At 36.7% G+C, this 99,392-nt stretch carries 98 protein-coding genes, 1 pseudogene and 1 riboswitch (1 of these 100 only partly in view); of the genes and pseudogenes, 89 read left to right on the top strand and 10 right to left on the bottom strand.

Annotated features, from left to right (window positions below):
- The first annotated feature begins 228 nt into the window (after positions 1–228).
- The 22 genes from GKP30_RS09980 (at position 229) to fni (ending at position 25,597) form a co-directional block, all read left to right on the top strand.
- Positions 229–1,491 (top strand): NAD(P)-dependent malic enzyme, encoded by a 1,263-nt coding sequence (locus GKP30_RS09980; protein WP_216829284.1) that lies wholly within the window; start codon positions 229–231, stop codon positions 1,489–1,491.
- 133 nt (positions 1,492–1,624) lie between these two features.
- A complete protein-coding gene (locus tag GKP30_RS09975; protein ID WP_216829283.1) occupies positions 1,625–2,029 on the top strand; it encodes a hypothetical protein in 405 nt (134 codons plus the stop codon).
- Positions 2,030–2,049: 20 nt separating this feature from the next.
- Entirely contained in the window at positions 2,050–2,814 is a 765-nt protein-coding gene (locus GKP30_RS09970) for a metallophosphoesterase (RefSeq protein WP_407928606.1), read from the top strand.
- 94 nt (positions 2,815–2,908) lie between these two features.
- Positions 2,909–3,817 carry a MerR family transcriptional regulator gene (locus tag GKP30_RS09965; RefSeq protein ID WP_216829282.1) on the top strand — a complete coding sequence of 303 codons (909 nt, stop codon included), beginning with the start codon at positions 2,909–2,911 and terminating at the stop codon, positions 3,815–3,817.
- A gap of 153 nt (positions 3,818–3,970) precedes the next feature.
- The gene (locus GKP30_RS09960; RefSeq protein ID WP_216829281.1) at positions 3,971–4,573 is read left to right on the top strand and encodes a genetic competence negative regulator; all 603 of its coding nucleotides are present in this window, start codon (positions 3,971–3,973) and stop codon (positions 4,571–4,573) included.
- A 346-nt stretch (positions 4,574–4,919) separates the two neighbouring features.
- A complete protein-coding gene (locus GKP30_RS09955) occupies positions 4,920–5,837 on the top strand; it encodes a D-alanine--D-alanine ligase family protein (RefSeq protein WP_216829280.1) in 918 nt (305 codons plus the stop codon).
- A 163-nt stretch (positions 5,838–6,000) separates the two neighbouring features.
- Positions 6,001–7,281 carry a Glu/Leu/Phe/Val family dehydrogenase gene (locus tag GKP30_RS09950; RefSeq protein WP_236034998.1) on the top strand — a complete coding sequence of 427 codons (1,281 nt, stop codon included), beginning with the start codon at positions 6,001–6,003 and terminating at the stop codon, positions 7,279–7,281.
- Between the two features lie 107 nt (positions 7,282–7,388).
- On the top strand, positions 7,389–8,378 hold the full coding sequence (locus GKP30_RS09945) for a YpdA family putative bacillithiol disulfide reductase (RefSeq protein ID WP_216829279.1): 990 nt from the start codon (positions 7,389–7,391) through the stop codon (positions 8,376–8,378).
- A gap of 102 nt (positions 8,379–8,480) precedes the next feature.
- The gene (locus GKP30_RS09940; RefSeq protein WP_216829278.1) at positions 8,481–9,443 is read left to right on the top strand and encodes an asparaginase; all 963 of its coding nucleotides are present in this window, start codon (positions 8,481–8,483) and stop codon (positions 9,441–9,443) included.
- 36 nt (positions 9,444–9,479) lie between these two features.
- Positions 9,480–10,127: a glutamic-type intramembrane protease PrsW gene (prsW, locus tag GKP30_RS09935; RefSeq protein WP_216829277.1), complete on the top strand. Its 648-nt coding sequence runs from the start codon at positions 9,480–9,482 to the stop codon at positions 10,125–10,127.
- Between the two features lie 10 nt (positions 10,128–10,137).
- Positions 10,138–10,302: a hypothetical protein gene (locus GKP30_RS09930; protein WP_216829276.1), complete on the top strand. Its 165-nt coding sequence runs from the start codon at positions 10,138–10,140 to the stop codon at positions 10,300–10,302.
- Between the two features lie 209 nt (positions 10,303–10,511).
- Positions 10,512–10,621: riboswitch (SAM riboswitch) on the top strand.
- 90 nt (positions 10,622–10,711) lie between these two features.
- The gene (locus GKP30_RS09925; RefSeq protein ID WP_216829293.1) at positions 10,712–11,818 is read left to right on the top strand and encodes a methionine biosynthesis PLP-dependent protein; all 1,107 of its coding nucleotides are present in this window, start codon (positions 10,712–10,714) and stop codon (positions 11,816–11,818) included.
- 14 nt (positions 11,819–11,832) lie between these two features.
- Positions 11,833–12,996 carry a cystathionine beta-lyase gene (gene metC, locus GKP30_RS09920; protein WP_216829275.1) on the top strand — a complete coding sequence of 388 codons (1,164 nt, stop codon included), beginning with the start codon at positions 11,833–11,835 and terminating at the stop codon, positions 12,994–12,996.
- Positions 12,997–13,021: 25 nt separating this feature from the next.
- Positions 13,022–14,875 (top strand): bifunctional homocysteine S-methyltransferase/methylenetetrahydrofolate reductase, encoded by a 1,854-nt coding sequence (locus GKP30_RS09915; protein WP_216829274.1) that lies wholly within the window; start codon positions 13,022–13,024, stop codon positions 14,873–14,875.
- Between the two features lie 99 nt (positions 14,876–14,974).
- Positions 14,975–18,421, top strand: a complete 3,447-nt coding sequence (metH, locus tag GKP30_RS09910; protein WP_216829273.1) for a methionine synthase — start codon at positions 14,975–14,977, stop codon at positions 18,419–18,421.
- Positions 18,422–18,612: 191 nt separating this feature from the next.
- Positions 18,613–19,722 carry a cell wall hydrolase gene (locus tag GKP30_RS09905; protein WP_216829292.1) on the top strand — a complete coding sequence of 370 codons (1,110 nt, stop codon included), beginning with the start codon at positions 18,613–18,615 and terminating at the stop codon, positions 19,720–19,722.
- Between the two features lie 16 nt (positions 19,723–19,738).
- Positions 19,739–21,094 carry a germination protein YpeB gene (gene ypeB / locus GKP30_RS09900; RefSeq protein WP_216829272.1) on the top strand — a complete coding sequence of 452 codons (1,356 nt, stop codon included), beginning with the start codon at positions 19,739–19,741 and terminating at the stop codon, positions 21,092–21,094.
- A gap of 92 nt (positions 21,095–21,186) precedes the next feature.
- On the top strand, positions 21,187–21,849 hold the full coding sequence (locus GKP30_RS09895) for a flagellar brake protein (protein ID WP_216829271.1): 663 nt from the start codon (positions 21,187–21,189) through the stop codon (positions 21,847–21,849).
- A gap of 176 nt (positions 21,850–22,025) precedes the next feature.
- A complete protein-coding gene (gene cmk, locus GKP30_RS09890; protein ID WP_216829270.1) occupies positions 22,026–22,697 on the top strand; it encodes a (d)CMP kinase in 672 nt (223 codons plus the stop codon).
- A 5-nt stretch (positions 22,698–22,702) separates the two neighbouring features.
- Positions 22,703–23,287 carry a lysophospholipid acyltransferase family protein gene (locus GKP30_RS09885; RefSeq protein ID WP_216829269.1) on the top strand — a complete coding sequence of 195 codons (585 nt, stop codon included), beginning with the start codon at positions 22,703–22,705 and terminating at the stop codon, positions 23,285–23,287.
- A 99-nt stretch (positions 23,288–23,386) separates the two neighbouring features.
- Positions 23,387–24,535, top strand: a complete 1,149-nt coding sequence (gene rpsA / locus GKP30_RS09880) for a 30S ribosomal protein S1 (protein WP_216829268.1) — start codon at positions 23,387–23,389, stop codon at positions 24,533–24,535.
- A 6-nt stretch (positions 24,536–24,541) separates the two neighbouring features.
- Positions 24,542–25,597, top strand: coding sequence for a type 2 isopentenyl-diphosphate Delta-isomerase (gene fni, locus GKP30_RS09875; protein WP_328703138.1), 1,056 nt, complete (start codon positions 24,542–24,544; stop codon positions 25,595–25,597).
- Between the two features lie 69 nt (positions 25,598–25,666).
- Here the strand turns inward: fni and GKP30_RS09870 are convergent, their stop codons facing one another.
- Entirely contained in the window at positions 25,667–25,798 is a 132-nt protein-coding gene (locus GKP30_RS09870) for a YpzI family protein (RefSeq protein WP_216829267.1), read from the bottom strand.
- A 123-nt stretch (positions 25,799–25,921) separates the two neighbouring features.
- Here GKP30_RS09870 and GKP30_RS09865 point away from each other — a divergent pair, with 123 nt between their 5' ends.
- The 40 genes from GKP30_RS09865 (at position 25,922) to GKP30_RS09670 (ending at position 63,117) form a co-directional block, all read left to right on the top strand.
- Positions 25,922–26,542, top strand: a complete 621-nt coding sequence (locus GKP30_RS09865; RefSeq protein ID WP_216829266.1) for a YphA family membrane protein — start codon at positions 25,922–25,924, stop codon at positions 26,540–26,542.
- 170 nt (positions 26,543–26,712) lie between these two features.
- Entirely contained in the window at positions 26,713–28,026 is a 1,314-nt protein-coding gene (gene der / locus GKP30_RS09860) for a ribosome biogenesis GTPase Der (RefSeq protein WP_216829265.1), read from the top strand.
- A 149-nt stretch (positions 28,027–28,175) separates the two neighbouring features.
- The gene (plsY, locus tag GKP30_RS09855) at positions 28,176–28,784 is read left to right on the top strand and encodes a glycerol-3-phosphate 1-O-acyltransferase PlsY (RefSeq protein ID WP_216829264.1); all 609 of its coding nucleotides are present in this window, start codon (positions 28,176–28,178) and stop codon (positions 28,782–28,784) included.
- 190 nt (positions 28,785–28,974) lie between these two features.
- On the top strand, positions 28,975–30,012 hold the full coding sequence (locus tag GKP30_RS09850; RefSeq protein WP_216829263.1) for an NAD(P)H-dependent glycerol-3-phosphate dehydrogenase: 1,038 nt from the start codon (positions 28,975–28,977) through the stop codon (positions 30,010–30,012).
- 146 nt (positions 30,013–30,158) lie between these two features.
- On the top strand, positions 30,159–30,413 hold the full coding sequence (locus GKP30_RS09845) for a stage VI sporulation protein F (protein ID WP_216829262.1): 255 nt from the start codon (positions 30,159–30,161) through the stop codon (positions 30,411–30,413).
- 211 nt (positions 30,414–30,624) lie between these two features.
- Complete coding sequence (locus tag GKP30_RS09840; RefSeq protein WP_407928605.1) at positions 30,625–30,834, top strand: DUF2768 domain-containing protein; 210 nt, start codon at positions 30,625–30,627, stop codon at positions 30,832–30,834.
- Positions 30,835–30,853: 19 nt separating this feature from the next.
- A complete protein-coding gene (locus GKP30_RS09835) occupies positions 30,854–31,597 on the top strand; it encodes a hypothetical protein (protein WP_216829260.1) in 744 nt (247 codons plus the stop codon).
- 430 nt (positions 31,598–32,027) lie between these two features.
- Entirely contained in the window at positions 32,028–33,506 is a 1,479-nt protein-coding gene (gene spoIVA / locus GKP30_RS09830; RefSeq protein WP_216829259.1) for a stage IV sporulation protein A, read from the top strand.
- 179 nt (positions 33,507–33,685) lie between these two features.
- Positions 33,686–34,255 (top strand): GTP cyclohydrolase I FolE, encoded by a 570-nt coding sequence (gene folE / locus GKP30_RS09825; protein WP_268884682.1) that lies wholly within the window; start codon positions 33,686–33,688, stop codon positions 34,253–34,255.
- A gap of 97 nt (positions 34,256–34,352) precedes the next feature.
- On the top strand, positions 34,353–34,571 hold the full coding sequence (gene mtrB, locus GKP30_RS09820; RefSeq protein ID WP_216829257.1) for a trp RNA-binding attenuation protein MtrB: 219 nt from the start codon (positions 34,353–34,355) through the stop codon (positions 34,569–34,571).
- 184 nt (positions 34,572–34,755) lie between these two features.
- Complete coding sequence (locus GKP30_RS09815) at positions 34,756–35,562, top strand: heptaprenyl diphosphate synthase component 1 (RefSeq protein WP_216829256.1); 807 nt, start codon at positions 34,756–34,758, stop codon at positions 35,560–35,562.
- Positions 35,563–35,565: 3 nt separating this feature from the next.
- Positions 35,566–36,267 (top strand): demethylmenaquinone methyltransferase, encoded by a 702-nt coding sequence (locus tag GKP30_RS09810; protein ID WP_216829255.1) that lies wholly within the window; start codon positions 35,566–35,568, stop codon positions 36,265–36,267.
- Between the two features lie 68 nt (positions 36,268–36,335).
- Positions 36,336–37,169, top strand: a complete 834-nt coding sequence (locus GKP30_RS09805; RefSeq protein ID WP_236035007.1) for a UbiA-like polyprenyltransferase — start codon at positions 36,336–36,338, stop codon at positions 37,167–37,169.
- Entirely contained in the window at positions 37,166–37,771 is a 606-nt protein-coding gene (locus GKP30_RS09800; RefSeq protein WP_216829253.1) for a UbiX family flavin prenyltransferase, read from the top strand. The genes GKP30_RS09805 and GKP30_RS09800 overlap by 4 nt, the downstream gene beginning before the upstream one ends.
- Positions 37,768–38,625, top strand: a complete 858-nt coding sequence (locus GKP30_RS09795) for a menaquinone biosynthesis protein (RefSeq protein WP_216829252.1) — start codon at positions 37,768–37,770, stop codon at positions 38,623–38,625. Before GKP30_RS09800 ends, GKP30_RS09795 begins: the two co-directional genes overlap by 4 nt.
- Before the next feature lie 15 nt (positions 38,626–38,640).
- On the top strand, positions 38,641–39,612 hold the full coding sequence (gene hepT, locus GKP30_RS09790; RefSeq protein ID WP_216829251.1) for a heptaprenyl diphosphate synthase component II: 972 nt from the start codon (positions 38,641–38,643) through the stop codon (positions 39,610–39,612).
- Positions 39,613–40,019: 407 nt separating this feature from the next.
- Positions 40,020–40,463: a nucleoside-diphosphate kinase gene (gene ndk, locus GKP30_RS09785; protein ID WP_216829250.1), complete on the top strand. Its 444-nt coding sequence runs from the start codon at positions 40,020–40,022 to the stop codon at positions 40,461–40,463.
- A 201-nt stretch (positions 40,464–40,664) separates the two neighbouring features.
- Positions 40,665–41,438: a CheR family methyltransferase gene (locus GKP30_RS09780; protein WP_216829249.1), complete on the top strand. Its 774-nt coding sequence runs from the start codon at positions 40,665–40,667 to the stop codon at positions 41,436–41,438.
- Between the two features lie 251 nt (positions 41,439–41,689).
- Positions 41,690–42,862: a chorismate synthase gene (gene aroC, locus GKP30_RS09775; RefSeq protein ID WP_216829248.1), complete on the top strand. Its 1,173-nt coding sequence runs from the start codon at positions 41,690–41,692 to the stop codon at positions 42,860–42,862.
- The gene (aroB, locus tag GKP30_RS09770) at positions 42,862–43,950 is read left to right on the top strand and encodes a 3-dehydroquinate synthase (protein ID WP_216829247.1); all 1,089 of its coding nucleotides are present in this window, start codon (positions 42,862–42,864) and stop codon (positions 43,948–43,950) included. Before aroC ends, aroB begins: the two co-directional genes overlap by 1 nt.
- A 2-nt stretch (positions 43,951–43,952) precedes the next feature.
- Positions 43,953–44,336 (top strand): chorismate mutase, encoded by a 384-nt coding sequence (gene aroH / locus GKP30_RS09765; protein ID WP_216829246.1) that lies wholly within the window; start codon positions 43,953–43,955, stop codon positions 44,334–44,336.
- Positions 44,337–44,735: 399 nt separating this feature from the next.
- Positions 44,736–46,250: an anthranilate synthase component I gene (gene trpE, locus GKP30_RS09760; RefSeq protein ID WP_216829245.1), complete on the top strand. Its 1,515-nt coding sequence runs from the start codon at positions 44,736–44,738 to the stop codon at positions 46,248–46,250.
- Entirely contained in the window at positions 46,243–47,268 is a 1,026-nt protein-coding gene (trpD, locus tag GKP30_RS09755; protein ID WP_216829244.1) for an anthranilate phosphoribosyltransferase, read from the top strand. Before trpE ends, trpD begins: the two co-directional genes overlap by 8 nt.
- Entirely contained in the window at positions 47,261–48,034 is a 774-nt protein-coding gene (gene trpC / locus GKP30_RS09750; protein WP_216829243.1) for an indole-3-glycerol phosphate synthase TrpC, read from the top strand. Before trpD ends, trpC begins: the two co-directional genes overlap by 8 nt.
- Positions 48,018–48,677 (top strand): phosphoribosylanthranilate isomerase, encoded by a 660-nt coding sequence (locus tag GKP30_RS09745; RefSeq protein WP_216829242.1) that lies wholly within the window; start codon positions 48,018–48,020, stop codon positions 48,675–48,677. Before trpC ends, GKP30_RS09745 begins: the two co-directional genes overlap by 17 nt.
- The gene (trpB, locus tag GKP30_RS09740) at positions 48,655–49,851 is read left to right on the top strand and encodes a tryptophan synthase subunit beta (protein WP_216829241.1); all 1,197 of its coding nucleotides are present in this window, start codon (positions 48,655–48,657) and stop codon (positions 49,849–49,851) included. The genes GKP30_RS09745 and trpB overlap by 23 nt, the downstream gene beginning before the upstream one ends.
- Entirely contained in the window at positions 49,851–50,651 is an 801-nt protein-coding gene (gene trpA / locus GKP30_RS09735; protein ID WP_216829240.1) for a tryptophan synthase subunit alpha, read from the top strand. The genes trpB and trpA overlap by 1 nt, the downstream gene beginning before the upstream one ends.
- 390 nt (positions 50,652–51,041) lie before the next feature.
- Entirely contained in the window at positions 51,042–52,148 is a 1,107-nt protein-coding gene (gene hisC / locus GKP30_RS09730) for a histidinol-phosphate transaminase (RefSeq protein ID WP_216829239.1), read from the top strand.
- Between the two features lie 14 nt (positions 52,149–52,162).
- A complete protein-coding gene (locus tag GKP30_RS09725) occupies positions 52,163–53,266 on the top strand; it encodes a prephenate dehydrogenase (RefSeq protein ID WP_216829238.1) in 1,104 nt (367 codons plus the stop codon).
- Between the two features lie 5 nt (positions 53,267–53,271).
- On the top strand, positions 53,272–54,558 hold the full coding sequence (gene aroA, locus GKP30_RS09720) for a 3-phosphoshikimate 1-carboxyvinyltransferase (protein WP_216829237.1): 1,287 nt from the start codon (positions 53,272–53,274) through the stop codon (positions 54,556–54,558).
- A 399-nt stretch (positions 54,559–54,957) separates the two neighbouring features.
- Positions 54,958–55,881, top strand: coding sequence for an amidohydrolase family protein (locus GKP30_RS09715; protein ID WP_216829236.1), 924 nt, complete (start codon positions 54,958–54,960; stop codon positions 55,879–55,881).
- A gap of 170 nt (positions 55,882–56,051) precedes the next feature.
- Complete coding sequence (locus GKP30_RS09710; RefSeq protein ID WP_216829235.1) at positions 56,052–57,317, top strand: tetratricopeptide repeat protein; 1,266 nt, start codon at positions 56,052–56,054, stop codon at positions 57,315–57,317.
- 141 nt (positions 57,318–57,458) lie between these two features.
- Positions 57,459–57,986, top strand: coding sequence for a ReoY family proteolytic degradation factor (locus GKP30_RS09705; RefSeq protein WP_216829234.1), 528 nt, complete (start codon positions 57,459–57,461; stop codon positions 57,984–57,986).
- 134 nt (positions 57,987–58,120) lie between these two features.
- Positions 58,121–58,576, top strand: coding sequence for a YpiF family protein (locus tag GKP30_RS09700; protein ID WP_216829233.1), 456 nt, complete (start codon positions 58,121–58,123; stop codon positions 58,574–58,576).
- Positions 58,577–58,718: 142 nt separating this feature from the next.
- On the top strand, positions 58,719–59,222 hold the full coding sequence (locus tag GKP30_RS09695) for a QcrA and Rieske domain-containing protein (RefSeq protein ID WP_216829232.1): 504 nt from the start codon (positions 58,719–58,721) through the stop codon (positions 59,220–59,222).
- A gap of 14 nt (positions 59,223–59,236) precedes the next feature.
- Positions 59,237–59,908: a menaquinol-cytochrome c reductase cytochrome b subunit gene (qcrB, locus tag GKP30_RS09690; RefSeq protein WP_075384751.1), complete on the top strand. Its 672-nt coding sequence runs from the start codon at positions 59,237–59,239 to the stop codon at positions 59,906–59,908.
- A gap of 33 nt (positions 59,909–59,941) precedes the next feature.
- Positions 59,942–60,718, top strand: coding sequence for a menaquinol-cytochrome c reductase cytochrome b/c subunit (locus GKP30_RS09685; RefSeq protein WP_216829231.1), 777 nt, complete (start codon positions 59,942–59,944; stop codon positions 60,716–60,718).
- A gap of 121 nt (positions 60,719–60,839) precedes the next feature.
- Positions 60,840–61,427, top strand: coding sequence for a lipoprotein heptaprenylglyceryl N-acetyltransferase LhaT (gene lhaT, locus GKP30_RS09680; protein WP_456237151.1), 588 nt, complete (start codon positions 60,840–60,842; stop codon positions 61,425–61,427).
- Positions 61,428–61,514: 87 nt separating this feature from the next.
- Positions 61,515–62,300, top strand: a complete 786-nt coding sequence (ypjB, locus tag GKP30_RS09675) for a sporulation protein YpjB (RefSeq protein ID WP_216829230.1) — start codon at positions 61,515–61,517, stop codon at positions 62,298–62,300.
- A 130-nt stretch (positions 62,301–62,430) separates the two neighbouring features.
- Positions 62,431–63,117 carry a zinc metallopeptidase gene (locus GKP30_RS09670; RefSeq protein WP_216829229.1) on the top strand — a complete coding sequence of 229 codons (687 nt, stop codon included), beginning with the start codon at positions 62,431–62,433 and terminating at the stop codon, positions 63,115–63,117.
- Between the two features lie 91 nt (positions 63,118–63,208).
- Here GKP30_RS09670 and GKP30_RS09665 read toward each other — a convergent pair whose 3' ends face one another.
- Positions 63,209–64,081 (bottom strand): YitT family protein, encoded by an 873-nt coding sequence (locus tag GKP30_RS09665; protein WP_216829228.1) that lies wholly within the window; start codon positions 64,079–64,081, stop codon positions 63,209–63,211.
- 166 nt (positions 64,082–64,247) lie between these two features.
- Here GKP30_RS09665 and GKP30_RS09660 point away from each other — a divergent pair.
- The 13 genes and pseudogenes from GKP30_RS09660 to GKP30_RS09600 all read left to right on the top strand — a co-directional run bounded on the left by GKP30_RS09660 (position 64,248) and on the right by GKP30_RS09600 (position 77,908).
- Positions 64,248–64,632, top strand: a pseudogene (locus tag GKP30_RS09660) (nucleotide pyrophosphohydrolase).
- Positions 64,633–65,439 carry a 4-hydroxy-tetrahydrodipicolinate reductase gene (gene dapB / locus GKP30_RS09655; RefSeq protein ID WP_216829226.1) on the top strand — a complete coding sequence of 269 codons (807 nt, stop codon included), beginning with the start codon at positions 64,633–64,635 and terminating at the stop codon, positions 65,437–65,439.
- Positions 65,440–65,450: 11 nt separating this feature from the next.
- On the top strand, positions 65,451–65,843 hold the full coding sequence (gene mgsA / locus GKP30_RS09650) for a methylglyoxal synthase (protein ID WP_216829225.1): 393 nt from the start codon (positions 65,451–65,453) through the stop codon (positions 65,841–65,843).
- A 30-nt stretch (positions 65,844–65,873) separates the two neighbouring features.
- Positions 65,874–67,001 carry an N-acetyl-alpha-D-glucosaminyl L-malate synthase BshA gene (gene bshA / locus GKP30_RS09645; protein WP_216829224.1) on the top strand — a complete coding sequence of 376 codons (1,128 nt, stop codon included), beginning with the start codon at positions 65,874–65,876 and terminating at the stop codon, positions 66,999–67,001.
- A 14-nt stretch (positions 67,002–67,015) separates the two neighbouring features.
- Positions 67,016–68,185, top strand: a complete 1,170-nt coding sequence (locus tag GKP30_RS09640; RefSeq protein WP_216829223.1) for a CCA tRNA nucleotidyltransferase — start codon at positions 67,016–67,018, stop codon at positions 68,183–68,185.
- Between the two features lie 2 nt (positions 68,186–68,187).
- Positions 68,188–69,156, top strand: coding sequence for a biotin--[acetyl-CoA-carboxylase] ligase (locus GKP30_RS09635; RefSeq protein WP_407928604.1), 969 nt, complete (start codon positions 68,188–68,190; stop codon positions 69,154–69,156).
- A 288-nt stretch (positions 69,157–69,444) separates the two neighbouring features.
- A complete protein-coding gene (panB, locus tag GKP30_RS09630) occupies positions 69,445–70,281 on the top strand; it encodes a 3-methyl-2-oxobutanoate hydroxymethyltransferase (protein WP_216829221.1) in 837 nt (278 codons plus the stop codon).
- Positions 70,282–70,284: 3 nt separating this feature from the next.
- Positions 70,285–71,133, top strand: coding sequence for a pantoate--beta-alanine ligase (panC, locus tag GKP30_RS09625; protein ID WP_216829220.1), 849 nt, complete (start codon positions 70,285–70,287; stop codon positions 71,131–71,133).
- A 44-nt stretch (positions 71,134–71,177) separates the two neighbouring features.
- Positions 71,178–71,561: an aspartate 1-decarboxylase gene (gene panD / locus GKP30_RS09620; RefSeq protein WP_216829219.1), complete on the top strand. Its 384-nt coding sequence runs from the start codon at positions 71,178–71,180 to the stop codon at positions 71,559–71,561.
- Between the two features lie 79 nt (positions 71,562–71,640).
- On the top strand, positions 71,641–72,678 hold the full coding sequence (locus GKP30_RS09615; RefSeq protein WP_216829218.1) for a tetratricopeptide repeat protein: 1,038 nt from the start codon (positions 71,641–71,643) through the stop codon (positions 72,676–72,678).
- Positions 72,679–72,747: 69 nt separating this feature from the next.
- Positions 72,748–75,561 (top strand): ATP-dependent DNA helicase DinG, encoded by a 2,814-nt coding sequence (gene dinG, locus GKP30_RS09610; protein ID WP_216829217.1) that lies wholly within the window; start codon positions 72,748–72,750, stop codon positions 75,559–75,561.
- 107 nt (positions 75,562–75,668) lie between these two features.
- Positions 75,669–76,559: a ComEC/Rec2 family competence protein gene (locus GKP30_RS09605; protein ID WP_216829216.1), complete on the top strand. Its 891-nt coding sequence runs from the start codon at positions 75,669–75,671 to the stop codon at positions 76,557–76,559.
- A gap of 47 nt (positions 76,560–76,606) precedes the next feature.
- Positions 76,607–77,908 carry an amidohydrolase gene (locus GKP30_RS09600; RefSeq protein ID WP_216829215.1) on the top strand — a complete coding sequence of 434 codons (1,302 nt, stop codon included), beginning with the start codon at positions 76,607–76,609 and terminating at the stop codon, positions 77,906–77,908.
- 78 nt (positions 77,909–77,986) lie between these two features.
- Here the strand turns inward: GKP30_RS09600 and GKP30_RS09595 are convergent, their stop codons facing one another.
- The gene (locus tag GKP30_RS09595; RefSeq protein ID WP_216829214.1) at positions 77,987–78,157 is read right to left on the bottom strand and encodes a hypothetical protein; all 171 of its coding nucleotides are present in this window, start codon (positions 78,155–78,157) and stop codon (positions 77,987–77,989) included.
- A gap of 113 nt (positions 78,158–78,270) precedes the next feature.
- Here GKP30_RS09595 and GKP30_RS09590 point away from each other — a divergent pair, with 113 nt between their 5' ends.
- The 8 genes from GKP30_RS09590 (at position 78,271) to GKP30_RS09555 (ending at position 87,707) form a co-directional block, all read left to right on the top strand.
- The gene (locus GKP30_RS09590; protein WP_216829213.1) at positions 78,271–78,441 is read left to right on the top strand and encodes a YpmA family protein; all 171 of its coding nucleotides are present in this window, start codon (positions 78,271–78,273) and stop codon (positions 78,439–78,441) included.
- A gap of 19 nt (positions 78,442–78,460) precedes the next feature.
- A complete protein-coding gene (locus GKP30_RS09585) occupies positions 78,461–78,946 on the top strand; it encodes a cell wall elongation regulator TseB-like domain-containing protein (protein WP_216829212.1) in 486 nt (161 codons plus the stop codon).
- A 100-nt stretch (positions 78,947–79,046) separates the two neighbouring features.
- On the top strand, positions 79,047–80,231 hold the full coding sequence (locus tag GKP30_RS09580) for a pyridoxal phosphate-dependent aminotransferase (protein WP_216829211.1): 1,185 nt from the start codon (positions 79,047–79,049) through the stop codon (positions 80,229–80,231).
- A gap of 293 nt (positions 80,232–80,524) precedes the next feature.
- Positions 80,525–81,820 carry an asparagine--tRNA ligase gene (gene asnS / locus GKP30_RS09575; protein ID WP_328703136.1) on the top strand — a complete coding sequence of 432 codons (1,296 nt, stop codon included), beginning with the start codon at positions 80,525–80,527 and terminating at the stop codon, positions 81,818–81,820.
- A gap of 286 nt (positions 81,821–82,106) precedes the next feature.
- Positions 82,107–82,805 (top strand): DnaD domain-containing protein, encoded by a 699-nt coding sequence (locus GKP30_RS09570; RefSeq protein ID WP_216829209.1) that lies wholly within the window; start codon positions 82,107–82,109, stop codon positions 82,803–82,805.
- An 18-nt stretch (positions 82,806–82,823) separates the two neighbouring features.
- A complete protein-coding gene (nth, locus tag GKP30_RS09565) occupies positions 82,824–83,483 on the top strand; it encodes an endonuclease III (RefSeq protein WP_216829208.1) in 660 nt (219 codons plus the stop codon).
- Complete coding sequence (locus GKP30_RS09560; RefSeq protein ID WP_216829207.1) at positions 83,483–83,965, top strand: YpoC family protein; 483 nt, start codon at positions 83,483–83,485, stop codon at positions 83,963–83,965. The genes nth and GKP30_RS09560 overlap by 1 nt, the downstream gene beginning before the upstream one ends.
- Positions 83,966–84,125: 160 nt before the next feature.
- A complete protein-coding gene (locus tag GKP30_RS09555; RefSeq protein WP_216829206.1) occupies positions 84,126–87,707 on the top strand; it encodes a dynamin family protein in 3,582 nt (1,193 codons plus the stop codon).
- 58 nt (positions 87,708–87,765) lie between these two features.
- Here GKP30_RS09555 and GKP30_RS09550 read toward each other — a convergent pair whose 3' ends face one another.
- Together GKP30_RS09550 and recU are read right to left on the bottom strand one after the other, a co-directional pair.
- The gene (locus tag GKP30_RS09550; RefSeq protein ID WP_216829205.1) at positions 87,766–90,336 is read right to left on the bottom strand and encodes a transglycosylase domain-containing protein; all 2,571 of its coding nucleotides are present in this window, start codon (positions 90,334–90,336) and stop codon (positions 87,766–87,768) included.
- 92 nt (positions 90,337–90,428) lie between these two features.
- Complete coding sequence (recU, locus tag GKP30_RS09545; RefSeq protein WP_216829204.1) at positions 90,429–91,025, bottom strand: Holliday junction resolvase RecU; 597 nt, start codon at positions 91,023–91,025, stop codon at positions 90,429–90,431.
- A gap of 131 nt (positions 91,026–91,156) precedes the next feature.
- On the opposite strand from recU, the gene GKP30_RS09540 reads away from it, so the two are divergent.
- On the top strand, positions 91,157–92,122 hold the full coding sequence (locus GKP30_RS09540; protein ID WP_216829203.1) for a DUF2515 family protein: 966 nt from the start codon (positions 91,157–91,159) through the stop codon (positions 92,120–92,122).
- Positions 92,123–92,230: 108 nt separating this feature from the next.
- Here the strand turns inward: GKP30_RS09540 and GKP30_RS23760 are convergent, their stop codons facing one another.
- On the bottom strand, positions 92,231–92,356 hold the full coding sequence (locus GKP30_RS23760) for a hypothetical protein (RefSeq protein ID WP_268884681.1): 126 nt from the start codon (positions 92,354–92,356) through the stop codon (positions 92,231–92,233).
- 198 nt (positions 92,357–92,554) lie between these two features.
- Between GKP30_RS23760 and racA the strand changes: the two genes are divergently transcribed.
- From racA to GKP30_RS09525, 3 genes are read left to right on the top strand one after another with little or no spacing between them, the layout of a single operon-like run.
- Positions 92,555–93,070, top strand: a complete 516-nt coding sequence (gene racA / locus GKP30_RS09535) for a chromosome-anchoring protein RacA (protein ID WP_216829202.1) — start codon at positions 92,555–92,557, stop codon at positions 93,068–93,070.
- Between the two features lie 37 nt (positions 93,071–93,107).
- Positions 93,108–93,488, top strand: a complete 381-nt coding sequence (locus GKP30_RS09530; protein WP_216829201.1) for a YppE family protein — start codon at positions 93,108–93,110, stop codon at positions 93,486–93,488.
- A gap of 58 nt (positions 93,489–93,546) precedes the next feature.
- Positions 93,547–94,383, top strand: a complete 837-nt coding sequence (locus GKP30_RS09525; RefSeq protein ID WP_216829200.1) for a sulfurtransferase — start codon at positions 93,547–93,549, stop codon at positions 94,381–94,383.
- Between the two features lie 71 nt (positions 94,384–94,454).
- Here GKP30_RS09525 and GKP30_RS09520 read toward each other — a convergent pair whose 3' ends face one another.
- Positions 94,455–95,057 carry a trimeric intracellular cation channel family protein gene (locus GKP30_RS09520; protein ID WP_216829199.1) on the bottom strand — a complete coding sequence of 201 codons (603 nt, stop codon included), beginning with the start codon at positions 95,055–95,057 and terminating at the stop codon, positions 94,455–94,457.
- A gap of 90 nt (positions 95,058–95,147) precedes the next feature.
- The gene (locus GKP30_RS09515; protein WP_216829198.1) at positions 95,148–95,348 is read right to left on the bottom strand and encodes a hypothetical protein; all 201 of its coding nucleotides are present in this window, start codon (positions 95,346–95,348) and stop codon (positions 95,148–95,150) included.
- A 323-nt stretch (positions 95,349–95,671) separates the two neighbouring features.
- On the opposite strand from GKP30_RS09515, the gene ilvA reads away from it, so the two are divergent.
- On the top strand, positions 95,672–96,919 hold the full coding sequence (ilvA, locus tag GKP30_RS09510) for a threonine ammonia-lyase IlvA (protein ID WP_216829197.1): 1,248 nt from the start codon (positions 95,672–95,674) through the stop codon (positions 96,917–96,919).
- Between the two features lie 102 nt (positions 96,920–97,021).
- On the opposite strand, the gene hcp is transcribed toward ilvA, so the two are convergent.
- Complete coding sequence (hcp, locus tag GKP30_RS09505; RefSeq protein ID WP_216829196.1) at positions 97,022–98,314, bottom strand: hydroxylamine reductase; 1,293 nt, start codon at positions 98,312–98,314, stop codon at positions 97,022–97,024.
- A gap of 230 nt (positions 98,315–98,544) precedes the next feature.
- Here hcp and GKP30_RS09500 point away from each other — a divergent pair, with 230 nt between their 5' ends.
- The gene (locus GKP30_RS09500; RefSeq protein ID WP_216829195.1) at positions 98,545–99,183 is read left to right on the top strand and encodes a YitT family protein; all 639 of its coding nucleotides are present in this window, start codon (positions 98,545–98,547) and stop codon (positions 99,181–99,183) included.
- Positions 99,184–99,250: 67 nt separating this feature from the next.
- Here the strand turns inward: GKP30_RS09500 and GKP30_RS09495 are convergent, their stop codons facing one another.
- A protein-coding gene (locus GKP30_RS09495) for a C40 family peptidase (RefSeq protein ID WP_216829194.1) crosses the window boundary here: on the bottom strand, positions 99,251–99,392 show its 3' portion. Its footprint extends 1,118 nt past the window's final position; only the last 142 of its 1,260 coding nucleotides appear in the window; its start codon lies off the right edge, out of view — the gene reads right to left on this strand; the stop codon is at positions 99,251–99,253.

The following is a 99,392-nucleotide window of genomic DNA, read 5'->3' as shown; positions in this document are numbered from 1 at the left end:
AAATAAAGAGTGGCACTCACCCTCATTAGGGTGAATGCCACTCTATTTTTTATTTACTGGGTTTTGTCCCAGCCTCTTTTCTTCCTAGAAATCTTTCGGAAATAGAAAAGTTCTCAAATAATACACAATATTTATTAAATGTTGGTTGATTTTAACAGTGTGATGTATTAAAATAACATAAATATTTTAAAAAATCAGAAAATAAAAAAACAGGAGTGAGAGAACAAAATGACTTTAAAGGAAGAAGCCTTACGGATGCATAAAGAGCATCAAGGAAAGCTTGAAGTAATCTCAAAAGTATCAGTGCAGAATACGCGTGACTTAAGCTTAGCGTATTCACCAGGGGTAGCTGAACCCTGTAAGGAAATTGCAAATGACCAAGATCGTGTATTTGATTACACGATGAAAGGAAATACTGTTGCTGTTGTATCTGACGGTACAGCGGTATTAGGTTTAGGTAATATTGGTCCTGAAGCAGCTATGCCTGTTATGGAAGGAAAAGCGTTATTATTTAAATCCTTTGCTGGAGTGGATGCTTTTCCGATTTGTCTTGACACGAACGATGTAGAAGAGATCATTCGCACTGTAAAGCTTCTTCAACCTACGTTTGGTGGTATTAATCTAGAAGATATTGCAGCACCGAATTGCTTTATTATTGAAGAACGACTGAAAAAAGAGATGAATATTCCAGTATTTCATGATGATCAACATGGGACAGCGATTGTCACAGCAGCTGGATTGTTGAATTCACTAAAATTAACAAAAAAAGGGCTTTCTGATATAAAAGTAGTAATCAATGGAGCAGGTTCAGCAGGTATCGCTATCGTAAAGCTATTGAACTCAATGGGTGTACAGCATATTATTTTATGTGACTCAAAAGGTGCGATATTTAAAGGTCGTCCTTATGGAATGAATCCAGTAAAGGAAGAAGTTTCTGAATATACAAACAATGAAAGACTGGAAGGAACTTTAGCAGATGTGATTGTAGGCACTGATGTGTTTATAGGTGTATCTGTGGAAGGTGCACTAACAAAAGCGATGGTGCGCTCCATGAATAGTGATCCAATTATTTTCGCAATGGCAAATCCTAACCCAGAAATTTTACCTAGTGATGCAGTTGATGCGGGTGCAAGAATTGTTGGGACAGGAAGGTCGGATTTTCCGAATCAAGTGAATAATGTTTTAGCCTTCCCAGGTATATTTAGAGGGGCATTGGATGTTTTTGCGACTGATATAAATGAAAGTATGAAAATTGCAGCTGTTTATGCGATTGCAAGTTTAGTATCTGAAAATGAGCTAAAGCCAGATTACATTATTCCTAATCCTTTTGACCCGAGAGTTGCACCAGAAGTAGCAAAGAGTGTTGCGCAAGCTGCCTTAGAAACTGGTGTGGCAAGGAAAATGGTGAATTCTGAAGAAATAGCCTCAAGGACTAGAAGGATGTCTGCCATTAGAGATAATGTTTACTTAAGTTGTAATCTTGGTGGTTGATAAAATAGTGCTCGTGGAATTTTATTGTACTAAAAAATAATTAGCCGATATATTTTGGTAGTAAGAGGAGAACTGGTTAGTCCTCCTCTTACTTTTTTTGTATTTTTTTTTTTTTGAGGGGAGCAGCTGTAATTTGAATAATTGGATAGTTAGAAAGTTACTACTAATAATCGTCGGAAATATATGTATTAGTGGCTCCGCCCGAACAATACCTTCTCCATTTTCTATATCCTTCTCTGAATGGTTAGGGGAGTTAATTTTTTCGCCATTTTCAATTCTAGGTGCAACTATTTTATTTATTTTAGGATTTTTAGCGTTAGCTTTTCTAGTAAAGGGCATTATATTAAAAGTAATCGTTCCTTATTTGAATAAGATGCCTATTTATCCTGGTGAAACCGTAATCGCTATTTGTACAATATGTTCATTTATCCTTCAAATCGTACTACATCCACTTATAGGTTTTCTGGGCATAATTTTAGCTATTACATATGGTATAATGGAGGCTAATGAAGGAAAAGTTTATGATAGAAATTCGTAAAGGAGAAATGGGAAATTGTGATTTATATTATTATTGGTAGTATAGCAATTTTGCTAGGTACCTGTTTATTATTCTTTATGTATAAAGAGGCATTTCGCAATCATGTTAGTGAAATAGAACTTAAATTTCCTAATTTTCCTCAATCTTTTGACGGAATGAGGATTTTTTTTATTTCTGATCTACATTTTCGCATAATTGATACGGAAATAATTAGCCAAGTCAAAGGAAAAGTTGATTTAGTTATTATTGGTGGAGATATGCTAGAGAGAAAAGTTCCATTTTCAAATATTGAAAAAAATCTTGAATTACTTCGAACTTTAGGCCCTATTCATTTTGTTTGGGGGAATAATGATTATGAAGGTGATTTTAGAAGGCTGGATGCAACCTTGCTTGAAAAAGGCGTACAAATATTAGATAATACAGCAATTACATATGAAAACAATGAAGAAAAAGTGGTATTGTTAGGTGTCGATGATGTGGGTTGCGAAAGAGATCGTTTAGACCTGGCTCTTCAAGATAGTGACGAAGGATTTCGGATATTAATTAGCCATAATCCTAGTATTGTTGAACAAATACAAGATGAGAACAACATTAGTTTAGTGTTATCTGGTCATACGCATGGGGGGCAAATTCGTGTGTTCGGTTATGGAATATCAGAAATCGGCGGATTGAAGAAGCGGAATAATACAACACTTTTTATTAGTAATGGTTATGGGACAACTGGATTAACACTACGTTTAGGGGCTAGAGCAGAAACTCATTTGATCACGTTACGATCTAACTGAAATATTTATTAAGCGTTTATTATACAAAGTTTACACAAACGTTTTCCTCTATTATACTAAAGATAATAAAAGTTGGTGGTTTGGAGGAAGTTCAATGTCTTCAAAAGAAGGTAAATATAATATTAAAGCAATATGCCAAATGCTCGGAATTCAACCTGGTACACTCAGAGCTTGGGAAAGAAGATATAAAATGATAGAGCCTGTCAGGAATCCTGCTGGACACAGGTTATATACGGAGGAACATGTAGCGATCTTACGCTGGCTTATTGAAAAGGTGAATAATGGTTTCACAATAGGTCAAGCGGTGGGGCTTATGGAGAAAGGTAATATTATTTTTGATATTACAGCGGATAAGAAAAAGGACGATTACTCTGAACAATTAGCGGATGAAATTTTAGAAGCTTTACTTCAATTCAGAGAAAATAAAGCCCATGAATTAATGAATCAAGCATTTAGTCTTTTTAATGTAGAGAAGGTTACGATTGAAATACTAGGCCCATTATTAGTAACAGTTGGTGATATGTGGGAAAAAGGTGAGATAACTGTTGCTCATGAGCACTTTATATCTAGTTTCTTAAGAACAAAAATAGGGAATATATTCCAAAGTTTTCCTGTTGATGGCTATTTGCCAAAAGTAGTTGCAGTTTGCGGTCCACAGGAGAAGCATGAATTAGGCTTACTTATTTTTACATTGTTTTTAAGACGAAAGGGATTTGAAGTCGTTTATTTAGGTGGAGGTATACCCGAGAGGGATGTTGAACTGGTTATTAAAGAAGTAGGAGCAAAGTTTTTCTTTACCTCTTGCACGTTATCTCTCAACCTTCCAAGTACATTTGCGCTTATTGATCATCTTCATAAAACATTCGAAGATTTAATAATTGGTGTAGGCGGCACTGCATTAATTTACATGTCAGAAAAGGATGAGCAACAGTATGGAAAATATGTTGTTGGTGTAACGAAACAAGAATGGGAAAGTTGGTTATCTGCTCACTTAAAACGTTAATCTAATTCTTAGGAAATGATTGTAAACCAAGAACCATCGACGTTCCTCTGACATATCTTATAGTAACAATTACGACAACAAACGGTACAATATACGCATTAACCGTTCAATGAACGGTCTGGGGCGATAAGCCTGGCACAGGGAGGGTCATAGATGCGTTTAGAGCGTTTAACCATGGATAAAATAAAAATTTTTTTAACTTTTGATGACCTGAAAGAAAGAGGGATGACAAAGGAAGATTTGTGGATGGATGGTCCAAAAGTGCATGACCTATTTCGTGAAATGATGTCAGAAGCAGATGATGAATTAGGTTTCAAAGCAGATGGTCCAGTCGCTGTCGAAGTCTTTGTCATGCCTGCACAAGGTATGGTCATTATTGTAACAAAAGGGTCAAAAGACGATGATGAATATGAAGATGATTACGATGATGGATACATTGAAATGAAGGTAACACTCGATGAAAGTGATGAAGTATTTTATGAGTTTGACAGCTTTGAAGACGTAATTGCATTATCTTCTAGGCTGTATCCATTTGGGGTTGTTGGTGGAACATTATTCTCTTGTGACAATAAATTTTATCTAAAATTTGAAGAATATGATTTAATCGGAGTTGATGATGATTCCTTTATCGCTTTATTATCGGAATTTGGTAACCCTTCTACTACAACCACCCACTGGATCGCAGAATACGGAAAAGAACTAATGAAAGTCGAAGCGATTTATAGGACGTTTCATACATTTGTCAAACGACCTTAAATGTTGCGCCCCTAAAATAAGGGGCGTTTTTTATTAGGATTTTTTCGTAAACTTTGTGCTAAAGCTTCACGTCAGAGCGTGAAAAACCAAGCTTGGGTTTGGTTAACGGTCCAATAGATAAAAAGTAACAATCTTATAGAAAAAAGTCATTTATTATCTCGTAGTTTCCTAGTCTCATCTAGAAAGGGGCTTTTTATGTCTCTGCCCCCGCGAGTTGAGGACCCTTACGCTTTTCTTTACTTCGTGTTATTATATTAGAGGTTATGGTAATTTTTGTTGCGTTGTAGCAACAACTTTATAGGCGAATATAATGAGGATACATATTATTTTAGGAGTGATACTCAATATGAAAATTGGTGTATTGTACGGTGGGACATCAGCTGAGCGAGAAGTTTCTTTGTCTTCTGGTAAAGGAATTATTGATGCCCTTTCTAAAAAAGGACATGAAGTAATCGGTATTGATTTTCATCCACAGCGAATTAAAGAAATTATCGAACTAAATGTCGATATTGTATATATTGGTTTACATGGACGATACGGAGAAGATGGTAGAATTCAAGCTTTACTTGAAATGTTAGATATTCCTTACGTGGGATCAGGGGTATTAGGATCAGCTTTAGCAATGGATAAGGCTAAGGCTAAAACATTTTTTCACAAAAGTGGAATCCGCGTAGCTGGAGAAATGGTTCTATATAAACATAGTTATGAAAAAGAACAATTTAAATGGCATTCAAATTATCCAGCAGTTGTTAAGCCTAATCAAGAAGGGTCAACAATCGGGTTAACGATTGCGCAGGATGAACAAGAGTTATTAACTGGTATTGAAGAAGCGTTTAAGTTTGACGATACCGTTTTAATCGAAGAGTTTATTGATGGTGTCGAAGTAACGGTTGCTGTTATGGGGAATAAAGGAGAAGAAAAAGCATTACCAGTTGTTGAAATTGTTCCCAAAAATAAATATTATGATTATGAGGCAAAGTATGCACCAGGTATGAGTGAGCATATTGTACCTGCTCGAGTGACTGATGAAGTTACGAATTTACTTCAAATAAATGCTGTACTTGCGCATCAAGCATTAGGGTGCGATATCTACTCTCGTGTTGATTTCATTGTTCCTAAGGACGGTAGTGAACCTGTAATACTAGAAGTAAATACACTTCCAGGGATGACTCCAACGAGCCTCTACCCTGATGCTGCAAGAGAAATCGGATTATCTTATGAAGATATGATTGAACGGTTAGTAGAGCTCTCAACAAAAAAATAGAAATATTATTATGATAAAATGTTTGCTCATTAGAAAGTGAGCAGACATTTTATTTTTTTTGTAGCAATGGGTGGAAAAACTAAGTCTTTTTCTTTATAGTTATAGAAGGTAAGTTTTTAATATAATTACACTTTTGTTTGATTATATCTTCGAGGTGAATTTCATGGTAGAGAAGGACATGCAGGAAGCTGAATCTAAAGAAAAGGAAAATATGAATGTTTTATTTTCCACGCAAAAAGTAATAAAAGAGGCATTAGATAAACTGGGCTATGCAGATGAAATGTATGAGTTGATGAAAGAACCAGTTAGAATGTTAACCGTTCGAATTCCAGTTCGAATGGATGATGGTTCAACTAAAATCTTTACTGGATACCGTGCGCAACATAATGATGCTGTAGGTCCGACAAAAGGTGGAGTACGATTCCATCCAAGTGTAACGGAAACTGAAGTGAAAGCGCTATCAATATGGATGAGCCTTAAAGCTGGAATTGTTGATTTACCATACGGTGGAGGTAAAGGCGGTATTGTTTGTGATCCTCGCGATATGTCTTTCCGAGAATTAGAAAGATTAAGTCGTGGATACGTACGTGCCATTAGCCAGGTAGTTGGACCGACGAAGGATATTCCAGCTCCAGATGTTTTTACAAACTCACAGATTATGGCTTGGATGCTTGATGAATATAGTAGAATTCGTGAATTTGACTCCCCAGGTTTTATAACTGGGAAGCCGATTGTACTCGGTGGATCGCACGGTCGTGAATCGGCTACTGCGAAGGGTGTTACGATTTGTATCAGGGAAGCAGCTAAGAAAAAAGGAATTGATATAGAAGGTGCGCGTGTTGTAATTCAAGGATTCGGTAATGCAGGAAGCTTCCTAGCAAAATTCATGCATGACCAAGGGGCAAAAGTGATCGGGATTTCAGATGCATACGGTGCTCTCCATGATCCAGATGGTCTAGATATTGAATATCTACTCGATCGTCGCGATAGCTTTGGTACGGTAACTAATCTATTTAAAGAAACGATTTCAAATAAAGAACTACTAGAGCTCGATTGTGATATCCTTGTACCCGCTGCTATTGAAAATCAGATTACTGAGGAAAATGCAGCAGATATAAAAGCGAAAATCGTTGTTGAGGCTGCAAATGGTCCAACAACGTTAGAAGGTACTCGTATACTTACTGAGAAGGATGTTCTCATCGTCCCCGATGTACTAGCTAGTGCGGGTGGTGTTACGGTTTCTTATTTTGAATGGGTTCAAAATAACCAAGGGTATTACTGGACAGAAGAAGAAGTAGAAGCAAAACTAGAAAAAGTAATGGTACAAGCTTTTAATAATATATATAACCTTTCGCGAGGAAGAAAGGTTAACATGCGATTAGCTGCATACATGGTCGGTGTTCGGAAAATGGCTGAAGCTTCTAGATTTAGAGGCTGGGTATAATAATCTAGAGAAACAGAAGAAATATCATATAATAAACTACAACCCTTGCATCGAATGAATGCAAGGGTTTATAGTTGTTAGAGACGAAACAAGGGGTGGAAAGTGATATGATCGAAGAAGAGGTTATAATCGTAGGTGGAGGTCCTTGTGGTTTAGCAGCTGCGATTGCTTTAATGGAGCAAGGGTATAACCCGTTAGTGATTGAAAAAGATAATATTGTTAGTTCCATATACAGATACCCTACACATCAAACATTTTTTAGTACGAGTGAGAAGCTAGAAATCGGTGGAGTTCCCTTTGTAACTGTTGAAAGAAAGCCCAAGCGTAATCAAGCGCTTTCTTATTACCGTGAAGTAGTTAAACGAAAAGGAATACGTATTAATGCATATGAAAAAGTGTCGGGAGTTACAAAAAAAAGTGATGGAACACTAACAGTAGTTACATATAAAAATCAAGAGTCAACTGTTGAATATCGATGTAAGTATGTCATTATTGCAACTGGTTATTATGATCATCCAAATATGATGGGGGTTAAAGGCGAAGATCTTAATCATGTGTTTCATTATTTTAAAGAAGCTCATCCATACTTTGATAAGGATGTCGTTATCATTGGAGGAAAGAATTCGGCAGTAGATGCTGCACTTGAACTAGAAAGAGTGGGTGCAAGAGTAACTGTTTTATATCGTGGTCATGAATTTTCAAAAAGTGTGAAGCCTTGGATCCTGCCGGAGTTTGTATCTTTAATTAATAATGAAAATATTCAAATGGTTTTTAATGCCGAAGTAACTGAAATTACTAAAGAAACCGTAATTTATGAAGTGCATGGTAGGCAGAGAGAGGAAAAAGCTGATTTTGTATTTGCGATGACTGGCTATCATCCTGATCATTCATTTTTGAATAAGATGGGGGTTGGTAGTGAACAGGAGTCTGGACGCCCAGTTTATAATGAGACAACAATGGAAACGAATGTGGAAGGGATTTTCATTGCAGGTGTTATTGCAGCTGGAAATAACGCCAATGAGATTTTTATTGAAAACGGTCGTTTTCATGGTGGATTAATTGCAGCTGAAATAGCTAGAAGAGATATTGGAAAATAGTAGCTGGGGGCTTTTCTGTTAAAAAGTTCAACGCTCAATACTTATAACCTCTAGAGGTTATAAAGCTAAAAGTTAATATCAAAAAGACAGGGAGATAAGAATATGAGAAAGGTTGCTTTAATTACAACAGGGGGCACAATCGCTTCAAAAAAAATTGCAAGTGGCTTGCTATCATCTGGAGAACTAACAGGTGAAGAACTGGCTGCGCTATGCCGTTTGCCATCCGATATACAAGTAGAGGTACATAGCCTATTTCAACTTCCTAGTATGCATATTGATTTTGATCGGATGCTTGAATTAAAGAAAAAGATTGATGAAGTTTTTGAGGACGAGTCAATAAGTGGAATAGTCGTAACGCACGGAACAGACTCTTTAGAGGAGTCAGCTTACTTTTTAGATTTAGCTGTTACAGATCAAAGGAAAATTGTTGTTACAGGTTCGCAACGTTCTCCCGATGATATAGGGACAGATGTGTATTCAAACCTTCGTAATTCAATTTATGTTGCTGTAGATGAGAGTTTAGATAATGTAGGGACTGTCATTGTATTTAATGAGCGAATTTGGTCAGCGAAATACGTTAAAAAGGTACATGCTTCAAATATGCAAGGGTTCGAGTCTTTTGGCTATGGTTATTTAGGAATTATCGATAATGATGTCGTAAGTGTATATCAAAAGCCACTAGAAAGAGATTGTTATCAAATAGCTAATGAGTTACCGCAAGTTGAGATCATTAAATGCTACGCAGGTGCAGATGGAAAATTTATAAGATGCGCTGTCCGTGAAGGGGCTAAAGGAATAGTCTTAGAAGGTGTAGGGAGAGGTCAAGTTTCTCCACATATGGTAGATGATATTTCTGCAGCAATAAAAGCTGGGGTTCGGATTGTTGTTACTACAAGTGCAGAGGAAGGACAAGTACACACTTCGTATGATTATCGTGGTAGTGCTCATGATTTGAAATTACGAGGGGTCTTTTTAGGTAAAGACTATGACTCAAAGAAGGCAAGAATAAAGCTTGCTGTTTTAATTTCATCTGGCGGTGACATAGAGAAAGGATTTAAAATATAGAGAAATAATTGTAGTTTAGAGAGGATTGGAAATAAGTTGTTTTCGCTCATAACAGCAACCACTGGTCCAGCGATGGCTTTATTTTGTTATTTTTACTTAAAAAACGATGTCAGTAGCCAAGCTTTGTTAATGGTCATAAAGACTTTCATTATTGGTGCCCTTCTAGTTTTCCCAGTAATGGTAATTCAGTACGCATTTGAAGTAGAAGGAGTATTTACTTCAGAGTTTACGATAGCGTTCTTCGGGTATGCATTTACTGAAGAGTTTTTTAAATGGTTCCTCCTTTTTTTCTTTGCTTATAAGCATGCTACCTTTAATAAAACATATGATGGTATTATATATGGGGTTTCCTTGTCATTAGGCTTTGCTTCGGTTGAAAATTTTTTTTATCTTATAGCAAATGGTTTACAAACCGCTTGGCTGCGGGCGTTATTTCCTGTAAGTAGTCATGCATTGTTTGGAGTTATTATGGGATATTATTTAGGAAAAGCAAAGTTTTCTAAAGAACGTCAAAATAGGTATATATTATTTTCGCTATTTTTACCAATTTTACTTCACGGGAGCTATGATTTAATATTATTAACAATGGATAGGTATATTCATATTACGATGCTTTTATTTATGATTGGTCTTTGGACGTTTAGTATACACAAAGTAAAAATGGCAAATTTGAATTATCGTTAGGAGTGAAAGTATGACTGAAAATGTAAGGTATCGAGTCGTAATTCGTTGTCCTAAATGTGGTGAAAAGTTTATCCTACGTGGAAGTCAGGGTAAAGACGGGAAATATGAAACAGGTTTTATACGTTGTGTCTGTGGAAATGAAGATAACCTCATAGTAGATGCTACACCAGAATAAATACAGTGATAAGCGCTAGAAGACTTGTTAATTCGTAAGCTTTTTAGAGCCAAATTTGATGTGATAGGTGAAGAAACGAGCTAATAGTAGTAGAAATACGTAATTTGTCGTTTATTTTCGAATAAAATTTAGTTATTAATATAAAACCTATTGCTTTTTTCACTCAATTCATGTAATTTAGTAACAAGTGAAAATTGAAAATTTACATGTTCTTATCAAGAGAGACGGAGGGAATGGCCCGGTGAAGTCTCAGCAACCAGCTGTATTTTGTGCAGTCAGGTGCTAATTCCAGCAAGCGTAAAGGCTTGATAGATAAGAAGGAGCTTAGTTAATGGAATTGTATTCTTAGCCTTCTTCTTATTTATAAGAGGAAGGCTTTTTGCATCGATAAGAGCGGAGGAGAGACATGATGAATAAAGACCAACTAGAAACCAAATTAGTTCAAATTGGAAATAGACTTGATGAGCATACAGGAACAATTAACACACCTGTATATTTTTCAACCGCCTATCGTCATTCTGGAATTGGAGAATCGACTGGTTTTGATTATTCAAGAACAGGAAACCCAACCCGATTAGTTTTAGAAAAAGCCATTGCCGAGTTAGAACAAGGAGATCAAGGGTTTGCCTGTAGTTCAGGGATGTCAGCCATCCAAACGGTTTTTTCTCTATTTCAGCAAGGGGATGAAATTTTAGCTTCTAGTGATTTATATGGTGGTACGTATCGGTTATTTGAGAAAGGCTGGAAAAATTGGGGGCTATCATTTACATATGGTGACCCAAGAGACATAGAGACTTTTGAACAATTAATTAATAAAAATACAAAAGCGTTATTTATAGAAAGTCCAACCAACCCATTAATGCAGGAGGCGGATATAACTAAACTAGGTCAAGTTGCTAAAAAGCACAACCTACTATTAATTGTTGACAACACATTCTATACACCATTGTTACAACAGCCGATTTCTGAAGGTGCAGATATCGTTATCCATAGTGCTTCAAAATATCTAGGGGGCCATAATGATGTTATTGCGGGTTTAATCGTTGCTAAAGGTGAGGAGCTTTGTGAACGTATTGCCTATTTCCACAATGGGATGGGGGCTATTTTAAGCCCATTTGATTCGTGGTTACTTATCCGGGGGATGAAGACATTATCATTACGAATGGAACAACATCAAAAGAATGCGCGTGAAATTGCTGCATATCTTGAAGCTCATTCTGGAGTAACTGAAGTACTATACCCTGGGCGTGGAGGAATGTTATCTTTTCGCATTAAAGATGCCAATTGGGTCAATCCATTTTTAAAACAAATGAAGTTAATTTCATTTGCTGAAAGTTTAGGTGGAGTGGAAAGTCTAATGACTTACCCAACGACACAAACTCATGCGGATATGCCTGAAGAGGTGCGTATAGCCAACGGTGTTTGTGATCGACTATTACGTTTTTCAGTAGGAATTGAAAACTGCAGAGATCTAATAGCTGATCTTGAGCAAGCTTTTAACCACGTGAATTCATAGAAGGGATGAAAAAAATGACAGAACCATTTACTTTTCAAACGCGTCTACTGCATAATAACCACAAAATAGATAAAGAGACTGGAGCAGTAAGTGTTCCAATTCAGCATGCTTCTACTTTTCACCAATTTGATTTTGATCAGTTTGGAACATTTGATTACGGGCGTTCTGGCAACCCTACGAGAGCAGCGTTAGAAGAAACGATCGCAGAATTAGAAGGCGGTGTTCAAGGTTTTGCTTTTGCATCAGGAATGGCGGCTATATCAACGGCATTTATGCTTTTATCAAAAGGAGATCATGTTGTTGTTACAACAGATGTATATGGTGGTACTTTCCGATTTGTAACCCAAGTGTTAAATCGGCTTGGAATAGAGTACACATTTGTAGACATGACAAAATTAGATGAGATAGAAGCAAGTATTCAAGAAAATACGAAAGTAATTTATGTTGAAACACCTTCTAATCCTACGATGAAAATCACTGATTTAAGAGGAGTTGTAGCATTAGCAAAGAAATACGAATGTTTAACTTTTGTAGATAATACATTTATGACGCCAGCACTCCAAAGACCAATTGAACTAGGAGTAGATGTTGTATTACATAGTGCAACAAAATTTATCGGGGGTCATAGCGATGTAATTGCAGGCTTAGCCGTTGTAAAAGATGAAGAGGTAGGTAAACAATTGGCCTTCTTACAAAACTCATTTGGATCAGTACTAGGTGTGCAAGATTGCTGGCTTGTACTTCGTGGTCTAAAGACATTACATGTTCGTATGGAGCATTCATCAAAAGCTGCTAACGAATTAGCTCTTTGGCTACAGGAGCAACCTGCTGTAGAACGTGTTTATTATCCAGGACTAAAAAGCCATTCAGGATATGAGATACAGAAAGAACAGGCAGATGGGTTCGGAGCTGTGCTCTCATTTGAATTAAAAGATCAGGAAGCGGTTAGACAGTTTGTAGGAAAAGTTGAAGTGCCAGTGTTTGCGGTTAGTCTTGGAGCAGTTGAATCCATCTTATCTTACCCTGCAACAATGTCACATGCGGCAATGCCGAGTGAAGAACGTCAACAAAGAGGAATTACGAACGGCTTGTTAAGGTTATCGGTCGGGTTAGAAAGTGTTGAAGATATAAAAAAGGATTTCATCAATGCTTTTGAAAGCTTGGCGATCACGAAATAACTAAGATAAAAGGACGGGGAAGAATATGGCTTTTCTTGATGCACTAAAAGAAAGGATATTAATAGGAGATGGAGCGATAGGAACTCTGCTTTATTCAAAGGGGATAACTGAAAGCTGCTTTGAACATTTGAACCTCACCAATGGAGAAAAAATATTGCAAGTTCATCAAGAGTATCTTCAAGCAGGAGCAAATGTTATCCAAACCAATACGTATGCTGCTAATTCCATTAAACTGGCAAACTATGGATTTGAAAATAAAGTAACAGAGCTAAATCGAAAAGGTGTTGAGATTGCAAGAAGTGCTGTTCGTGATCTTGATGCTTTTGTACTTGGGACAGTTGGTGGCATCACAGGCCTACAAACAAAGAATGTAACGGATGAAGAAATTTACCGTAGTTTTGAAGAACAACTTGATGTACTGTTAGAGGCAGGTCCAGATGGTTTATTGTTTGAAACTTTTTATAGTTTGGAAGAGTTAAAAAATGTAATTTCGTTAGCTAGAAAGAAGACGGATAAACCAATTGTTGCTCAAGTAGCACTTGGTGATATTGGTGTATTATATGGTGGTATACCAGTTAATGAAGCTCTCACAACCATGATTGAATCAGGGGCTAATGTCGTTGGACTAAATTGTCGCATGGGTCCTTATCATATGATTCGATCATTAGAGGATGTACCGTTATTCGATAATGCTTACTTATCTTGTTATCCGAATGCAAGTTTGCCAGATTATGAAGACGGAAGGTTTTATTACCAATCTAATCCTAAATATTTTGGAGAAAATGCTTTGCGGTTTCGTGATGAAGGAGTGCGCTTACTTGGGGGATGTTGTGGAACAACTCCTGATCACATTCGAGCAATGGCGACAGCATTAAAAGGGTACAAACCGATTACGAAAAAGGATGTTAAGAAGAAACAGCTCGTTATTCAGGTTAGGAGAAACCCGAATGAATCTCAAAAACCAATTGATGAAATTGCTAAGGAACGAACGGCAGTTATTGTAGAGTTGGATCCACCGAAGCAATTACATGTTAATAAATTTCTCGATGGAGCTAAGGCTCTTCATGAAGCGGGGGTAGATGCAGTTACTTTAGCAGATAATTCGCTCGCTTCACCAAGAGTTGATAATATGGCATTGGGAGCCATGATGCAGTCTCAAGTAGGTGCAAGGCCATTAGTTCATCTAACATGTCGTGATCGCAACCTAATTGGTCTTCAATCTCATCTGATGGGACTTCATACACTAGGAATGAATCAAGTGTTAGCGGTAACTGGTGATCCTACAAAAGTTGGAGATTTCCCTGGAGCTACTTCGGTTTATGATTTGACGTCATTTGATTTAATCTCTTTAATTAAACAACTAAACGAAGGGATCTCGTTTTCAGGAAAATCTCTTGGACAGCAAGCGAACTTTACAGTTGGAGCAGCGTTTAATCCTAATGTCCGTTCGTTGGAAAAAGCAGTTATTCGTATGGAGAAAAAAATTGCTGCTGGTGCTGACTATTTCATGACACAACCAGTCTATTGCGAACAGCAAATTGTGGATGTATATGAAGCGACTAAACATATTAAAAAGCCTATTTATCTTGGGATAATGCCATTGACCAGTTCAAGAAATGCAGAGTTTCTTCATAATGAAGTTCCTGGAATTAAGCTGACAGATGAAATTCGCTCGAGAATGGCAGCTTGTGGGGATGATAAAGAAAGAGCTGAAATGGAAGGAATTCATATTGCAAAATCATTGATTGATACGGCTATTAAATATTTTAACGGCATCTATTTAATTACACCGTTTCTGCGTTATGAAATGACGGTAGTGTTAACTCAGTACATTTATGAACAAGTAGGCTATAATCCGTCACTACAAAATCAAGTGTAATAAATACAAGAACTACTGTTTTGTATCGTAAGCTGAAGTATTTAAACAATTATAGAAAAAATATTTGATAGTAGTTGGATGCTAGAAAGGATCGATATTATGGGGAAGAGCCAGTTTGAACAACAATTAGAGAAAAAAATCCTTGTACTTGATGGTGCGATGGGTACAATGCTTCAAGATGCTAATCTAACGGCTGAAGACTTTGGCGGGGAAGAGTATGAGGGCTGTAATGAATATTTAAATATTACAGCTCCTCATGTCATTGAACATATTCATCGGGCTTATTTTGAAGCAGGTGCTGATCTTGTTGAAACCAATACATTTGGTGCGACGAATATCGTATTAGAAGATTATGATTTACAGCATTTAGCTGAAGAGTTAAATATAAAGGCAGCTCAAATCGCAAAAAAAGTCGCTGAAGAGTTTTCAACACCAGAGCATCCTCGATTTGTAGCAGGGGCGATGGGTCCAACTACAAAATCGTTATCAGTAACTGGTGGAGTAACTTTCGATCAACTCATTAAAGCGTATGAACAACAAGTAATTGGTCTCATAAAAGGCGGAGTTGATGTACTTTTACTTGAAACAAGTCAAGATACTAGGAACGTCAAGGCGGCATATTTAGGGATTGATCGTGCTTTTAAACAATTAAGTGTAAAATTACCTATTTTAATTTCGGGGACGATTGAACCGATGGGAACAACTCTAGCCGGGCAAAACATTGAGGCGTTCTATTTGTCGATTGAGCATATGGCACCTACAGTTGTTGGTCTAAACTGTGCAACAGGTCCAGAGTTTATGCAAGATCACATTCGTTCTCTTTCAGAGTTATCGACTTCATACGTTAGTTGTTATCCGAATGCAGGCCTGCCTGATGAAGATGGTAAATATCATGAGACACCGCAATCACTAACGAAAAAGCTAAGTGCATTTGCAGAAAAAGGTTGGTTGAACTTAGTCGGCGGTTGCTGTGGTACGACACCAGCTCATATTAAAGAGATGGCAGAAGCGATGACAGAATATAAGCCGAGAAAAGTTAATACAGGCCATCCTCACGCTGTTTCAGGTATCGAACCGCTAGTATACGATGAAAGTATGAGACCGTTGTTTGTCGGTGAAAGAACAAATGTTATCGGGTCACGTAAATTTAAAACATTAATCGCTGATGGTCTATACGAAGAAGCTTCTGAAATTGCTAGGTCTCAAGTGAAAAAAGGTGCACATATCATCGATGTTTGTTTAGCTGATCCTGACCGAGAAGAGAAAGAAGATATGGAACAATTTTTAAAATATGTAGTAAATAAGGTCAAAGTCCCATTAATGATTGACTCGACGGATGAAGAGGTAATCGAACTTGCACTTACGTATTCGCAAGGAAAGGCAATTATTAACTCTATCAACCTAGAGGACGGTGAAGAGCGATTTGAAAAAGTGGTTCCGCTTATCCACCGTTATGGAGCAGCGGTAGTAGTGGGTACAATCGACGAGGAAGGAATGGCTGTCACAGCAAAAAGAAAGCTTGAAGTAGCTAAGAGATCCTATGATTTATTAGTAAATAAATACGGCCTTCAACCGAATGATCTTATTTTTGATCCACTTGTATTTCCAGTTGGAACAGGCGATGAGCAATATATTGGATCTGCCAAAGAAACGGTAGAAGGTATCCGTCTTATTAAAGAAGCATTCCCTGACTGTTTAACCATTCTTGGGGTTAGTAATGTATCATTCGGGCTACCTCCAGTCGGAAGAGAAGTGTTAAATGCTGTTTATTTATATCATTGTACACAGGCTGGCCTTGATTATGCCATCGTAAATACAGAAAAATTAGAACGTTATGCATCGATTCCTGAACAAGAAAAGCAACTGTCTGACAGACTTTTATTTGAAACAAATGATGAGACTCTAGCTGAGTTTACGGCTTTCTATCGAGGAAAAAAAGTTGAAAAGAAAATTCAAGCCTCGAACTTAACTCTTGAGGAACGTCTAGCAAGTTATATTGTTGAAGGCACTAAAGAAGGATTGATTGAAGATCTAACAAAAGCTTTAGATAAGTTTTCTGATCCATTAGAGATCATTAATGGCCCTCTTATGAATGGAATGGATGAGGTTGGTCGTTTATTTAATAACAATGAATTAATTGTCGCAGAAGTACTTCAAAGTGCTGAAGTAATGAAAGCATCGGTTGCTTTTCTTGAACAGTATATGGAGAAGAAATCAGATGATAATGGAAAAGGGAAAATTCTCCTTGCTACTGTAAAAGGAGATGTTCATGATATCGGTAAAAACTTAGTGGAGATCATTCTAGGGAATAACGGTTTTAAAATTGTTAACCTGGGAATTAAAGTAACTTCCAATGAAATAATAGAGGCAATTAAGAAAGAAAGACCACAAGCTGTCGGTTTATCAGGTTTGTTAGTCAAATCTGCTCAACAAATGGTGCTTACTGCACAAGATTTAAAAGAACAAAATATCTCTATCCCTATTCTTGTAGGTGGGGCGGCATTAACTCGGAAATTTACAGATAACCGAATTTCTCCAGAATATGATGGTGTTGTTCTCTATGCAAAAGATGCGATGAACGGGTTGGATTTAGCAAACAAACTTGTAAAAGAAGACGAAAGAGCAAAATTTGAAGAGGAAAAACGTAAAAAGATGCTTCAAAAGGATAATGAGGAAGTAAAAACTGAAACAAAAGTTAAAACAACGATTCCTCGCTCACAGGTTTCTCAATTAGTGCCGCTTAAAAAGCCTAATGATTTACAACCGCATATTTTAAAGGATTATAAAATATCACACCTTGAACCATATATTAATTTACAGATGCTTCTCGGTAAGCATTTAGGTTTACAAGGGAAAGTAAGTCGCTTATTAGCTGAGGGTGATGAAAAAGCTCTATCATTGAAAGATAAAGTTGAAAGCCTTTTATTTGAAGCTAAGACAAATGGTTTGTTAGAAGCTCGTGGCATGTATCAATTCTTTCCAGCGCAAAGTGACGGTAATGATGTAATTATTTATGATCCTCAAGATCAAAAGACAGAAATTGAAAGATTTTCATTTCCTCGTCAAAATCATGAGCCTTACTTATGTTTAGCTGATTATTTGCGCCCTGTTGACAGTGGTGAAATGGATTATGTTGGATTTTTAGCTGTCACAGCTGGTATTGGTGTACGTGAGAAAGCGATGAAGGCAAAAGATGAAGGTGATTACTTATTTAGTCACTTAATTCAAGCTACGGCACTTGAACTAGCTGAAGGGTTTGCAGAGCGAACTCATCAACTAATGAGAGATCAATGGGGGTTCCCAGATCCAGTAGATATGACGATGGAAGATCGTTTTTCCGCAAAGTATCAGGGAGTGCGAGTGTCATTTGGCTACCCAGCTTGTCCGAATTTAGAAGATCAAGCGAAGTTATTTAAACTTCTTCAGCCTGAAAAAATTGGAATTGAGCTAACAGAGGAATATATGATGGAACCAGAAGCTTCTGTAACGGCGATGGTATTTTCCCATCCAGAAGGTCGTTACTTCAATGTACTTTCTTCTATATAAATTTTGTTTGGAATGTCGTTTCACGGCATTCCTTTTTTGTTTTTTAAAGTTAGAAATAGATTGCTTTGTCAAATATTACGTGAATTTGTATAAAAAGTGGTCAAGTACAAACAATAACCATACGAAATGGTTATCTATCCATGATAAAGAAAAAGCAACAAATTTAAGGAGGTAAGAACATCATGAAGACAATGGCGAACAAGTTAAAATACCCCCTTGTTACAATAATTTGCTTTACTATCATGTTCGGGGGTGTTTTACAGCCGACAGCTCAAGCATTTACAGACCAAGTTATCCAACGTGGAGCAACAGGGGATGATGTTGTTGAGCTACAAGCAAGACTTCAATACATTGGTTTTTATACTCATAAAATCGATGGAGTGTATGGATGGAGTACGTATTGGGCTGTTCGTAATTACCAAAATGAATTTGGTCTAGATGTTGATGGTCTTGTGGGACCACAAATGAAAGAAAGGTTAGAGCGTACAACAAATTTTAATAAGGAATTTGTGCATCGAGCTTTAAATGAAGGCCGTTCTTTTACTCATTACGGAACAACGCCTCTAAAAATTCAAAAAGGACCTAAAGGGAGCCGAGGTCAAAAAGCTCAAAAAGGAGCACCTAAAGAAGATCCAAAGGCACGCCAGCAGGCACAACCGGCACCAAGACAAGAAGAACGTCGTGCTGAACCTGCACCGGCGCCAGATGCACGAGCTCAAGAAGCGCCACAACAACGACAACAACAACCAGAACAACCAGCACCAGAACAACAACCAGCACCAGAACAACAGCCAGAACCAGAACAACCAGCTCAAGAAGCGCCAGCTGAACAACCAGCACCAGCGCCAGAACCAGCAGAGGAGCCTGTTCCAGAACCAGAAACACCAGAAGCACCACCTGGAGATGAACCAAATATCGAGCAAGCGATGAATGTGCCAGCAGGATTTAGTGATAATGACATTCAACTTATGGCTCAGTGTGTTTACGCTGAAGCACGTGGGGAGCCTTATGTCGGTATGGTAGCAGTAGCTGCTGTTATTCTTAATCGTGTAAATAGTGAGGATTTTCCTAATACAATTTCTGAGGTTATTTATGAACCGCGTGCGTTTGAACCAGTCGCAAACGGTGAAATTTACAATAATCCGAGTGAAGAAGCAAGGAGAGCAGTAATGGATGCAATCAATGGTCAAGATCCAACAGGGCATGCGTTGTACTTTTTTAATCCAGCTACAGCGAGATCTCCTTGGGTTTGGTCAAGACCACAAATTAAAACAATTGGTAAACATGTATTTGCTAAATAGGTTGGAGGTGATGTAAATGATTCGTTCAATAATTATAGGAGTACTAGCATTAGGCTTAATTGCAACTTCATATTGGGGCTATACTGAACATGAACAAAATGCACTTCTTGCAAACAATGTAGAAGCTGGCTATCAAAGGGCTTTCCATACTCTCGTATATCATGTGGACCAGCTAGAAGATGATTTAGGGGCTGTATTAGCAATGAACACGAAACGTCACATTTCACCTAAACTAGCGGATATTTGGAGAGTTACTTCACATGCTCAAAGTGAAATTGGACAGCTTCCTCTTGGGATGATGGAAATTCATGAAGCGGAAAAATTCCTACATGACTTAGGAGATTTTAGTTACAAAACATCTATCCGTGATTTAGAAACGGATCCGCTAACAGACGAGGAATATGATACCCTTACACACCTGTACGAAATGTCAACAGATGTTAGAAATGAATTACGGAAAGCACAAGCATCATTATTAAGCAACAATATGTTATGGATGGATATTGATCAAGAGTTTCAGGCTTTAGACGAACCATTAGATAATACTGTTATAAATGGATTTGAAACTGTGAATGAGAAGGTCACAGGTTATAGAGAAACTGAATGGGGAGCAGGGTTCTCCCAAATGGATGCATTCAATGATGAAGATCTAGCGGAAAGACTGAATGGTGAAAAAATTAATGAGGAAGAAGCTAGACAAAAAGCGTTAGAGTTTATTGGTATCGATGGTAATGTTGAGGTACAAGTATCCCAAACAGGTGAAGGCTTAGCTTATACAGCATACAGCTTAACGATTGATGACCCAAATCATGAGACTAACTATTTTATGGATATTACTGAAAGTGGTGGACATGTTCTTTGGTTCTTGCAATATCGTGAAATTGTTGAACAAAATATTAGTTTAAATGAAGCTGCTGAAAATGCAAAAGACTTTCTAGAGAGAAATGGCATTGAAGGAATGCAGCTCATTGAAAGTAAGCAATACGATTCAATTGGGGCATTTGAATTTGCATACTTAGAAGATAATGTTCGAGTGTATGCTGATCACATCGTTATTGAAGTTGCTTTAGATGATGGCGATGTTATTGCCTATGAAGCAGAGGATTATCTATTAAATCATAAAGATGATCGTGATATCGCTGAGCCAAATATAACGAAAGAAGAAGCTCGTGATCATTTAAATGGAAAACTTGATGTGATGGAGGATCATCTAGCAATTATTGTTAATGATCTGGGAGAAGAAGTTCTTTGCTATGAGTTTTATGGTGTAATTAATAATGATACTTATCGCATTTTCATTAATGCTGAAGATGGACAAGAAGAGTTAGTAGAAAAACTCGATAATGCTGAACCAGTATACGATCTTGCATAATTTTTAAAAGAAGAAGCATTAATTGCTTCTTCTTTTTCTAAATCCATGCGATAATACAAAGGAGAAACATGCAATATAGGAGGAATTTTCCTTTGATAGAAATAGGAACAACGATACATCTTGAGCCCAGAAATAATCTTGACGCTAGCAGAGTTCAATCACATCTCTTCAAATGTCGATTGGTTGACAAAGGTGAAAACACATTAATCGTTGACCACCCTATGAATGAGTCGACTGGGAAATTAGGATTTTTTTATGAAGGGTTTCAATTTAATGCGTGGTATGTCGGTAAAGACCAGGCTATTTATAGCTTTGAAACCTCTTTACAAGGAAGGGAAAAAGGAAACATACCGATGTTCAGGATTTTTGATCCTGGTGGTGAAACGTATATTAGAATTCAAAGAAGAAATTACGTCCGAATAAACACATCAATAGATGTTGCGCTTCATCCAAAGGATGTACCATTTGATCCATTTACGGCATTAACGATGGATATAAGTGGGGGAGGAGCAGCGATAACAATACCCACTGGAAAAACAATACCACCTAACGGCTTAATACGATGTTGGTTTGTTCTACATATGCAATCTGGTGAAACCCATTATATACCAACGATTTGCAAGATCATCAGGATAATTAAAACAAACCCCACTTCAAATGATCGTGTATCTTTACAATTTGTAGAAATTAGTGATAAAGACCGGCAAAAGGTCATACGGTTTTGTTTTGAGAAACAACTGGCAACGAAAAGATAAAAAGAGTGCAGAATAGATAATTGATTTGTAAAAATATTAAGAAGATTTGTTAATTAGTTGCAATAGTTAGACCTTTAATATTCCAATATGGTATAATATGATAGTGTTATTAGATATTATTACCTTTATTGGAAACTGCAATTGACAACTAAGATGGATCGTAGTAGAGGTGTTTTATGAAGCGAAAAACAAATATAGCAATTGATGGACCCGCTGGAGCAGGAAAGAGTACTGTAGCGAAAATGGTTGCTGAACAGTTATCATATTTATATATAGATACAGGTGCAATGTATCGTGCTTTAACATACAGTGCGTTGAAGAGTTCAATAGACCCTAAGGATGGTAGAAAGCTATGGGAGTTACTCGATAAAATTTCGATAAGACTCAAGCCTACTTCGTCAGGAACTTTAGTTTATGTAAACGATGAAGAGGTGACAGAAGAAATACGTTCAAGTGAAGTCACAAATACAGTATCTATCGTAGCCAGTCATGAAGAAGTACGTATCGAGATGGTAAAGCAACAGCAAAAAATGGCTGAAAGTGGCGGAACAGTTATGGATGGAAGAGACATAGGTACTCACGTTCTTCCGCATGCAGATGTGAAAGTATTTCTAACTGCTTCAGTCGAAGAGCGTGCAAAAAGAAGGCATGAAGAAAATATTCAAAAAGGATTTCCTTCTGACCTTGATAAACTAAAAGAAGAGATTGCACGCCGTGATGAGCTAGATTCAAATCGTGAGTTTGCTCCTTTACAACAAGCTTCAGATGCAGTTGTAATCGACTCTACTCATATGTCCATACCTGATGTGGTTGAAAATATATTACATTTAGTTGAGGAGAGATTCTAAATATCATGAATTTATATGTATTTGGACGAGGTTTGTTTAGGACGTTTTTCTCCACAACTTACCGTGTTGAAACAATAGGTTTAGAAAATATTCCTAAAGAAGGTCCTGTATTATTATGTAGTAACCATATTCATAATTTTGATCCCCCATTCTTAGGGGCATATGTACATAGAAAAGTACATTTTATGGCTAAAGCGGAATTGTTTAAAGTTCCTATATTAGGTCACCTAGTGTCAGGTGTTGGTGCCTTTCCTGTTAAAAGGGGAGCTGGCGATAAACAAGCTTTAAAGCTAGGTTTAAAAATTTTAAAAGATGGAGAAGCACTTGGGTTATTTCCAGAAGGAACGAGAAGCAAGGATGGTCAATTAGGAAAAGGATTAGCAGGTGCTGGTTTTTTTGCATTAAGAACTGATGCAGTAGTTATTCCTTGTGCGATCATAGGGAGTTATAAACCATTTAGTAAGCTAACAGTAATATATGGTGAACCTTTAGAAATGGAGAGCTTACGTGTAGCTAAAGCATCCTCTGGGGAAGTAACTGACTATATTATGAAAGCTATTGGAGAGCTATTACATAAGCACAAGAAATGATTTGGGTAATGTGGCACAGCTCTTTCACATCGTGAAAGGTGTAATTATAAATAGTGATAATCGTCCCGAAGCTGCGGACATTGAAGGAGGCATTCGTCAATGGCGGAAGAAATGAACAGTGAAATGACTATTAAAGCTTTTAATGTTGGTGACACTGTAACTGGAAAAGTTACAAAAGTAGAGGATAAACAAGCTTTTGTTGACGTTGGTTTCAAGGTCGATGGCATTATTCCAATTAGTGAATTGTCAAGCCTTCACGTCGAGAAAGTAAGTGACGTATTAAACGTTGGTGATGAAATTGAACTAAAAGTAAGTAAAGTACAAGATGATGAACTAGTTCTTTCAAAACGAGCTGTTCAAGCAGAGAAAGCATGGGTTGAGCTAAAAGAGAAATTCGACAGCAATGAAACAATTGAAGCTCAAGTTGCTGATGTCGTTAAAGGCGGACTTGTTGTTGATTTAGGTGTTAGAGGGTTTATTCCAGCTTCATTAGTCGAAAGACACTTTGTAGAAGATTTCTCTGAATACAAAGGACGTACTCTTCGCCTTAAAGTTGTTGAAATGGAGCCTGAAAATAACAAATTAATCTTATCACAACGAGCAGTTCTCGACGAGGAAGTAAATAATAAGAAGTTATCTGTTCTTAGCTCTTTAAATGAAGGTGACGTAGTTGAAGGAACTGTTCAGAGGTTAACAGATTTCGGTGCATTTGTTGATCTTGGCGGTGTAGATGGTCTAGTACATATCTCGCAGCTAGCTCATCACCGTGTTGATAAACCTTCAGACGTTGTTAAAGAAGGGGATCAAGTTAGAGTAAAAGTATTAGCAGTAGATGCTGAAAAAGAAAGAGTTTCTCTTTCGTTAAAAGATACTTTACCTGGTCCTTGGGAAACAGTTGCAAACGAAATTAAATCTGGTGATGTGGTTGAAGGGACAGTAAAACGTCTAGTTTCCTTCGGTGCTTTCGTAGAGGTTGCTCCAGGGGTAGAAGGACTTGTTCATATTTCGCAAATCGCAAATCGCCATATTGGAACACCACAAGAAGTATTAACTGAAGGCGATAAAGTAGAAGCGAAGGTTCTTGATATCAACCTTGCTGAAAAACGTATTTCGTTAAGTATTCGTGCTCTTCAAGAAGAAGATACGGTTGAGGAAGTTCCAGAGCAATATACAAAAAATGAAGAGGAAACTACGGGCTTCTCATTAGGAGATATGATTGGAGATCAATTAAAAAAGTATAAATCGTAGGTGATAATTTTGACACTTCGTTCAGTCAGGAAAAATGAACATATTGCCCATGCTATTGAAACTGGGCAGGAAAGAAATCATGGATACGATGATATTCAGTTTGTTCACCAAAGCTTGCCTAACAGTAACATCGAAAGTGTTGATATATCTACTACTATCGGCGAACTTGTATTGAGTTCGCCTATTTTTATCAATGCGATGACAGGTGGCGGAGGAGAACGTACCAAAGATGTAAATCAGCGCTTAGCTGAGGTAGCGAAAGATGCCAACATTGGAATGGCTGTCGGCTCTCAAATGGCAGCTATAAAAAATGAAGAGGAACGTGAGTCATATAGGATTGTCAGAAAAGTAAACCCTAAAGGAATTATTATTGGTAATTTAGGTAGCGAGGCATCTGTTGAACAGGCAAAAATTGCGGCAGATATGCTCGAAGCAAACGCAATGCAAATCCATCTTAATGTCGTTCAAGAGCTTGTTATGCCTGAAGGAGATAGAGATTTCATTGGTGCCATTGATAGAATAGAAAAAATAGTCGATTCATTGCCCATCCCTGTAATTGTAAAAGAAGTAGGCTATGGTATGAGTAAAGAGACAGCAAAAAAATTAGTCAAAGCTGGTGTATCGATTGTTGATGTGGGAGGGTTTGGTGGTACAAACTTTTCTAAGATTGAAAATAAGCGGCGTAAAAAGACATTACAATTTTTTGATGACTGGGGAATTAAAACCACCTCATCGATTGTTGAAGTTGTAAAAAGTGAACCAAAGTTGAAGGTCATTGCTTCTGGTGGTTTACAGAACGCACTTGATATCGTCAAATCCCTTGCACTTGGTGCTTCAGCAACTGGACTAGCAGGGTACTTCTTAAAAATACTTTTGAATAAAGGTGAAGAAAGTTTACTTGAAGAAATAACAAGTATCCATAGTGAAATCAAAATGTTAATGACTGCTCTTGGAACTAACAAAATTGGCGATTTAGTAAATGTACCTATAGTTATAAGTGGATCTACTTACCACTGGCTTCTTCAGAGGGGCTTCACACCTGAAGAATTTAGTCGAAGGTAGAAAGAGATGGAAAAGAGGCTTATGCCTCTTTTTTCTGCCTTATAAACTATAATTAAATGAGAAAAGCAGTTACTTTTGACGTCTTCGAGCTGCCTCTGGCCCTTCTAGTTTTGTTGCACCACCATATTTTAAGTCCTGATCTCTGTCTAGTTCAACTTTATCTGACTTCCTTAATTTCTTTTCTTGTCGGTCCTTACCCATAGTATTCCCTCCTTATCTTAATACTAAGAATCTTCAGTAGTGTCTCACACTTGTCAACTTTTATGCACAATTGATTAGTATTTTTAGAATTGTACATAATGTTAAAAGATAGGTGGTGATTAGATGGAAGGAATTTTGTTTATCTGGCTTATATGGATATGCTGGATTATATGTACTTTTTATTTTAAAAAATCAAAAAAAAGAACATGGTTTTCATTTTGGTTACTTGTAGTAATTATTCTATTTAATAAAACTTTTTCAACCGCTATGTATGAGATTTCATTAGGTTATTTAACCATTTCTATATTATGCTATTGGTTCATAGCGAAAAATAAGTCAATTATGATCATTTATATGCTATTTATTTCAACAATTCTAACGTTTCTATATGCTGGACTTCATTTGGTTGAGCTTTATGATCCTGTCATGTTTTTAATTGTAGATAAAATATGGGTTATTTCAATTATTGGAGCTATTATTACGTTAGTTTTAACAAAAGATCTACAGCAAAGGCTTGTTATCTCTCTATCAGGGCTTATTCAAGGTGAATTACTGTTTAAAAAATTTCTTTCAACCATATACGGTATACAAACAATTGGAGAAGCCTCGTTTTTTGATATTATTGCACTTTGTTTTGTATTCATTATTGGTTGGCACGTATTTGAGCAGTTTTGTGAGTTTATGGGACATTATGTAAGGAAACTACCTTCATCTAATGAGAAAGATATTCGTGTTTTTCGTTAATACTATTACAGTGAATGGTTGGTTAAAATTAAGATTGTCGAACAGTGAATAAATTTGTTAGAATAGATTAGTTGTGTTACCAAAATCATCCGCACGACTAATACTTACTTTTATTTGTAGGCTGTTGCTTATTTTTAAAGTGTAATTATAGAAAGAAAGGTAGTGAAAGTATGCCCAAACCAGTTGTTGCTATCGTCGGACGTCCAAATGTCGGAAAGTCAACGATCTTTAATCGAATAGTTGGGGAGAGAGTTGCCATTGTTGAGGATATGCCAGGTGTAACTCGAGATCGAATATATAGTTCAGGAGAATGGTTACATAGGGATTTTAATTTAATTGATACAGGTGGTATTGAGCTAAGTGATGAACCACTATTAGTTCAAATGCGTGAGCAAGCAGAACTAGCCATTAAAGAAGCGGATGTAATCATCTTTATTGTGAATGGTAGAGAAGGAATTACGGGTGCCGATGAAGAAGTAGTGAAAATGTTATTTAAATCAAAAAAGCCTGTAGTTCTTGGAGTCAATAAAATTGATAATCCAGAACAGAGAGAAAAAATATATGAGTTTTATTCTCTTGGGCTTGGAGAACCTATTCCTATTTCTGGTTCGCACGGTCTTGGTTTAGGTGACCTACTCGATGAGGTAATTAAACACTTTCCAGAAGAACAGGAAGACCCATATGATGAGGATACAATTCGTATCTCATTAATCGGACGTCCGAATGTTGGGAAGTCGTCATTAGTTAATGCTTTACTCGGGGAAGAACGAGTTATTGTAAGTAATATTCCAGGTACAACAAGAGATGCCATTGATACACCATTTGAACGAGATGGACAAGAGTATGTATTGATTGATACCGCTGGAATGAGAAAACGTGGGAAGGTTTATGAGACAACTGAAAAGTATAGTGTGCTTAGATCTCTAAAGGCAATCGAACGTTCTGATGTTGTCTTAGTTGTTATTAATGCAGAAGAAGGCATTATAGAACAAGATAAAAAAATTGCAGGGTATGCACATGAAGCGGGACGAGCTGTAATTATTGTTGTTAATAAATGGGATGCAATTGCTAAAGATGATAAGACGATGCAAAATTTTGAACAAAAAATCCGTGATCATTTTCTATTTTTAAGTTACGCACCGATTTTATTTACTTCAGCTAAGTTAAAACAGAGATTACAACACATATTACCTACTGTACAAAAAGTCTCTGAAAACCATAATCTTCGTGTGTCTACTAGCGTGTTAAATGATATGGTAATGGATGCAGTTGCAATGAACCCAACACCTACAGACAAAGGTAAGAGACTTAAGATTAACTATACTACGCAAGTTGCTGTTGGACCACCTACATTTGTTTTCTTCGTTAATGAACCAGAGCTAATGCATTTTTCTTATCAACGCTTTCTGGAAAATCGTTTACGACAAACATTTGAGTTCGAAGGAACGCCAATAAAAATCTTTGCTCGTAAAAAAAGTGAGTAGGTCTAAGCTAAATGCCGATTATGAAAACGACATAGGCAATTTTTAAGGGGATAAGTTGCTGAAACTGTTCGTTTGAAAATTTTACTAAATTGCGCCCATCATAATGTTGAAGTTGGGTACTCACTTTATAGTTAGTAGGGGAGAGTTCAATGGAAATTATAGTTGCAATTGTTATTTCTTATTTAATTGGTTCAATTAGTTTCAGTTATATTATAACGAAAAAAATTAAAAAAGTTGATATTAGACAACATGGGAGTGGGAACGCAGGAGCTACGAATACACTTCGAGTCCTTGGAGTAGGACCAGCGGTTACGGTATTATTATTAGATATGGCAAAAGGAATTTTTGCGGTTCTAGTTACTTTATGGATACTCGGTCCTGGTTGGGCACCTGCTCTGGCTGGTTTAGCAGCAATTCTTGGACATAACTGGCCGATCTATTATGGTTTCCGTGGTGGAAAAGGTGTAGCTACAACTATTGGTGTAATGGCTTCAATCGTTTTTATCCCGTCTTTAATTGGTGGGATAACTGCTATACTTACGATTGCTGTAACTAGATTTGTTTCATTAGGGTCATTGCTCTTTATGGTAGCAACTACGATTGCTACGTTCTTACTTGCTAATGTTTATGAATATCCTCTTGCTTATTTTTATCTAAGTTTAATCGTAACCATCTTATCTGTTTGGAGGCATCGACAAAATGTCGTTCGTCTTCTTCAAGGGAAAGAAAATAAGCTTGGAAAAAAAGCGACAACTTAACAATAAAGCAAACATTCATCATTAGGGAGAAGATCATTTTCTCCCTTTCGTTAATTCCACTATAAATAATCTAATAATAGGAAGATGCACTAGTCATTTACATAAATAGAGAAGTTATTAAGGAGGTGTAATTCTGGTGCTACAATTTGCGATATTTGATTTAAGCAGGTGGTATCCAGAATTTTAATATATGTCAAAAATAGCTGTCTTAGGTGCAGGTAGTTGGGGAACCGCTTTAGCAATGGTGTTGGCAGATAACAATCATGAAGTAAAGATCTGGGCAAGAAGAGAAGAACAAGTATCAGAAATCAATAATAAGCACACAAATGTTAAATATTTACCTGAAGTAGAATTACCGCATAATATTACAGCCTATACAGATATCGAATTAACCTTGAAGGATAGTGAAGCTGTACTACTTGTTGTTCCAACAAAATCGATGCGTACTGTGATGAAAGAACTAGGGCTCTATCTTAAGGACAAAGTTCCAATTATTCATGCAAGTAAAGGAATTGAACCCTCCTCATCAAAAAGAATTTCAGAATTAATTGAAGAAGAACTTCCTAAAGGTTTTTCTAACCCAATTGTTGTCTTATCAGGACCAAGTCATGCAGAGGAAGTAAGTAAGCGGCAGCCGACAACTGTAACCGTTTCGTCTCTTGATATGAATGCAGCAGAGCATGCTCAAGATTTATTTATGAATCAGTTTTTCCGAGTATATACGAACGCTGATTTAATTGGAGTTGAACTTGGAGGGGCATTAAAGAATATTATTGCTCTATGTGCAGGTTTAACCGATGGTTTAGGATTTGGTGATAACGCTAAAGCTGCACTGATGACAAGAGGGTTAGCTGAAATTACAAGGCTGGGTATTAAACTGGGTGCAAACCCTTTAACTTTTTCGGGGTTATCAGGCCTAGGGGATCTTATTGTAACCTGTACTAGTGTTCACAGTCGAAACTGGCGTGCAGGGAATATGCTAGGTAAAGGGAAGTCGATCGATGACGTACTTGATCAGATGGGTATGGTAGTTGAAGGGATCCGTACAACAGAAGCAGCATATCTACTCGCTAAAAAAGTTGAAGTTGATATGCCGATTACAAGTGCATTATATGAAGTATTATTTAATAATAAAAAACCAGACGACGCTGTTGAAGAATTAATGGGGCGTGTAAAAAAACATGAGGGTGAGGACTTATCAGGACTTCTTCCTACTTCAAGTAGTTAATAATTAAAAAGTTAAGACGGTGGTTCAAGATAGTTAATTATAGTGTATAGCCCCAGTTACCTCCTCTTATTTATGAGTAATCATGCACACGCGATATTGTGGTCGCATACGATATGATGACAATACTCATGAGGGAGGACTATACATTGTCTAATAACTTTTTCGATAACATTGAGAAGAAAACAAATGTCAAGCAAGAAGATATTTTTAAATTAGCACAATCTGTTAGTAATGCAAATTTAAAAGATGAACAGACTGTTCGTCAATTAGTTGCTCAAGTTGCAAAATTAGCAAATAAACCAGTTTCTAAAGAAAAAGAAGATCAAATCGTTAACGCAATCATTAACAATAACATGCCAATGGATTTCGGCGCTTTATCTAAAATGTTTGGTAAGAAATAGGTGGAGGAATGGGCTCCTGTATAAGACAAGAAAGCACCTATAGCATATAATGTAACGAACGGCTATCATGAAGGCTGTAACACGAGGGTGAAGGATTTAGTCAGGTTGGAGATAGGTGCCCCTATTCTCCAACTTTTTTCTTTTTGGACAAGACTTCAGTTCATTACAAAGTTTTGCTATGATATAATAGATTTTGTTATTAAGGAGGTTGATGATATTGTCACAAGCTATGATTAATATGTATATATCCTTTTTTGCAATGATTTTAATGTTTATTTCAGTTGGTACTGCAGTATTCAGCAAACTTAAATTAAAAGGTGTCTTTAAGGGAATTGTAATGACATTTTCTTTTATTTGTCTTGTAGTATCTGGACTTATCGTATTTTTAATTGTAATTGGAGGACCAACGGCAACACTATAAAGAAATAGGATTGATATACATGAAGAACATATTTAGATTTCTAATTTTAACAGTAGGACTACTTTTATTAACAGGGTGTCTTTATCCGAGTGAGCAGCGGGTAGAAAATCAAGTGCCTTATCCTGATCAGTTATTGTCAGTTCAACAGGCTGTCAATCAATTTAAGGAAGATACAGGGGTCTTGCCAATAAAAAATAGAGATGCCGATACACCAATCTATCAGAAGTACCCTGTAGACTTTAGACAACTAGTACCACGTTATTTACAAAACCCACCAGGAAACTCATTTGAAAGTGGTGGGATTTATCAATACGTATTAGTTAATGTTGAGCAAGAAGAGGTTGGAGTGAAACTCCTTGATTTATCTGTAATGCGAGAAATTCAAAGGTTACAAGGGCAGCTAAATCAATATATGCGCAAAAATGATTTAGCGCCTATTGACGAAATGATAGATACTGGGTTATTTACTTTACAATTTGAAAAACTTAATTACAGGGAAGCTCCAACAGTAAGAACACCTTACTTTGGAAATTATTTACCGCTATTAATTGATAATAGTGGTCAGATTTTAATTGATTATCGCATGGACCTTAATATGGCAATGCAAGAATTTGAACATTCCTATTCTTATGGTGATGATATTAGAGAAATTCTTGTTGAAAACTCGCCTTTTGTTCCTGCTTTTTCAATTCCTTACACAATTAATGAGCAAGGGGACCCTGATTATTTTATGGATTTAGTCTATGGAAGGGTTTCAAACTAAAAATAAAACTAAGTGCTAGGCTCTCTAAACTATTAGGTGCCTAGCACTTTTTATTTCTCTTCTTTGGGGTCTAACTCCAGCTGTCATTAGCTCTGTGTTGCTATTAGTCCATCAAGCGTGTCCAATCTGGAGTAAACAGACACTTTCGGGTTTTCTTATTTTTTCTCGCTAATTGGTTATAAAGTCTCCACATGGTCATATACATACAAGAGGAAGGCGCATTTGTATAGGTTTACTCAAAATGCACTCTTCGTAACGATAATAAATAATGGAGTTTGTCTACACCGTGCAACACATATCTATTATAAATTTTTATTCTTTTATTAAGGGTTGTCATATTTTTTGGACAGCGACATAAGTATGTAATGTCCAACAATTACGGTGCTAGAATGCAAACTTCTAAATTTATACATGATCGGGAGGGGATCACGTGGAAAAGATTGATATTTTCAAAGATATTGCTGAACGTACGGGTGGCGATATTTACCTAGGAGTGGTAGGGGCAGTTCGAACAGGTAAATCTACCTTTATAAAAAAGTTTATGGAACTTGTTGTAATCCCCAACATAGAAAATGAAGGTGACAAAGCAAGAGCGCAAGATGAGTTGCCACAAAGTGCTGCTGGGAAAACGATTATGACAACCGAACCAAAGTTCGTTCCGAATTCAGCGGTATCTATTCATGTTGATGAAGGGTTAGATGTAAATGTTCGTTTAGTAGATTGTGTAGGTTATGCTGTTCCAGGAGCGAAAGGATATGAGGATGAAAATGGTCCTCGAATGATTAATACGCCATGGTATGAAGAACCTATCCCATTTCAAGAAGCCGCAGAAATTGGTACGAGAAAAGTTATTCAAGAGCACTCAACTTTAGGTGTTGTTGTTACGACGGATGGATCTATCGGTGATATTCCTCGCCATGATTACCTTGAAGCTGAAGAGCGAGTTATTGAGGAATTAAAAGAAGTTGGAAAGCCGTTTATCGTTGTAATTAATAGTGTTAGACCACATCATCCTGATACAGATTTACTTCGTCAAGAAATCTATGAACGACATGACGTGCCTGTACTTGCGATGAGCATTGAAAGTATGACAGATAGTGATATTAACAATGTCTTAAGAGAAGTATTATTTGAATTCCCAGTTCATGAAGTAAATGTAAATCTACCGAGCTGGGTAATGGTATTAAAAGAAGAGCACTGGCTTCGTCAAAGTTACGAAGAAGCTGTAAGAAGTACAGTAAAAGACATTAAACGTCTTCGTGATGTTGACCGTGTTGTTGGACAATTTGGAGAATATGATTTCATTGATCAAGCTGGGCTTGCAGGAATAGAGATGGGGCAAGGTGTAGCTGAAATTGACCTTTATGCTCCAGATGACTTATATGACCAAATTCTAAAAGAAGTGGTCGGTGTAGAAATTCGTGGTAAAGATCATTTGCTTCAATTGATGCAAGATTTTGCCCATGCGAAGGCAGAGTATGATCAGGTTTCTGAAGCCTTAAGAATGGTAAAACAAACAGGTTACGGTATCGCTGCACCTGCAATTACCGATATGAGCTTAGATGAACCAGAAATTATTCGTCAGGGATCAAGATTTGGTGTCCGTTTAAAAGCAGTTGCTCCATCAATTCATATGATTAAAGTTGATGTGGAGTCAGAGTTTGCGCCGATTATTGGTACAGAAAAGCAAAGTGAAGAGCTTGTTCGTTATCTAATGCAAGACTTCGAGGATAACCCACTATCCATTTGGGAGTCTGACATTTTTGGAAGATCACTGAATTCGATCGTAAGAGAAGGTATTCAAGCAAAACTTTCATTGATGCCAGAAAATGCGCGTTACAAGCTAAAAGAAACACTCGAAAGAATTATCAACGAAGGATCTGGCGGATTAATTGCCATCATTCTCTAAAAATAAGAAAAAACATTAATAAATAATGGTGCCAGGCACCTTTAGCTCGCTAAAGGTGCCTGGCACCATTTTGTTGTAGTGGATACATTTTTTTTGCTTTTCAGGTAGTGCTTATGCTAAAATTTCTTCAGCTTACATAATACGATTTACTCATAGTGTTTTGAATGGAGGCATTTATATTGGATAATAAATTTGACTTAGAAAAAATTCAACAAGCAGTTACGATGATACTTGAAGCAATTGGTGAAGATCCAAGTCGCGAAGGCTTACAAGATACACCTAAACGAGTGGCAAAAATGTATGCTGAAGTGTTTAGTGGCTTAAACGAGAACCCTGCTGAACATTTTCAAACAGTATTTGGTGAAGACCACGAGGAGATCGTACTTGTTAAGGATATTCCATTTTTCTCAATGTGCGAACACCATTTAGTGCCTTTCTTTGGAAAAGCGCATGTTGGCTATATTCCACGAGGTGGAAAAGTAACGGGCTTAAGTAAGCTAGCTCGTGCGGTTGATGCTGTTGCAAGAAGACCTCAATTACAAGAAAGAATTACTTCAACGATTGCAGATTCGTTGGTTAGTGAGTTAGAACCTCATGGCGTAATTGTCGTGGTAGAAGCAGAGCATATGTGTATGACAATGCGTGGTGTTAGAAAACCGGGATCTAAAACCGTTACTTCCGCTGTAAGAGGAACGTTTGCTGAAGATGCATCAGCGCGTGCTGAAGTATTATCTTTTATTAAAGATTAAGTAGTACTTTGTGTCATTGACAAATAGGAAGGAATAAGGGATAGTTTATTTATATTAAAGCTCTTAAGAAATAAAAGACCTAGAAGGGGGCTTTTGAATGAGTTCGGCACAAGATTTTATTTTAATTAAAGCAAAGGAAGACGGAGTAAATGTAATCGGTTTAACGAGAGGCTCTGATACGCGCTTCCACCATCTAGAAAAACTTGATAAAGGTGAAGTCATGATTGCACAATTTACAGAGCACACCTCTGCAATTAAAGTACGAGGGAAGGCAGTTATTCAAACAAGTCATGGTGAAATGGATACAGAAGTTTAGAAAAGCAGGTTTACCTGCTTTCTTTTAGTATTTCATAAAAAAGGTACAGCTTCCATAAGGAAAACAAAGCGACTTTTTGTAAACGTGTTTATTGACGTTTTACAATTATGATATAATATAGTTCGACGTTAATGAATACAGAAAAATAACGAGAGCAACAAAAGATTAACGGGGGACTATACAAATGAATGAATTTAATGAAATTGTGAACGAATGTAAACAAAAATTTTTTTCGCTCACTGAACACACATTTTTACAAAAATATATACAAAAACCGATGATCGATGAAGACAAGCTTCGATTCTTATATGCGATGTTATCAGAGCATTTACCTGCGAAGGACATAAAAGATTTTGCATTAGCTTCCACATTAGTAGATGCAGCCCTAGACACACACGAAAAAGTCTCCCTCAATAAAATTAATTCAGACTATGTGAAAAAAAATCGTCAATTGACTGTACTAGCTGGTGATTATTTTAGCAGCTTGTATTATTATTTGCTGGCAAATGCGGGACAAATTTCCATGATCCGCTTATTTAGTTTATCCATTCAAGAGATCAATGAGCATAAAATGAATATCTACCAAGATGAAAACCTAACCTTTGAAGGAGTTCAGCGAGATATAAGCTCAATCGAATCTGCTATTCTTCAAAACATAGCAGAACATTTTAAATTATCTATATGGAAGCAATTAATCTCTGAATTTTTCTTTTTAAAAAGAATGATCTTTGAACGATCTCAATGGTTAGAGGGAAGAAAGTTACCAATCATACGAGCTCTCTTAAATGACCATAAAAACAGTACTCCAGATCGAAGAAACCTAACAAAAGATGAGGTATTAACACTTATTGATCGTAAAATTTATCAGTCTAAAGAACGGATTGAGAAGATTTCGGAGGACCCAATCCTTAAACATGATGTTATAATGAAACAAATGGAACGACTTTTCTCGCCATTAAACTACAGTGAAAAAGTTGCGGAAGAAGGGTAAATAATGACACAAACAAAAGAACAACGAGTACACCAAGTTTTTGAGTCGATTTATAAAAAGTACGATATGATGAATTCTGTTATAAGTTTTCAACGCCATAAAGCTTGGCGTAAAGATACAATGAAAAGAATTCAAGTAAAAGAAGGTAGTCATGCTCTAGATGTGTGCTGTGGAACAGCGGACTGGACGATGTCTATGGCAGAAGCTGTTGGACCTAAAGGAAAGGTTTACGGTTTAGATTTTAGCAAGAATATGCTAACAATTGGAGAGAAAAAAGTTAATGATGCAAAACTGTCACAAGTAGAACTTCTACATGGAAATGCGATGGAACTTCCATTCGAAGACAATCAATTTGATTATGTGACGATCGGGTTTGGCTTAAGAAATGTACCTGATTATATAACTGTTTTAAAAGAGATGAATCGTGTACTTAAGCCAGGTGGAAAAGTCGTTTGTTTAGAGACGTCTCAACCGACACTTATTGGATTTAAGCAATTATATCTATTTTATTTTAAATTTATCATGCCTATATTCGGTAAGATTTTTGCAAAAAGTTATGATGAATACTCATGGTTGCAAGAATCGACTTTGAATTTTCCAGGGAAAGAAAAACTGGCAGATATGTTCCGGCAAGCTGGTTTTAAAGATGTACAAGTTAAATCGTATTCAGGCGGGGTTTGCGCCATGCACTTAGGAATAAAATAGTAATCTTCAAAGAGAGAAGTAGAATTGGGGAAAATAAAGTGATTAGAAAAATAAAAATCATCTTGGAAATGATTAAATTCGAGCATACGGTATTTGCTTTGCCATTTGCATTTTTAGGTGCAGTTGTAGGCAGTATAATGGTGAACGGCTCTTGGCCGACACTTCACCAGTGGATATGGATCACATTAGCAATGGTTGGGGCAAGAAGTGCAGCTATGGCATTAAACAGGTTAATTGACGAAAAAATCGATAAACATAATCCAAGAACAGCTGACCGTGCGATTCCCGCAAATCTAATTTCAAAACTAGAGGTAATTGCGTTTACTGTTTTATCTTTCGCACTCTTAATTTATTCTTCTTATCAATTAAATTTATTAGCTGTTTATTTACTACCAATAGCTGTGTTTTTCTTGTTTATTTATTCATATACGAAGCGTTTCACATGGGCTTGTCATATCGTTTTAGGAATTACAATTGGTATCGCTCCTCTAGGAGGTTGGGTTGGTACGACTGGAACACTACCATGGGTTGCTGCATTTTTATTTCTAGCAGTAGTATTCTGGATTGCAGGTTTTGATGTTATTTACGCAACTCAAGATGCTGATTATGATAAGAAAGTTGGCTTATATTCAATCCCTAGTTATTTTGGTATAAAAAAAGCACTTCAAATTGCTAGAGGTCTACATGTTTTAAGCTTTATATCAATGTTAGCGATGTTTTTTGTAAGTCCATTAAGTTGGATTTATCTTGTAGGCGTCCTTATTGCAGGTGGCATTATGGTGTACGAGCATATGATTATATCAGAGGACGATTTATCTAAAGTAGGTGTGGCATTCTTTCCAATGAATGGAATAATTAGTATCGTCATGTTAGTATTTACTATAGGAGACTTACTATTATGAAAAAATTCGATGGAATTTATACGGTTGGTATTACTGGAGCAAGTGGTGCGATTTATGGCGTAAGGCTTGTACAAGAATTACTAAGGCAAAATTACAAAGTTCACTTAATAGTAACAGAAGCAGGGTGGCAAGTTTTTCGTGAAGAACTAGAACTAGATACTTCAGAACGAAATGAAGTAATAAAACAATTATTTAGAGAAAATGATGAGCAGTTTTTATATCATACCCTTCAAGATTTCACAGCCCCTATTGCTAGTGGTTCTTACCAAAATGATGGAATGATTGTTATACCATGTTCTATGGGAACAATGGCTGGAATTGCTCATGGTACGTCAAAAAACTTGTTAGAACGGACTTCTGATGTAATGTTGAAAGAAGGACGCCGACTAATCATCGTGCCAAGGGAAACGCCGTTAAATCAAATTCATTTAGAAAATATGTTGAAAATATCAAAAGTTGGCGGAAAAATTTTACCAGCAATGCCTGCTTTTTATCAGATGCCAAAATCAATGGATGACCTAATTAATTTCGTAGTTGGCAAGGCATTAGATAGCCTAGGTGTAGGCCACGAGCTTTTTACCCGTTGGGGGGATCAAAAGTGACATTAATCATTGGGGAAATTTCGTATACGAATATACTACCTATTTTCTATTATCTAGATCGTGAAAAATTAAACAATCTAGATTGTCGTTTCGTTCCACAAATTCCAGCAGAACTAAACCGTGGTATGGCTAACGGGGCAGTTGATGTAGGTGGGATATCATCATTTGCCTATGGAGAAAATTTTGATCGTTATACACTTTTACCGAATCTATCGGTGTCTGCTTATTCTAGCGTAGGGTCATTGTTCTTATTTTCAAAAGTACCGATTGAAGAATTGAACGAGAAGTCAATTGCTTTAACATCAAGTTCAGCAACAACTATACATTTACTTAAGATCATATTAGAACGTTTCTATGAGTTTTCTGTAGATTATGAAGTTATGAAGCCAAATTTTGAAACGATGCTTGAAAAACACGATGCGTGTCTCCTCATAGGAGATGATGCGATTAAAACCGTGTGGAATAAATCCGATCACTTTTATATGTATGATATCGGACAATTATGGTATGAACATACTGGTCTGCCTATGACTTACGCAGTATTTGCAGTAAGAAATGAAGTGCTCCAGACTGAGACGGAGAAGCTAGGGTTTTTATACGAACAATTTATCAATAGTAAAATGAAAAGCATTGATATTAAATATCGACCAATGATTAAAAGTATTCAAAATAACTTTGGTGGAACAAACCTGTTCTGGGAACAATATTTCCAAGGATTATCGTACGACTTAAATAATCAAATGCTAAAAGGATTAAATTATTATTATCAACTAGCTTATGAACTAGGATATTTAAAAAAGAAGGTACAAACTATTTCATTATGGAGTGCTTTTGACCATAGTCATTCCATGTAGTTTAGGGTGGAAGAAATGAAATTAGCAGACGTTTATTATAAATTACAGAAGGATATTAACATCATCGAAAAAGAATTAGAAGCGACAGTTCAAGCAGACCATGCGACTCTAAGTGAAGCTTCCACTCAACTACTCAAAGCAGGTGGGAAGAGAATACGACCTGTCTTCGTTTTGTTAGCGGGGAAATTTGGTGATTATGATATTCATTCATTAAAAAATATTGCGGTTCCACTCGAACTCATTCATATGGCGTCATTAGTTCATGACGACGTAATTGATGACGCAAAGACTCGTCGAGGGAAACGAACCGTAAAGGCACAGTGGGATAACCGTGTCGCAATGTATACTGGTGATTATATATTTGCGAGAGCACAGGAGCTAGTCACTTTTTTTGAAAATCCAAGGATTCATCAAATTCTCTCTTATGCGATGTTGGAGATGTGTATTGGTGAAGTAGAACAAATCCGTGATCAATACAATTGGAATCAAAATTTTAAAAATTACTTACGACGAATAAAAAGAAAAACGGCACTATTAATTGCAGTAAGTTGTGAATTAGGAGCTATTGCAGCCAATGCACCATTACATATTCAAAAACGACTTTACTATTTTGGATATTTTGTCGGGATGAGCTTCCAAATTACGGATGATGTCTTAGACTTCATTGGAACAGAAAAGCAGTTAGGGAAACCTGCTGGTAGTGATCTACTTCAAGGAAACGTAACATTACCTGCATTGTTTGCAATGGACAAGGATCCTGAAATTAAAAGGATAATTATGGAAACTCTCGATGATCCATATGCTGATAAATTAGATATAGAAAAAGTAATAGACGCTATTAAGAATTCAGGCGGTATTGAATTTTCTCTTCAAATAAGTGATAAATATTTAGAAAAAGCATTTGAGTGTTTAAAGGATCTCCCAGACATTGATGCTAAAAAGTATTTACTTGAAATTGCAAGATACATAGGAAAACGAAAGTTCTAATAAAACTTTTGCTTGTTTAAATAGAAATATTAAATTGAAAAGTTACGCATGGTGTTCTGACGAATACTCATGCGTTTTTTTGTTTCTATTTTTCTAAGCGTCTTCTTTCATTGTGACATTTACTAGTTGTATTTAAATTTGTTACGGATATAGAATATGAAATAAAGAATATCAGAAGCTCTACAAATCGGAATTTATGAAGTAATCTTTATACAATGGTGTCGTCAATGGTGCCAGGTACCTCAAAAAGGTGCCTGGCACCATTTCTCATTTAAAGTATTAAAGGGTTATTTGTCTATATATTATAATTCTTCTATAATGTTTCACTTTATTGTATAATTCGTCCAAATTTGATATAATCGAAAAGGCTTGTACATAACATGAAAAATGAGAGGTAGGGTTTTATAATGGAAAGAACGTTTTTAATGGTTAAACCAGATGGAGTTCAACGTAACTTAGTGGGAGAAATCGTTTCTCGCTTTGAAAAGAAAGGTTTTAATTTAGTAGGTGCAAAATTGATGACGGTTACAAAAGATCTTGCTGAAACTCATTACGCTGAGCATAAAGAGCGTCCTTTCTTTGGTGAGTTAGTTGATTTCATTACTTCTGGACCAGTATTTGCAATGGTTTGGGAAGGGGAAAAAGTTATTTCGACTGCACGTACGATGATGGGTGCTACTAACCCTGCAGACGCTGCACCTGGTACTATCCGTGGTGATTTTGCTGCACAAGTTGCAATGAACGTTATTCATGGTTCAGACTCTCCAGAGAGCGCAGTTCGTGAAATCGGTATCTTCTTTAAAGAGGAAGAATTAAACACATACGATAAAACAATTAGTAAGTGGGTTTAATTATAGTGGAAAAGGCGTCTAAGCATTAGATGCCTTTTCTTTTTTCTACCTCTTCCATTCCCCATCATATCTCCAGCTTGATAGGAGAGCAATATACCCCCATTATGATATAAAAACGTTCTTATAATTTTTGGTAGTTATATGCGTAAAACTATGATAAAAAGTAATAAATAAGTTTTGTTTTTAGAGAGGGCTCAAGAAATGAAATGTGATTATAAACAGTTTATAGATAGCATAAAAAGAAAAACAGGGATTGATTTAAATTTATATAAAGAAGCACAGATGAAACGGAGATTATCTTCACTTCGAGACAAGAGAGGATATAGTGACTTTACTAGTTATTTTCAGGCGATGTTAAAGGATGAAAGATTATTCAATGAATTTTTAGAGCGGATGACAATCAACGTTTCAGAGTTTTATCGAAACCCCAAACGATGGGAAGTGCTAGAGAATAAAATCCTACCCAGATTAATACAACGAACTCCGCGTCCAAAAGTTTGGAGTGCAGCTTGTTCAACTGGGGAAGAACCTTATACGCTGGCCATTATTTTAAGTCAATTTAAGCCGTTATCTCAAGTTTCCATATTAGCAACAGACATTGACCGAGCGATCTTAGAACGAGCTAAGGTAGGGTTTTACGTGGAGCGTTCATTAAAAGATGTTCCAAAAGATATATTGCTAAAGGCATTTACCAAAGACGTACTTGGCTATACGGTTAAAGACGAGTTCAAAAAAGCGATTAAATTTAAGCAAGGAAACTTATTAGCAGATCGTTTTGATACAGATTTTGATCTCATTGTTTGCCGAAACGTTATGATTTACTTCACTGAAGAAGCAAAGCACGAGCTATATCAAAAATTTAGTAATGCATTGAAGCCTGGTGGTATTCTTTTCGTAGGAAGTACAGAACAAATATTTAATCCGTCAAATTATGGATTTGAAACAGAAGACACATTCTTTTATCGAAAAATGTAATTAATATGATATACATAGTTGAAGTCAATCTTTATCTTTTAAAAATTTTCTGATAAACTGAAACTTCTAATATTAAAGCTAGTCTTAAAAAGATGTAATATTAAATTCATTCAAATTTTCACTAATGAGTATAAATCCACACTCAACAATAACAGCGATTTAAAAAATTAAAAAGACAAAAAAATAAACTTATGATATAATTTAGTGCATAAAAGCGCTAAAGAGAGAATAGGTTGGAGGAGGAGTAAGATATGAGATACCTTACAGCAGGAGAGTCACATGGGCCGCAGTTGACTACCATTATCGAAGGTGTTCCCGCTCATCTAGATTTATTACCTGAAGATATTAACTTCGATTTAGCTCGTAGACAAGGTGGACATGGGCGAGGACGAAGAATGCAAATTGAAAAAGACGTTGTTGAGATATTAAGTGGGGTTCGCCATGGAAAAACGACAGGCGCGCCAATAACCCTCGTCGTCGAAAACAACGACTGGAAAAACTGGACGAAAATAATGGGTGCAGAACCATTAACAGAAGAAGAAGAAAAAGAAATGAAACGCAAAGTGACTCGTCCAAGACCAGGTCATGCCGATCTTAATGGTGCTATTAAATATGGTCATCGTGATATGAGAAATATTTTAGAACGTTCCTCGGCACGTGAAACGACTGTTCGTGTAGCTGCAGGAGCTGTAGCGAAGAAAATACTTAAAACTTTTGGGATAGAGGTTGGTGGTCACGTCCTTGAAATAGGTGGCGTGAAAGCAGAACATACGTCTTATTCGTCTATGAACGATTTACAAGAACGCTCTGAAGCATCTCCTGTTCGTTGTTTAGATGAGGAAGCGACACCGAAAATGATGAAAGCTATTGATGACGCAAAAAAAGATGGAGATTCAATCGGTGGTATAGTTGAAGTAGTTATAGAAGGTGTTCCAATTGGTCTGGGAAGCCATGTTCATTACGATCGAAAATTGGATGGAAAACTGGCAGCAGCCATTATGAGTATAAATGCTTTTAAAGGTGTTGAAATTGGGGTTGGTTTTGAAGCTGCTAGAAAACCAGGTAGCCAAGTCCATGATGAAATCTTATGGGATGAAGAAAATGGCTATACTCGTAAAACGAACAACCTTGGCGGGTTAGAAGGCGGAATGACAAATGGAATGCCGATTGTCGTCCGTGGAGTAATGAAACCTATTCCAACTTTATATAAGCCTCTTCAAAGTGTCGATATTGATACGAAGGAACCTTTTGCTGCGAGTATTGAGCGTTCGGATAGCTGTGCAGTTCCAGCTGCATCGGTCGTTGCGGAAGCTGTTGTGGCTTGGGAAATTGCTAATGCTCTTCTAGAAAAATTCGGCAGTGATCGTGTAGATGAAATTAAGGAGAATATTGAACGCCACGAAGAACGAGCGAGGTTGTTCTAATGGAACAATTACAAATAAATACATCTTCTAAAAAATACTCTGTATGGGTTGGTGAAGGTATTCGATTTAAATTGTCAGAATACGTACCAGACTCATTGCAGCAAAAAGTGTCGTCTGTCCTGATTATTACAGACGACCAAGTTGCTCCGTTGTATTTACAAGATGTAAAAGACGGATTAGGAAATCAGTTTGAAATCTTTGAGTATGTCGTCCCTTCTGGTGAACAGTCGAAATCATTTCAGCAATACTATGATTTACAAACGTATGCATTAGAAAAAGGTCTTGATCGCCATTCACTTATTATTGCTCTAGGTGGTGGAGTTATTGGTGATCTTGCGGGGTTTGTAGCCGCAACCTATATGCGTGGGATACCATTTATTCAAGTACCTACAACTTTATTAGCTCACGATAGCAGTGTAGGTGGTAAAGTTGGAATTAACCATCCATTAGGAAAGAATATGGTTGGTGCTTTTCACCAACCCGAAGCAGTTGTGTATGATCCACAAGTGTTTCAAAGTCTTCCGTTACATGAATGGCGATCTGGATTTGCTGAAGCAATTAAACATTCATTAATTTGGGACGTTACGTTTTATCAATGGTTACAAGAAAATATAGATGATTTTACAGCCATTAAAGGAGAATTAGCCGAACAGCTCCTTTTACGTTCAATTGCTGTAAAAGCTTCGGTTGTTAGTGAAGACGAAAAAGAAACAGGTATTCGTGCGATCTTAAATTTTGGTCATACTTTAGGCCACGCTATTGAAAAGGAATTAGGTTATGGTAAAATGACCCACGGTGAAGCTGTGGCTGTTGGTATGATTTTTGCGATGCGCTTAAGTGAACAACAATTTGATATTTCTTTACCAGTTGATCAAGTGAAAGCGTGGCTAACGAAGTTAGGGTATAAGACAGAAATACCTGACCATTTAGATGCTGATCAATTGCTACATACAATGAAAAAAGATAAAAAGGCCCAAAAAGGTATTATCCGAATGGTCCTTATGAAAGAACTAGGGAGAGTAGAGGTTGTTAGTGTTGATGAAGAGCCGATCAAAGAGCTGCTCTTAAAGTCTATTAAGGGGGAGTAGAAATGATTAGAGGAATTCGTGGCGCAACAACGGTTGAGGTAAATGAAGAAGAGGTAATTTTGGATGCAACCGAAAAATTGTTGGAGCAATTGATTTCGAAAAATGAAATTAAACCAGAAGATGTAGCCCAAATTATCGTGACCGTCACACATGATTTAACTGCAACGTTTCCAGCTAAAGCATTGCGACGCTTTGAGGGATGGAAGTTTGTACCGATTATGTGTGCATTAGAAGTTCCAGTGCCAAATAGTTTACCAATGTGTATTAGAGTGATGATAACTGCTGAAACAGATGTACCACAAAGTGAAGTTGAGCATATTTATTTAGAGAATGCTGTTTCACTTCGACCAGATTTACAATTGACAAATAAAGAAGACTCAAGGTAAGATTATGGTAGTTGAGATTAGAGTTATTTAGATTAGATAGTTTAAAGTAATTTTTAGATAAAGTTTTTTAGATAAGTTTAGATATGAGTAGAGCAGAGATGAGAATGAATAGTTGAGTAGAGCTGAGCAGAGTTAATATGTTTATTAATGATTCGGCTGACTCTAGTGTAGAGTGTCAGATCCTTATATAAGAAATAAATATGCTGTCTATTTAAATAGCATATTTATTTCTTATAACTATGAGGAACTTGGCACTATTGGGTCAGCTTTTTATATTTGGTTTTGTTAATTAATACTGCTGAGAATTTAAATAATTAGACAGTACAAATTAACAGGCCCTACTTCTCCGCCTAAACTTCTCACATTCATTTTCACTCACCGATATAAGGAGTGAAAACGATGTTAAATACTTCATTAGCATCTTACTTAGAAGATGCCAACCAATTTAAAACAGTCCCCATTATAAGTCATCTATTTGCTGATACGTTAACACCCATTCAAATTTTTCGTCAGTTAGAGCAGGATGCTGTATACTTACTCGAAAGTAAGGGTGAACAGTCTCCATGGTCAAGGTTTTCATTTATCGGTTTGTATCCTAAGTTGTTTTTAAGTAATAAAGGTGAAGAGTTTAATATTAAAGAACAGGACACGACCATTCATACAACCTCTTCTTTTCAATTAGCATTTGACTACGCGACTCAGTATGTCGATGTTAAACCGATCAAGCTTCCGATTCCATTTCATAGCGGTATGGTCGGATATGTATCGTATGATGCTGTCGAGCAATTTGAGAGAGTGCTTGCCGAAACGGACTCTAGTAAAGAGACGATTCACTTTATGTTTTGTGAACTTGTCATTGCCTATGATCATCAGAAAAAAGAAATGTATTTAATTTCTCTTCCACGTTCAGGCCGAACTGAGGAAGAAAACGAAAGGATATACAATAAAACCGTGCAAACGATGAAAAATGTTGTCTCACAAATGATGGAAAGCTCTAGAGACAAACGAGTATTACCACCACCGACGTATAAAGTCGATGTATCGTTTGATAAGGTTCGTTCTAATTATAAAAAAGAACAATTTCTTTCAGATGTTGAGAGGATTAAAGAATATATTCGAGCTGGAGATGTGTTTCAAGCTGTTTTGTCCCAAAGATTTGAAGTAGATATTAATGTGAGTGGTTTGGATATTTATCGTGTATTAAGTATGGTAAACCCTTCTCCTTACTTGTTTTATATAAAAATTGGTGAGAACGAAATTATTGGTAGTTCTCCAGAACGACTTGTACAAATTCAAGACGGACACATTGAAATTCATCCAATTGCAGGAACGAGGCCTCGTGGAAAGTCGGTAGAGGAAGATCAAGCGCTTGCTGAAGATTTATTAGACGATGAAAAAGAACGTGCAGAACACTATATGCTTGTGGACCTTGCGCGAAATGATATTGGTCGTGTGGCTAAATACGGGTCAGTTGAGACACCAGTTTTACTTGAGGTAGGAAATTTCTCACACGTCATGCACATTATCTCTAAAGTGACAGGTAGGTTACAAGAAGGCATCCATCCTTTACGAGCATTTTCTTCATCATTTCCTGCTGGAACGGTGTCTGGAGCACCGAAAATTAGAGCGATGGAAATTTTAAAAGAGATCGAACCAACAGAACGAGGCATATATGCAGGTGCAATTGGTTACTTCGGTTTTGACGGGAATATCGACTCTTGTATCGCAATACGGACATTAGTTGTTAAAAACAATAAAGCTTATGTGCAAGCAGGTGCTGGCATCGTTGCAGATTCTATACCAGAAAATGAATATGAAGAAACGAGAAATAAAGCAAAAGCACTTTTACATGCTGTTCAATTAGCGGAGGCAATGGTTAAGAAAAACGCGGAGGAGGCGATTGGCAATGTTTAAAGACATTTTGCAAAAATGTATTCGTGGGGAACATTTAACAGAGCAAGAAGCAAAATCAGTAATGGATGAGATTATGACAGGCGCAGCGACTCATAGTCAAATTGCTAGCTTGCTAACATTATTGAGGTTTCGTGGAGAGACTTTAGAGGAAATGGTCGGTTTTGCAAAGTCAATGAAAGAGCATGCTATATCGATTCCGCACAATGAGAAAGGTGTAATCGACACATGTGGTACAGGAGGCGACCACGCCAAAACATTTAACATTTCAACAGCTACAGCAATTGTATTGTCCTCGCTAGGTGTAATTGTAGCAAAGCATGGTAATCGATCAGTTTCTTCAAATAGTGGCAGTGCTGATGTATTAGAACATTTGAATATAGAAATTCAAACGACACCTGAAGAAGCTGCCCATGTACTTGAACAAAAGAAAATGAGTTTCTTATTTGCACCTCTTTATCATGTCGCGATGAAAAACGTTGCAACCCCTAGAAAGGAATTAGGCTTCAGATCTATCTTTAACTTATTAGGTCCATTAACAAACCCTGCAAACGCAGAAGCTCAATTAATAGGCGTCTTTGATGAAAAGTACGGTGAACTAATGGCGCAGACACTAAGAGAGTTGGGTGTTAAAAGAGCGATGCTCGTAACAGGGGCAGAAGGCTTAGATGAAATTTCAATTAGTACGAATACATTTGTAACGGAATTGAACCATGGGGAAATAACAAAATATGTTCTTACCCCAGAAGATGTTTCATTACCAAGAGGTCCTTTAAGCGATATCCAAGTAAATACACCTTTAGAAAGTGCAAATATGATCTTAAACGTTTTCCAAAACGGTAAGAATGAGGCAGCTCGAAATATTGTTGCTTTTAATGCAGGAGCAGGCTTGTATATTGCCAATAAAGTTTCTTCTGTTAAAGAAGGTGTAGCAGAAGCCCAAAAAGCGTTAGCTAACGGAACGGTTTATAACCAATTTAATATTTTACAAGAAAAAAAGGTGGAGAGAATCGATGCTTAAGAAAATTATAGAAACAAAAATGGAAGAACTTGATCAATTAGTATTACCGCCAGGCATATTTGTTGAAAGAAAATCTCTTTTTAAGCACCTTTCTCTACCTAATCGAAAAGTAGGTTTAATTGCTGAAGTGAAAAAAGCTTCCCCTTCTAAAGGAGTGATTAAAGAAAACTTTCATCCTGTAGAAATTGGTAAAGCATATGAAGAGAGTGGGGCCGATGCAATTTCTGTATTGACGGATCGGACTTATTTTCAAGGGCACAGAAGTTATTTAACCGGGATTAAAGAAGAAGTAGATCTTCCGATTTTACGTAAAGATTTTATCATTAGCCCTTTACAAATTGAGGAAAGTGTTCGTATTGGAGCAGATGCTATTCTGTTGATAGCAGGTATATTTGAAGTAGAAAAATTAAAGGAATTATATATGATCGCGTATGAAAAAGGACTTGAGTGTTTAGTAGAGGTTCACTCAAGGGAAGAACTAGAAGAAGTACTTTCAGTGTTTACCCCAAAAATCATCGGTGTAAATAATCGGAATTTAAAAACGTTTGAAACGTCCTTGGAGCAAACAGAACAACTGAGTCCGCTCATTCCAAAAGATAGTCTTTTTATTAGCGAAAGTGGTATCCATACCCATGCTGACGTTGAACGTGTTTATAAAGCAGGGGCTAACGGCATTTTAGTTGGGGAGTCGCTAATGAGAGCCAATACTCCTGCAGCAGGAATTCAATCATTATTTGGAGGAGAAACGGTTGCAAACGAAGCTTAAATATTGTGGGAATCACTCAATAGATGATACGAAGAATGTTCTAAATTCGAATGCTGATTTTGTCGGTTTTGTGTTTGCTGAAAGTAAGCGAAAGGTAAAAGCTGATGATGTTAACTGCTGGCTTAAAAGTGTTCCATTTAATCATAAAAAACAAATCGTTGCATTATTCGTTAATGCCACGATTTCTGAAATAGAAGAGGTAGTATCCAAAATACCAGTTGATATTATTCAATGTCATGGTCATGAGACACCAGAGCTTGTTCAACAAATCAAGCAGAGGGTGAATAAACCGATATGGAAAGTCATTCATCATAAAGAAGAAGCATGGCAAGAGATGTTAGACTACGCCCCATATGTGGAGGCTTTTATTATTGATAGTAAAGTAAAAGGCCAATGGGGGGGAACTGGAATAACATTTGACTGGGGTCATATTCCGAAATACATTGAGCAAGGTAAATTATTAAAAAGACCCGTTTATATAGCAGGTGGAATTAATCCTAATAATGTTGATGAGTTATTAACCTATCAGCCAGATGGAATTGATATCTCTAGTGGAATAGAAAAGGACGGAATAAAAGATAACGCATTGATCGAACAGATCGAAGAAAGGATTAAATATTATGATAACCAATTATCCAGATAAACGAGGCAGATTCGGACCGTTCGGTGGTAAATTTGTGCCTGAAACATTAATGAATGCGATTGAAGATTTAGAAAAGGCGCTCGATGAAGCTCTACAAAATCCTGCTTTTTTTGAAGAGTACCACCATCATTTACAAGAGTATGCAGGACGACAAACGCCTTTAACTTACGCTGAAAATATTTCTAAAGAGTTAGGCGGCGCAAAAGTCTATTTGAAACGTGAAGATTTACTTCATACGGGTGCACATAAATTAAATAATGCCATGGGGCAAGCACTTCTTGCCAAACGAATGGGGAAAAAGAAAATTGTCGCAGAAACAGGTGCAGGACAACACGGGGTTGCAACGGCTACAATTGCGGCACGCTTTGGTTTAGAGTGTAAAGTATTTATGGGAGAAGAAGATATTGAAAGACAGAAATTAAATGTATTTCGTATGGAACTACTTGGAGCAGAAGTGATTCCAGCCACGTCAGGAAGTAAAACTTTAAAAGACGCCACCAACGAAGCGATCCGTTATTGGGTTGGAAACGCAGAAGATACTTTCTACCTAATAGGTTCGGTAGTCGGGCCGCACCCATATCCGAAAATGGTTCGTGAGTTTCAAAGAATTATAGGTGATGAGGCTAAAAAGCAAATGCTAGAAGTAGAAGGGCGTTTACCTGATGAAATCGTTGCTTGCGTTGGCGGTGGAAGTAATGCGATTGGTATGTTTTATCCGTTCTTGAACGATGAAGTAAAACTGATAGGCGTAGAAGCTGCTGGTAAAGGAGTAGCAACGAATCAACATGCTGCAACAATCACGAAAGGAACGAAAGGTGTTATCCACGGTTCACTCACCTACTTACTTCAAGACGAAAATGGACAAATTATTGAGCCTTATTCCATTTCGGCAGGACTTGATTATCCAGGGGTTGGGCCAGAACATGCGTACTTAGCGAGTATTGAGCGTGCATCATATGAAGCGGTTACAGACGAAGAAGCACTTGAGGCCTTGAAAAAACTATCCGTATCAGAAGGAATTATTCCTGCGATAGAAAGTGCTCATGCTTTAGCAAAAGCATTTGAACGGGCAAAACATTTAACGAGTGATCAAGTAATTCTTGTATGTTTATCAGGTCGTGGAGATAAGGATGTTCATACGTTAATGAAAGTAGAGCGAGGTGACCAAGAATAATGCAACGATTTCAACAATACGTTCAAAAACAAGATCAACCACTATTCATTCCTTTTATTATGGCTGGTGATCCAACACCAGAAGCAACGATCGAATTGGCGCTAACTTTACAAGAAGCGGGTGCACATGCGCTTGAACTTGGTATCCCTTATTCAGATCCACTTGCAGATGGACCTGTAATTCAGAGAGCGGCAAAGCGGGCATTAGCACAGAAAATGTCACTTGAGAAGGGGTTAGAACTCGTCCCTATTATGCGGGAGAGAGGTTTGAAAATTCCCGTTATTGCATTTACGTATTACAACCCTGTCCTTCAATTCGGTGAACGTGAATTTATGAATAAAGCGAGAGAGTGTCAGGTAGATGGGTTACTCGTTCCTGATATCCCATATGAAGAAAGTGAAGAGCTTGCTCAATTGTGTCAAGATAACGACTTACAATTTATTTCACTCGTTGCACCAACATCGAAACAAAGAATTGAAAAGATTGCTCAATCAGCACAAGGATTTATTTATTGTGTCTCGTCATTAGGTGTAACAGGAGTTCGTAATGAATTTCATCCGAAAGTATATGAATTTTTAGAAGATGTACGCTCGTATAGTAAAGTGCCAGTAGTTGTTGGCTTTGGAATTTCAAATAATGAGCAGGTGCAGCAGCTTCAACCTTATTGTGACGGTGTTATTGTCGGAAGTGCAATTATTCGGGAGATTGAGCAGGTGGAGGAACTACTTAAAGATGAAAAATTAAGAAAAGATGGACTTTTTCACATAAAAAGGTTTGTCCTTTCACTCGTTTCATCGTAACATAGTATTATAGATTTCTCACTGTAAACCACTAAAGAGTTTTTGTAGTAAGTCAACTTATAAATAGAGGCTGACTCGAAATCGAAGTGTCAGACACCACAACGGATAATTGATCATTGCGTAATTAAGAGTAGGCAATGAATAATTAGGTAACGAGAGGGGTCTACATGAATGGGTCAGCCTCAAAACTATTTCTATACTATCTTAATGGACTTGTTTAACCTTGGATAGTATAGCAAAAGCTAAGGCGTAAAGCCTTAGCTTTTGAATGAAGATATGGAAGGATAATTTTAAGCTGATGTCTAGCTCTAGTGTCATGAACAGGCGCTTCCGCGTTTGTCAGCATTAAACCAGCTATACTAATGAATACATAGAAAGAGGTGCTTACAGGTGAAAGCAAAACCACAAGTCATCGGGCTTCCAGCCTATAAACCTGGAAAACCAATTGAAGAAGTAAAGCGTGAATTAGGATTAGAGAAGGTTGTTAAGCTTGCCTCTAATGAAAATCCATTTGGAGCTTCAAAGAAAGTTGGTGAGGCGATTTCACAGGTTGCTAATCAAACTGCTATTTATCCTGACGGTTATGCAGCTGAACTGAGAAATAAAGTGGCACAATTTGTGAATGTTAACCCTGATCAACTCGTATTTGGAAACGGATCAGACGAGGTCATTCAATTGCTTTGTAGAACTTTCCTAACACCAGAAACAAATACAGTTACAGCGGATCCTACATTTTCACAATATAAACTAAATGCTGTAATTGAGGGTGCTGAAGTTCGTGAAGTTCCTTCAATTGATGGTGTTCATGATTTAGATTCGATGCTTGAAGCGATCGATGAAAATACGAGAATTGTCTGGGTGTGTAATCCGAACAATCCATCGGGTACATATGTAAATGAAGACGTGTTTAAAACATTTTTAGCTAAAGTCCCAAAAGATGTACTGGTCGTTTCTGACGAAGCTTATTATGAATATGTAACTGCTTCTGATTTCCCACAAACTGTTCCTTTACTTGAACAATATAATAACTTAGTTATTCTAAGAACATTCTCTAAAGCCTATGGTATGGCAGCCCTTCGAATTGGATATGGGATTGCCAATAAAGAGGTCATTTCATTAGTAGAGCCAGTTAGGCCACCATTTAACACGACAACTTTTGCCCATGCTGCTGCGATTGCGGCTCTAGATGACCAACAATTTATTAAGGATTGTTATGAGAAAAATCTAGAAGGAATAGAGCAATACGTTCAATTTTGTGAGGAATATAGTTTGAAATACTATCCAACACAAACGAATTTTCTCCTAATCGATTTTGGTATCCAAGGTGATGAGATTTTTAATTTTCTATTGAAAAAAGGCTACATTATTCGTTCTGGAAATGCACTTGGCTTTCCGACGTGTGCTCGAATTACAGTAGGAAGTCAAGAAGAAAACGCGGGAATTATTCAGGAACTTTCAGCTTGGCTTGAAGAAAGAAAAGTGAACTCTGTAGGCTAGAAGGGGATTTTATTGTGGAGAAGCGCAAAGTATTTGTTATCGGTCTAGGTTTAATTGGAGGCTCAATTGCATTAGCTATTAAAAGAGAGCACGATGTCCATATGGTTGGCTATGATATAAATGAACAACAAGTTAAAATGGGACTCTCTTTAAAAGTAATAGATGACGCAGCTGATTCAATTCGGGTTGAGGTAAAAGATGCAGATTTAATTATATTAGCCACACCAGTTACTAAAACGGAACAGCTACTCGAAGATCTTTCTAATTATGATTTGAAACCTGGTGCAATCATTACGGATGTCGGTAGTACAAAACAACGAATATTCCAAAGTGCAGCTTGTCTAAAAGAAATGGACGTAACTTTTATTGGCGGTCACCCTATGGCTGGATCACATAAAAGTGGGGTTGAGGCGGCAAGATCTCATTTATTTGAGAATGCCTTCTACATCCTTACTCCTGTTGAACAAACGAATATGAACAAGGTCATTCAATTGCAAAATTGGTTGAAAGGGACAAGAGCACGTTTTATTGAGATGTCTCCAGAACAGCACGACCGACTTGCAGGAGCAATTAGTCATTTTCCTCATATTGTTGCTGCAAGCCTCGTCCATCAAGTTGCAAAAATTGAAGAGGAAGATCCGCTAATTTCAAGATTAGCAGCTGGAGGCTTTCGTGATATAACGCGGATTGCTTCGGGCAGTCCAGTCATGTGGCGTGATATTCTTATCCATAATAAGGAGAGTTTAATTACCTTATTAGATAAATGGCAAGAAGAGATGAATTACGTAAGGGTGCTCATTGAGCAAGAAGAGGATGATAAAATTCATCAATATTTTGACCATGCAAAGAAATTTAGAGATGGTCTTCCGATCCATAAAAAAGGTGCTATCCCTGCGTTTTATGACTTATATGTAGATGTTCCCGATCATCCAGGGGTTATTTCTGATATAACGGGGATATTGGCGAAAGAGAATATAAGTATAACAAATATCCGTATTATCGAGACACGCGAAGATATTATGGGTGTTCTGCGATTAACTTTTCGTACGAATGAAGATAGAGAAAAAGCAGAGACGAGCTTAAGATCACATTTGTATGAAACTAATATTATGGAGTGAGAGAAATGAACAAAGTTGAACAAGTAACTGGTGGATTAAATGGGACGATTAAAGTACCAGGTGACAAATCAATCTCTCATCGTGCCGTTATGTTTGGTGCGATTGCAGAGGGGACAACTACGATTGAAGGCTTTCTGCCAGGAGAGGATTGCTTAAGTACGATTGATTGCTTTCGAAAATTAGGAATTCAGATTGACGCTCAAGGTGATAAAGTAAAAGTTGAAGGTAAAGGGTGGCAAGGTTTAACTGAGCCTATCGATATTTTAGATGTAGGAAATTCTGGAACTACGACGCGTTTAATGTTAGGAATACTAGCTACTCGTCCGTTCCATTCTGTAGTTATCGGTGATGCTTCTATTGCCAAACGTCCGATGTCTAGGGTGACTGACCCGTTACGCCAAATGGGAGCGGAAATCGATGGACGTGATAATGGAAACTTAACACCATTATCAGTTCGTGGTGGTCAAACAAAGGGTATAGACTATACTTCGAAAGTCGCCAGTGCACAAGTTAAATCGTCGATCTTACTTGCTGGTTTACAAAGTGAAGGGGTAACAACTGTTACCGAGCCACATTTGTCACGTGATCATACAGAACGAATGCTACGAGCTTTTGGTGTAGATGTTGACGTAAACGGGTTAAAGGTGTCTGTTAAGGGTGGACAAGACTTAACATCACAGCATGTTATCGTTCCTGGTGATATATCTTCTGCTGCCTTTTTCTTAGTGGCAGGTGCTATCGTTCCAAATAGTCGTATTGTTCTTGAAAATGTTGGGGTTAATCCAACACGTACAGGAATTATTGACGTACTCCAACAAATGGGAGCCAAGTTAGAATTATTTAATGAGAGAGTATCAAATGGTGAACCAGTAGCGGATTTAGTTATTTCCACTTCCGATCTTAGAGGGACTGAAATCGCTGGAGATATTATTCCACGGTTGATCGATGAGATTCCAGTCATTGCAGTTTTAGCTACACAAGCGCAAGGGAAAACCGTAATCCGTGATGCCGAAGAGCTCAAGGTTAAAGAAACTAACCGAATAGACACCGTTGTAAGTGAATTGAAAAAATTAGGAGCTAATATTGAAGCGACAGGTGACGGGATGATAATCGAGGGGCCAGTCCAGCTTAAAGGAAATACAGTAAACAGCCATGGAGACCATCGAATCGGTATGGCAATGGCGATCGCAGGCTGTATCGCTAAAGGAAGCGTCACAGTTGAGAACAGTGAGGCTATTGCTGTTTCATACCCTAATTTCTTTGATCACATTCATACGTTAAGTGAAAAATAGCAGGGGATTTTTCTCCTGCTAAAAAATTTTTTTAATTTTTCTGAAACTAATATTGACTTTGTCAGTATTTTCTATATAATAAAAATTAGCGTATGGTTTCTCTCCACTCCTATCCATACTAATAGACTTTTTAGCATCTTGCTAAACCTGTTTGAAAGCGTTTACGTTTTTGAACAGGTCTTTTTTTTGTAAAAACAACGACTGGAAGATATAATTCCGAAGATTAACGATGAAGGTGCTTCGTTACCGCTAGAGGAAGGAATTAGAAATGTATAGTAACAAAAAGGTTCATAAACACCGTTGAAGGTTAATGATTTTAAATTTTTTAAAGTGAACAATTAGGGAATGTTTTTGCTTCCTTCTTCATAGCTTGTCTATAGAAGGAAGGTGGGGATAGTCATGAAATACATTCTTGCAGACGCTAAAAGAGAAGAGGGATGTGAATTTAAACAGAAATCTTATTACATTGAGAACAATTCTGTATCCTATGTAAATGAAAAGATGGATAAACTTAAATTTACAAGAGTAAATATGAGCGGATTTACCTTGGCGGCTGGAAACATCATGAATGATTTCAATTTAATAAATTTTAAGCACAAAGAAGCTTATAAAATGAGATTTAAGCGGCTGATCGAGAAAGGTTGCACAACAATTGTTACGTACCCTTTTGTCGAAGATGTAGATGAACTTAAAAAGAAGTTAAGATATGCACGTCACCAAATGATTAATAGTCCCATCGATTATGTAATAGGAATACAAACCAATAGCAAAGGATTAACTCCCACATTAATACGGAAGTGTAGAAATGAAAAGGTTCCAATTATTGTCGTTAATATTAAATCTTTAGATGAATTTTATGAAATTGCTTGGGAACGCATTAAAGAAGCGATGCTTTCGTATCAACTGTTAATTGTTCCGAATTGGATCGAAACACCACTTCCAAGAAAAGAAGAGGAAAAGTTAGCCAGTGCTTGGGAACTTATCTCAAATCAACATCGGATCCCAACCCATCTTCCTTTTCCAGTTGAACACGAGCCATTTCCTAAAGTTCTTTCAAAAAAGATTGGTCTTTACCCAAGAAAAAGCGAACTAATTGTAGGGAGTGATGTTGATTACATCATGTTCCAAAAAGAAGCGGACAAGGTAACTGATGAGGACACTTTAGTACCTAAAGAACCAGCTGTAGTGGCTTTACGGGGAAGAATCCTTAAAGCTGGGGATCTGATTTATTATAAACCAGGCTATGGAAGGGAAGTTAAAATAATATTACCAAGGCTCTTTCTTCCAATTACAGAAGCATTTAAGAATGTTATAGATCTATAAGGTCTTGTCAATAATGCGAAAAGATAGTGTAAACGTCATATTCATGCTACCATCATAATAGGATTATGATGGTGTTTTTTTATTCCTAATCTAATCATTGGAATTACATAGTTAAATTTCTCTTTTACACAATACAGTTCTTAGGATTATTTTACAAGCGGGAGGACAATATGCAAAAAATCCAAGATGCAGTTAATAAAATCGAAAATGGAAAAGTTGATGAAGGGTTATCACAACTAGTAGAGCTTGAGAATACTACTAACCATGAAGAAAAGTTTGAGTTGGCGGAAACATATTATTCGTTAGGGCATATTGATAAAGCAAAAAAACTAGTAGACGACTTATTAATGCTATATCCAGATGAAGGTGAATTATACACGTTTTCTGCAGAGTTGTTAATTGACCTAGATCAAGAGGATGAGGCAATAGAAATGCTGTTGGAAATAAAGGAAGGAGACCCTGCCTATTTAAGGTCGCTCTTGTTATTAGCGGATTTATATCAAATGCAAGGGTTAGACGAAGTTGCTGAACAGAAATTGTTAAGAGCCATTGAGAAAGCTCCTGATGAACCGATTGTCTCTTTTGGACTTGGTGATTTTTATTTAGCAAGAGGTGACTTCCAAAAAAGTCTCCCGCATATAAAGAAGGCTTATTATGCGAATATAGAAGTGGAAGGAATAAATATCGCTTTACGTTTAGCAGAAGCTTATAGTGGTACAGGGGAGTATGAAGAGGCTCTAAAATTTTATAAAGAAGGTCTGGACCAACAGCTTGATATTCATGCCTTATTTAACTACGGATATACTGCATATCAAATTGAACAATATGAGCTTGCGATAGAACAATTTAGTACACTTAAAGAACTTGATCCAGAATTTAGTAGTGTTTATCCTTATTTAGCGAAGTGTTATGAGGCCCTACACCGATATGATGATGCTATAAAAATCATAAATGAAGGACTATCAGTTGATCAATATAATGAGGAACTATACGTTCACGGCGGAAAGTTAAGCTTTAAGATGAAAAACAGCGAAAAAGGGGAAGAATATTTACGAGAAGTTATCGCAATTAATCCAAGTCACTTTGAAGCGGTTCGTACGCTGGCAGCCTTTTTAAAACATGAAGACCGTTTTGATGATCTAATTGATTTGGTTGAGTACCTAAAAGATATAGGTGAAGGAGATCCAGTCTTAACGTGGTATGAAGCGGTAGCAAGGTATGAAAATGATGACATTAATAAAGCGAAAGAATGTTTTGAGGCAGTGAAAACAGATTTTCAAGAGGATGTAGACTTTCTTGAAGAATACGGAAAGTTTCTTATGGAAACTGGAGAACGGTATGAAAGCCTCCAGTTATTTAAGCAAGCCATTGCATTAGATGAAACTCGATTAAATATTAAAGAATTAATTATTTATTTAGAAGAAGATAGGGACTAATTATGTTCATAATCATGTAACAATAATTTGTTTTGATTAGAGGATTTGAATTAGAAGTTGGAGAATAATTATATACATAAGATTCTTTCTATTGTCGTGTAAATGTAGATTAGGTATTAGCCTTTCGAGGAGGGAATCAGGATGAGCAGCACTATTTCAGTATATGAGAAAAAAGAGTTTTTACGTTGGTTTCTAAATGAGTATCAATTGAAGCGAAGAGAGTGTGCTTGGCTCTTAAATTACTTAATTAGCGATGAGAACTTAATGGAAAAAGTTCATTTTGTTGAAAGAGCTGAATATTGTCCGAAGGCATTAATTATTTCTACAACTGACGTCGACCATGTACCGTTTTGTTTCCATAAGCAAAAGCATGTTACGATGGATGCAGAAAAGGCATTTCATGATATTCGATTAAATAATGACGAGGACGTCTATATTCAGTTAAACTTTTCGAATGCTAAAACGAATCCTCATTATGTTGCTGTCCTTGAAGAAAATCCTTATTTGCCAGACAACGAGATGGCAACAGCTGATGCAATTATTGCCGAAATCTTCCTTGATAAAGTTTTAGCTTCGTTTAGCAAAAAACATTGGTATGAAAAGGTAAATGAAGCTTTAGATAAAAGAGATGAAGAGGCATTTAATCAACTAACAAAAAAGGAAAAGTGAAAGTATGAAGCTGATTTTTAAGCTTGGCGCTACAAGTGGTCAATCTTTTAAATCAGCTTGTTTTATTTTTAGCCTTTTTTCGTTAAGATAAGAAGGATAGACTTTTATAATTTAAATAAAAGGAGAGAGTAGAAATGAAATGGGTAGCCAAAGAGATGGATACATATTTACAAGCGAAAGAGTATGTTGATACTGCAATTATTCCGTTAATTCCTATAAGCTGGGGAAAAGAAATAAAAGCCAACGTAGCTATGGGGGAATTTATATCAATCATCTCTGGAGAGTTAGAACGACAATTCCAAGGGAGAGTTATTGAGTTTCCAGCATTTACATATTTAAAGAACGATGTTGAAAAGCTAGATCGCCTAAAAAGTTGGGAAAAAGAACTTAAAGAAAATGAAATTAAACACATTATTTATATCACTTCAGATTTTGAGTGGGAGCAAGCAAAACAAGAGTTGACAGAAACGCTTATTTGGCTTCCTTCGATTCCTCTAGAACATATGGACCAGAAGCATAAGGTAGAGGTGATAGAAGGTCAAATCAAACAGCTTATTCCCTTTTTGACAAACAAGTGGCAAAATCGCTGATTATGAAAATTCCGTGGCATTTTGACTTCTGAAAAGATTGACATTGAAAGAGTAGTTAGCTATCATGAGTATGTCCTAGTATTATATGTGTTAAATTTATGTCCGGTTTGGACTTAACTTACAACGTAGGGGGGGAAATAGAGTGAGTGAGAAAGATCATAAAGTATCAAGACGTCAATTTTTAACGTATACGCTAACAGGGGTTGGCGGTTTCATGGCTGCAGGTATGATTATGCCTATGGCTCGTTTTGCGTTAGACCCTGCTTTAAAAGTTGGTGCGGAAAGCGATATGGTTGCGATTGATCTACATGTTGATGATGTTACTGAAGAACCAGTTCGCAAAACCTTTCAATTTGAGCAGGTAGATGCATGGTATACTTCAGAAGTAACTGGGTCAGCTTGGGTATTTAGACAAGGCAATGAGATTATTGCATTATCTCCAGTATGTACTCATTTAGGCTGTACAGTAGACTGGAACACGAATCCAGACTACGAAAACCAATTCTTCTGCCCATGTCACTTCGGTCGTTTTGAGCTTGACGGTACAAACGTTGCTGGTACACCACCAACACGACCACTTGATGTGTATGAATTAGAAGTAAGAGACGGATATATTTACTTAGGTAGACCAATTCGAAGAGGATAGGAGGGGCGTAGCTCATGTTACAGAAAATTTACGACTGGGTTGATGAACGTCTCGATATTACTCCTATGTGGCGTGATATCGCGGATCATGAAGTGCCTGAGCATGTTAACCCTGCCCATCACTTTTCAGCATTTGTTTATTGCTTTGGTGGGTTAACATTCTTCGTCACAGTCATCCAGATCCTATCTGGTATGTTCTTAACGATGTACTATGTACCAGATATTATTAATGCTTATCATTCCGTTGCATATTTACAAAATGAAGTAGCTTTTGGTGTTATCGTTCGCGGTATGCACCACTGGGGAGCTAGTTTAGTAATCGTAATGATGTTTCTACATACGTTACGTGTATTTTTTACAGGATCATATAAGAAACCTCGTGAGTTAAACTGGGTAGTCGGAGTACTTATTTTCTTCGTAATGTTAGGCCTTGGTTTCACAGGTTACCTTTTACCTTGGGATATGAAAGCGTATTTTGCGACTGTAGTAGGTTTGCAAATCGCTGAAGCAACGCCAATTATCGGTGGATTTGCTAAAACATTACTTGCTGGTGGAGAAATTATTGGGGCAGCTACGTTAACGCGTTTCTTTGCAATCCATGTATTCTTCCTACCAGGTGCTCTTTTAGGTTTATTAGGAGCTCACTTCTTCATGATTCGTAAGCAAGGTATTTCTGGACCGTTGTAAAATTAAAAAACAATTTATAAAGGAGGGAAATCGATGCATCGTGGTAAAGGGATGAAGTTTGTTGGTGACTCTCGTGTTAAAGACTTAGAACACAGAAAACCTAACATTCCAAAAGACTATTCTGAATATCCAGGTAAAACGGAAGCGTTTTGGCCAAACTTCCTTTTAAAGGAATGGATGGTTGGTGCGGTATTTCTAATTGGTTACTTATGTTTAACTGTTGCCCATCCATCGCCATTAGAGCGTATGGCTGACCCGACTGACGCAGGTTATATTCCGCTTCCTGACTGGTATTTCTTATTCTTATATCAATTATTAAAGTATGAATATGCTGCTGGTGACTACACAGTTATCGGTGCGATCGTTATTCCTGGTCTAGCATTTGGTGCATTACTTTTAGCTCCATGGTTAGATACTGGAAAAGAAAGAAGACCATCAAAGCGTCCTGTAGCTACAGGTTTAATGCTTTTAGCAGTAATCGCTACTATCTACTTAACTTGGGAGTCTGTTGACCAACATGACTGGGAAGCAGCTGCTCAACAAGGTGCAATCATTGAGCATGAAATCGATGATACAGCTCAAGGGTACGAAATTTATGCATCACAATCTTGTATTGGATGTCACGGAAACCAAATGGAAGGTGGATCTGCTGGTTACGCTTTAGTTGAAACAGGCTTAACTGTTGAAGAAATTAAAGAGATCGTAATTAACGGACGTGGTACAATGCCTCCAGGCCTATTCGATGGTACTGATGAAGAGCTTGAAGTTCTTGCACAGTTTATCGCTAATGACGGTCAAGGTGACGAATAATATTTATTGAAAAGCTGACTATTTAGTCAGCTTTTTTTACACATTGAAGAATTTAATGAATGATTGTTATGTTTTGCTTTGATAACTCTAAGGGGTGTTTCATGTGATATCATTTTTAAAGATGTTTCGGCATCCTCTAATGCTGTATATGCTATTGATAATTAATTTTTTTGGGACGATTTATGGTTACTACTGGTATAAAGATCAGCTTGCTGCTACCCCAACACAGTTTTTAATTTTCGTCCCAGATAGCCCTACTGCTAGCCTATTTTTTCTATTCGTTTTAGTTGCTTTTATTGTAGGTAGGAATGTCCCACTCTTCGAAGCATTAGCCGCTGTAACTTTAATTAAGTATGGCCTGTGGGCTGTAGCTATGAATATAGGAGCTGGTGTAACAGGCTCTCAATTAGGTTGGCAAAATTATATGCTAATTGCCTCTCATTTTGGAATGGCGTTACAAGCTGTACTTTATTTGCCGTATTACCGAATAAAAGTGTGGCATTTATTAGTTGTTGCTCTTTGGACTTTACATAATGACATCATTGACTACGTATATTTAATGCATCCATACGTTTCTTGGAGTCTTCAGCCTTACATCCACCATATTGGCTACTTCACATTTTGGCTAAGTATCTTTTCTATACTCGTCGTTTATTTATATGGTGTAAAAGAAGATCGTTTGAAGCTTTCGATTCGGTCTAGAGCGTAAACATAGAATTCCTGAAAAACTTGTCCTGAAATTGGTCTACTCTTGTCCACTTATTCATAGATTAGAGTAGATGAAGGAGGGACCGAAATGCGCTCGTTTTTTATTATATTAATTTCTATATTCGTCTTGAGCATGCCATCATATAGTTTAGCCGCTGATGATAATAAGGAGTATTGGGGTAAATTAAATGATACGTCTGATAAGGTGTTACAACTAGTAAAACAAGAAAAGCTTGAAGAAGCGAAACAATTGTTAGATTACTTCTCAAAGCAATTTTTATCCTTAGATCATAAACAATCTTCTCTTTCTATGAGTGATCTTCAAATCGTGACAAAATCGTATGAACGAGCGATGGAATCAGTTACTGCAGTTTCCATGGACCGTGTAGAACGAGTTAGATTAGCGACAGAATTTAGGTTAGTTGTAGATGCCTTAACAAGTCCGCATCATCCATTGTGGTTAAGCTCTGAGCAATCGGTTATGAAATCAATTAATGAATTAAAAGAAACTATGCAGCAAAAAGATGTCCAAGCATTCCGTCATAAAATCAATGAATTTTTACGTTTATACCAAATGATACGACCAGCTTTATTAGTTAGTGTGGATGGTGTAGAGGTTCAAAAAATAGAGTCACTCGTACAATTTATCGATCGTTATGGAAACGATATGATTCATGATCCAGATATGCAGAAGCAATTATATGTAATGGAAAAGGAATTCCAAGATTTGTATCAACAAGTTAAAGAAGATAGTGCAGATCCATCGCTTGTTTGGGTTATGCTAACAATTGGTGGGATGATTATCATTTCTTTATCGTATGTAGGATGGAAAAAGTATCGGGCCGAAAAACGAAGAGTAAAAGTAAGAGATTAATTTTACTTCATTTACAGCGTGTAAATGTCAATAACTCGCCACAAAAAAGCTTACTTATAAATTGACTTTTTTTGATGTTTAAAATAGAATTATTATTAAATGTAATGTACAACGAGAGGTGAGTTAACAAATGGGTTTAGGAGCATTTCTAATTTACTTTGCGATTATTTTGATCATTCCAATTTGGGCGCAAAGAAAAGTAAAGTCAGCCTATAAGAAGTATTCACAAGTAGCGGCTACTTCAGGAATGACTGGTGCACAAGTTGCTCGTAAGATACTAGACGATAACGGATTATATGATGTAACAGTTGAACCGATTCGCGGGGAATTAACGGACCATTATGACCCACGTGCAAAGGCAGTCCGTCTTTCAGAAAAGAACTACTACGGAAATTCTGTAGCAGGTGCAGCTGTTGCGGCGCACGAAGTCGGGCATGCAATGCAAGATGCTGAAGAGTATGCGTTTCTACGTTTCCGTCATGCGTTAGTTCCAGTAGCGAACTTCGGTTCAAACACGTCATTTATTATTCTAATTGCAGGGTTTCTTATGGGAATGTCGGGGTTAGTCCTTTTAGGGATTATTTTCATGGCAGCTGCGGTTCTTTTCCAAGTAGTTACTTTACCAGTTGAGTTCAATGCAAGTAGTCGAGCAATGGGACAAATGGTGTCTTCTGGAGTTATTCGTAATGATGAAGAACGTGAAACAAGAAAAGTATTAGATGCTGCAGCATTAACATATGTAGCGGCTGCACTAGTTGCTGTAATGGAGCTTGTGCGTTTCGTATTAATGTATATCGGAATGAACAGTGACGATTAAGAAAGACTGAAAACGACTGAAGGATTTTCCTTCAGTCGTTTTTTTTATTTAGTTTCCCTAGTAATATTTATAGAGGAGGAGCTACAAATAATTATGTCTCTATTGGTTTTTTATTTTCATCTAATGTAAAGCCCTCACCGATTACGTCTTGAACGTCATTGACGGTAACAAAAGCATGTGGATCTATTCTTTCTACTAATCCTTTAAGGCGAATAAGTTCATTACGGCCAACAACACAGTATAGCACTTCTTTATCGGATCCAGTAAAGCTTCCTTTTCCTTTAAGTACAGTGGCGCCACGATCCATTTCTTTTAAGATAGCACTTGCAATCTCTGACACGCGATCTGAAATAATAAACGAAGCTTTTGCGGAATAAGCGCCTTGTTGAATAAAATCAATGACTTTTGCTGCGATAAAAACAGCTAACAATGTATACATGGCTTCCCGATAGTTTAAATAAAGTAACGATGAACCTATAACCATTGCATCAAAGATAAACATCGTTTTCCCCATACTCCAGCCAATGTACTTATACCCTAACTTTGCTATGATATCTACTCCACCAGTCGTACCCCCATAGCGGAAAACAATTCCTAGCCCCACTCCGATAAATACTCCAGCAAAAAGTGCAGCTAGTGTCATGTCATCGTGGAGCGGTAATGAGATAACAGGATATCGTTGAAAGATATATAAGAATAGTGAGACACCTAAAGTTCCGATAATTGTATAGATAAAAGTATGTCTTCCTAATATATACCAGCCGACAAAAAACAGAGGTATATTTAATAACAGGTTTGTAATGGCAGGATCAAAATTGAAAATAAAGAATAAGATGAGTGTTATTCCTGTAAATCCACCGTCTGCTAAGTTGTTCTCCATATTAAAATAAACGAGACCAAAGGAAAGAATGGCAGACCCAAGTAGAATAAAAAATACGTTTTTAAATTTAATACGATATGTCATGCGTTTACGTCCTTTTTTGGTTATTGTAGTATCAATTGTTGTCGCACGAATATTATAATGGATATGCAAAAATTGGGCAAATTGGTTTTGTCTATATGGTATTCTTAAAGAGTTCCAAGTTTGGTGTAAAAAGCAAAACAAAAAAAATGATTTATTAGATAAATATTTGTCAAATGCTCTTGAATTAGCTAACATGAACATAAGGGGTGTTGAGTATGGAAGAACGCAGCTTAAGAGATATGCAACGGGAAGTTGATGCATACATAAGTCAATTTAAAGAAGGTTATTTTAGTCCGTTAGCAATGCTAGCAAGGATGACTGAAGAATTAGGTGAATTAGCACGTGAAGTAAATCATTACTACGGAGAAAAGCCGAAAAAAGAATCAGAAGATGAGCGCTCTATGGAACAAGAAATGGGCGACCTTTTTTTCGTGCTTATTTGTTTTGCTAATTCTTTAAATATTAATTTAGATGAAGCATTAGAATTGGTCATGGAAAAATTTAAAACAAGAGATGCCGATCGCTGGACAAAAATAGAGGAGGAATTTTAAATGGCAGAGGATTTAATTAAAATCGTTATTGCAGGACCTAGAGGTAATATGGGCAGTGAAGCAGTGAAAATGGTGACTGCGGCTGAACATTTTGAGCTTGCTGCAGTTGTTGACTCGAAAAATAATGGAAAATTGTTAAAAGATGTAGAGGGACAGCCAGCACTTAATGTTCCTATTTATGAGGATTTATCAGTCTGCTTAGCGGAGCATGAACCACATGTACTAATCGACTTAACTGCACCAAAGTTTGGGCGTAAGCATATGGAGATTGCTTTTGAGCACGGTGTTAGACCTGTTGTAGGAACAACTGGCTTCAATGAGCAAGATATTATAGACTTAAGAAAAATAGCAGAAGATAAGAAGTTAGGTGCTATTATTGCTCCAAATTTTGCAATTGGAGCAATTCTTATGATGAAATTTGCTCAAGCTGCTGCAAAATATTTGCCAGACGTTGAAATTATTGAAAAGCACCATGACCGAAAACTTGATGCACCTTCAGGAACTGCAATTAAGACTGCTCAGCTCATTCAAGAAGTGCGAGCTTCAAAAGTTCAAGGTCATCCAGAAGAAGTAGAAGAATTATCAGGTGCACGTGGTGCCGATATTGATGGAATGCATATACATAGTGTTCGATTACCTGGGCTAGTGGCTCATCAAGAGGTTATTTTTGGAGGACAGGGACAAACGTTAACGCTAAGACATGATTCTATTAACCGTACATCATTTATGCCTGGAATTCAGTTGTCTGTAGAAACAGTAATGAAAATGGATACGTTGATTTATGGCTTAGAAAATATAATCGAATAGGGGAAGTTAAGGTGAGAATTGCATTTATCGCACATGATCAAAAAAAATTAGATATGGTCAATTTTGTAACTGCATATGAACACATATTCAAAGAGTATGAATTATATTCAACAGGAACGACTGGACAACGTATAATGGACGCGACATCTTTAAGAATTACGCGATTTTTGTCAGGTCCGTATGGTGGGGATCAACAGATAGGAGCACTGATCGCTGAAAATCGAATGGATTTGGTTATTTTCTTTAGAGACCCACTAACGGCACAACCGCATGAACCTGATGTAAATGCTCTATTAAGACTCTGTGATGTTCACTCAATACCGTTAGCCACCAATATGGCTACTGCAGAAATATTAATTAAAGGGATTGAACGTGGAGAACTTGAGTGGAGAAAGAAAAATTAACGCCGAAGGCCAAAAGAAGTGAGGAGACATATGAAACTAAAAATTGGAATTAGTTGTTATCCTTCGGTCGGAGGTTCTGGAGTTATTGCAACTGAATTAGGAAAGCTGCTAGCAGAACGTGGGCATGAAGTTCATTTTATTACTTCTAGTGTACCGTTTCGCCTTGATAAACTTGATCCAAATATTTATTTTCATGAGGTAGAAGTAAATCAATACTCTGTATTTAAACATCCCCCATATGATTTATCTTTAGCTAGTAAAATTGCTGAGGTTGCAAGAAGACAAAAATTAGATTTACTTCACGTCCATTATGCTGTTCCACATGCAATTTGCGCTTATTTAGCAAAACAAATGGTTGGTGATCATTTAAAGATTGTTACTACATTGCATGGCACTGACATAACTGTATTAGGATATGATCCATCTTTGACTGAAATTATCCGATTCGGGATTGAACAATCAGATACAGTAACAGCAGTTTCAAATGATCTTGTTAGACAAACCCGTGAATTATTACACGTAAATAAAGACATTGAAACGATTTATAATTTTATTGATGAACGTGTGTATTATAAACGAAACAATACTGAGCTAAAGAGGCGCTATCGTATTAATGAAGATGAGAAGGTAATCGTTCACATATCAAATTTTCGACCTGTTAAGCGTGTAAAGGATGTTATATTAAGTTTTTCAAAAATCAACGAATATGTCCCTTCGAAATTACTATTAATAGGTGACGGTCCAGAGTTAACAGTTGCTTGTCAACTCGTAAAGGAATTAGGCATTGAAGAACAAGTGTTGTTTTTAGGCAGTCAAAAAGATGTGGCTGAAATTCTGTCTATTTCGGATTTATTATTATTACTTTCTGAAAAGGAAAGCTTTGGATTAGTAGCATTAGAAGCAATGGCTTGTGGTGTTCCTGTAATCGGAACTAATATTGGAGGAATCCCTGAAGTGATTGATGATGGTAAAACAGGGTACATATGTGAACTTGGTGATATTGCCATGATTAGTGATAAGGCGATAACTTTATTATCTGATGGAGATCTACAAGAAAAAATGAGCAAAAATGCTTACCAACGAGTACTTAACAACTTTAGCTCAAAAGATATTGTTGACCAATATGAACATATCTATCATTCAACTCTCAATAGATGAATAGGGGCAACGTTATGGAACCGTTATTTTATGTCGGATCAAAGGTTATTCAAACTATCGAGCAGAAAGGCTATGAAGCTTATTTTGTCGGAGGAGCTGTTAGAGACTTTCTTTTACAGCGAACCATCAATGACATAGATATTGCGACATCTGCGCCTGTAGAACTGGTTGAGCAATTCTTCGATGTTACGGTTCCAGTAGGTAAAGAACATGGTACGATCATCGTTCTTTTTGAAGATCATTCTTTTGAAGTAACGACATTTCGCACATCTTCTTCAAATTATCCTTCATTAGAAGAAGATTTACTAAAACGTGATTTTACAATCAATGCTATGGCAATGAACGGAAAAATGGAGTTGATCGATCCGTTTAGTTTTCGTAAGGATCTTGAAAATAAACGAATTCGTGCTGTTGCTAATGGAATGGAACGTTTCATAGAAGATCCTTTACGAATACTTCGTGCATGCCGCTTTAGCAGTCAATTAAATTTTATGATCGAAGCTGAGACGATAGAGGCAATGAAAAGCTGTCGATCTTTAATTGAAGGAGTCGCGATAGAAAGAACTGTTGTAGAATTCGAGAAGCTAATAAGAGCAAGTTCGTTTTCTCGTGGTGTTGAGTACTTACTTTCTACGGGGTTACTACCACATATTTCATTTCTAGAAAATAAAGAAGAAGCTCTAAATACACTAGCTACTTTAAATCTTGATGCTCTTATTTCACTAGAAGAAGTTTGGGCAGCATTTTTATATGTAGATAATTCAGAACGAGATTACTTAAGTTTTTTGAAGGAATTAAAAAAATCAAAGCAGTTTGTTCATCAAGTTGTTCGGCTACTAGAAGCTTTAAAACGGATTGAAATTTATGGTTGGTCGAAGCTGTTACTATATAGTTATGGTCTAGAAAGCAGCTTGAAATTGGGACGAATACTTTCTGTTTTAAATCCTAGAGACCTTCATTTACTAACTGAACAAAAGATTTATAGTATGTATAATCACCTGCCTATCAAAAGTCGCCGTGACTTAAATGTAAATGGCAAGATACTCGTAAGGTTATTTCAAAAAATTCAAGGGCCGTGGATTGAAAAATTATTAATAGAAGTAGAGGAAGCTGTTCTAGAACAAAAGATTCAGAATGATCAAAATGAAATACTAGCTTGGCTAATGAAAGAGAGGGATTTTTAATGATGAAGGAGAAGCTTTTGGAGATGCTGTCAGAAAATGAAACTGGCTTCGTATCAGGGGAAAAAATTAGTAACCATTTGGGGTGCTCAAGGACTGCAATCTGGAAACATATAGAGGAGCTACGTAAAAGTGGTTATGAGGTGGAAGCTGTTCCAAGAAAAGGTTATCGAATTGTTACCAGACCGAATACAATTTCACCACATGAAATAAAAGTATATTTACAAACCGAAAAAATTGGACAAAAGCTTACATATTACGAATCGCTAACTTCTACCCAAGAAGTTGCTCACCGACTAGCACAGGAAGGAGCTGTAGAAGGACATGTAGTACTTGCTGATGAACAAACATCAGGAAAAGGTAGGTTAGGAAGAGTATGGCATTCTCCCATTGGTACAAGTATATCAATGAGCATCATCTTACGTCCCAAAGTTTCTCCGCAAAAAGCTCCGCAGTTAACCCTTCTAGCTGCTGTGGCTGTTGTTAGAGGAATTGAAAAAACAACTGGACTGCAATGTAACATTAAGTGGCCAAATGATATTTTATTAAATGGTAAGAAGATTGTTGGAATATTAACAGAAATGCAATCAGAACCAGACTATGTACATTCTGTCATCATTGGAATTGGTATTAATGTTAACCATAGACGTGAACAGTTTTCGTCAGAGCTTCGTGAAATCGCGACCTCACTAGCAATTGCTAAAGGAGAAGAAGTTAGTCGGGCTAAACTAATAAGTAATGTTTTCTATGAGCTGGAAACCTTATATAAACAATATCTTGTTGAAGGCTTTGATGTGATAAAACCACTATGGGAAAGCCATGCAATAAGTCTTGGAAAAAGAATAATTGCCAGGACAATTCAAGGCACTATTGAAGGTGTAGCAAAAGGCATAACAAGTGATGGTGTCCTACTATTAGAGGATGATGATCAAGTGGTCCACCATATTTATTCTGCAGATATTGAAATAAAATAAAGAAAAGTTGTCACAAATCTGCTACATTTTGTTATACTCTTGATATGGGCAGTATCCATTTGAACTGCACCTTATGGATATAACTACTTTTTTTCAACTAAAAAACTGTAGTCTGCCTTGATCCAATAAGGACTGGGACAGAGGGATGAATTAAACCGATCAACTGTTTATACAGTTTGAATTCATAATTCCTATAAATCCTTCTTCGCCTAGTTTGGGAAGAAGGATTTTTTACTTCTAATCTTTCGGTTTATTCAGTTTCCTCTAATTAAAAAAGGGGGATAAATGATGAAAACATCTACAGATTTTAAGAAAATGAAACAATCAAACGAGAAGATTGCGATGATTACCGCTTATGATGCTCCATCAGCAAAATTAGTCGAACAAGCTGGAGTTGACATGATCTTAGTCGGTGATTCACTAGGAATGGTCGTTTTAGGTTATGACTCAACTGTACCTGTTACGTTAGAAGATATGATTTTGCATACAAGAGCAGTAAAACGAGGAGCAAAGCAAACATTTATCGTTGCTGATATGCCGTTTTTAACTTACCATAGCTCAATTAGTGAGACGATGAATAATGCAAAACAGCTCATGCAAGATGGCGGTGCTCATGCCGTAAAAGTTGAAGGTAATGGGGATGTTATTCATACAATTGGCCTTTTAACTAAAGCTGGAGTACCTGTTGTTGCTCATTTAGGTTTAACTCCACAGTCTGTTGGTGTTCTTGGTGGGTATAAAGTCCAAGCTAAGGATAAAGAAAGTGCTAATGAGCTTATTGAAGATGCAAGGAAAGTCGAGCAGGCAGGAGCGATCGCACTTGTACTGGAATGTGTTCCTAAGCAATTGGGTGAATATATTAGCAAACAACTTTCAATTCCAGTTATTGGTATAGGTGCGGGTGCAAATACAGATGGGCAAGTGTTAGTTTATCATGATGTGATAGGATATGGGGGAGAATTTGTTCCAAAGTTTGTAAAAAAGTATGCTAATCTCTCACCAGTGATTGAACGTGCTGTATCTGATTACGTAAAAGAAGTGAAAAATAAACAGTTTCCAGAAGAAAAACATACATTTACGATGAATGAAGAACATCTTTCGCATCTATATGGAGGCGTGAAATAGATAATGAAAATTGTTGAAACGGTGGAAGAGTTACAAACTATTGTAAAAGAGGCAAAGAGAAATGAAAGCGTTGTCGGATTTGTACCAACAATGGGATTTTTACATGAAGGTCATATTAGTCTTGTAGAGCATGCACAAAAAGAATCCGACATTGTTGTCATGAGTATTTTTGTTAATCCACTACAATTTGGTCCTAATGAAGATTTTGACCGGTATCCAAGGAATTTTGAGAGAGATAGTAGGCTTGCTAAGAATGCTGGAGTAGATATTTTATTTTATCCTAACGTAAAAGAAATGTATCCGACAGAGCCTGCGATGAAGGTTATTGTTCATGAAGGAGTAGATGTACTCTGTGGCAAAAGTCGTCCTGGTCATTTTGATGGGGTCGCAACCGTCGTATTAAAACTATTCAATATTGTTACACCTGATCGAGCATATTTTGGAATGAAAGATGCTCAGCAAGTAGCAGTTATTGAGAAAATGATTCGAGACTTTAATATACAAGTAACTCTAGTCGGCTGTCCAACGCTTCGCGAAGAAGACGGTCTTGCTAAAAGTTCACGTAATGTTAATTTAACAGGTGAAGAGCGTGAAGAAGCTACATTTATTTTTAAAAGCTTAGAATTAGCAAGGAAACGGATTACTGAAGGTGAACGTAATGCAGCAAGTATCAAAGATGAAATGACTACGTTATTAGATAAAAATAGCTCGGGTACAATCGACTATATTGACATTTTATCGTACCCAGAGCTAAAGCACCGTGAGCAACTGGAAGGAAAAGTGATAGTTGCCATTGCTCAACAATATTCAAAGGCCCGATTAATTGATAATATCGTGTTAGATATAAAATAGGTCCAAGCATTTCTTAATTGGGAGAACAAGGAGGAGAACAAATAATGTTTCGTACAATGATGAAATCAAAAATTCACCGTGCCCGTGTAACCGAGGCTAATTTAAATTATGTAGGTAGTATTACAATCGATGAAGATATTATGGATCAAGTTAATATTCTTGAGAATGAGAAAGTCCAAATTGTTAATAACAATAATGGACAGCGCTTTGAAACATATGTTATTGCGGGCCCAAGGGGAAGTAAGGTGTTTTGTGTAAATGGTGCAGCAGCACGTCTTGTACAAGAAGATGACGTAATTATCGTTATTGCTTATGCACTTGTTGCAGAAGAAAAAGTACTTGAACATGAACCTAAAGTTGCCATCATGAATGAAAAAAATGAAATAGTTGAAATGATTGGTACAGAGCCTGCTGCTACTGTATTGTAAGGCAACTATTACTAACATAATCCCTTCTCATTAGATGAAAACTGTTTGATAACAGCATCTTTTGAGGGGGGATTTTTACATGCAAAAAATAGAAATTAAACAATGGGAAACCATGATGAAACAATTAAAAAATAATTGGCAAAAAATCGGGGAAAATGAACGTAATGAATATATTAATGAATTAGCAAAATTAAATGAAGCGGTTTTAGATAAATGGGTTGAAATGGATGAAGAGTTACACGATTTAAAAGATGAAATTCAAAATTTCTCTTTTGAGTGTACACGTTACAGGTCTAAGGGTACTTCATTTTTTGAATTAAATTTATATGATAAAGCGATTGACGAATTTATTACAGAAATAAATAGCTGCCGTCAACCTATTGCAAAATTATACCTCGCGTATTCATACTTATACGTTGAGAATTATGACAAAGCGAAAGAGTGGCTTTTATTTTTAATTCATAGTAAGGAATCAGTATGGACACAGCATTTTGCTTATGTTGGACTTGGATGCGCGATGGCTCAACAAGGAAAGTATGATGAAGCGATACCATACTTTGAAAAGTCTTTATCGCTTACAAAGAATACGGATGTAGTGTATAATTTAGGAGTGTGTCACTTCTTACAACATCAACCAAATCTAGCCCTTCCGTATTTTAAGGAGGCTATTGAATTACTCCCTGAAGATGGAGAAGCATACTACTTTTTGGGTCGTTGTTATCTAGAGCTTGATCAGTACGATGAAGCCTGTCAAACATGGATTACAGGCCTACAGCTTGTTGAAACCAGAGGAATGTTACAAACTTTGGCATATGAGATGGAATGGATGGGTTATTATGCTGGAGCAATTCACTGTTATAAACGATTACTTGCGCTCGGTTTTGATGATATTGAAGTGTATCATGGATTAGCATGGAATTATGGATTATTAGACATGCGTCAAAATTCAGACCGTCTATTTATGGATCTGCTTCAAAAGAACCCCAAGAACGTAAGTTGTTGGATTTCGTATCTTTGGTTATTAAAGGCTTGGGGTGAAAAAGCAAAATTTGAAAAAGTACGTTCATATTGTTATAAATTAAATTTTTCCCATCCGTTGTTGGAACAAATAATATAAACTCATCTTCAAAAGTCAACACCGTTGCTTTTGAACAGTTCTAGAATAGTCACTCGAGAGGTGGAACTCGTGAAAGAAACACGTTTTGTCGTAGTAGATTTTGAAACGACTGGTCATTCTCCGCAGCAAGACCAGATTATCCAAATAGGTGCAGTGCTAGTTCAAGATGGGGAAATAGTAGAACGATTTACTTCATTTGTAAATCCACAGATGAAAATACCTCCATTTATTGAGTCTTTAACTGGAATTACCGATGAAATGGTAGCACTAGCACCCACATTTGGCCAAGTAATACCAGAGTTGCTGCAAATGTTAGAAGGTTCATTCTTTGTCGCGCATAATGTTCAGTTTGATTTATCATTCTTACAAGCCCAGCTCGATGAGGTGGGTTATCGGCCGTATCAAGGACCAGTCCTTGATACCGTAGAACTTGCAAGGTTGTTATTACCTAATGAAGATAGTTATAAATTACAACAATTAGCTGAAAGTTTTAATTTCAATCATGATCGTCCGCATCAAGCTGACAGTGATGCAGAGGTTACCGCTTTATTACTATTGGAAATGCTACATAAAATTGAGAAATTACCAATTATAACGCTACAAAATTTAAAGGAAATTACTGAACGTCTAAAAAGTGATTTTGATACGTTATTGGACCCAGTAATTAATAGCAAGCTTAAAAGTGTCAATGTTGAAGATGATGATGAATTTGAAATTTATCGCCAAATTGCACTTCGTAAGAGAAAAGCTGGTGTTGATAATATAGAGGTATTTTCAGAACAAGAGACGCTAGAAACTTTTTTAAATGAAAAGTTCACTAACATCAATGAAATGAAAAAGACGCTTCCAAATTTCTCTGTACGGTCAGGTCAATTGGAAATGATTAAAACTGTATCTGATGCACTTGAGAGCCGAAGTCACCTTCTTATAGAAGCGGGTACAGGAACAGGCAAGTCATTGGGATATTTATTACCCTCTATATTTTATTCGAAGTTACATGGAAAAAAAGTTGTTGTAAGCACTCATACAGTCCTCTTACAGCAACAATTACTGGAAAGAGATATTCCTGCATTAACAAAGTTGCTGCCTTTTGCATTTAGAGTAGCGCTATTAAAGGGAAGAAGTCATTACCTTTGTTTAAGAAAGTTTGAACAATGCTTACAAAATCATTTTGACGATAATTATGATACTCTATTAACCAAGGGTCAAATTTTAATTTGGCTCACTGAGACGGTAACAGGTGATGTCGAAGAATTGAATTTACCTTCAGGTGGCAGAAGTTTTTGGCAGGAAATTCAAAGCGAACCCAATTCTTGCTCTGGGCCACACTGTCCTTGGTTTTCAAGATGTTTTTACCAGCTTGCAAAAAGAACAGCACAAAAAGCCGATGTTATAATAACGAACCATGCTCTTCTATTTACAGATGTTGTGCAATCCCACTCAATAATCCCTAGTTATTCACATGTTGTGATTGACGAGGCTCATCACTTTGAGGAAGTAGCGAGTAATCATTTAGGGATTTCGATTGACTTTCATAAGGTTGCTTTTCTGTTTAACCGGCTTGGAACTGTTAGTAAAGTAATTTATAAGTTACAAGAAAAATATAAGTTGTCTCCAGCAGTCACAAAAAAGTCGTTAGATATAAAAATTGAGACGAGTAAATTTGAAATTGATGAACTGTTTCGTATGCTCCACAGTTACGTCTTAAAAATCAAGCAGTCATCCTCTACTGAAGTTGGTCGTCTATCCTATCGTTATTGTGCACCTAGTGAACAAGGAGTTTTGTGGCAAGGGATTTTAGAGTGTGCTTTAAGGGTACATACTTTCTTAAAAGAGTTAGTACAACAGCTAGAACAAGCTATTAAAAGTATGAATGATGTTCAAAACAATTTGTCATGGGATGAAAGAGGAACAATTAATGACTTCCACGGATTAATTAATGATGTTGAAGAAACGAAATTAAGTGTTGACCAATTACTACTTGAATACGACCCTGATGCTGTCTATTGGGTGGAAATTGAGGAAAAGGGAGCAAAGAATGCAACATACCTTTTTAAAAAGCAAGTCCATTTAAGTGAAACTTTAGCAGATGAGTTTTTTACAAAGAAAGATTCGGTTGTATTAACGTCTGCAACATTATCTGTCAAAGGGTCATTCTCATATTTTATTGAACGGTTAGGGTTGGAGGACTTTGGTCCAAAGACTCACAGCATTCCTTCTCCTTTTGATTATAAGAATCAATCCAAGCTATACATTCCAACTGATACATTTAATATAAATGAGGAACCAGATTTGTTTATCAATGATATGGCTGAAAAGATTATTAACTTAGCTCAAGTAACAAAAGGCCGAATGCTCATTTTATTTACTTCATTTTCAATGCTTAAACAAACGTATCAGATGATCAAAGAAAGGACGGAAGAAGAAGAATTTTATTTGATTGGGCAAGGCATTAATAGCGGAAGTCGAACAAAATTAATTAAAACGTTTAAACAAAGTAATAATGCTATATTATTTGGTACAAGCAGTTTTTGGGAAGGTATAGATATACCTGGGGAAGTTTTAAGTTGTCTAGTGATTGTACGCCTTCCATTTTCGCCGCCTGACGATCCAATTTTACAAGCACGATCGGAACAGATGAAAATAGAAGGAAAAAATCCTTTTATGAATTTAGCATTACCCCAATCTATATTAAGGTTTAAACAAGGAGTAGGTCGCCTTATTCGTTCAGAGAAAGATCGTGGTGTTATCGTGGTTATGGATCAAAGAATTTATTCAACTCGATATGGGGAAATATTCTTAGATTCTATTCCAGAAATTCCTATACTTAAGGTTACTACAGAAGATTTATTATCTGATTTAAAAGACTGGTACAATAAATAAGAACACTCATCATACGCACTCTACAAGCATATATTAGTTATAATGACATAAGTTTAGCGTCATTGTACAAACTAATACGGTTAATGGAAAATTCGGAGGTTTCGCGTATGCAGATGCTTATTAAATGGCTGGCATGCTTCTTTTTTTGCATGTTTTTAGTTGTAGGTTCAGGTTGTAACGCTGTGTCAGTAGTAAATATTACTAATGATTTAGAGGTTGAATTTTCTTTAGAAGATGACGAAATAGCTATCACTTATTTTGATCTTTCTAATGGTGAAGCGACATTAATCCAGTCGGGGCGAGGGGAAACTGTTTTAATCAACGCAGGGGACTCCTCTTCACAAATTGAATTAGCGAGAAAGTTACATATGTATCATGTAAAGGATATTGACTCATTAATTGTCACAAACTTTGGGGAAGAATATAGTGGCAATGTTGAATGGCTAGCGGATAATTATAAAATTTCTTCAATAATTATCCCCAAATCCAGTAAGGATAATATAAAAGGGAAATTAAATCAAGGTGAAGACAAGTTAGTAGAATGGAGAGAAGGAGAAAAGCATGAAATTCTCCCTAATTTAATAGCTGAAGTATTATATACAGGTGAGAGTGATGAACTTGACCCATGTTTTGTTTTGTCTTTTTCCTATGGAGAACATAAAACGTTATATATGGGCGTGGCTGACCAAGATATTGAGGAGTATCTAGCATCTAAATATAATTTAAAATCAAGTATTTTAAAAGTTGGTGATTTTGGTAGTTCGCATGGAACGTCAGAATCGTTTTTAAAAGAGGTTGACCCTCAAGTTGCTATCCTCTTTTCGTTGGAAGGAAAACGCCCAAGTGAATATGTGATAGAACGTTTGCAGGAAACATGGATTGATGTTTACCAGACGAAAAAGATTGGTGCAGTTTCAATTAAATGCAATTTAAAAAATTATGAAATCTGGACGGTTCATGCAAGTGGGCAGGATTTTCATATTGCAGTGTCAAATTGATAATGATTAACCACGAGAATAAATAGATCAGAAGGGATTATCTTGGGATGGACATAGTTTTTTATAACGCAGTCATTATTACAGCTAATGAGAAAAACGAGGTTTATTCATCAGGTTATGTACATGTAAAAGAAGGAAGATTTTTCGAAATTGGTTGTGGGTTCCCACATCATATAAAAAAAGAAGATAAAGAATTTAAAGATTTACAAGGGAACTGGATCCTTCCAGGATTAATTAATACACATGGTCACACACCGATGACACTTTTGCGGGGGCACTCTGATGATTTACCACTTAAACGTTGGTTACAGGAAAAGATGTGGCCGATGGAGCAAAAACTAACGAGAGAAGCAGTAGTAGCAAGTTCAAAATTAGCAATGATTGAAATGCTAAAGTCTGGTACCACTACATTTCTAGATATGTATCATTTATATCTTGATGATATCGCTTCAATTGTTGACGAGGTGGGTATGAGAGCTGTAATTACTCGTGGGATTATTGGTTTATGCAGTAGAGAAGAACAAAAAGCAAAATTAGCTGAAGCAATTTCAATTGCAAAAAATTGGCATGGTAAAGGGGACGGGCGTATAACAGCGATGCTGTCTCCACATTCACCGTATTTATGTCCACCAGATTATATAGCCGAAATAGCTGCTGAAGCAAGAACAATAGGTTTACCTGTCCATACTCACATGTCAGAAACAGCTCAAGAGGTTGAAGAAAATGTTCAAAAATATGGGAAGCGCCCTGTAGAACATTTGCGCAGCACTGGATTTTTTGATGGAGCTGCACTAGTTGCTCATGCTGTTCATGTGAATGATGAGGAACTGGATATACTTGCTGAGTATCGAGTAGCTGTTTCACATAACCCGATGAGTAATTTGAAGCTAGGATCTGGAATTGCACCAGTTCAGCAAATGCTTAATAAAGGAGTAACAGTCTCGTTAGGAACGGATAGTGTAGCCTCGAATAATAATTTGGATTTAATACAGGAAATGAGAACAGCCGTCTTACTACAGAAGGGAATTAACGAGGACCCAATGGCTGTAAACACTGTTGATGGAGTTCGGTTGATTACAGCGAACGGAGCAAAATCACTTGGACTTCACGAAAGGATCGGTTCGATTGTTTCAGGATTCGATGCAGACTTTATTACTCTTCAAGCAGATGGAGTTCATTTGCAGCCATCTATAAATGCATTTTCTCATCTGGTCTATTCTGCAAGTGGTACAGATGTGGTGGATGTTTATGTAAAAGGAAAGCAAATTGTCAAAAATAAAGAATGTCTATTTCTGGATGAAGAAAAAATCATCGCAGAATGTAATGATCTTTATAATAAGATGCTTTAATGTAATAAATCCTGTATCGTTAAGAGATACAGGATTAATGAGGTGTGAGTAGGAGTCATTTTTTTGTTAAAACTGTTCTTACCCGCGATTTAGAAGTGATGGAAATTGTGTTTGTCTTAAACTACATCGTATCTTTTTTGTTTGGCTTGAACGAGCTGGAGATGAAAGAGAGAACCATTCTTTTTGTAGCTGGAACTTTTCAGCTGTTGGAAGCTGAGCGTTAGGCCATTGTATTTGATTATTTTTCAATTGCAACTCCTCCTTTATAGGAGCTTAACTATAGTATGGCCTTCTTTAAGACTGTGTATGTTAGAAATCGTTGTTCATAAAGGAAGAAGTTATTATTTTTTGGAGGAATAATTATGGAACAGAAAATGGTTGTCTTATCTAATGTTAAATTTGAAAAGTCACCAGATGTTTATAAAGTTGTTGATGCCTTAAATCGAACACTAAAGGAAAAAGATCTCATGTTTGGATTAGCTTTAGATGACGAGGAACCTAATAAGATGGTGTTTACCATTTATCGAACATAAAAAGATTGGTGATTAACTTATGAAAAAGTGGGTTATAACATGTATATGCCTCCTTGTCTTTGCAGCTATCGGGATATCCTCTTATTTTTACCAAACCATGCGTTCACCAATTACAGAGCAAGAGCAGCTTGCAATTGAAAGAGCACTAAACGAGACAGAATTAAGTGTAGTTGATGATGTTTCGTTTTATCATGGAACAGAACCATATATCGTTGTTAAGGGTAGAACAGATCAAGACGATACGGGGCTCATTGCTTGGGTTGGTGAAGAAGAAAGGATTATCGTTAAAAATGTAGCGGATGGTTTAAGTAAAGAGGAAGTTAGGCATTTTGCACAGAATGAATTAGCACCTAAAGAGCTTATATCTGTACGACTAGGCATCGAAAATCGTTTACCTATATATGAAATTACATATATAGATGAGAACGATCGATATTCTTTTTATTATATTACCTTTGAAGAGGGTACTTTTGTAAAAAGATATAGCTTAAAAACTGAGGGTTAAATCAAAATGATTGAATTTTTCAGATAACGGTTGATTCATGTTTTTACAATGATTATAGTAGTAGTGTATATCAAAAGCAGAAGAGAAATGAGGAGAGAAAATGAAGTTAGCTAAAAGAGTCTCAACATTAACACCATCATCAACGTTGGCAATTACAGCAAAAGCTAAAGCACTTCGTGAACAAGGTCACGATGTTATTGGTTTAGGAGCTGGTGAGCCTGATTTTAATACACCGCAATATATTATAGATGCGGCAGTAAAGTCAATGGAAGAAGGTCAAACTAAATATACTCCATCAGGTGGTTTACCAAAATTAAAAGACGCTATTATTGGAAAGTTTAAGGAAGATCAACATATTACATATTCAGCGAATGAAATTATCGTATGTTCTGGAGCAAAACACGCTCTTTATACTCTCTTCCAAGCGATATTAGACGAGGGAGATGAAGTTATTATCCCCACACCATATTGGGTTAGTTATCCAGAGCAAGTTAAGCTTGCAGGTGGAAATCCAGTTTATATAGAAGGAAAAGAAAGTAACGATTTTAAAGTTACGAAAGAGCAATTAGAAGCAGCTATTACTGATAAATCAAAAGCATTCATTTTAAACTCACCAAGTAATCCAACAGGCTCTATGTACAGTGAAGAAGAGATGAAAATACTTGGGGAAGTTTGCTTAAAGCACGACATTCTCATCGTTTCGGACGAGATCTATGAGAAGCTTGTGTATGGTGGTGCTGTACATACGTCAATTGCTCAGCTTTCTGATGAACTTAAAGAACAGACAATCATTATCAATGGTGTTTCCAAATCACATTCCATGACTGGTTGGAGAATAGGTTATGCAGCTGGTAATGCTGAAATCATTAAAGCAATGACAAACCTTGCAAGTCATAGTACGTCTAACCCTACAGCTAATGCACAATACGGTACGATTGCTGCTTATACAGAGGACGATGGTTCCGTAGAAAATATGCGTCAAGCATTTGAAGAGCGTCTTAATAAAGTATACGAGCAATTAGTCGCAATCCCAGGCCTTTCTTGCGTAAAACCGAAAGGAGCCTTCTATTTATTCCCTAATGCTAAAGAAGCTGCTACAAATTGCGGATACGACAATGTTGATGATTGGGTAACGGCTTTATTAGATGAAGAAAAAGTAGCCCTAGTCCCTGGCTCAGGGTTTGGAGCACCAGAAAATGTTCGATTGTCCTATGCTACGTCACTTGAGGCAATTCAAGAAGCATTGACAAGAATTGAACGCTTTATTGAAAAGAAGAGTAAGTAATAAAAGAAATGGGGAAGGTTGGCACAAGTTCAGGTGTCAGCCTTTTCTTATATATTGCTCTTTTAAAGCTTTTTTCTATTTTATCAAGTTTGGTTCGCTAAGCTTTTTGGCCGTTAATCAAATGAAAGCATGTTAGGCATTTTGAAAAGAGGCAATTGGCTCAATAAAGTGCTTCAAAAATACGGTTAGTGCGTATGAAAACTTGCTCAAGATTAGTAAAAGCTAGTATAATGGTTGTTGGTATATATACATTTATACATAGAAAATATACATATATTTTTGGAGGGAAAATAGTGAATAAGACGACGATTTCAACAGTCGGGCAATTTGTCGGACAAGAGGTCAAAATTGGTGCTTGGCTTGCGAACAAACGCTCAAGCGGAAAGATTGCTTTCTTACAATTAAGAGATGGAACTGGATTTATACAAGGTGTAGTTGTAAAAGCAGAAGTTGGAGAAGATATATTTTTAAAAGCTAAAAATATGACTCAAGAATCTTCCTTATATGTAACAGGTATTGTTCGCGAAGATGAGAGAGCTCCATCTGGCTATGAATTAACGGTAACGAATGTGGATGTAATACATGAAGCAGTAGATTATCCAATCACACCAAAAGAGCATGGAACTGAATTTTTAATGGATCATCGCCACCTATGGTTACGATCTAAAAAACAACATGCCAATATGAAAGTCCGAAATGAAATTATTCGAGCAACGTATGAGTTCTTTAATAATGAAGGGTTCGTAAAAGTTGACCCACCAATCTTAACTGGAAGTGCTCCTGAAGGTACAACTGAATTATTTGCAACAAAATACTTTGATGAAGATGCTTACCTTTCACAAAGTGGACAACTTTATATGGAAGCAGCAGCGATGGCGCTCGGTAAAGTGTTTTCATTTGGTCCGACATTCCGTGCAGAAAAGTCAAAAACCCGTAGACATCTAATTGAGTTTTGGATGATTGAACCAGAAATGGCTTTTTATGAGTTTGAGGATAACTTAAAAGTACAAGAAGAGTACGTTGCATATATAATTCAATCTGTATTGAAGAACTGTAAGATTGAATTAAAAACATTAGGAAGAGATACGAGTAAGCTAGAAAATATCGTTGCTCCTTTCCCACGCATTACTTATGATGATGCACTTAAACTCTTACACGAAAAAGGCTTCGATGATATCCAGTGGGGCGATGACTTCGGTGCACCACACGAAACAGCTATTGCGGAAACATATGATAAGCCTGTGTTTATCACTCACTATCCAACTAGCTTAAAACCGTTCTATATGCAACCCGATCCGAACAATGACAAAGTTGTTCTCTGTGCTGATATGATTGCACCAGAAGGTTATGGTGAAATCATTGGTGGATCAGAGCGTATTCATGATTATGATCTTCTTGCTGAAAGAATGAAAGAGCATGATTTAGACCCTGCTGCTTATAAATGGTATGCAGAACTCCGTAAATACGGTTCAGTTCCACACTCAGGATTTGGTTTAGGTCTTGAACGAACAGTTGCGTGGCTATGTGGTGCTGAACATGTTCGTGAAACCATTCCATTCCCGCGGTTATTAAACCGCTTATACCCTTAATGAATAAACGATAAAGCCAGACCCGCCTAGTTAAAGCTACGGGTCTGGTTTTTCTTTTAGGTTTGCATTTCTGTTGGTTTGTTTAGTAGGAGAACGCAAATCTGATAAATATTAACCTTAGTAAGAATCGTGCTAGCGAAAGGAAAGACTTTGAAGAATGCGGGTAACGAAAACAGCGCTTCGTGACCGCAAGAGGAAGAACCTAGGACATAACAGGGGGAATTGTCGAGTAATGCCAAATGATGTTGAGTAGGTTCCGTGTTATAATAAATCATGAGGTGTTTTTATGAATAAACGTTTTTTAATGCAGTGGATCACTGAAGGTCAATTATCGGTACCAAAGCTTTTATTAAAGAATTATCGAAAAATCGGTTTAAATGAAGAAGAGTTTGTTTTGCTTCTTCAAGTGTATGATTGTTTATCTGAACATCATCCATTTCCGACTCCTGAAGATTTGTCCGAGCGAGGCCCCTCTTCAGTAGATTGTGCTAGAATACTTGGTCAATTGTTAAAAAAAGGATATCTTTCTATAGAAGAACATGTAGATGAAAATGGGATCCGCTATGAAACCTATAGTATTGAACCCTTGTGGGAAAAGCTAATACATTTTATGAATAAAGAGGAAAATGATAAAGAAAATGCAGTGAAAAAGCAAGAAGAGTTCAATATTTACTCGGTCTTTGAGAATGAGTTTAGTCGACCACTTTCTCCGATTGAATGTGAGACATTAGCCATGTGGTTAGATCAGGACCATCACTCTCCAGAAATTATTCGGGCAGCACTTCGTGAGTCTGTCGTTTCAGGGAAATTAAACTTTAGATATATAGACCGCATATTATTTGAATGGAAGAAAAATGGTGTTAAAACACTACAGCAAGCGAGAGCATATGGGGAAAAATTTAGAAAGCACCAGCAACCGAAACAACAAGTACAAGAGAAGCGAAAAGTAGAACCTTTTCCAACCTACAACTGGCTAGAGAAATAGTTTGGGAGGCAATGAACGATGCTTACGAAAAAAGATATACAGTATGTACTTGAAACAATGGGAGACATGTTTCCTGAAGCAGAATGTGAATTAACACATTCCAATCCTTTTGAACTTACGATAGCAGTCCTATTATCGGCTCAAGCAACAGATGCACTTGTTAATAAAGTGACTCCAGGATTGTTTGCTAAATATAAAAAACCTGAAGACTATATCGCTGTTCCGTTAGAGGAATTAGAAAATGATATTCGACGTATCGGCTTGTTTCGAAGTAAAGCGAAAAATATTAAAAAGCTTTGTCAGTCGTTAATCGAACAGTATAACGGGAAAATACCAACTGAACGTGATGAACTAATGAAACTAGCTGGAGTTGGACGCAAGACAGCTAATGTTGTTGTTTCAGTTGCGTTTGATACACCTGCGATAGCTGTTGATACACATGTTGAACGAGTTTCTAAGAGATTAGGTATATGTCGTTGGAAGGACAATGTTCGTGAAGTGGAAGAAACATTAATGAAAAAAATTCCGAAAGAACAATGGTCGGTTACTCATCATCGACTCATTTTTTTTGGTCGTTATCATTGTAAAGCCCAATCACCACAATGTGAAGTCTGTCCATTGTTAGACATATGCCGTGAAGGTAAAAAACGAATGAAGGCAAAAGGAGCAACAGGGTAATGCAAAACCATTACCCTGTTCCTGTCACTTTCCGTGTATTTCCGTTTTATGTAGAAGAAACTAAATTTGAAGCCAGTAACCTGGAAGTTTTATTTTATGATGATATGCTTGAAGCATTAAATGAACCAAATCGCAAGCCGTGGCAGCAAGCAAAAATCTATCTTCCAGATTTATTTGAAAACTGGAAGCAAAAAAAGGACCAACTAATAGAGTTGTATTCAAGACGTGACCGTAAATTAGCAAATCCAATCATAGTGGAATTGATTGCCCAGCTCATTCAAATTATTCATTGGATGAATGAAGTACCTGTCAAAAGTCTAGTGCAAATAGATGACAAATTGCTACAACTAAAATACAAGCCAGTAAATATGAATGAACGGCTTTCCTTTATTCTTAAAGATCCTGATCATTTTCATTCTTATAATCAGTTGAAAGCACTATATGATGAAGCAGAAAAACTTTTTTATAAAGCATTAACTTAAAGAACTTAAAAAGTAATAATCACCTTTTGCATAGCACATTACATAACTATGAAGTAAGTATTTTATTTGAAGAAGATTAGTCGTGATATTTTTTTATTACGATCTTCTCATTTTTTAGAAAATTCGTTATAGTAAAGGGATAAGGATGGTGTGGAGACATATGACAATTGTAAAAGAGAAATTAATAGCAGAAACGATCCCTTTCTCTCAAGAAGAACAATATCGCCTTGAAAAGTTAGCAGAAAAACAAGATAAAAAAACATTTGAGGTTGCTTTTTGTGGGCATTTTTCTGCAGGTAAATCAACGATTTTAAATACGTTATTGGGGGCAGAAGTGTTACCAACAAGCCCAATTCCTACAAGTGCTAATATCATCGGTATTAAAAATGGAGAGTTAGGCTTAATGCTACATACGAGAGATGGTAAACAAAAGGAGTGGAAAGGTGAGATTCCTTGGACACAAGTCCGTGAGTGGGGAATGAATGGAAATGAAATTTCCAATATGGTGATCACAGCTCCTTTACCATTTTTAGGAGAAAATAGCTGTATTCTTGATACACCAGGAGTTGATTCAACAGATGAAACGCATGAAGCTGTAACGGTTGATCAGCTTTATACTACTGATGCGATCGTTTATGTCATGGATTACAACCATGTTCAGTCTGAAACAAATTTATATTTCTTAAAACAACTTTCACTTGAGAAAAAACCAATTTATATCATCATTAACCAAGTCGATAAACATAATGAACAAGAGATCCCGTTGTCTGTTTTTAGGCAATCGGTTCAGGATGTCTTTAGTCGTTGGGAAATTCGTCATTTAGGTTTATTTTTTACGACGATGAAAAAGCCAGATCACCCATTAAATCAATTTAAAGAGTTTGAAAAGACAATTAAATCATTGCTTTACAATAGTGAAACGTTATTAAAAGGGTCAAAATTACGACTTGAACAAGGGTTTTATCAGGCTGTTGAAAACCGTCTCCAAGAAGAAAAGTTAGATGCAGTTGATCAACTACTAGATGAAATGAAAGAAAAAGGTTATGAAGTCTCACAGTTAGATGAGCAACAACACTTAAAAAATAAACTAGCAGAAATTCGTCAATATGACAAAGCAATTTACAAATCATTCGAGGATGAACTAGGTGGATTATTTAAAAATGTTATTTTATTTCCATACACGACAACAGATCTAGTCAGAAATTGGATTGAAAGTATTCAACCAGGGTTTAAAGTTGGATTTTTATTTTCAAAGAAAAAAACCCAAGAAGAACAAGAAGAACGGTTAAATTTACTCGTTCGAGACTTACAGGATAAAGTAAAAACTCAATTATTATTTCATGTTCAAGCTTATTTCCAAAAGATTGATCGAACGAAATTATCGAATGTTGACAAATTAGAAGCAGCAGTTAATAAGTTGTCGTATGAGGTAACTGGAGATGTATTAAAAAAGAATGTTAAAGCAGATTTAGCAAGTCGCGATTATGTTTTTGTTTTCACAAAAGAAATCACTTCAATCATCGTAAGAGAAATTCGTATAAAGGCTAGAGAGATTATCGACTTAGAGATTGAGGGACTAAGAGAAACATATCACGAGGAAGAAAAGGCAATAGAATCCCAATTAGCTACATTTAAAGACATAGAAACGTATGTGGAAAAAATGAACAAAATAAAAGCGAGCTATGATGAAAACATTGCGATCGTTCATAAACACCTTGCGACGTACCCGCCAGTAAGAGAATACAACGAACAGTTGAAAAATACTATAAATCAATCGTATCCAGTAAAACTAGAAAACGGTTTCGCTAATGTGACTTTGCCAGAAGAGGGAGTTATCGATACGAGTTGGGAAGTTATTGAGGAAAAATCAACGATCAATTTCTCTGAAGATGAAACATTAACTTGGTTACAATCAATAAAAAATGTATTAAAAAACCACAAACAACAAGTGATCGTTTCTCATGAACGTAATCATCTCATTGAACGAATTAATCGTTATGAAAATCAAACGTTCATCATCTCATTATTCGGGGCATTTAGTGCGGGGAAATCGAGCTTCGCAAATGCTTTATTAGGAGAGAATATTTTACCAGTATCACCGAATCCGACAACAGCCACAGTTAATACAGTGGAACAATCAACGACAGATCACCCTCATGGAACAGCGAAAGTAACTGTAAAATCAGTTGATGCATTGAATCATGAGATTAAGTCAGTAAGTGAACAGCTAGATGAATCACTTGACCTCGATCGCTTAGCTAAATGGAAGCCAAACATGAAAGAGTATGTTTCAAGCTGGCAAAAAACATATGCTGAGTATTTATTAACAATTCAGCAAAGTGTAGCTTCCACAGAATGGAAGTTAGGTAGTCAATTTAGTGTTTCGCACGAAGAGATGCAGACTTTAGTTGCTGAAGAAAGCAAAGCTTGCTTAATAGAAAAAGTAAATATTTATTTTGATAGCCCAATTACGAAAAAAGGAATTATTCTAGTAGACACACCAGGGGTTAACTCTATCCATGGGCGTCATACTAATGTTGCATTTCAACAAATGCGCCAATCTGATGCGATATTTTATTTAACGTATTATAACCATGCTTTCTCAAAAGCTGATCAGTATTTCCTCCAACAGATGGGTAAAGTTAATGAAAGTTTTGGCCATGATAAGTTGTATTTCGTCATTAATGCTGCTGATTTAGCTAGCAGTGAAGGTGAGCTGAATGGAGTACGAAAACACGTTTATGACCAGTTGAGACGAAATGGGATTGAGCAACCAAGGTTGTATCACCTATCGAGTAAAGAAGGGTTACAAGCTAAAAAAGAACAGCGCCAAGATGAAACAACGTTTTCAGCGTTTGAACGTTCGTTCTATGAATATACGATCTTAGAGCTTAAGCAATTAAGTGTCAAAATGATTACTGAAGAGCTCCGTCAATTTACAAATAAGATTAAAGATAGTATTTCATTCATGAACGAAGAAGCTGATGAACAAAAACTTAAGCATGAAAAACTAAAACAAACAGTTGAAATTCAAATGGGTAACGTTCAGAAAGCTTCGTTTGCTTTTGCGCTAAGAGATATATTATTGGAATTTGATCAATTAGTATTGTATTTAAGAGATCGAATGCGCTTTGTGCTAAATGATTATTTTACGACGGCAATTAACGTGGCTGTATTAACTGGTAACAGCAAAAAAGAACTTCATGAACAATTAACAGGAGCAATAAAAGAGTGGCGTGGTTTAGGGGAATATTTCTTAAAACAAGAACTTGAGGCAACTGTTATACGAATGGAAGAAAAAATGAAAGATCGTGCAAAAAGCTGGATAAATGATCAGTTGACTGTCCTTCAGAAAGAATTGCCATATATTTATTGTGAAGATGAAATTAAGCTAGCAGCTATTTCAGTTGAACTAAATGATGCGACCTTATCAATAGACGTAAAAAAATACTTACCTCTACTAAAATCTAAGAAGGATTTCTTTGAAAATGGGGTCGTCAGGGAATTTAAAGAATTAATTGTAGCTGATGGTGTAGAATGCTCTAGACAAATGATTACTGATAGTTCTAAGAATATGTCCTTGGAGTTTGAACAAAAATTACAAACGATAGAAAAAGACCTTAAGCAACGCTTAATTAAAGCGATAGAAAATGAACTAAATCGATTTGAGGCATTGTTTGATACAGAAGCAAAATCATCTTTAATAAGTGAGTATGATGAGTTAAAAAGATATGTCTATTAAGTAAATGTTGATGAATTTTAAAAAGAGGCTGAACAATTTGTTCAGCCTCTATTTCATATTAGTCGTCTTCCTCGTTTTCCTCATCTTCTCTTGGAGTAGTAGATGCGCTTGTAGCAGTATCTTCTTCTTCCTCTTCGTCATCGACTGGATCTGGTTCTGGAATTAGATCAATTGGCAATTCCTCATCCTCATCTACTGGCGGTTCGACTGGTTCTTGAGGTTCTTCGGGTTCTTCCTCTATCGGTTCTTCTATTTCAACTTCTGGAATTCTCACTTCCGTTTGAGCTGGGTCACTTTTTATACTAGGATCTTCATCAGCAACGGCAATGACTTGGAAACGATAGGTTGAACCAGGAGTTGGGCTGGTAATGAAATGCTGCATTTCTTTTGTTGTCATAATAAGTTCAAAACCACCACCATCAACGCTTTGCATAATGTTAAATTTAACAGCATCTCTCTGATTATTAGGGTAGCCCCAAGTTAGGATGATTTGATCAGAGTCTTGTTGATAACCAGCTTTCAAGTCTGTTGGCTTTGGTATGCTTTGAAAAGCTTCTGACATTCTAGTTGGTTCGGTACCTTTCACAAAGTATTCATAGATGATTTCACTTTGTGGTGTAAATGGACTTGGTAATAAGCCCGTTCTACGCTCGACACCCACTTTAACAACTGAGTCTGGTTGATTGAAATCTGGAGTTTCAATATTTTTTGACACTTCCTCCATAATGGCTTTGAAGATTTGCTGAGCAAGTCTTCGATCATTATTAATGAGATAATTGCCTTCAGCTTTTCGGTCATAACCTGTCCAAACAGCTGCGGTATAACGTGTGGTATAACCAGCAAACCAAACATCTGGTACTCCGCCATCTGGTATTTTCAACCGTTCTTTATCTTTTTGATCAAAGTTAGTTGTTCCCGTTTTACCTGCTAAAGGTAAATTGGGAATATTTGCATGGGTTCCTGTACCATTTGTGACTACCGATTTTAACATGTCACTAATCATGAACGCTGTATAGTCACTCATCGCTATGACAGGTTCAGGTGACATATTAATTACTTTTCCGTCTGGGAATTCAATTTTTCGAACAGTGTGAGGTTCAATATAAACCCCTTCATTTCCAAAAGCAGCATAGGAGCCTGCTAAATCAAAAGTTGATATACCTGTAGTAAATCCACCAATTCCATATGGTTCATAGATTTGGTTGTCTTCAAAAGGAATACCAAGTGTTGCTGCAAAATCTCGAGCATTTTCTAAACCTACTTCTTGTAGTGCTTTAATGGCTGGAATATTTAAAGAGTCAGCTAATGCTTTTCTCATCGTCACTGGGCCAGCAAAATTACGGTTATGGTTTCGTATAGGTGTACCATCAGAGTAATTATGAGGTTCATCAACGATAATCCTTCCAGTAGACCACTTTAAATGCTCGATGACTGGGCCGTAATCTAAAACTGGTTTAATAGTTGACCCAGGTTGTTTCTTTGCGGTTGCATAACTAAAGCCTCTTTGTACTTCACTTGGTTTGCGACCGTTTCCGATCGCTTTTATTTGGCCAGTTGCTGTATCAAGAAGAGTTACACCTGCTTGAAAATCTTCGTTATCAGGATACGTGTTTATGAACTCGTCAGTTTGTAATACTTTTTCCACATGTGTTTGAGCATCTGGATCAAGCGTAGTATAAATCTTTAATCCTGCCGTAAAAATATCACTTGTTGTAATACCTTCAATAGTTTCTACTTCATTTAATACTTGATCAATAAACGCTTGGTAAGCACTTTCTTCACGTTTCGCTGGGTTTAGTTGATCGACAACAGGCACAGCTCTTGCTTTTTCCGCTTGTTCACTCGTGATTTTCCCATGTCTCTCCATAAGAGCGATAACCGTATTTCTTCGTTTTTCAGCCGCTTCTGGATTGTTTAACGGGTTAAAGTGGTTTGGTCGTTGTGGAAGTCCAGCTAGCAAAGCTGCATCTTCAATTGTTAAATCTTCTAAATTATCTTTGCTGAAATAGGTAATAGCGGCTTGTTGGACGCCATATGCTCCACCTCCAAAGTAAATAGCGTTTAAATACATTTCTAAAATTTGATTTTTAGAGTACTGTTGTTCTAACCGAATGGCTAAATATTGCTCTTGAACTTTACGGGTTATATTTTTATCAGGAGATAAAAATAAGTTTTTTACAACCTGTTGTGTAATGGTACTCGCACCTTCTGCCCCGAAGCCACCTGTAATATTAGCTGCCACTGCTCCAAACATACGGCGGATATCTACTCCAAAATGTTCACGGAAACGAACATCTTCTACTGCGATAAAAGCGTCTTCGACGAGCTCTGGAATATCGTTAATATTAACGTAAATTCGATTTTCGGTTGCTGCTAGTAAAGTAACCGATTCATCGCTTTGGTCGAGAATTTCAGTTGACTGGGCAAGCATCAATCTTTCTTCATCTAGTGGAGGTGCCGAAGCGATCATTGAAAATACAGTAATCCCACCAGCTATTGCCAATACTGTGAAGAAAACAATCATTGCTATTAAAAGCTTTTTCAACAAACCTTTTTTATCTTTTGGCTTGGCCTTTGAACGTTCTTTAGCACGGCGACGGCCAGTTCGTGTGTTTATATTATCACTCATGTTTGTTCTTCCTTTCTATCACTACGAAAGATAGTTTATCTACATTTATTGTATCTCTATCTATAAACGTTTTTTGTGACTGTTTGGTTACATTATTTTTCGAAATAAAGTTTGTCCACCACTTTTAGATAATCAATTCTGGGGTGATATGCTTGTTCAATTAAATAGCCGAGTTCAGCGATTTCTTCTTTTCGAATTGATTTTCTGTGATCTTTTTGATTTTCATAAAATTCAATTAAATGTTCAGCGTTTAGATAGTATATTTCATCAAGTACAGTAAATCTTAAGATGATAAAACAGATTCCTTTTTGGTCGAGTACTTGTTTCATGTGTTCAATTTGATGCAGATGGAAGTTTTGCAAAGGAAAGGATGTCTTATTTTTTGTTTCCTTTGCCTCAAAATCAATATGTCGGCCACGATAAACACCATTATAATCTGTAGTTGATGCTTGTTTGAAGTAAGCTTCTTTAATAACAGCAGCACTTCGCTTTGGGTAATCAACTTGTACGATCTGAAGTGGTGTCGGTTTTTTATGAATAACAGCAATTCCGCGACTTAGATAATAAGCATTTGTATCATTTAGATCTTCTTCAAGCGTCATACCACGGTTACCAAAAGTTTGATTCTTAGGTTTTGAACGGTTAACGGTTTCAGAATATTTTTTACCATTTGGATAACGAATAGCCAATTAAATCAGCAACCTTTCGTTCAATGAGTATGTCTTTTCCACAGAAAGTCTTAGAAAAGTCTTAAAAAATCTCATCAAATAATCATAACATAAAACGAAAAAACAGAGAAGGTAAAAAAAGGGTGAATAGCATGCTTCAAAGAGAAAAGGGAATTGTTAAGTTGATTCATTATAAAACCAATAAGGGTAACCTAGATAATATAAGTCGTACTAAAGCATATTTAAATTATTATAAAAGAAACCGAGACATTTGGTGGGCCTTGCTAGCTAGTATGGTTTCCCGAAATGCGGGTTGGAATATGACAGACTTAAAGAGTAACTGGTATAAAAGCATGCTCACTTCCCAATATAGTTACACATTATTCTTAACATTTGAACGAGCCAATTGGCTTATTTTTTCAGATGCCTATCCTCAACTCCTTGTTTATGAGGCTTCAAATAACAACCAAAAACCACTATTCCATTTACTAGATTATTTTGGAGTCAGTAAATTCATGATTAAAGAATGGAATTATTTTTGGGAAAATCGAGATTTGGAAAGGCTTTGCACTGCACTAATAATAAACGAACAGCACTTTATACAAAAACCAGTTTTAGAGCATCCTTTTTACTCCAGTCATGTTTTTAAAACGTTACCGTACTTTTTTGTAGAACATTTACATTTTAACACCGTTCTTTTTCCAACATTAGAAGGGGATTTGTATGGTTTTAGTGTTGATCATTTTCACAAAGTTGAACGGAGGATAGAGTTAGGGAAGAATTTAGCATGGCTACTTTTTAAATCAGAACAAAGCGCCTTTATCCATCCATTTGCTTTGCAAGTTGAGCCTACGGGTTCGAGAAGGGATTATGAAAAATACTTGAATTGGGGAACTTCAAAACATACGCCTATACTTCGTGCTGTTTATACACCAATCCATCATCAAAGATATGATAATGGGGACTGGTCTTTAGCAGCCCCGCATGTTCAGCGCTTTCTTGGGAAGTGGGTGAGGCCAAAGAGAGAGTACGTTCTAACAGAATGGTATCAGCATAAAATGGCTGAACTGTACATCGGCATGAAAATCGAAAAGACCTTATTAAAAGCCATACGGTGAATGGGAAGTGTAACAACCACTCCTTAATGAAGTACATTAATGTTGTTGGCTAATTCAAAAAAAGTTATGTGAAAACTTTTCATTATAAAAAGGCTGACACTGTCAGCCTTATTCTGCTGGGCGATTAGGCCCTGTAAGCTTTTTATCTCCATAGCCGGGAGCATTTTGGTTTTGTTGACTATCAGGTTGTGCTGCTTGTTGTTTTTTCATCGAGCGCTTGTTATTTTTCGCCATTTTGAACCCTCCACGTTTTTTGTCTTTAGTAGTATTCGTTGAAGCAACAAAACAATACATAAGAAAATTTTAGTACGGCTTTTTTTGGAAGATCACCACTTTCTTTGGCGAATAAAAACTAGTTTTGTCAACGTCGAAGGGAAAGTGTACGGATAGTCCGAATAGTTAATTTAACAAAAAGTGATGGAGGGATTTCTAATGGAAAATGCTTTAAAAACTAAAGAAGTTTCTGATCTATTGGGGGTAAATCCAACGACGGTTCAAAGGTGGGTAAAGTACTTTAACATTCATTGTCAAATGAACGAACATGGACATTATCTATTCCAAACACCACAGGTTGAAACTTTACGAGAAATTAAAGGACAACTTAGTGAAGGTAAGAAAATGAAGGATGTAATGGTGTCAAATAACAGCGTCATTTCAAATAGTGAAACACAGGAAGATATGATGCCAACATTCAAATACGAGCAGAAGTTAGAAATGATGATGGCAAGAATTGAAGAATTAGAAGAAAAGTTAGCATCTAAAGCAGATGATGTTGTAACTTATCAATTACTTAATCATCGAAAAGAAATTGAAGCAATGAGCAAAAGCCTTCTTTCCATTGAAGAAAGGTTAGATCAAATGGATGAAATCATTAAACAAAATATCAAGATGCCTTTAGAGGAAATGCCGCAAAAAAGGCGTTCTTTAATGCAACTTTTTTCATTTTAGAAAATTTTTGTTATTATGGGTCATGAGGTGATTTTTCATGACACAAGAAGAACAATTAAAACTGTTAGAACTTACAAATAAACTACGGGAATATAATAAAGCATCATATCAACAATATATTAATCATACGGTCAAAGAAGGCTTTACTGCTGATTTTTATACAGAGGTAAAGCCTTTTGCTGATCGTATTTTTATAACAGCTAATGAATGGAAAGAGTTGGCAGAACAGTGGGTAAAGGTGTACAGACCCAAGTACATATATACAATGCAGCTGACAAATGCTTATGATCAATTGTTGGAAACGTCTGTAGCAGCCTTTCAGAAAGACACTAAATCGAAACGCTTTAAAGATACAATTAAATCAATAGATTACATCTTAGACACCATCATTATTCAAATTAAACAACCTACCGAGTAGAAAGTATGTTAATATAAAGAAAATTCTAATAACATTTTCTTTTGAATGGAGTGGTTGGATGAAAAATGTTGTAGAAATGGAATGGCTCCTAAATCATTTAGAAGACCCAAATGTCCAGATTATCGACTGTCGGTTTCAATTGGGCGCACCACAGCAAGGATTTAATAATTACCTAGAAGACCATATACCTGGAGCTTTTTATTTTGACTTAGAAAAGGATTTATCAGGAGAAGTAAAAAAGCATGGAGGAAGACATCCATTCCCAAAAGTAGCTGAATTAGTAGCAAAATTCTCTACGGCTGGTATTGATGAAAAAGTAACTGTTGTTGCTTATGATGATCAAGGTGGACCGTTTGCTTCAAGATTTTGGTGGCTGTTAAATTATTTAGGGCATTCTAACGTTTATGTACTGAACGGGTCTTACAGCCAGTGGAAAGAAAAAGGGTATGCTGTAACAGATAAATTGCCTCAAGTAACTCCACGGAATTTTTTATTGAACGTTAAAGCTCATTTATTAATTGATCGTAACGAATTGATAAAGAAAGTAAAGTCAGGAAATGAAGATTACATACTACTCGATTCAAGAGAAGAGAAAAGATATCTTGGACTAGAGGAACCAATTGATAAAATTGCTGGACATATTCCAACAGCACGGCATTTATTCTGGAAAGATTCATTGAATTCAAATAATCAATGGAAAACCGTTGAGGAGCAAAGGAGCCGTTTTGGCAAATTGGATAAAGCTAAGGAAGTGATTGTTTATTGCGGTTCAGGTGTAACAGCTTGTCCTAACGTATTGACGTTAAAAGAAGCGGAATTCCCGAATGTACGTCTTTACTTAGGTAGTTGGAGTGACTGGATTACTTACGAGGATTGTCCAATAGAAAAAGGATAATAACTTTTATAAGAATAAGAATAAGTGACTCTGGTTATGTATTTACTACAAGCTAACCAGAGTCACCTGTATTATTTATTCAATTTGCGATGTGGAAGCTTCCATTGATAAGAAACAGATAACATCCTTAAAGTAACTATGAGTATAAAGAGTATAATCATTCCTGCAGTTCCGGAAACGATGTTGAGACCTATTCCTAAACCAGCTAACATCGTCCATGCTATGTATATTTCTTTTTGGAGAAAAAGTGGCTTCCGTCCAGCTAATACATCTCGAATCATTCCCCCGCCAGTACCCGTTAATGCTGCAGCAACGATGACTGCACTTAAAGGGTGTCCCATACTTGAAGCGTACATCGCTCCTTGAATAGCAAAAGCCGCGAGTCCTAATGCATCAAAAAAAATGCCCCATTTTATCCAGTGGTTTATCCAAAGTGAGGGAATAAAGAACGCGATCGTCATGACGATAATGGCAATAGTAAATAGGTTACCTTGATCCCATAATGCAGAAACAGGAACACCAATTAACAAGTTACGAATAGCACCGCCACCAAAAGCAGTAACCAATCCTAAAATATAAACCCCCATTAAGTCATAGTCTTCTTCCATTGCAACAATAACTCCACTTAAGGCAAATGCAATGGTCCCAATTATGTTTAAAATGTCCCAAGCCATTTAATTGCCTCCTTCGTGTTGCAGGTGACCGATAAAAAACGAACGCGAAAGGTCGCGCTCGTCTTAGTGTCCTTTATGTAAGGAAGAAAATTAATTGTGATCTGTAAGGTTAAGAAAAATCATATAAACCAATGTAACAAAAGAAAGAATTGCTAATGAAGTCAGGATTAAACCAGATGGTTCAGCAGCACCTTCAGCAGCCTCTCCTCCTCCTGCAGCTAATACAGAAGAAACTGGTATAAGCAGTACAGTAAATAAGAACGCTGTAAGCATAGTTAACTTTTTGATCATTTTCGTTCCACCCCTTTTTAAACATAATTATGACAGAACAACGCTGTCATTACAAATGATACCAACATTTACATTATAGTTTTCTACAAAGGGATTCGCAATATAAATTGCCTTGAAAAGATTTTTCAAAGTGGTGAACTTATGATAAGATGTTAAAGGATATTTGTTCGGCCAAGAGGCTGTCTAAAGAGTGTCTAAACCTCGTACTAACAATCATTTAGTTTGCTCAGTACCTATAGGTATTTTATCTATAATGAAGGGCTAGACAATAGATTATGTAGACAACCTAATAATATTTCTAACTGCAGAAAGGGATACACACGATGGGGAAAATTAATATAGAAGATATTATTATTGCTAATCAAACTTTAAAGGATGTAGTATTTCACACGCCTTTACAGAAGGACCAAGTTTTATCTGAAAGATATCAATGTAATGTTTATTTAAAAAGAGAGGACTTACAAGTTGTCCGCTCGTTTAAAATAAGAGGGGCCTATTATCAAATTCAAAGCCATCCGAAAGAAGAGCTTGAAAATGGTGTTGTATGTGCAAGTGCAGGAAATCATGCGCAAGGTGTAGCCTACTCATGTCGAACGTTAAAAATTAAAGGGAAAATTTTTATGCCCTCTACTACACCCCGCCAAAAAGTTGATCAAGTAAAGTTCTTTGGGAAAGAGTATGTCGAAGTAATGTTGACCGGAGATACCTTTGATGACTCTTTTAATGAAGCGATGAAATATAGTACCGAACATAAAATGGCATTTATTCACCCCTTTGATCAGGAAAAAATTATAGCTGGGCAAGGAACTGTCGGTATGGAGATTATGAATGATATCGAGGAGAAGATAGATTACTTATTTAGTTCAATTGGAGGGGGCGGGTTAATATCTGGTGTAGGAACGTACATTAAGAGTATTAGTCCTAAGACGAAAATTATTGGGGCAGAGCCTGCAGGAGCACCAGGTATGAAAAACTCAATTGATGCTGGTCAAGTCGTAGAGCTTGAAAAAATCGACAAATTCGTAGACGGAGCAGCTGTTAAAAAAGTAGGGCAGCTTCCATTTGAAATTTGCCAGCATGTATTAGATGATATTGTTTTAGTTCCAGAAGGAAAAATCTGTACAACGATCCTAGAGCTTTACAACCAAAACGCAATTGTAGCTGAACCAGCAGGGGCAATGCCGATTTCAGCACTTGATTTTTATAAAGATGAAATAAAAGGAAAAACGGTCGTATGTATAGTGAGTGGCGGAAACAACGATATCGGTAGAATGCAGGAAATGAGGGAACGTTCATTGATTTATGAAGGTTTACAACATTACTTTATCATTCAGTTCCCGCAACGAGCTGGTGCTCTTCGTGAATTTATTGAAGACGTTTTGGGACCAGATGATGATATTACAAGGTTTGAGTATACGAAGAAAAATAATAAAGCAAATGGTCCTGCTTTAGTCGGGATTGAATTAAAAAGGGATGAAGATTATCACTTATTTATCGATCGACTAAATAAAAAAGGCTTTGATTACGATGAAATTAATAAAAATGAAAGCTTGTTTAATTTACTTATATAATTGATAAGTAAAATCTAAAGCTGTCTACTACAAACAACGAAAAAAACTTTTCAAAAAAAAGAAAGGTGCCAGGCACCTTTCTTTTTTTTGACTAATCCGCAATTAATTGAGGGCTAGCATGCTTTCCATATCATCTTTTGCGTTAGTGATGAGTTGTAGGTTGAATGCTTCTTGGAGTACGTTTAACACACCTGGTGTAATAAATTCTGGTGGCTTGGGACCGATACGAATGTCTTTAATGCCTAGACTAAAGAGACCTAGTAGGATAGCGACAGCTTTTTGTTCAAACCATGATAGTACGATGCTTACAGGTAATTCATTAACCTCACAGCCAAACGCATCTGCTAGAGCCATCGCAATTTTAACAGTAGAAACAGAGTTATTGCACTGACCTAAGTCGACAAATCTAGGGATACTAGTACCTGGTATTGTTCCGTATTCAACATCATTAAAGCGGAATTTTCCACAGGACGTCGTTAATATAACTGTATCGTTTGGAAGCGAGGTAGCTAGTTCCCGATAATAATTACCGCCAGGACCAGGTGCATCACACCCAGCGATTACGAAGAAGCGTTTTATTTGTCCAGCTTTAACGGCATCTATTATCTCAGGTGCCAACCCGATAACTGTTTCATGGTGAAACCCAGTTGTTAATGTGTCTTCACTGTCTACATTTGCACTAGGTAGTTCCAATGCTTTTTCAATTAAGTCAGAGAAGTCGTCATTCTCAATTTTATGAACACCTTCTAACCCAGCAATATCATATGAATAAAAACGGTCCGAATAACTACCCTTTATCGGCATTACACAGTTTGTAGTTGCGAGGATAGCGCCTGGAAATTTCTCGAATAATCGGCGTTGATCAAACCAAGCTTTACCGATGTTACCTTTTAAATGAGAGTATTTCTTAAGCTCTGGATAACCGTGTGCTGGTAACATTTCAGAGTGAGTGTATATGTTTATCCCTTTACCTTCAGACTGTTTTAAAAGCTCTTCAAGGGCGAGAAGGTTGTGGCCTGTAACAATAATGGCTTTTCCTTCAATTTTGTTTTGACTGACAGTAATGGGCTGTGGAATTCCTAGGCGATCTGTGTGTGCTCGGTCTAAAAGCTCCATGATCCTCACAGCAGCATTCCCAACTTTTAATGCCATCTCAATATGCTCCTGCATATTAAAGTTTGAGTTCGTTAGTGTCATATAAAGTGCTTCATGTGTTACTTTATCAACCTCTGGATCTGAATATCCCAATTGTCTTGCATGAGTTGCATAAGCAGCAATCCCTTTTAAAGCAAAAACAATAGTATCTTGTAAGCTAGCAATATCTTCATTTTTTCCACAAACGCCAACGATCTTACAGCCGCCAGTAGGTGTTTGTTCACATTGGTGACAAAACATTAAGATCCCTCCATATATAAACGTGTATTTTAAATACATATTAAATGACTGGGTAAAAACATACTGTGATAAAAATCACACTCCTTTCAAATTTCACAATTTTGTCAAGTAAATGTAATTAATTAGAAAATTTATAGTTTTCTAACTTATAAATATTCATCTATATGCATTGAAAAGTTTAGTAGATTTGCGTATTGTTAATATTAGATACATAGAAGGAGAGAATAACATTGAACCATTTAATAACACGTTGGTTATTTATTATAATAGGGTTGTTTGTAACTTCTTTAGGGCTAAGAATATTAGCCATCCATCATTTTACTTTTGGTGGTACCGCAGGAGTTGCAACAATCTTAGACTTTATGACGAATTGGTCATGGGGAATTTTATTTTTCCTAGTAAACTTACCGTTTTTTATTATTTCCATTCAAAAACTTGGCATGAGGTTTACGATCTCAAGTTTAATTTCCATTACTGCAATTTCATTCATTAGTGAATGGTTCCAAATTTTCCAAGTCACACCTTTTCCAGATTGGTTTGCAACCATTGTAGCTGGAGTATTCATTGGAATTGGAGTAACACTGGTGTTAAATAATGGATCTTCCCTTGGAGGAATACACATTCTCGCTTTATATCTAGATCAGAAGTTCGAGATTAATCGTGGTTATACCATTTTTGCTAGTGATTTCCTTATCATTTTTCTAGCAGGGATCTTAGTTGGCTGGTCCAATGCATTACTTTCAGTAGGTGCAATATTTATTGCAAGCTCTATTATTGGACGTTACAAAAAGAGTCCAATTAATGCAAAGCAAGTTCAGGAAGAGGAGTCCCAGTTTTCAACTAATATTTCATCACAAGTACATGAATGAAATGATTAAAAAGCGGAAGTGACTTCATTGTCGAACTTCCGCTCTTCTATGTTTAGGGCTCCTGCTTTTAGTTGAGTGTTCGTGCACCTAGGTAACGGGAATCCCAGTAAGATCCGTCTATACTACTTATTGTTACCCCAGACGAAGAACTTGCGTGAACAAATTGTTGGCTACCAAGATAGATTCCAACATGTGAAGGACCAGACTTA

Source organism: Alkalihalobacterium elongatum, from assembly GCF_019024285.1.
Taxonomy (GTDB): domain Bacteria; phylum Bacillota; class Bacilli; order Bacillales; family Bacillaceae_F; genus Alkalihalobacterium; species Alkalihalobacterium elongatum.
The sequence above is the reverse complement of the archived record's forward strand: the minus strand, read 5'-3'. Positions and strand labels throughout refer to the sequence as shown.

Bases quoted from the DNA above. Each gene is read 5' to 3' on its own strand.
- GKP30_RS09640 (WP_216829223.1), top strand. From the start codon at position 67,016: ATGGAACCGTTATTTTATGTCGGATCAAAGGTTATTCAAACTATCGAG.
- GKP30_RS09705 (WP_216829234.1), top strand. From the start codon at position 57,459: ATGAGCAGCACTATTTCAGTATATGAGAAAAAAGAGTTTTTACGTTGG.
- GKP30_RS09805 (WP_236035007.1), top strand. From the start codon at position 36,336: ATGATTAAATTCGAGCATACGGTATTTGCTTTGCCATTTGCATTTTTA.
- GKP30_RS09980 (WP_216829284.1), top strand. From the start codon at position 229: ATGACTTTAAAGGAAGAAGCCTTACGGATGCATAAAGAGCATCAAGGA.
- GKP30_RS09945 (WP_216829279.1), top strand. From the start codon at position 7,389: ATGATCGAAGAAGAGGTTATAATCGTAGGTGGAGGTCCTTGTGGTTTA.
- panD (WP_216829219.1), top strand. From the start codon at position 71,178: ATGTTTCGTACAATGATGAAATCAAAAATTCACCGTGCCCGTGTAACC.
- cmk (WP_216829270.1), top strand. From the start codon at position 22,026: ATGAAGCGAAAAACAAATATAGCAATTGATGGACCCGCTGGAGCAGGA.
- qcrB (WP_075384751.1), top strand. From the start codon at position 59,237: ATGTTACAGAAAATTTACGACTGGGTTGATGAACGTCTCGATATTACT.
- rpsA (WP_216829268.1), top strand. From the start codon at position 23,387: ATGGCGGAAGAAATGAACAGTGAAATGACTATTAAAGCTTTTAATGTT.
- GKP30_RS09530 (WP_216829201.1), top strand. From the start codon at position 93,108: ATGACACAAGAAGAACAATTAAAACTGTTAGAACTTACAAATAAACTA.
- GKP30_RS09930 (WP_216829276.1), top strand. From the start codon at position 10,138: ATGACTGAAAATGTAAGGTATCGAGTCGTAATTCGTTGTCCTAAATGT.
- GKP30_RS09570 (WP_216829209.1), top strand. From the start codon at position 82,107: ATGAATAAACGTTTTTTAATGCAGTGGATCACTGAAGGTCAATTATCG.
- trpC (WP_216829243.1), top strand. From the start codon at position 47,261: ATGCTTAAGAAAATTATAGAAACAAAAATGGAAGAACTTGATCAATTA.
- GKP30_RS09955 (WP_216829280.1), top strand. From the start codon at position 4,920: ATGAAAATTGGTGTATTGTACGGTGGGACATCAGCTGAGCGAGAAGTT.
- GKP30_RS09555 (WP_216829206.1), top strand. From the start codon at position 84,126: ATGACAATTGTAAAAGAGAAATTAATAGCAGAAACGATCCCTTTCTCT.
- GKP30_RS09635 (WP_407928604.1), top strand. From the start codon at position 68,188: ATGAAGGAGAAGCTTTTGGAGATGCTGTCAGAAAATGAAACTGGCTTC.
- GKP30_RS09840 (WP_407928605.1), top strand. From the start codon at position 30,625: ATGATATTGTCACAAGCTATGATTAATATGTATATATCCTTTTTTGCA.
- aroA (WP_216829237.1), top strand. From the start codon at position 53,272: ATGAACAAAGTTGAACAAGTAACTGGTGGATTAAATGGGACGATTAAA.
- metC (WP_216829275.1), top strand. From the start codon at position 11,833: ATGACAGAACCATTTACTTTTCAAACGCGTCTACTGCATAATAACCAC.
- bshA (WP_216829224.1), top strand. From the start codon at position 65,874: ATGAAACTAAAAATTGGAATTAGTTGTTATCCTTCGGTCGGAGGTTCT.
- hcp (WP_216829196.1), bottom strand. From the start codon at position 98,314: ATGTTTTGTCACCAATGTGAACAAACACCTACTGGCGGCTGTAAGATC.
- ypeB (WP_216829272.1), top strand. From the start codon at position 19,739: ATGATTCGTTCAATAATTATAGGAGTACTAGCATTAGGCTTAATTGCA.
- GKP30_RS09885 (WP_216829269.1), top strand. From the start codon at position 22,703: ATGAATTTATATGTATTTGGACGAGGTTTGTTTAGGACGTTTTTCTCC.
- ilvA (WP_216829197.1), top strand. From the start codon at position 95,672: ATGGGGAAAATTAATATAGAAGATATTATTATTGCTAATCAAACTTTA.
- GKP30_RS09590 (WP_216829213.1), top strand. From the start codon at position 78,271: ATGGAACAGAAAATGGTTGTCTTATCTAATGTTAAATTTGAAAAGTCA.
- GKP30_RS09800 (WP_216829253.1), top strand. From the start codon at position 37,166: ATGAAAAAATTCGATGGAATTTATACGGTTGGTATTACTGGAGCAAGT.
- panC (WP_216829220.1), top strand. From the start codon at position 70,285: ATGAAAATTGTTGAAACGGTGGAAGAGTTACAAACTATTGTAAAAGAG.
- GKP30_RS09950 (WP_236034998.1), top strand. From the start codon at position 6,001: ATGGTAGAGAAGGACATGCAGGAAGCTGAATCTAAAGAAAAGGAAAAT.
- der (WP_216829265.1), top strand. From the start codon at position 26,713: ATGCCCAAACCAGTTGTTGCTATCGTCGGACGTCCAAATGTCGGAAAG.
- dapB (WP_216829226.1), top strand. From the start codon at position 64,633: ATGGCAGAGGATTTAATTAAAATCGTTATTGCAGGACCTAGAGGTAAT.
- GKP30_RS09520 (WP_216829199.1), bottom strand. From the start codon at position 95,057: ATGGCTTGGGACATTTTAAACATAATTGGGACCATTGCATTTGCCTTA.
- GKP30_RS09715 (WP_216829236.1), top strand. From the start codon at position 54,958: ATGAAATACATTCTTGCAGACGCTAAAAGAGAAGAGGGATGTGAATTT.
- GKP30_RS09550 (WP_216829205.1), bottom strand. From the start codon at position 90,336: ATGAGTGATAATATAAACACACGAACTGGCCGTCGCCGTGCTAAAGAA.
- ypjB (WP_216829230.1), top strand. From the start codon at position 61,515: ATGCGCTCGTTTTTTATTATATTAATTTCTATATTCGTCTTGAGCATG.
- GKP30_RS23760 (WP_268884681.1), bottom strand. From the start codon at position 92,356: ATGGCGAAAAATAACAAGCGCTCGATGAAAAAACAACAAGCAGCACAA.
- GKP30_RS09710 (WP_216829235.1), top strand. From the start codon at position 56,052: ATGCAAAAAATCCAAGATGCAGTTAATAAAATCGAAAATGGAAAAGTT.
- GKP30_RS09665 (WP_216829228.1), bottom strand. From the start codon at position 64,081: ATGACATATCGTATTAAATTTAAAAACGTATTTTTTATTCTACTTGGG.
- GKP30_RS09560 (WP_216829207.1), top strand. From the start codon at position 83,483: ATGCAAAACCATTACCCTGTTCCTGTCACTTTCCGTGTATTTCCGTTT.
- GKP30_RS09585 (WP_216829212.1), top strand. From the start codon at position 78,461: ATGAAAAAGTGGGTTATAACATGTATATGCCTCCTTGTCTTTGCAGCT.
- trpE (WP_216829245.1), top strand. From the start codon at position 44,736: ATGTTAAATACTTCATTAGCATCTTACTTAGAAGATGCCAACCAATTT.
- plsY (WP_216829264.1), top strand. From the start codon at position 28,176: ATGGAAATTATAGTTGCAATTGTTATTTCTTATTTAATTGGTTCAATT.
- GKP30_RS09850 (WP_216829263.1), top strand. From the start codon at position 28,975: ATGTCAAAAATAGCTGTCTTAGGTGCAGGTAGTTGGGGAACCGCTTTA.
- lhaT (WP_456237151.1), top strand. From the start codon at position 60,840: ATGTTTCGGCATCCTCTAATGCTGTATATGCTATTGATAATTAATTTT.
- hepT (WP_216829251.1), top strand. From the start codon at position 38,641: ATGAAATTAGCAGACGTTTATTATAAATTACAGAAGGATATTAACATC.
- trpA (WP_216829240.1), top strand. From the start codon at position 49,851: ATGCAACGATTTCAACAATACGTTCAAAAACAAGATCAACCACTATTC.
- metH (WP_216829273.1), top strand. From the start codon at position 14,975: ATGGGGAAGAGCCAGTTTGAACAACAATTAGAGAAAAAAATCCTTGTA.
- GKP30_RS09615 (WP_216829218.1), top strand. From the start codon at position 71,641: ATGCAAAAAATAGAAATTAAACAATGGGAAACCATGATGAAACAATTA.
- trpD (WP_216829244.1), top strand. From the start codon at position 46,243: ATGTTTAAAGACATTTTGCAAAAATGTATTCGTGGGGAACATTTAACA.
- GKP30_RS09940 (WP_216829278.1), top strand. From the start codon at position 8,481: ATGAGAAAGGTTGCTTTAATTACAACAGGGGGCACAATCGCTTCAAAA.
- GKP30_RS09905 (WP_216829292.1), top strand. From the start codon at position 18,613: ATGGCGAACAAGTTAAAATACCCCCTTGTTACAATAATTTGCTTTACT.
- GKP30_RS09870 (WP_216829267.1), bottom strand. From the start codon at position 25,798: ATGGGTAAGGACCGACAAGAAAAGAAATTAAGGAAGTCAGATAAAGTT.
- panB (WP_216829221.1), top strand. From the start codon at position 69,445: ATGAAAACATCTACAGATTTTAAGAAAATGAAACAATCAAACGAGAAG.
- GKP30_RS09670 (WP_216829229.1), top strand. From the start codon at position 62,431: ATGGGTTTAGGAGCATTTCTAATTTACTTTGCGATTATTTTGATCATT.
- GKP30_RS09525 (WP_216829200.1), top strand. From the start codon at position 93,547: ATGAAAAATGTTGTAGAAATGGAATGGCTCCTAAATCATTTAGAAGAC.
- GKP30_RS09810 (WP_216829255.1), top strand. From the start codon at position 35,566: ATGACACAAACAAAAGAACAACGAGTACACCAAGTTTTTGAGTCGATT.
- ndk (WP_216829250.1), top strand. From the start codon at position 40,020: ATGGAAAGAACGTTTTTAATGGTTAAACCAGATGGAGTTCAACGTAAC.
- GKP30_RS09780 (WP_216829249.1), top strand. From the start codon at position 40,665: ATGAAATGTGATTATAAACAGTTTATAGATAGCATAAAAAGAAAAACA.
- aroB (WP_216829247.1), top strand. From the start codon at position 42,862: ATGGAACAATTACAAATAAATACATCTTCTAAAAAATACTCTGTATGG.
- GKP30_RS09965 (WP_216829282.1), top strand. From the start codon at position 2,909: ATGTCTTCAAAAGAAGGTAAATATAATATTAAAGCAATATGCCAAATG.
- GKP30_RS09925 (WP_216829293.1), top strand. From the start codon at position 10,712: ATGAATAAAGACCAACTAGAAACCAAATTAGTTCAAATTGGAAATAGA.
- racA (WP_216829202.1), top strand. From the start codon at position 92,555: ATGGAAAATGCTTTAAAAACTAAAGAAGTTTCTGATCTATTGGGGGTA.
- trpB (WP_216829241.1), top strand. From the start codon at position 48,655: ATGATAACCAATTATCCAGATAAACGAGGCAGATTCGGACCGTTCGGT.
- mtrB (WP_216829257.1), top strand. From the start codon at position 34,353: ATGAGTTCGGCACAAGATTTTATTTTAATTAAAGCAAAGGAAGACGGA.
- GKP30_RS09700 (WP_216829233.1), top strand. From the start codon at position 58,121: ATGAAATGGGTAGCCAAAGAGATGGATACATATTTACAAGCGAAAGAG.
- GKP30_RS09540 (WP_216829203.1), top strand. From the start codon at position 91,157: ATGCTTCAAAGAGAAAAGGGAATTGTTAAGTTGATTCATTATAAAACC.
- GKP30_RS09685 (WP_216829231.1), top strand. From the start codon at position 59,942: ATGCATCGTGGTAAAGGGATGAAGTTTGTTGGTGACTCTCGTGTTAAA.
- aroH (WP_216829246.1), top strand. From the start codon at position 43,953: ATGATTAGAGGAATTCGTGGCGCAACAACGGTTGAGGTAAATGAAGAA.
- GKP30_RS09580 (WP_216829211.1), top strand. From the start codon at position 79,047: ATGAAGTTAGCTAAAAGAGTCTCAACATTAACACCATCATCAACGTTG.
- GKP30_RS09865 (WP_216829266.1), top strand. From the start codon at position 25,922: ATGGAAGGAATTTTGTTTATCTGGCTTATATGGATATGCTGGATTATA.
- GKP30_RS09600 (WP_216829215.1), top strand. From the start codon at position 76,607: ATGGACATAGTTTTTTATAACGCAGTCATTATTACAGCTAATGAGAAA.
- aroC (WP_216829248.1), top strand. From the start codon at position 41,690: ATGAGATACCTTACAGCAGGAGAGTCACATGGGCCGCAGTTGACTACC.
- GKP30_RS09515 (WP_216829198.1), bottom strand. From the start codon at position 95,348: ATGATCAAAAAGTTAACTATGCTTACAGCGTTCTTATTTACTGTACTG.
- nth (WP_216829208.1), top strand. From the start codon at position 82,824: ATGCTTACGAAAAAAGATATACAGTATGTACTTGAAACAATGGGAGAC.
- GKP30_RS09915 (WP_216829274.1), top strand. From the start codon at position 13,022: ATGGCTTTTCTTGATGCACTAAAAGAAAGGATATTAATAGGAGATGGA.
- GKP30_RS09605 (WP_216829216.1), top strand. From the start codon at position 75,669: ATGCAGATGCTTATTAAATGGCTGGCATGCTTCTTTTTTTGCATGTTT.
- GKP30_RS09960 (WP_216829281.1), top strand. From the start codon at position 3,971: ATGCGTTTAGAGCGTTTAACCATGGATAAAATAAAAATTTTTTTAACT.
- GKP30_RS09815 (WP_216829256.1), top strand. From the start codon at position 34,756: ATGAATGAATTTAATGAAATTGTGAACGAATGTAAACAAAAATTTTTT.
- GKP30_RS09835 (WP_216829260.1), top strand. From the start codon at position 30,854: ATGAAGAACATATTTAGATTTCTAATTTTAACAGTAGGACTACTTTTA.